This is a genomic window from Streptomyces sp. NBC_01775 (assembly GCF_035917675.1).
In the GTDB taxonomy this organism is placed as follows: domain Bacteria; phylum Actinomycetota; class Actinomycetes; order Streptomycetales; family Streptomycetaceae; genus Streptomyces.
On record NZ_CP109104.1, the window covers coordinates 1,640,076 to 1,755,418 of the forward strand.

Consider the following 115,343-nt stretch of genomic DNA (forward strand, 5'->3'; position numbering starts at 1 on the left):
CGCCTCGGAGAAGACGGCCTTGGCGTTGATGTGACGGGGAGCGAAGGGATACGGGACATCCGCCCCGGAGCACTGGCGCTGGAACTGCTTGCGGTCGTAGTCGCCCCAGCTCGCCCAGCGGCGCGAGGCTCCCCGGTGACGCTCGGCGAGCGTCGCGCACGCCGTACGGAAGTCCACGCCTCCGTCGACCTCCTCCTGGCTGAGACCGGTCAGCCGATGGCAGAAGTCGCTTACGCGTGAGGTCCCGGGGCGTACGAGAATCCGGTCGCGTGCGGTGCGCTCACGGGTCTCGACGTCGACGACGCACAGCCCGATCTCGATGATTTCGCTGACCTGCCCCTCCGGCGCGTCGAACTCCCAGCAGGTGGCTTCGACGTCGATCACGTTGAGAAAGCGTGCGTGGTCGGGCTTCATCAGCCGGAGCGTACGGAACGGGGCGTTGGGGCCGCACCCCGGTTTCCCCGGCCGCGGCGCGCAGGTCACTGCCGGGCGGCGAGAGCGCGGTGGCGCCGCGCTCACTCGTCACACGCGCTCGCCGGGGTCCGCCCGGTACGCGTGCTGGATTTCGCGCAGGAGGGGGTGATCCACGGCCATTTCGGTGGCGCCGATCGCGGAGAGGGGGCGCACGCCGACCGTGGTGTTGGTGGCGAAGGCCGCCTCCGCCTCCTGGGCGTCCTGGAGGGTGACGGGCGCCGTGACGTGCTGGTGCGCGGAGCGGCGGACCAGAGCCATGGTGACGCCGGGCAGTACGTCCGCCTGTGGCCAGACGATCCGTCCCGCGCGGATCAGACCCACGTTCCACGTGCCGCCTTCGGACACCGTGCCGTCCGGCCCGTGGAAGAGCGCGTCGTCGAAACCGGCTCGCTGGGCGGTCCGGCGGGCGTACAGGGCGCCGAAGAGGCCGAGGTGCTTGACGTGGGGCAGGTCGCGGGCGTACTCAACAGGGCGCACCCGCAGGGGCGGTGGCGACAGCGGTCCGGCCTCGCGGGTGGTGACCAGCACACTGGGGCAGCCGCTGTCGGCGGGACGCCCCACCTCCAGCTCCGGGTCGAAGACCGTGACGCGCGCGACCAGCGCCCCCGTCGTCCCCGCGACCGCCTGGCGGAGGTGGCCGCGCACCTCCCCTGGGTCCAGCTCGGCGTCGAAGACGGTCCGGCAGTCGCGGACCAGGCGCTCCAGGTGGAGTTCGATGCCTCGCGCGAGCTGGTTGTCGACCCGCACGGACGTGAAGTGGCCGTAGCCGACGAGGGCGAGCTTCCGCAGCGTCTCCATGTCGACAGCTCGGCCGTTCAGTTGGTTCATCCGCACAGGATGCCCGGCGCCCGGCCGGAATGTCTCAGGGGGCAGCGGCCCGTCGCAAGAGGCGATCCGCGAAGCTGTGGGAACCGTGAACGGCCGTGGTCCGCTCCCTGTAGGCTCCGCCGAATCATTAGCGTGAACTTCAGAGGTGCACATTGACGGAAGCAGAGCTTCGCCTCATTGCCCCGCTCGAAGCCATGGAGCACCTGTTCGCGCTGTGGCTGCCGCGATGGCGTCTGGCGGTCGCCGTCGGCAAAGCTCCGGCGTCCTACGAGGACGAGTGGACCGTCGCGCCCTCCCTGGCCAAGGTGTCGGCCTACGGGGCGTTCCCGTCGACGTTCGCCGACTCCGCCGGGGAGCGCCATCCGGTGGCTGTCGAGCGGTTCGACATCGACGACCCGGACGAGACATCCGACAGCCCCCTGCACGCCTCGTGGGGCCTGCCGTCCCCGGGTGCGGAGCAGGCGTTCGCGTTGCTCATCGAAGCGATGGAGTCGGGACCCGGCGGCCTGGACCGGCGAGGCCGGGCGCTCGCCGGTTACCTGGCCGGTTACCTGACGGCATTCGGTACGGACCTGCTGCGGATCTCGGTGGCCGCCGAGCCGGGCGGCCCCGCGCTGGACGACGAGCTGCACCTGCTGGTGCGCTCCGGCGAGGGGACGACGCGCCTGGCGCTGGCCTCCGCCCCGGTCGCCCCCGACGTCAACGATGTTCCCGAGTACCGGATCGCCTGCGTCACGACACTGCTGAGCGAATTCTTCCGGATCAACAACAACGACGAGGTGACCTTCGAGGTGACCTTCGGAACCCACGACATCGACCTGAACGTCGCCGACCCCGACGCCGCGTTCCGCGCGGGCTGGACCGGAGACGAAGACTGGCTGATCGGGGAGGAGGGCGACGACGAAACCGACGACGTCCTCCGGCCGCTGGACGCCGCCTCCCTGAAAGCCGCCCTGACCGAGTCCGAGCTGAACATGGTCGCGGCGGCCCGGGCCCAGACCCTGGTCTGGGAGTTCGACTCCACGACGCCGGAGATCCCCGGCGATGAGCTGGTCTCCTGGCTTGCCCGCGACCTCCTCGAAGCGATCGTCACCGAGACCACCGGGGCGCCCGGCATCCCACCCGTTCTCGCCTACGCCAAGAATTTCCCTCTCGAATCGGTCCTGGACGGCGAGGAGGACTCCGGCCTCCTCCTGGTCGGGGCACAACACACCGCCCTCATCTCCATCCGGGGTTAGCGTGCTGTGACCGCACCGGTTTGCCTTCTCCCCCGGAGCGCTCATGCGTGTGATCATCTTCGGCGCGTCCGGCCTCGTGGGACAGGGCGCGCTGCGAGCCTGTCTCCTCGACGAGAGAGTCGAGGAGATCCTGGCCGTCGTCCGCCGGCCCTTGAACAGCGGGCATGCGAAGGTCCGGGAGATCGTGCACGCGGACTTCACCGACTACACGGCGATCCAGGACCGGCTCAGCGACCTGGATGCCTGCTTGTTCTGCCTGGGCGTCTCCTCCATCGGGACCGGCGAGGAGGAGTACAGCCGCATCACCCGCGACTACACGCTCGCCGCGGCCCGCGCCCTGGCCGCCGCCAGCCCCTCGCTGACCTTCGTCTACGTATCCGGCCAGGGCACCGACAGCACCGAGAGCGGCAGGCTCATGTGGGCGCGGGTCAAGGGCCGGACCGAGAACGAGCTGCTGGCGATGCCCTTCCACGCCTACATGTTCCGCCCCGGATACATCCAGCCCGTCAACGGCGTCGTCTCCAGGACGCGGCTGTATCGCGCGCTCTACCGCGTCGCGTCCTGGCTGTACCCGACACTGCGCCGCCTCGCGCCCGACCACGTCACCACCACGGAAATCCTGGGGCGCGCGATGGTTGCCGTCACCGGTCTGAAGGGTGACGGCCCCACTATCCTCCGCGTCCCGGACATCAACCGGCTCGGCGCCGGGCCCGCGAGAGGAGCCGGCCGCGTATGACCGCCGCCCCGCACGGACCCGCCGGCGCCGTCGGCGCCGTCGGCGCTTCCAGCGCTTCCGCTCCCCACGGCACCCTTGACGCCTACGGCGCCTATACGCGCCTGGTCCTGGAGACGATGCCGCGCGAGTCCCGGATCGGTCTCACCCTGGGCTTCGTGCGAACCTTCGGCATTCCGGACATCGCCCATGTGCTGCACGGCACAGGGCGGATGACCAGCGAGCCGCGCAGCCGGGCCAAGGCGACCGGCGCGGCCATGTTCACCCTCATCGGCCAGGGGCTGGACAGCGAGGGGGGGCGGCGAACCGTCCAGCACCTGCGCAAGGTGCATGAACGGCCCGGCATCACACCTGAGTTGTTGGACTACGTCCTGGCGTGCTTCACCGTGTGCCCGCTCCGGTTCATCGACAGCCATGGGCACCGCTCCGCCACTCACGACGAGCGGGCGGCGGCGTACCCTTCCACCGGGACCTGTCGGCGGCGCTGGGCCTCCCGGCTCCCCGGGACGGCCAGTTGAAGGGGGTGGAGGGGGTGGAGCGCTGGATGCGCGCCTACGAGCGCCGCCACTTCGCTCCGACCGAGGCGGGGCGGGCGCTGTGGAAGTCCGCCGGCCGAGGGCTGCTGGCGGCCCGCCTGCCCGCCCCGCTGGCGCCGCTCGCCTCGGCGGTGGCGGCCTCCTTGCTGGACGAGCCGCTGCGTACGGCGCTGGGAGTGCGCCGCCCGCCCGCGCCGGTACGCGCCCTGGCCGCTCTCGCGCTGCGCTGACGGGGGCGTCAGCCGGGCGTCTCAGGCCTCGGTGTGCCGCCCGGCGTCGGGGTGGACCGCGTCGCGGATGAGGCGCAAGGTCTCGGTGAAGTCCGACAGTTGGCCGGGCGTGAGCAGGCCGGTGAAGCACCGCTCGATCGTCTCCAGGTGCTCGGGGAGGATGTGGTCGAGCCGGGCGGCACCTTCGTCGGTCAGGACCGCGTACGTGCTGCGCCGGTCGCCGGGGCTCGGCTCGCGACGGGCCAGGCCGTCGCGTTGCAGGCGGTCGACGACGCGGGTGATGCCGCTGGTCGACAGGGAGGTCTGGGCGGCGAGGTCGCTCAGCCGCAGCCGTCGCCCCGGTGACCGCCGGAGCCGGACCAGGGCGTCGAAGTCCAGCACCGACAGGCCCGCTCTGCCGACGGGCTCTGCCAGTTTCGCCATGAGCCCGTCGCGGGCCTCCAGGAACAGGCCCGTCGCGGTGAGCCGGGGGTCGTCGAACGCGTCCATACCGGCACCCTACCCCGTTGTTTGTCATGGGGATAGTTGACGTGAGGAATATTCACCGGTAGTACTTCCCCCAGCGACATTCCTCACGTCAACTAATTGGAGAGCGTCATGACCGACACCGCCACCGCGACGACCCGCGCGACCGTCGACGAGTTCTACCGCCTCCTGGGCAGCGGCGAACTGGAGGGCGTGCTCGACCTGTTCGCCGAGCAGGTCGACTGGAACATCTACGGCGCCGACACCGTGCCCTGGGCCGGCCGCCGTTCGACCCGCGCCGAGGTCGCCGAGTTCCTCACCACCTTGCCCGGACACCTGGAGCGCGAGGAGTTCGAGGTGACGCGACTGCTCGTGGACGGCGACGACGCGGTCGCGCTCGGCCACATGCGCCAGAAGGTCAAGCGGACGGGCAAGCCCTTCGCCTCCCCCTTCGCCTTCCACTTCACCGTCCAGGAAGGCAGGATCACCCGCTATCACACCTACGAGGACAGCCACGCCCTCGCCGAGGCGATGAGCGACTAGGTGTGTTGTCACATTCCCGTCCGCCCCCGCGACGCCAAGCACGCACCTGACGCCTCGGGGCCGGCAGCGGGGGGCGCGGCGAGTGCGGGTGAGGCTACGCGAAGCGGGTGGGGTCGCCCGCTCCCTCCCGCACGATCTCGGGCTCGCCGCCGGAGAAGTCCACGACCGTGGTCGGCTCGGTACCGCAGTCGCCCGAATCGAGTACGGCGTCCACCACGTGGTCGAGCCGCTCCTTGATCTCCCAGCCCTGGGTCAGCGGCTCCTCCTCGTCCGGGAGGAGGAGGGTGCTGGAGAGCAGCGGCTCGCCGAGTTCGGCCAGCAGCGCCTGGGTGACGACGTGGTCGGGGATACGGACCCCGACCGTCTTCTTCTTCGGGTGCAGCAACTGGCGGGGCACCTCCTTCGTCGCGGGGAGGATGAAGGTGTAGCGGCCCGGCGTCGCCGCCTTGACCGCGCGGAACACATCGTTGTCGACGTGTACGAACTGGCCCAGCTGAGCGAAGTTCTGGCACACGAGGGTGAAGTGGTGACGATCGTCGAGGTTCCGGATGGACCGGATCCGGGCGATGCCGTCCCGGCTGCCCAGCCGGCACCCGAGCGCGAAACAGGAGTCCGTGGGATACGCGATGAGCGCGCCGTCCCGAATGCTGTCGGCCACGGCGTTGATGGTGCGCCGCTGCGGGTTCTCGGGGTGCACGTCGAAGTACTTCGCCATCCGTCGACCCTATGCCACCAGGGCGGGCGCGTCAGATCCCGAAGAGGTCCCGGCACGGGTCAGGGGCGTGGACGCCGCCCGCCGCATACACGGACAGCCCGGGATTCAGCCGACGTGGACGGGGGCGGCGGGCCGGGTCCGGTTCGGCGGCGCGCTCGCCCCACGCGCCCGCGAGGTACGGGAGGTGTTCTCGCGGTGGAAGCCGGAGCGACCCGCACCGCGCGGGAGCGGGCGTAGCGCTCCCGCCCCCGCGCGGCGAGTGGTCAGCTCTTGCCGAGCAGCTTGTTCATCCGGGTGATCTCGCTGTTCTGGGCGCTGATCACGTCGTCGGCGAGTTTCCTGGCGGGGCCGTACGCACCCTGCTTCTTCTCGGCCTTGGCCATGCCGACCGCGCCCTTGTGGTGATCGACCATCATCGTCAGGAACCGGGTATCGAAGTCTTTGCCCGAGGACTTCTTCATCTCGTCCAGCTGCTTTTGATCCATCATCCCGGGCATCTCCGGGCCGCCGGTGCCGCTGTCGCCGTGGTCCATGCCGCCGTGGTCCATCCCGCCGCGCTTCATGTCCTCGGGCTTCATGTCCTCGTGCTTCATACGGGGCATGGCCGCGGGGACCTTCACGCCCCAGGACTTGAGCCAGCCGGACATGGTCGTGATCTCCGGGCCCTGGGCCTTCGCGATCTTCTTGGCGAGGCTCTTTACCTCGCTCGAAGAGGCGCGGCTCGCGGCCAGGTCCGACATCTCCACCGCCTGACGGTGGTGCGGGATCATCCCCTTCACGAAGGCGGTGTCCGCCTTGTTGTGATTCCCCGCCTCGCGGTGGTCGCCCGCCTTGTTCTGGTGGTCGCCCGTCTTCGGCGGGGCATCGTCACCGCAGGCCGCCAGGACGAGTGCCGTGGCCGCGAGCGCTGCGGTGAGGGAGGTGTTCCGGATCAGGGAACGGGTCTTGGTCATGCGTGTCACTCCTGCGTGGTACGGATCAGAGCATGCCGAACCGCAGCGCCGGCACCCTCCCCAGGGGAGGCGCGGGCGCCACGGGGGCGCGGCTATATCCGCAGGAGCTGGAGTTCCGCCAGGGACGGCGGGGCGCGCCCGCCTTCCGGTTCGTACCCCACCGGGGCGTGGGGCCGGTACGCCAGGTCGGCCGGGGGCAGGGCGGAGACGGCCGGGGCGGGCAGCGCGGGGCTCCCGGAGACGCCGCCGGCCGCGCACAGATCGTCCGCGTGGGCACTGTGGTGTGCGGGGCCGTCCCCGTGGCCGTGGCAGGCCCGTTCCTGCCCGGGGTCGTTGTTGACCGGCATGGGCGCACCGGCCGCGTGCGTGGCCTTGGGGTGTTCCCCGCCGTCGGACTGGACGGTGGCGGAACCCAGCCCGTGCATGCCCAGCAGGCCGACGAGCAGCAAGGCGACGAGTACGGCCCGGACCGGCAACCGCCGCCGCCTGCCCGCCTCGTACGCGTCACGCTTCACATCGGCATCGTACGCACCGGCGCAGGAGCGGGACGCAGGCGGTCCGCGTCTCTCTCCCCTCCCCCCGACCGCGCGTCTCCCCCCCCCTCCCCCAAAAACCGCGTGGCAGCGAGCGAACAGAGGGCGCGGCCACCGTGTGGCCGCGCCCTCCGAGGGGTCTTTCCGGATGGATCAGTCGCGCTGCGCGCCCGTCGGGAGCTTGCGGAGCTCCATCTTCTTCACCGCGTCCGTCTCGAACCCGTAGTCGAGCAGCTTCGCCGCGTCGTCGTACCGGTCCTTACTGTTCATGACGGTGCCGACGAGGTTCTTGTCGCCACGGGCCGCCGCGAAGACCAGGCAGGGGCCCGCCGGGGTGGTCGTCCCGGTCTTGATGCCGAGGACGCCCTTGTACGAGCCGAGCAGCTTGTTCGTGTTGGCCCAGGTGTACGTGGTGGTACCGCCGTTGGCTGCCGGGGCGTCGCCCTTGTACTTCTTGGCGCTGACGACCGTACGGAAGGCGGGGTACTTCATGTCGTGCCGGGCCAGCTTGGCCAGTTCGGCCGGAGTGCTGGACGTCGTCTTGCTCGTGCCGTCGAAGCTGTCGAACTTCGAGTTCTTCAGCCCGAGCTCGTCGGCCTTCGTGTTCATCATCGAGATGAACGACTTGGCCCGCTCGGCGGATGTCTCTCCGGTGCCGAAGGTGTCGGCGAGAGCGAAGGCGGCATCGGATCCGGACGGGAGCAGGGCCCCGTAGAGCAACTGGCGAACGGTGACCTTGTCGCCGGTCTGGAGGTCCGCCGTGCTGGCCTCATGCTCGGTGACGTAGTCGCGGTACTCCTGCTTGACGGTCACCCGGCGCTCCAGGTTCACGTCCTTGGTGCCGAGCACCACGGAGGCGGTCATGAGCTTCGCCGTACTGGCCATGGGCCGGGCCTTGTTCGCGGTCTTGCCGATGAGCACCTTGCCGCTCTTGGCGTCCTGCAAGAAGGCGCCCTTGGCGGCGATGGCCGGCTTGGGGCGGGGCTCCGGCGTGTCCGACGTGGTGGCGTTGGCCACGAGGGGGGTGACGACCAGCAGCGCGCCGCCGGTGCAGGCGGCTATGACGGTCTTGCGCTTGGTCAGAATTCTGGAACTCAAGGAGAATCGCTCCATATTCGCATTGCTTGGTATGAACTGTGGTGCTGTGAGAGCCCGAACAGCGCCGGAGCGGCGCCGGAACGCCGCACGGCAGGCTCTCGGCAGGTGTCCCGCCCGATGGCGTGCGGAGGCCGGGGCAGGGCACCGGGGTCTCAGTCGTCCCGCGCGTGCTCTTGTCCCGTCCTCCGTAGCCGGACTGGACCGGACACAGCGTTCGATGACCGGGGTGGCCGAAAAGTTCACGGCGGTCCGAAAAAAATTGGAAGCCGCCGGCCGTCCACCGAGGGCGAGTGACACACGGGCACCCTTTCGATCGGCGACCCCGGCCTCATCGGTCAGCCGTGTCGCCGCTCACGAACGGCATCGTCGCTGTTCACACGCGCCACTGTGACCGTCGGAAAACCGACGCAGCCACGCCCGCAGCATAGTCACAACGAGTCAGAGCCCTCTGTCCCGGTCCCGGCGGCGCACCGTCGCGTAGCGTGCCCGCATGATCGTGGTACCGGACGCTTTCACGCGGGGCACCGTGGAGCGCGAAGGAGAACGGGGGGCGGCGTGGCTCGCCGAACTGCCCGGGATCGTGGACAAGTCGCTGGAGCGGTGGGCGTGCGTGCCGGACGGCGAGGTCCTGCACGGGGGTGTCGGCATCATCGTGCCGGTGCGGCGGCGGGCCGAGGGGGGCGCCGCCGGGGAAGCGGCTGTGCTGAAGGTGTCGTTCCCGCACCCCGGCAACGTCCATGAGCCGGACGCGTTCGCGGCCTGGGGCGGGCACGGAGCCGTCCTGCTGCGCGAGCGCGACGACGAGCGGTTCGCCATGCTGCTGGAGCGGGTCCGATCCTCGACCCTGGCGGAGGTCGAGGACGGCGACGAGGTGGCCACGGTCGCGGGGCGGCTCAGCCACCGGCTGGCCATCCCCGCGCCGCCCGGCCTGCCCCGGCTGCGGGAGCGGGCCGACGCCTGGGAGGAGCAGCTGCGCGTGGACGCCGGGGAGCTGACGCACACGCTGTCGCGTGACGCGCTGGACGCCGCGGCGGCGACCGTCCGCGAGCTGGGCCGCGTCCAGCCGGACACCCTCGTCCACGGCGACCTCCACGCCCGCAACATCCTGCGCGCCGAGCGTGAACCATGGCTGGCCGTCGATCCCAAGGGGTACGTGGGAGACCCCGCCTACGACGGCGGCACACTGCTCACGTCGCGCACGCTGACGCTCCTCGAAGCGGACGATCCGCGCACGGCCGTACACCGCGCACTGGACGTCTTCGCCGAGGCGGCGGAACTCGACCGGGAACGCGTCCGGCGCTGGGCCCAGCTCCACATCGTCCAGGCCACGTTCTGGGGGCGCCGCCACGGCTTCCGGGTCGCCCGCGACGGAGCCCGGCTGACCCGGCTCGCCCAATTCGCCGACCAGCTGGCGGAATTGCTCACGGACCGCGCCCAGTGGGCGGGCGCGCGCCCTGCGCGCACCGTCTGACCCCTGAGTGCCCGCAGCAGAAGGTCCCGCCGCCCCCGGGTGAGGGGGCGACGGGACCAGGACCTGCGTCGAGTGTTACTTCGTCGCGGGGTCGGACAGCTCCTTGCCGAACTCGACGTCACCCGCCGGGGTGCCGAGCTCGCTCGGGCCGAAGAGGGCCGCGCCCTCGCCGGTCAGACCGTCCGTGCCCGCGTACAGGACGGCGACCGCGCCGTCGTCCTTGCGGTTCGGGGCGCCGACGGCCAGGTCGGACTTGCCGTCGCCGTTGTAGTCGGCAGGCGAGACGGCGTCACCGAAGAAGTCGGCGCCCTCCATGGAACCGGGGACGCCCTCGGTGTCGAGGTTGAAGGTCTGCGCACCCTCGTCGGTCAGCCAGTTCTTGGTGCCCTTGAGCACGGTGACGGCACCGGCCTGGTTGTAGCCGCCGGGGGCCTCCGCGTCGGTGTCGCTGACGACCAGGTCGTCGTGGCCGTCACCGTTGAAGTCGGCGAGCCGGGCGCCGATACCCGCGATCTTCTTGCCCTTCCAGTCCACCGGCTTGTCGGTGTCGAGCCCGTCGGCGGTGCCGGGGTAGGTGCGCAGGCGCTGCTGGTCCGGACCGTCCGTGAAGCCGGTGTCGGTGACGACGTCGTCCTTGCCGTCGCCGTTGATGTCACCCACCACGGCCCGGTACGAGGAGAACGGCAGCAGGAGCTCCTTGCCCAGCGGCGTGTTCTTCAGTCCCCCGGACGAGCCGGGCAGCACGCTGAGCGTGCCCTCGTCGGCGCCGTCGTCCTGCCAGCCGACAGCGACCAGGTCGCCGAAGCCGTCACCGTTGATGTCCCCGGAGGAGAGGGTGTCGAGGCCCCCTTCGGTGCCGGGCGGGGTGACACTGGTCATCTTCGGGGTGGCGGTCTCCCGCAGGTTCGCGGCGCCGTTGACGAGCTGGACCTTGCCGTCGTCCGAGATGGCGATGTCGTCGCGGCCGTCCTTGTTGTAGTCGCCCACCGCCAGCTGGCTGCCGAACAGCGCGTAGGCGGTGACCTTCGGCGCGTGGAAGGCGATGGAGTCGCTGGACAGACCGTCCTTGGAGCCGAAGACGACCGTGACGGAACCCGCCCGCTTGGCGTCGCCCACGGCCTCGTAGTTCGCGGCGACGATCAGGTCGGTGTAGCCGTCCCCGTCCACGTCACCGCGCACCACGGACGAGCCGAAGTGGTCCGCGGCCTCGGGAGTGCCGGGAACTCCCTTGCTCGCCTGCGACAGCGTGCTGTGCCGACCGGTGTCGACGCCGTCCTTGGCACCGTAGGTCACGCCCACGTAGCCCGACTTGGACTTCCCGGAGACGGTGCCGTCGGGCGCGCCCACGCCGAGGTCGGCGTAGCCGTCCCCGTCGAAGTCACCCGCGGCCTTTCCTGCCTTGGCGGCCTTGGCGCCGGGCTGGTCCGACCCGTCGCCGTCCGCCACTACGGCGTTGGCTCCGGCAGCCACCGCCGCGGCCACGGCGGCGCCCACTGCCACTGCCACCGCGCCTCTGGTTCTATTACGCACAAATCCTCCATCACGTAACACATTGGTCACCCTCAGAGCCCGACCGCACCAGTGGCCCCCGGCGGTCGGCATGACAAGGGTTGTCGAGACAGACAGATTCGAACGCTGAGTGGTTCCGGAACTGACAGAAAAATACAGGTAGCAACACTCCCGCTCAGCGCCGCGCAACGTTCTTGCTGGTCACGGCCCTTGATGCCACGTCACCCGCCGGGCTCCGCACCCGCCGGGATCCTGTCAGCCCACCCTGCGGTAGATGAGGTCGAAGTCGTGCTCCCAGGCGCCTCCGTCGGAGCCCGTCTCCCAGGCACCGGTGATGGTGTTCGTGTCCTCGCTGAACGTGCCGGTGAAGCGCTGCCGGAAGGACAGGGGCGTGAAGTCGGGCGCCTCCCGCGTGAGCGTCCACACCCCGTGGGCGAGGCTCATCGCGTACAGACGCACCACGCCGCGCGAGTCGTAGTAGTGCTGTGTGTACGCGCCGGTCTCCAGGTCCGCGCTGACGATCATCAGGCCGTCGGGCGCCTCGGGGACCGGAATCTCGTCGCGCTGGAGCAGGAACTGCCGGTCCAGGGCCCATTCGAAGCGGCTGCGCGCCACGGGGACCTCCCCGGTGGGGTCGACTCCTGCCGGGTGACCGGCGGGGAAGCGGGCCTCGACCGCCCACTCGCCGACAAAGACGTCCAAGCGCGCCAACGCCTCTTCCCTGTTCTCCGCCACGACGACCACTCCGCTCTCACGTAACGCTTTCGTTCCTCCGACAGGTTTCCTCTCACCTATACAGACCGCGACGGGCGGACGGACTCATCGCCACCCGGGTGACCGACATCGGACGGCCCGGGTGCAGGTCCCCGGGAGGCTGTCTCGCTCGCCGGCCGGCTGTCTCTATCGCTGGTTAGAGGTGGCGATCGCCCTCCAGCCCGATGCCCGCTGTGCGCGTGCCGCCATAGCCTGGGCGCATCATGGAACGAAACGACGACCGGTTCCTCCCGGTCCTGCTGCTCGGCGTCCAGGCCGCGGTGTGGCCCGGGTCCGCGCTGTTGGGTGGTGCCACCCCGACGGCCGCGGAACTCCTCGCGGCCACGCTGGTGGGCGGCCTGGTGACCGCCGCGCTCGCGGCCCGCCGCACCCGCCCGGTGCCCGTCCTCGTGCTGGTCACCGCGGTCTGCGCGATCGGCGCGGGGCCGCTGCCCGTGGGCGCTGTTGCCGTCCTCGGCACCGCCGGGGTCGCCCTGGCGCTGTTCACCGTGGCTGTCGAACGGGACACCACCACCGCGCTGCTGTGCGTGGCGACCCTCGCCACCTGGCAGCTCCTGTACAGCCCCAGCCTGCACGGGCTCGGTGACAGCCAGGGTCTCGACCTCGTCCTGACCGCCCTGCTCCACGCGGCTGCCACGGGTACGGGACTGCGGGTGCGGCGGCTGCGAGCCGCACGGGAGGCCGCCGAGCGGCGGCTCAACCGGGCAGAGGCCGAGCGCCACCGGCTTCCGGCAGCGGAACGGCGCCGGATGGAGAGGGAGCTGCACGACGTCAGCGCGCACCATCTGACGGCCGTGGTCGTGACGGTCGAGGCCGCGCTCGGACTGCGCGAGCGCCGACCCGAACTGGCCGCACAGGCACTGGAGTTCGCCGCCGACACCGGCCGCGAGGTGACCCGGGCGCTGAGCGCGGTAAGGGCCCCGGCGCCCTCCTCGGAGGACCTCCCGGCGCCGGAGGAGCGGCTGCGGGAGCTCGTGGCCGGCTTCCGCGCCCTGGGGCAGCAGGTGACCTGCGAAATCGAGGCCCTGCCGGAGGGCTCCGTCGGCGACGCCGCGTACGGCATCGTCCGCGAGGCGCTGACCAACATCGTCCGCCACGCCTCCGGCGCCCCCGCCACCGTGCGCTGCGCGTACGGCGAGGCCAGGACGGAGATCGTGGTGCGCAACGCGCCGCCGGACGCGTCCGCCGCCGGTGCGCCCCGCGGTGAGGGGCTCGGTGGCGGGCGCGGCCAGAACCTGCTGCGCGGCCGGGCACGGGAGGCGGGCGGCACGCTCACCAGCGGGCCGACGCCGGACGGCGGCTGGGAGGTACGCGCGGCGCTGCCGGGGCGGACCACCGCGTCGTCGTCGGTGTCCGTTCCCCGGACGTACCGCCTCGCCCAGTTCGTCACTGCCGCCGGCCTGTGCCTCCAGCCGCTCCTGCCGTTCCTCGTCGTCGGGGGCGGCGAGACGCACGCCGGGTCCGGGATCTCCGCCGGTGCGCTCTTCGCGCTGCTCGCCACGGCGCAGGCGCTCGCGCTGCTGTGGCTGCGGCGGGCTCCGCGCAGCACGCTGGGCGTGCTGCTCGCCCTCGCCGGGCTGTGGCCGGCGGCGATGGCCGTGAGCGGGTACGCGGGGCCTGTGGTCCTGCCGCCGGGCCTGAGCATGCTCGCCACCTGCGTGGCGCTCGCCACGGTGGCGGCCCGCGCCCCGGACATGGCCGTACCGCGCCCCGCCCTGCCCGTTGTGGCCGCCGTCGTTCACGCGGCGGCGGTGACCGTCGCCGTCCTCGCCCGGGGCGCCGCCCTCCCCGCCCCGGCGGTCACCGGGATCGCGACCGCAGCGGCGGCGCTGGCGGCCGGCGCCGCCTGGTCGTCCGGTGCCGGGTACGGGCGGCGCCGACGCGTCGCCCGGGACGCGCACGAGCACCGTGTCGCGACGTGGACGGAGGAGGCCGTCCGGGACGCGTGGGCCGAACGCCGTCGCATCACCGCCGGGCTGGAGACCACCGTCCTGGCGCGCACCGCCGAGGTCGTCGAGGAGGCGGAGGCGGGACGGCTCGCGGGGACCGGGGAGCGGGCCCGCGAGGCCCTGGCCGCCATGCGGGCCCTGCTCGAAACCGTCCGGGACGGCGAACAGCACGCCGAACTCCGGCCGCAGCCCACCCTCCAAGCCCTCGACCTGCTCGTCCACCAGTGCCGGGCCACCGGCCGTCAGGTGGAGGTGCGGCTCACCGAGCGGGTGCCGGAACGGCTTCCCCCGGAGACGGACCTCGCCGCCTACCGTGCCGCCGAGACGGTGCTGGAGGCCGGCGGAGAGGAACCCGCCGTGCTCGTGCTCGACGCCGCGGACCGCGCCTTGACCCTCACCGCGACCGGTGTCTCCCGCGCCATCCGCCCCACGGCACGGGAGCGGCTGGCGGCGCGGGCCGCCGCGCTCGGTGGCACGCTGGCCACCGAACAGCCGGGCACGGTCCTGTTGCGCCTGCCCCTGACCACCCATCCGGGCGACGGGGTCCCGGCCACGGACCACGGAGACCAGGAGGAGACCCGATGACGCTCTCGGTGCTGGTCGTCGACGACCAGATCGTCGTGCGGGCGGGCTTCGCCGCCGTCATCGACGCCGAGCCGGACATGACGGTCGTCGGCGAGGCGGGCGACGGTGCCGCGGCGGTGAGCCTCGCCGAACAGCTCGCGCCCGACGTGATCGTCATGGACATCCGGATGCCCGGACTCGACGGCATCGCCGCCACCCGGATTCTCACGGGCCGCGAGAACCCGCCCCGCGTCCTGGTGCTGACCACCTTCGACCTCGACGCCCATATCTTCGACGCGCTGCGCGCCGGCGCGTCCGGATTCCTGCTCAAGGACGTGCAGGCGGCCGAACTGTTGCAGGGCATCCGGGTCGTGGCCGCCGGTGAGAGCGTCCTGGCCCCGTCCGCGACCCGGCGGCTCATCGGCCACTACGCCGCAGCACCGCCCGCCGGGCCGACGCCCGGCCAGGACACGGGAGTCCTGGACCGGCTGACCGGGCGGGAGCGCTTCGTCCTCACCCTGGTCGCCTCGGGCCTGAACAACGCCGAGATCGCCGCTGAGCTCGACATCACCGTCGGCACCGTCAAGTCCCATGTGAACGGGCTGCTGCGCAAGCTGGAGCTGCGCGACCGGGTCCAGGCGACGATCCTCGCGTACGACCTGGGCCTCGCCCACGCGAACCCGCCGGGGGCGCACACCTGACGCCCGGCCGTCCCGTACGGAACCCTTTTGAAACCCGCGTCCCCGCCGTACGGCGCCGACGTGCCGTACGGGCGACGCACCCTGCGCCGGCGCCCCGGCGGCTCGGGGCCGAGGACCTGAATTCCGGGGGACAACCGGGCATATGACCCAGCTGATCAAGATCTCGGGCCGGTTTCGCGGTGATCCTGCGATGACCTGTAGAGGACGAGATGGATGATCTGGAGAAGCCACATGTGACTAGTGGGGCCAGTGATACGTCTGGGAAATGAACAACGAGGTTCAGCAGCCCCACGACGACGTGCTGGCTGCGCACAAGCGGAACTCTGACGTCCGCAGCAGCGACATCACGGTCACGGACGAGGCGACGGTCAGGCGGGCCACAAGGGCCGCCGCTGTCGGCAACGCCATGGAATGGTTCGACTTCGGGATCTACGCGTATCTCGCGGTCACTATCGGAAAGGTCTTCTTCCCCGGGGACGGCGGCACGCAGCTCCTGGCCTCCTTCACAGCCTTCGCCGCGTCCTTCCTGATCCGGCCGCTGGGCGGGCTGGTCTTCGGCCCCCTCGGCGACCGTCTCGGCCGAAAACAAGTGCTTTCGCTGACCATGGTGCTGATGGCGGCAAGCACCTTCTGCATCGGCCTGATCCCCTCCTACGACTCGATCGGCATCGCCTCTCCGGTCCTGCTGCTGCTCTTCCGCATGCTCCAGGGCTTCTCCACGGGCGGTGAGTACGGCGGCGCGGCCACCTTCATCGCCGAGTACGCACCGGACAAGCGGCGCGGCTACTTCGGCAGCTTCCTGGAACTGGGCACCCTGATCGGCTACATCGGCGCCGCCGGTCTGGTCCTGGTGCTCAACACCACGCTGGGCGACGAGCAGATGCTGGAGTGGGGCTGGCGGATCCCGTTCCTGATCGGCGGACCGATCGGGGTGGTCGGTCTGTATCTGCGCACGAAGCTCGAGGAGACCCCGGCCTTCCAGAAGCAGCAGGCGCAGTCGGCCGGGTCGGGCACCGACGAGGCGAACGCGCCCAAGCTGTCGGAGGACATGCCGCGGAAGAAGTTCACGGCGATCTTCACCGAGCAGTGGCGCATGCTTCTCCTGTGCATCGCCCTGGTCGCGGCCTACAACATCACCAACTACATGCTCCTGTCGTACATGCCCGCGTACCTGACCGATGCCCTCGACTACAAGCACTCGATGGAGCTGGTCGCGGCGATCATCGCCATGGTGGCGATGACACTGGTGATCCAGCGGGTGGGCAACCTCGCCGACCGCTTCGGCCGCAAGCCGCTGCTGATGGCCGGCATGGGGGGCTTCGCCGTGCTGACGATCCCCGTTTTCGCCCTCTTCCAACAGGGCAGCTTCGCGGCGGTGATCGTCGGACTGCTGGTGCTGGGCGCCTGCCTGGTGTGTCTGCTGGGCACGATGTCCGCGACGCTCCCCGCCCTCTTCCCCACGGAAGTGCGGTACGGCTCCCTGTCCATCGGCTACAACGTGTCCACCTCCCTGTTCGGCGGAACGGCACCGGGCGTGATGACGTACCTCGTCGACAGCACCCACGACAAGATGGCCCCGGCCTACTACGCCTCGGCCGCGGCCGTCCTCGGCGTCATCGTTGTGGCCCTCATGAAGGAGACCGCCCAGCAGCCGCTCCCGGGCTCGCCGCCCTCTGTCAGCACCGACGAGGAAGCCCGCGCCCTGGCCCGCCCCGAAACCCACGAGCCCGTTTCCTGATCCGACCGCCCGCAGTCTGCCCGCGCCCCGGCCTGCCGGGGCGCGGGCGCGAGGTCGTCGAGGACAGCGCCTCCGCCCGTCAGCCGTCGAGTTCGGCGCGCACGCGACGGGAGGGGCTGAAGACATAGAGACCGAGGACGTCGGGCGGGTCGCTGAGGCCTGGCCCGCCGTCCTCGACCCACGTCGCGACGTCGGCGGGGACGTCGGCGTCGTTGGCCAGCCCGAGCCAGACGGGCCGCCCGCCGGCCCTACGGCCCTCGGCGGAGGGCTGGACGACGATGACGTTCGCGTGCGCGCACGCGTCGAGGCAGTCGGTGACCCGCACCGCCGCACGGCCGTCCACGACCCGCCGCAGCTCGCGAAGCTGGGCCGCGTGATCGAGGCCGGGAATCTTGGGGCTGCCACAACAGCATCCCCGGCAGACGGTGACGGTGCAGCGGGCCGGGGCGGCCCCCGCCGGGGCGGCCGGCTGATGCTGTCGCTTGCTCACGGGTGTCCTTGTCGGTGGTCGCTCCAGGAAGCACCACTCAAGCAGGAGGCCGAACGCCCGGCAGCACCGCCTCCCTATTGCGGGAATTCCGGTCCCGGAGGGTGCCGACCTGGTCGCGGAGTGGCGGCTCATGGAGCCGGCCTGGCGGAGCTTCTTCGCCGACACCCGGCTGAGCCGCCGTATCCGGCTCCGGCGGACGCGTTATCCGGCCAGGGGCCGCGCACTGCGGCTAGCCCGCCCCTTCCGCCGTGAGTACCGTCCTGGGTCCCAGGCGTCAAACGTCGTGCGAGGCCGTTGAGTTCTCACCGGGTGAGGGTTCACGCAGGGCGGACGCGGCCACGCCTTGGGAGCTGTCACGTGGCTGAGGCTCGGGGGACCCCAGCGCCGTGCGGCAGGCCCCGAGCCGGCACTTCGGCTCGGGGCCCTGCTTGTACCCGTACCGCTCTGTGCCCTGTGCCGCACCGCAAGGAGGATCAGTGCCCTACGCGAATGTCAACAGCGTGGAGTTGTTCTACGAGGATCACGGGTCCGGACAGCCGCTGATCCTCCTGCACGGCTGGGGCACCTGCGGTTCCGTGTGGGACGCGCAGCGGGAGGAGTTCGCCCGTGACCACCGGGTCATCACGCCCGACTGGCGCGGGTGTGGCCGCTCCGGGCGACCCGAGAGCAACACGATCGCGGACAACGCCGAGGACATCCTGGCACTGGCGGGCGCGCTCAAGCTGGATGCCCCGGTGCTCGTCGGATGTTCGGCCGGAGCCGCGATAGTGCTCGAAGCGGCCTGCCGGGCGCCCTCGTTCGTCCGTGCGGTGGTCGCTGTCGACGGGCCCGGATACTGGCCCGCCGAACGGAAGGCGGAACAACTCAGCTTGCTGCGGCAGGCGCTGAGCTCCGACCGGGCGGAGACGGTCAAGCAGTGGGTCGTGGACTGGTACGGCCCGCTGGCCGACCCGTCGCTGCTGGAGTGGACGACCCGGCAGATCCTGGAGTCCTCGGCATCCATCGATCAGATCCTCACCGACGCGGTGCGCCACAACCCACGGGCCACCATCGGGGAGCTCGCCGTGCCCGCGGTCTTCATCCATGGAGAGCTCGACGCGGAGATCCCCATGGAGGTGTCCGAGACGCTCGCGGAGCTCGCTCCGCACGGCGAGGCGCACATCATGCAGGAGTCTGGGCACATGCCGCACGTGGAGCAGCCCGCGGAGTTCAACGCGCTGCTGCGCTCCGTACTGCGGCGTTTCGAGTCGCCCGACGCGCCCCGCCCCAGCGCCACGGAATGACCGTCTGAGGCGGTACGCACCAGCAGGGCCCCGAGCCGGGGAAGCCGGCTCGGGGCCCTGCCGTACGGCGCCGGGGTCCCCCGACCCCCATGCGCGGTACGGCTCCAGGAGATTGGCCGATACTGATCCGTGTGAAGTCCACGGCCCCGAACGGTGTTTGACTCCTGGGATTCAGAACGTTACTCACTGCGGAAAGGGCAGGCTAGCCGCGGAACGCGGCCCCTGGCCGGATTGCGCGACGGTGAGTGAGGAAGCTCTGATGAACACGCCCGCTGCGGACGACAGCCGGATGCGGATGCTGGTCCGCAGCGACGATCTCGACGAGACGCGCGAGATGATCAGCACCGCGTACAGCCCGTACGAGCTGCGTGCCCTGGACAGACCGCAGGACTTCTCCGCGTGGTACGCCGAGGGAGGCTTCCCCGGAATCACGCTCTCCGCGCTGGGCTACGGCACGGAGACGCTGGTGGCGCCCGAGCCGCTCACCTCGTATCTGCTGGTCTGTCAGGTCCACCAGGGCAGGATCAGGCTGGAGTCCGCCGAGCGGCGCGAGGAACAGTTCGTGAGCCCCGGCGACACCTATGTGATGGACCCGCACCAGCGGCTCCGGGTCTACTGGGCCCCCGGTACCAGGGTGACGACGATCAGGCTGGACCGGGAGCTGGCCGAGCGGGCCGCGGGCGACGCGCTGGGGCGTGAGGAGCCGGTGCGGGCGCTGTTCGGGCTCGGCGGCGCCGTGTCCAAGGCGGCGGCCGAGAGCTGGGCGGGGATCTCGGCGACGATCCACCGGGAGGTGATGTCCGGCGGAGTCGCCCGCACCAGCCCGCTGGTCGCGTCGCAGCTCACCCAGACCGCCGCCGCGACCTTGATGGCGACCCATCGCCTGCTGCCGGGCTCGGAGGCGGTACGGCACGTCGGGAACGTGGCACATCCCGCCGTCCGCAGGGCCATCCAACTCATCGAGGAGCGCAGCGACCAGCCGCTCTCCCTCTCCGACCTCGCTGTGGCGGCCAGGTGCAGCCCCCGGGCCCTTCAGGAGGCGTTCCAGCGGTATGTCGGCCGTACGCCGCTGGCCTATCTCCGCGAGGTCCGGCTGGATCGCGCCCACCGTGACCTGGTCGCGGCCGACGCCGACGGGCCGGTCACCGTGGCGGAGATCGCCTTCCGCTGGGGCTTCTCCAACCTGGGCCGGTTCGCGAACTGGTACCGCCTGCGCTACGGACACGCCCCCTCACTCACCCTGCGCGCGTGAAACGGCGCGAGGAATCGGACCCGCCGGTCCCGGTCTCAACCTGAAGGACGCCGCCGGAATCCGACGGTGCGGCATGATGCGGCGTCACCCGTCGGCGGGACGTCATGTCGGCCATTTCCGCGGCGAGCGAAGCGAATGCCGATGCTGTCCCGCGCACTCCCCAGGGCCTGCCCGCGCACTCCCCAGGACCTGGGGGCATCGAAGCCGGCCTGCCCGTGCGCAGGGCGTTCGGCCCGTGCGGTGCCGCTCCACGACGGCGCTCGCGGGCTCTGGGCGCACGGACTTCCCCTGGAAAGGGCCGGCTTGCAGCTGCTCGAGCGCCCTTGTTACTGTCCTCCGCGACATCTCACCGTAGGGTTCCGCCCTCGCCATTCAGCCTCCTCGTGTCCGGTGACACCAGGAAGGTGGGAGTCACACCAGATTCTGATCAAAGGTGTGCGGCGATGGCTGCGGTACTGCGAACAGACACGGCTCTGGAAGCCGTTGATCTTGTCAAAACCTATTCGGCAGGCAGGAAGAAGCCTCCGGTCACAGCGTTGCGGGGGCTGAGCTTCGCCGCCGCGCAGGGGACCGTCTTCGGGCTGCTCGGCCCGAACGGCGCCGGCAAGTCCACCACGGTGAAGATCCTCTCCACGCTGTCGGCCCCCGACTCGGGATCGGCGCGCGTCGCGGGCCTCGACGTGGCGACGAGGCCGGACCGGGTGCGCCAGGCGATCGGCTTCGTGGCCCAGAAGCCCGGCACGGACCCGATGGGGACCGCGACGGAGAACCTGCTGCTCGCGGGGCGCGTCCACGGGATGTCCCGCCGTGACGCCACGGCGCGGGCCGGTGAACTCATCGACAGGTTCGGCCTGACCGACGCCTCGAAGCGGCTGGTCAGCACGTACTCCGGTGGCATGGCGCGCAAGCTGGACGTCGCGCTCGGGCTGATGCACCGCCCTCGGGTGCTCTTCCTCGACGAGCCGACCACGGGGCTCGACCCGCAGGCCCGGAGCGAGCTGTGGCAGGAGATCGCGCGGATGGCCGGTGACGAGCGGATGACGGTGCTGCTCACCACGCACTATCTCGACGAGGCGGACCACCTCGCCGACCGGCTGGCGATCGTCGACCACGGCACGGTCGTCGCCGCGGGCACCCCCGAGGAGCTCAAGAGCGACCTGCGCGGCGACGCGGTGCGCGTCGAGCTCGCCGAGCCGGACAGCGGAGCACGAGCGGCGCTGGGACGGGTGCCGGGGCTGCGCGAGATCACCATGGACGGGTGCACGGTCCACGGCAGGACCGATGACGGCGCGCGGGCGTTGCCGCCCGCGCTGGCCGCACTCGAAGCGGCGGGCATCGCCGTGACCTCCGCGACGCTCGCCCGCCCTTCGCTCGACGACGTCTACCTCCGGCACACCGGCCACAGCCTGGATGCCGCGGACGACAAGGGCCCGAAGGCCCTGGAGGAGGCGAAGTGACCACGGCACACATGAACCCCGTGAGCGCGCGTCCGCTGAACGCGGTCACCCACGCCGCGTACCTCACAGCCCGCCTGCTGCGCACGCTGTGGCGGATGCCCGCGTTCCTCGTCATCGGGCTCGTGCAGCCGGCGCTCTGGCTGCTGTTGTTCGGGCAGCTCTTCCGCTCGGTCGTGGACCTGCCCGGATTCGCGTACGGGGAGGGCGGATTCCTGCGGTTCCTCACACCGGGTGTGGTGATGATGACCGCGCTGTTCGCGAGCGCGTGGGCAGGGACGACCTACTTGCAGGACATCGACCGCGGCGTGATGGACCGGCTGCTGACCTCCCCCGTCGGCCGAGGCGCCATGATGTGCGCGACCATGGCCCACCAGGCGGTCCAGACCGTCGTCCAGAGCCTGATCATCGTGGTCATCGCGCTGATCGCCGGCGCCCGCTTCCCCGGCGGCGTCCCCGGCGTCGGCGTCACCGTCCTGGCGGCGGTGCTGCTGACGCTGATCTTCTCGGCGCTGTCCAACGCCGTCGCCCTGCTGACCCGTCAGCAGGCCACCCTGATCGCGATTTCCCAGTTCACCACGCTGCCGCTGATGTTCCTGAGCTCAGCCGTGATGGACCTCCACCTCGCTCCGGGCTGGGTCGGGAACGCCGCCCGGCGCAATCCCGTGGAATGGGCGGTCGTCGCGGCGCGGCAGGCGATGCTCGCACACACCGACTGGAGCATGGTCTGGACCCGTCTGGGGCTGCTCGCGGCGGCAGCCCTCGTGATGGGGCTCCTGGCCACACGGGCGTTCCGGGCCTACCGGAAGTCGATGTAGGAGAGGCGACCCGGCCTCTCCCCGCGGACCGGGACTCCCGGCTCCGGCTCAGGCGTCGGCCCCCGCCCCCGCCACCACGCGCTGGGGCGGGAAGCCGACCGGAAGGTGGTCGAGCCGGGTCTCCCAGGTCGAGGCCGTGTCCGTGAGCTGGGCGGGGTCGGCGGTCAGGCGGAGGCCGGGAAGGCGGTGGATCAGCACCTCCACAGCCGTCTCGATGATGGCCTGACCGACGCCCTGCCCCGGGCACTCGTGGGGGCCGCTGCTGAACGCCAGGTGGGCCTGGTTGCCGCGTACGGCGGTGCCCGTGTGGGGGCGGACCTCCGGGTCCAGGTTTCCCGGAGCCAGGCCGAGGATGAGCAGGTCCCCGGCCTTGAGGTGCTGGCCGCCCAGTTCGCAGTCGGCGGTGGCGAAGCGGCCCGGAAGCACCGCCAGCGGCGGCGAGTTCCACATCGCTTCTTCGACGAGCGCCGTGATGGTCATCTGCCCGCTCACCAGATCGGTGAGGTGGGTGCTGCTGCTGAGGATCTTCTGGAGCACCCGCGCCAGGAGGTTGCTGGTGGTGGTGTGTGCCGCGAGGAGCACCAGGCGCAAATGATTCTGGACCTCGTCGTCGTCCAGGGAGGCGGGGTGCTGGATCAGTCCGGTGGTGAAGTCCGGGCCGGGTTCGGCGCGTTTGTGCGACGTGAGGTCGGCGAGCACCCGTCCGATCCGCTCGTTGTGCGCGATGGCGTCCTCACCGCCTTTCATCACCTGGGCGCAGGACGCCACCAGGTGTTCCCCGTCCGTCTCCGGCAGGCCGAAGAGCCGCGTCAGGACGAACATCGGCAGGTGCTCGGAGTACTGGATGACCAGGTCGGCGCGTCCGGTCTCCGCGAAGGCGTCGATCTGCCTGTGCGCGAAGTGGACGACATGGCGGCGTATTCCCCTGTTGATGACGGTCTCCATGCTGTCGGTGACCGCTCGGCGCAGCCGCTGATGGGGCTCGCCGTCCTGGGAGAGGCAGTCGGGACGCCACCCCAGCATCGGGATGAGGGGCGAGGTCTCCTGGATCCGCCCCTCCTTCCAGTCCCGCCAGATGCGCGAATCCCGGCTGAACTGGCTGGGGTTGTCCAGTGCCCGCCGGTTCTCCCGGTAGCCGAGCACCAGCCAGGCGGGCACGTCGCCCTCCAGCAGTACGGGCGCCACCGGCCCGTACTGTTTGCGCAGCCGGGAGTAGGTTCCGTACAGATCGACCGTGGACTCCGCCGCGTGCAGCCGCATCGTGGCGCCGGTGTGCCGTACGGGGCAGCCCGTGGGCGGTTTCGGCGCGTCAAGGTGCGGGCTGTCGGATGACTGGGTGTTCATCGGGACTCCAATGCGGCGACGGACCGTTCCTTGATGTGGCGGATGAGCGCGATCAGCACATCGCGGCTCGATACCCGGTCGCGTGCGTCGCAGGTGACGATCGGCGTGTGCGGGGAGATGGCCAGGGCCTCCCGCACCTCCTCGACGGGGTGGCTGCGGGCGTCGGGGAAGACGTTGAGGGCGATGACGAACGGCACGTCCAGCCGCTCCATCTCCTCGATGGCCCGGAAGCTGGATCGCAGCCGCCGCGTGTCCACCAGGACGACCGCGCCGAGGGCGCCCTTGAACAGGCCGTTCCACAGGAACCAGAACCGCTCCTGCCCCGGCGTGCCGAACAGGTACAGCACCAGTTGCTCGTTGAGGCTGATCCGGCCGAAGTCGAGGCTGACGGTGGTGCTCTTCTTGTCCGCGACGCCGACCAGGTCGTCCACGCCGACGGTGGCCTGCGTGAGGGTTTCCTCAGTGGTGAGCGGCACGATTTCGCTGACCGAGCCGACCATGGTCGTCTTTCCCGTGCCGAAGCCGCCGGCGACCATCACTTTGACCGACCGGCTTCCCGCGTGCAGCGCTTCCGCCCGTTGCGGAAATGCCGGCTGGTCAAAGCCGTTGAAGTCCACTGAGTACCTCCTCGAGAAGCGCGAGGTCGGGTCCGTGGTCGCCCGTACCTGCGATGGGATCACGGGCTTCCACTCGGCCTGTGTTCAGCAGGTCGGCCACCAGCACCGAGAGAATGTTGAAGGGCAGCCCGAGGTGCGCGCCCAGTTCGGCCACCGAAAGGGGGTCGCGGGACCACCGGAGGATCGCGTCGTGCTCGGGCTGGACCCCCGTCGCCGGCGTGGAGCGGGCGACGATGAGGGTGGCTACGTCGAGGGTCGACGCTCCCACGTTGGGCCTGCTGCGGCCACCCGTGAGCACGTAGTAGCGCTCCAGCCCGGTCAGACCCGGGCCCCGCTGCGCCCCGCTCATCCAGGCTGCTCCTGCCGCGGAACGGTGCCGAGGAGGTCGCCCATCCTGCGGGCGCAGTCCCTCATCTGGTGCCCCAGCAGCCCCTGGTCGAGCCCCTTCCTCGCCAGCACGCCCAGGTACGTCTCGGTACCGGCGCGTACGACGAAGAGGTGCCCGCCGTCGACCTCGATCCCGGCGAGCCGCAGTTGGCCCTTCTCCTTGGGGAACTGTTCGGCGACGGGCTGGGCCAGCGACTGGAGACCCGCGACGATGGCCGCGAACCGGTCGGCGTCGTCGGGATCCGCGCCGTAGGAGGTGATGGCCTTTCCGTCGGAGGAGGCCACCAGGGCGAAGCGGATCTCCGGGATGCTCTCCGCCAGCTCGCGGAGCGCCCAGCTCAGGTCGGTCTGGTGCTGCGTCATGTGGCTAGTCACTCTCTTGTCGCTCGTCGGGGCGGTCGTGCGTGTCGGGCCCGTCCGCCGGGCTGCTGCTGGACACGAAGGCGGCCAGTCCGGCGAACGACTCCTCCGGCGGTACGCCCGAGGTGTCCTCCCCCACGGCGGCGCTCATGCCGTGGCGAGGGCCCGGTACGTCCCTGGACTGCTTGCTCCGCTTGGGCAGCCCGCCCGGTGTGGTGGCGCCCGTGACCGGTCCCTCGTCCAATTCGTCCGGTCCGTCGGATGCGGCTGACGGCACAGGTCCGGTGGTTTCCGCCGGTCCGGCTGTCTCCGCCGGGCCGTTCTGGCCGACGGGGCCGGCCGTGACGGGTTCGGGCTGCCACCTGGGCACGGCGGCGTTCGTTGAGGCCGACACCGAGTAGGGGCGCCTGTCGAGGGGCTTGAAGTACTTGTGGGGCACCACCACGACTACGGCGGTGCCGAGCCACGGGGAGTCGTCGAACGTGACCGTGATGCCGTATTTGCGGGCGAGGTTGCCCACGACGCGCAGGCCGAGTTGCGCGTCCTCCGCCAGTCCGCCCGGCCCCGAGCCGACGGCCACACCGTTCAGCAGCCGCAGCGCCTGGCGCCTCTTCTCCTCCTTGAGCCCGGTGCCCGCGTCCTGGATCTCGATGCCCAGCCCGTTGGGCACTTCCCGCCCCGACACGATCACCTCTTCCGCCGGGGGCGAGTACCGTGCCGCGTTGTCCATGAGGTGGGCGAAGATCAGCGTCAGGTGGTCGACCAGGTTGCCGTCCACGCCCAGTTCGGGAAGCCGGCGCACCTGTACCCGCTTGTACTCCTTGATGCGCGCCATGCCGCCCCGGACCACGCTGAGCAGCGGCTGGGGGGTCTGCCACTGCCTGCCCGGCCGGTCGGCCCCGCCCAGTACGACGATGCTGGCGGCCAGGCAGTCGGCCGGGCCGATCTCCTGGTCCAGCTCCATGAGGTCCCGGGCGACCACAGGCAGGCCGTAGTGCACGCCCTGCATCTCGTGCAGCTGGGCACGGATCTTGTTCGTGTAGACCTGAAGCCGGCTGCCGATGCTGACCACCGACTGCCGGGCCGAGGTGCTGCGGTCGAACTCCTCCTCGATGGCCAGCAGGGAGGACCGCATGATCTTCCTGAACGTGCTCCGGAACTCCTCCGGTACGTCCGGGTCCTGGGCGAGCGGCCGGAGCACGTCGTCGACCACCTGGTCCTTGCGCAGTGCGTCGACCGCCCTGGGCAGGAACTCGTCCGCCAGCCGGACCAGTTGCACCTTGTGCAGCTCGGTCAGCCGGGACAGCTGGGCGTACAGCGAGGAGACCTCGGCGGCGTGCTTCTCCTCGACGGACGCCAGCCACCGTTCCCACTGTTCCTTGTCCCGCGCCGCCTGTGCCTGGTGTTCCCCGGCGGTGTGGCGGACACGGCGTTCGGAGTTCAGCAGGCGCTCGACGCAAACGGCCGTGGCCGCCGTGGTCAGCGCCCCGGCGATGAGAACGGCGGGCCAGGCCTGGGCCGACCCTGCGGCCATCGCCACGGCCGTGGCTACACATATCGCTACGGGTAGTGACCACCACGCGTACCAGGCAGCTGGCAGCCGGGCCGCAGGTGGGGTCGTGGCAAGTTCCATCGGGATCCTCAACCAATTGCTCAAGCGCGGGCGGGTCGGAAACGCACTCGTCGGCGGTGCCGTACATGGAGGCGGCACTCGCCGAACATGGCGGCGGCACTCGCCGAATGGCCTGCCGGTTCTTCTGTTTCCTCGGGTTCCGTGAGTTCCTTTTCGCGGGGCGCGAAATGGCGGGCACGGCAGGCCCCGGCTCCCGGCGAGTGCGTCAACTTGCCGGGAGTCGAGGAGCTTAGCGAGGAGAAGGGCCGCCCCGCAGGAGATGCTGTGTTCTGCCATGCATCTCGAATTTCCGTTCGGGTACGAAAAGTGGAGTCTTTCCGGCCCGTCCGGCTAAGCGTCGACCGAAAGACCCCAGCAAGGCGACGGGTTGATCACCTTCAGCAGCCGCGGAGAGACGAGGTGGTGCGCACGCCCCCGCGCACACCCCGGATCACGCCCGAACACGCCGACCCCACAAGGAGGCACACCAACGACATGTATCGCTGACGACTCGTTCTGCCACTGCGGCGATGTTTTCTGACCGTCAACTCTCCGAGAGTGTTTACTTCTTGACCGTCACCGACCTTTTTTGATTATTCATCTGGGCGGGGCACATAGCGTGTTCCCGACCTGGATGCATCCGCCGTTTGCGGGGATACTGCCCCCAGCACTGACGGCCCCCTCGCGGGCCTCGTCGGCCTACCGGACCGCGAGTGTCGCGGCCGGCGAACCAACGGCCACAGCTGTCCGCGTTGACCTGGCCCAACAGGCCATCGTCCGACAGTTCACCGGGCCTCTCCCCCCGTCCGGGCAGGAGCGCCGCGCCACCGCGCGCCCCACCGCACCACACATGACCGACATGCGTTCAGCGCCGACGTGAGCGTTCCCACGAGCAGGAGGACTCACCGATGAGTCGAAACGGGGCCAGCGGAGAACTGGCAAACGTTGTCATAGCCAATGTCAGGAATTGCACGGAAGATTACAAGCGCCGCGAAGAATCCGGCGTAGCGCGTCGGAACAAGGCCGCCTGCCGGGAAGTGCGGTACAGCGGCAGCGTGACATTTTCGGTAGAAGGCGCACTGGACCGCGCACCCAGGGAATTTCCCGAACCCGACGAGCACGGCGCGGAACGCCTGCGCAGGCTGGACGAGTGCCTTGCCGTCATAGCGAAGGCATTCCCCGGCGTGGATACCGGTATCAGCCTGTGCCGGCTCTCGTGCGCATTACTCGAAGGCGCCTGGCGCGAGCGGGCGGAGGCCATCGACGCTCCCGCCTGTGATGATTCGTGCACCTGTACGCTCTGCGCCCACTTACCCAAGCCGCTCACCCGCTGTCTGGATGACTACGACTGGCGCAGGAGCGACGGACGCCCGCTCGCGGTCAAGACGTGGCCCTACCGGAAAGAACTGGACAGCGTGCTGACCGGCGGCTGGGTGTGGACCAGGAAAATGAACGACTCCGACCGGGACCTCGGTCTCAGGCTCCGGCACGAGGACGACATCCTGGTACTCCACGAGTACAAGCGCGTCGAGGCGGCGATCGAGGTGTCCGCCACCGCCCGGGCCGTCGAGCAGCGCCTCGCCGAGGACCGCACGACCAACGGCGCGCGCGCCCTGATATGCGGCCTCTACGCCGCCTACAAGCGGTCGGTCGACGAATACTGGCTCAAGCGGCACGTGGCCGGCACCACCTCGCTCCCCCAGTGCACGCCGCTCGACAAGCCGTCCTACACCCTGCTCCAGCTGATGGACTGCCTCTTCTGGCACGTCCCCCCCGACGCCGAACTCTGGCAGGAGGAGCAGCTCGCCTCGCTGGTCCTGTGCCGCGTGCTCAACGACATGACCGACGTACGCGCCGACGCGGTCACCGGGGAGGTCAGCAACTTCTGGCTGAGCTCCATGTCCACGCACGACAAGGCTCTGTACGGCGCGTGCGTCCTCGCACTCATCAAGTACGGGTGCATGCCGGAGTCCCACGGCCTGCTGTGGAACACCTGGCTGATGGGCACCACCGTCGTCTGGGAGGGGCTGACCGGGCGGCACGCCCTGTGGTTCGACGGGATCACCAACGGCCTGCCTCCTGGGGACGACTGCCTGCTGTGCGGGATCGAGCCCAACGCCTGCACCGGTCTGCTGACCGACGGCGTCGCCCTGCGCACCGGCCACACGCCGACGGTGGAGGCCCTCGGCGAACGCGCGGCCCTGCTGTCCGCACGATGCCAGGCCGAACAGCCGCAGGCTTGGCGGCTGTTCGACCGGGAGCTCGCCGCCTTCGAGGCCCTGCACGGGGAATGGCGCGGTGACGTCGGAACGGCCTGGGAGATACTGCGCCGCACGTACATAGCCGGCGTCATCGCCTCACTCGCGGGCGGCGCGGGCGCCCGGAATGTCCAGGTCGACTCCGGGGACGTCGGCGCCGACCTGTTCCACGCGCTGCACCGACCGCCGACGTGGCAGGAGGACACGGCCCTGCTCGCCTACATGTTCGGCTGCGCCCATCCCCACTTCCTGTGGAACGGCCAGGGCTTCGCGCCGACCGCGGTCGGCGGTGACTGGCTGGACGGCTGAGCGGACCGGGCATCGGGCATCGGGCATCGGGCATCGGGCATCGGGCATCGGGCATCGGGCATCGGGCATCGGGCGGAATATGTCGCGGCCACACGGAAGTTGCTCACGGCATGACCCAGGCACCCGCACCCCGCCCCCTGTCCGACGCGGCCCTCTCCGACCTGTTGAGCGGACAGCAATTCGGGACGCTCGCCACCGCCAAGCGCAGTGGCCATCCCCATCTGACGACCATGGTCTACAGCTGGGACCCCGAAGCCCGCACGGTGCGGTTCTCGACCACGGCGGACCGCGTCAAGGTCAAGCATGTACAGCGCGACCCCCGCGCGGCCCTCCATGTCCAGGGCGGCGACGTGTGGTCCTTCGCCGTCGCCGAGGGCGAGGCCGAGGTCTCCGGGATCACGGCCGTGCCGGGTGACGCGGTCGGACAGGAGCTGCTCGCGATCGCCTCGAAGGCCGCACCGCCGGAGAACGAAGGCGCGTTCTTTGAGCAACTGGTCGCCGAGCGCCGGATGGTGATCCGGCTGAAGGTGGACCGACTGTACGGAACGGCACTCGACATCAGCGGCTGAGCCGTTCGTGCCGGCTCGTGGGACGGGTGATCAGCCCAGGGGAGGTCCATGACACGGCTCCCCCGCCTGGACACGTCCGCGTCCGGACGCGTCCCCGGCCGGACGTCACCCCGGCCGGGTCGCGCCGGTCCGTCCGGTCAGGCGTAGACGCGTTCCACGAACTGCGCCAGCTGGTCGTCGCTCACGTGGTGAGCCAGGTCGGCCTCGCTGATCACGCCGACCAGACGCTTGTTCTGGTCGATGACGGGAAGCCGGCGGATCTGGTTGTTCTCCATCTCCAGCAGCACTTCGCCCACGTCGGCGTCGGAGCGGATCCAGCGCGGGGTGCCTCTGCACAGGTCTCCCGCGGTGACGTGCGAGGGGTCGTGCCCGGCGGCGATGCAGCTGACCACGATGTCGCGGTCGGTGATGATGCCGCACATGCGCTCGTTGTCGCTGGGGTCGCTGACGGGCAGGGCGCCCACGTCGAGCTCCCGCATGCGCTGGGCGACCCGGTCAAGGGTTTCGGTGGCGGGCACCCACTGGGCGCCGGGGTGCATGATGTCGGCTGCGGTGGTCATCACATGCCTCCTGTTGGCGCATATCTGTTCTGCCTCCTCAGCCATCCTCCTCGCGATGCCCAATATGTGCCATTCGAGTGGCTTTTACGCACGGAGTGTCGTCGATCGGTGCCGGAGCGTGCGCGACGCGACGGACTGGAGGCGGGCACGCCCTCGCACAGGCCGGTGATGACCGCCGGGTTGGCCCCGTCTGCTCGGACCGTCGCTCTCGTGGCAGCATCGGACCATGAGGGAACGGATCATCGCCGCGTGTGACGGGGCGTCAAAGGGCAATCCCGGGCCGGCGGCCTGGGCGTGGGTCGTCGCGGGTGCGGATGGCGAGGTGTCGTCCTGGGAGGCGGGCCCGCTGGGCCGGGCGACGAACAACGTGGCGGAGCTGACCGCGCTCCGGGAGCTGCTGACCGCGACCGATCCCGCTCTCGGGCTGGAGGTGCGGATGGATTCGCAGTACGCGATGAAGGCGGTCACGACCTGGTTGCCCGGGTGGCGCCGCAAGGGCTGGAAGACCTCCTCGGGGACGCCCGTGGCCAACCGCGACCTGGTGGTGGCCATCGACGAGCTGCTGGCCGAGCGGGACGTGAAGTTCGTCTATACCCCAGCTCACCAGGTCGACGGGGATCCGCTGAACGCGGCGGCCGACAGCGCGGCCAGTCACACCGCTCGCACCCAGCAGGCGGCCGGCTCCGCGGCCGGAGACGCGCTTCCGCCGCCCGAGCCGCCGCAGAGCGCGCCACGGAAGCGACGGGCGGGGCAGACTCGGCGCACGGCGGACTCGGGCTCCTCGCGTGGATCGGTCAAGGCGAAGTTCCCTGGCCGCTGCCGCTGCGGCCAGGCGTACCCCAAGGGCGAGGAGATCACGAAGAACCCCGACGGCTGGGGGCACCCCGGCTGCGTCACCGCCGACGCCGCAGCCCGGTAGCCGTCCGGGCGAGTTCCGGGACCGCGCAGGCGGGGCGGGAGGCGGCGACCGCTGCCTCCCGTCTGGACGCGGCGGGACGGCGCGACCTGGGAACGGAGCAGAGAACCGGTGTCGCTGTCAGCAGGTCCCGACATCAGCCGGACCGTGAACAGGCCCAGGCCCCCCACTGTCAGCTCGGCCGGACTCCACCTGGCAGACAACGCCCTCCGGTCAGCACGCCGACCTCCAAGAGCCGCGCTAATCCGAGTTCTCCCATACGAGGACTCCGGGACCGTCGGGTGTCACAACCGGGACCCATGCCTCGTCGACCTCGGACAGGCGGGACTCGTCGAGGCTCAGTGGGGCAGGGAACGGGTCCTCCTGGTTCGCGGAGCCGTAGACGTGGAACGCAGCCGCGGTCCTCAGCCGGTCGAGGAGCCCCTCCGGCCAGACCAGCCGTCCGGCTCCCTGCCCCTTCAGCTCGCCCACGAAAATTTCCTTCAGCGCGTCGTCCAGATCCCGCCCGAACACGGGAATCAGGTATCCCTCCTGCTCGAACGGGACACAGCCGACCCCGCCTCCCTGGACCTGGTAGACCACCCCGGTCGGCGCCGCCACGATGACGAACACCCAGCCTTGGCCCGACCCTGTCCCGTCCGGGTCGAGAAAGATGTAGCGCCTGTTGTCCCCGGTATCAGCCATGGCCGGCAGCGTCGCACACGGCAAGGCCCCTGTCGCAGGAGTGTCCGTAAGAGAGGTCCTGGGCTCTGTGGGGGCTCGCGGTCCGCCGCGCGATCGGCGTCACCAAGCCACGGGGGCCGTGAAGACGAGTTCATGGTTCAGTCCATATCCGTTCACCATGACGTCTCACAACAGCGCTATTCAGCCAGTTATCCGGGACGTTGAATATTGTAATACGAAGACACCGGGACGCATATTCCTCAGTAATGCGGTCGCATATTCCGGCAAAGAACTCACCTCAAGACACTCAATTAATGGGAAACAGTCTTCTCAATCCGGTGGTTCTGAGCAGGATCCATGAGGGCGTGGATGCATCATGCATCGACGCGTTTTCAACCTCGGATGCGGCAAAACCTGAAAGGGGCCAGCGTGGTGAGGCGTGGCGGATCTCGAAAGCGGGCCGAGGAGGCGGCGGACGCGGCAGCCGAACGACTGCTACAGGCAGGGAAGTTGCTGCGCAGGGCGCCGGCCACCGCGGACCTACGCGCGGTGTTCCGTACGGATCAGGCCACCAATGACGCTCCGTACCGCGAACGTTGGGCGCACGACAAGATGGTGCGCTCGACCCACGGCGTGAACTGCACCGGTTCCTGCTCGTGGAATGTGTATGTCAAAGACGGAATCATCGCCTGGGAAACACAGGCGACCGACTATCCCACGACCGGCCCCGACCGCCCGGAGTACGAGCCACGGGGATGTCCGCGCGGAGCCTCATTCTCCTGGTACACCTATTCACCCACACGGGTGCGTTATCCGCATGCGCGCGGCGTCCTGATCGAGATGTTCCGGGAGGAAAAGGCGCGGCTCGGAGACCCGGTCGCCGCATGGGCGGAGATCACCCAGGACCCCGGCAAGCGGCGGCGCTACCAATCGGCCCGGGGCCGGGGCGGGCTGGTGCGGATCGGCTGGGAGGAGGCGCTGGAGATCGCGGCGGCGGCTCACGTGCACACCCTCGCCGAGCACGGGCCGGACCGGATCGCGGGGTTCTCCCCGATCCCCGCCATGTCGATGGCCTCGCACGCCGTCGGTGCCCGCTTCCACGCGCTGATCGGCGCCCCGATGCTCTCCTTCTACGACTGGTACGCGGATCTGCCGGTCGCCTCGCCGCAGGTCTTCGGCGACCAGACCGACGTCCCCGAGTCCGGCGACTGGTGGGACGCGGCCTATCTGATGCTGTGGGGCTCCAACGTGCCGGTCACGCGCACGCCCGACGCGCACTGGATGACCGAGGCCCGCTACCGGGGCCAGAAGGTCGTCGTCGTCTCGCCGGACTACTCGGACGCCACCAAGTTCGCCGACGAGTGGCTGCACCCGCACCCCGGCACCGACGGCGCGGTCGCCATGGCCATGGGACATGTGATCCTCACCGAGTGCTTCGTCGAGCGCGAGGTGCCCTACTTCACCGACTACGTCAAGCGCTTCACCGATCTGCCCTTCCTGGTGGAGCTGGAGCCGTCGGCGGAGGGCGGCGGGGCCGGCCGGCTGCCGGGCCGGATGGTCACCGCCGCCGACCTGGGGCTGGAGACCGAGGCGGCGGACGCGGCACGGCGCTGGATGCCGGTGCTGGTCGACACGGAAAGCGGCGCCGCCACCGTGCCCAACGGCACGCTCGGCGACCGTTGGGCCAAGGGCGGCGAGGGCCGCTGGAACCTGGATCTGGGCGACCTGGATCCGCTGTTGAGCCTGCACGAAACGGGCGGGGAGAGCGCCGAGGTGGTGCTGCCGCGCTTCGACGAGCCGGGGAAGACCGTGCGGCGCGCGGTACCGGTACGCCGTATCGGAGGACGGGTGGTGACCACCGTCTTCGACCTGCTGCTGGCGCGGTACGGCGTACGGCGGGAGGGCCTTCAGGGGCAGTGGCCGGTCTCCTACGAGGACGCGGCGCTGCCGTGCACGCCGGCCTGGCAGGAGGCGATCACCTCGGTGCCGGCGGCGGCAGTGGTGCGCGCGGCCCGGGAGTTCGCGCACACGGCCGAGAAGACGCACGGCAGGTGCATGATCGTGATGGGGGCCGGGACCAACCACTGGTTCCACTCCGACACCATCTACCGCTCCTTCCTCTCACTGCTGCTGCTCACCGGGTGTCAGGGGGTCAACGGCGGCGGCTGGGCGCACTATGTGGGCCAGGAGAAGGTGCGCCCGTTCGCGGGCTGGCAGCAGTTGTCGACCGCGTCGGACTGGGCACGGCCCTCCCGGCAGATGGCCGGCACGCCGTACTGGTATCTGCACACCGACCAGTGGCGGTACGAGCAGGCACCCGCCGACACGCTCGCCTCACCGGCCGGACGGGGCCTGTTCGCCGGGGCGCACACCGCCGACCTGGTGGCCCGCTCCGCGCGCCAGGGGTGGATGCCCTCCTACCCCACCTTCGCGGCCAACCCGCTCGACCTGGGACGGCGGGTGCTGGAGTCCGGTGACGACCCGGGCCGCTGGGTCGAGGACGAGCAGGCCGCCGGGCGGCTCGGCTTCGCCTGCGAGGACCCGGACGCGCCCGCCAACTGGCCCCGGGTGCTGACCGTGTGGCGGGCCAACCTGATCGGCTCCTCCGCCAAGGGCAACGAGTTCTTCCTGCGCCACCTGCTCGGCGCCCAGGACAACGCCGAGGCCCAGGACGCCCCGCCCGATGCCCGGCCACGCGAGGTGGCCTGGCACGAGGAGGCTCCGCGCGGAAAGCTGGACCTGCTGCTCGCGCTGGACTTCCGGATGACGTCCACCACCTTGTACGCCGACCTGGTGCTGCCCGCCGCCACCTGGTACGAGAAGCACGACCTGTCGAGTACGGACATGCACCCGTTCGTGCACGCCTTCTCCCCCGCGATCAGCCCGCCGTGGCAGGCGCGTACCGACTTCGAGATCTTCCACGGGCTGGCGGCGAAGCTGAGCGAGCTGGCCGAGGGGCGGCTGGATACCCGGCAGGACCTGGTCGCCACAGCGCTCCAGCACGACACACCCGACGAGATGCCGCCGCGGGGGCCGACCGGGCCCCGGTACACGCTGGTGGAGCGCGACTACACGGCCGTCGCCGACCAGTTGGCCGCATTCGGTCCGCGCGCGGACGAGAGCGGCATGCAGGTGCGCGGCGTCACCGTGCACACCCGCGCCGAGAGCCGCTGGCTGTCCGCACGCTGCGGAACCGCCGCCGGCGGCGCCGCGCGGGGCCGTCCGCTGCTGGATACGGACGTCAAGCTGTGCGAGGCCATCCTGGCCCTGTCGGGGACGACCAACGGGCGTATCGCGGCGGAGGGGTTCCGGGCGCTGGCCGAGCGCTGCGGCCCTGACTCGGACCTGGAAGAGCTGGCCGCCGAGGTGGCCGGGCGGCGAGTGGTCTTCTCCGACACCCAGGCCCGGCCCGTGCAGGTGGGGGCGAGCTTCGAGTGGTCGGGCAAGGAGGGCCCCGAGCGCCGGTACGCGCCGTTCACGGTCAACACCGAGCACCGCAAGCCTTGGCACACCCTCACCGGGCGCCAGCACTTCTATCTGGACCACGAGTGGATCGCTGAGTTCGGCGAGCAGCTGCCGGTCTACCGGCCGCCGCTGGACATGGCGGCCCTGGGCCGGCCGCTCGACGGCCGGGCGCAGGACGCGGGCGCGGACGCGGACGCGGGCGAGCGGTCGGTGGCCGTGCGGTATCTGACCCCGCACTCGAAGTGGTCCATCCACTCCGAGTACCAGGAGAACCTGCTGATGCAGACCCTCGCGCGGGGCGGCCCTGTGATCTGGCTCAGCCCGCAGGACGCTCAGGCGGTGGGGGTGGCCGACAACGACTGGATCGAGGCGGTCAACGTCAACGGTGTGGTGGTGGCGCGGGCCGTCGTCTCGCACCGGATGCCCGAGGGGACCGTGTTCATGTACCACGTGCAGGAGCGCCTGGTGAACGTGCCCAAGTCCGAGGCGACGGGGCGGCGCGGCGGGGTGCACAACGCGCTGACCCGGCTGCTGATCAAGCCCACGCATCTGATCGGCGGGCACGCACAGCTCACCTTCGCGCCCAACTACTACGGCCCGACCGGCAACCAGCGCGACGCGGTGACCGTCATCCGCCGCCGCTCCCAGGAGGTGACGTACTGATGCGTGTCATGGCGCAGGTCGCGATGGTCATGAACCTCGACAAGTGCATCGGCTGCCACACCTGTTCGGTCACCTGCAAGCAGACGTGGACCAACAGGACCGGCACCGAGTACGTGTGGTTCAACAACGTGGAGACCCGGCCGGGGCAGGGCTACCCGCGCCGTCACGAGGACCAGGACAAATGGCGCGGCGGCTGGGAGCTCAAACGCGGCCGGCTGGTGCCCCGCTCCGGCGGCCGGGCACGGCGTCTGGCGCGGCTGTTCGCCAACCCCGAACTGCCCACGCTGGACGACTACTACGAGCCGTGGACCTACGACTACGCGAACCTCACCCAGGCCCCGCTGGGCGACGACCTGCCCACCGCGCCACCCCGCTCACAGATCGACGGGCGCACCATGGCCATCGCGGCGGGCCCCAACTGGGACGACGACCTGGGCGGCGGCCCCGAGCACACCGCCGGCGACCCGATGCTGGAGAAGATCGGCGACCAGGTGCGGCTGGAGTACGAGCAGGCGTTCATGTTCTACCTGCCGCGGATCTGCGAGCACTGCCTCAACCCCTCGTGCGTCGCCGTCTGTCCCTCGGGCGCGCTCTACAAGCGCATCGAGGACGGCATCGTCCTGGTGGACCAGGACCGCTGCCGGGGCTGGAGGATGTGTGTGTCGGGCTGCCCGTACAAGAAGGTCTACTTCAACCACTCCACCGGCAAGGCGGAGAAGTGCACGCTGTGCTATCCGCGTATCGAGGCGGGTGAGCCCACCGTCTGCTCGGAGACCTGCGTGGGGCGGCTGCGCTATCTGGGGGTGATCCTCTACGACGCGGACAAGGTCGGCGAGGCCGCGTCCGTCGAAGACGAGCAGGACCTGTACGAGGCGCAGTTGGGCTGCTTCCTCGACCCGCACGACCCCGAGGTGGAACGGGCGGCGGCGGACTCCGGCATCCCGCACGACTGGATCACCGCAGCGCGCCGCTCGCCGGTCCACGCGCTGATCAGCACGTACAAGGTGGCGCTGCCCCTGCATCCCGAGTACCGCACCATGCCCATGGTCTGGTACGTCCCGCCGCTCTCCCCCGTCGTCGACGCGCTGACCCGCACCGGACACGACGGGGAGGACCCGGCGAGCCTGTTCGGCGCCATCGACACCCTGCGCATCCCGCTGGCCTACCTGGCCGAACTGTTCACCGCGGGCGACCCGGAACCGGTCGAGGCGGCGCTGTGCCGGCTGGCCGCCATGCGCTCGTACATGCGCGGCATCAACCTCGGCGAGCCCCCCGATCCCGGTATCGCCCGCGGGGTCGGCATGGACGAGGCCGGCATCCAGGCGATGTACCGGCTGCTGGCCCTGGCCAAGTACGAGGAGCGCTACGTCATCCCGACCAGCTACACCGCCGAGCCGGGCAGCCCCGTGGACGTCGGATGCAGCCTGGAGGAGGCCGGCGGCCCGGGGATGTACGACGTCGAAGGGTTCCACACCACACCCCTGCGCGAACCGGCGCCCGAGCCCGCCACCGACCCCGCCGGGGTCTCGCTCAAAGGGCGGGTGAACCTCCTCGGCTGGAACGGCCGGGGACGGCCGGACGGCCTCTTCCCCCGCCAGGAGGAGAAGGGATGAGGCACCGGAGCGCCGTGCACCAGGCCGCCTCGCTGCTGCTGCGGTATCCCGGGCCCGAGTGGGCCGGGCAGCTGGCGGAGGTCACCGACGCGACGGCGGACCTGCCCGGGGAAGAGGCCGCGCTGCTGCGGAACTTCTGCGCCCGGGTGGCCACGGAGCCGCCGCTGGACTTCTCGGCCCGGTACATCACGGCCTTCGACCGGAGCAGACGGCGCACCTTGCATCTGACGTACTACACGGACGGGGACACCCGCCGTCGCGGCGAGTCCCTGCTGCGCTGGCGCACGCTCTACCTGGCACACGGCTGGCAGCCCCCGGACGACGAACTTCCCGACTTCCTGCCGCTCGCCCTGGAGTTCGCAGCGCGCTGCCCCCGGGCCGGCCGCACGGCGCTCCAGGAGCACCGCGCGGCGCTGGAACTGCTGCGGATGGCGCTGACCGAGCATCGCAGCCCCTACGCCGACGTGCTGACAGCCGTCTGCCGCACCCTGCCGGGAGCGTCACCGGCCGACCGCGCCGCCGCGCTGCGGCTGGCCCGCGGTGGCCCGCCGACCGAGACCGTCGGGCTGCTGCCCTTCCTCCCCCGCCTCCCGGAGAGCGCCCCGCCCACCGCCCCGCCCGCCGAAAGGACACCTCGGTGAACCACCTGCACACCACGCTGTGGGGCGTGCTCCCCTACCTCGTCGTGGTCCTGCTCGTCGCGGGCACCGCCTGGCGCTACCGCTACGACAGATTCGGCTTCACCACCCGCTCCAGCCAGCTGCACGAGCACCGGATGCTGCGCGTCGGCGGGCCCCTCTTCCACTACGGCCTGCTCTTCGTCATCGCGGGGCACGTGGTCGGCCTGGGGATCCCGGAGTCGCTGACCGAGCGCCTCCACTTCCACGAGTGGCTCTACCACCTCAACGCTCTCGCGGTCGGCGGCCTCGCCGGGCTGGCCACCCTGGCGGGGCTGGCGATCCTGCTGTACCGGCGGCTGAGCGTGGCCGCCGTGCGCGCCGGGACCAGCCGCAGCGACCGGGCCGTCTACCCCGTGCTGGCCGCCGTGGTGGTCTGCGGACTGGCCGCGACCGCGACCACGCTGGAGGCCCACCCCTACGACTACCGGCGGGGCGTCTCGGTGTGGTTCCGCTCCCTGTTCACGCTGGATCCGGACGTCGCCGGGATGTCGCACGCGCCGTTCGTCTACCAACTGCACGCCCTGCTGGCGATGGCGCTCTTCGCGCTGTGGCCCTTCAGCCGCCTCGTCCACGCGTTCACGGCCCCCGTGGGCTACCTGACCCGGCCCTACATCGTCTACCGCCACCGTCCAGCGCCCTCACCGGCCCCGCACCGCGCCCCCGGTGAGGGCCCCTCGCCGGCTCGGGCACGCCGGAGCCCTCAGCCATAAAAGTGGCATCATATCGAATATGGCACCGTGCCGTTCCTGGTACGGTGCCACCATGGCGACCTCGACACCGGACCGGCGGGAACGCAAGAAGGCGGCCACCCGCATGGCACTGGCCGACGCGGCCCTGCGCCTCTTCCTCGAACGCGGGTATGACAACGTCACCGTCCGCGAGATCGCGGACGCCGCCGACGTGGCCACGACCACCCTGCTCAAGTACTTCCCGAGCAAGGCGTCTCTCGTCTTCGACAAAGACTCCGGCCTGGAGGCGGCGCTCATCGCCTCCGTGACCGACCGGCCGGCCGGCGTCTCGGTCCCCGCGGCGCTCCGGGCCCACACCCGAACCCGCGTCGACGCCCTCGCCGCACAGGGCCGCGACGACTTCATGGAACTCGTGCGCACCACCCCCGCGCTGAGCGAGTACGCGCACAAGATGTGGAGGCGCCATCAGGGCGCCCTCGCCCGTGCCGTCGCGAGCGAGCTCGACGCGCCCGACGACGACCCCCGATGCGCCGCGCTGGCCCTCTTCGCCCTGGAAACGTGGGAGCTCGCCGCGCGCTCCGACGACCCGACCCGTGCCGTCGAGGCGGCCTTCGACCTCCTTGAGCACGGCTGGCACGCCGAGCGCTGACGGAACCCACCCCCCTCTCATGACGTCAAGGAGACAGCGTGGACACCGATGTGATCGTGGCCGGGGCGGGGCCCGTCGGGCTCGCGCTGGCGACTGAGCTGGCACCGGCCGGGACGCGGGTCGTCGTGGTCGAAGGGCTCGCCGAGCGCAGTGGGCAGAGCAAGGCGATGAACCTTCAGCCGCGCACCGCCGAAGTGCTCGATCTGCGCGGATTGTTGTCCCGCGCCGACGGGCTCTCGATAGGGCGGATCGACGAGGGGCACTTCGCGGGCATCCCGCTGAGCTACGAAGGGCTCGATACGCGGTACCCCTACCAGGTGGGCATCCTGCAAGGGCGCATAGAAGCCGTGCTTGAGGAGCGGCTCGCCGAACTCGGCGGCGAACTGCGCCGCGGCTGGGAGCTGTCCGGCTTCGAGCAGGACGCCGAGGGGGTCACGGTGCGCGGCCCCGAGACGCTGCGGGCGCGCTATCTGGCCGGCTGCGACGGCGGTCGCAGCACCGTACGCGAACTGCTGGGCGTCGAGTTCCCCGGCACGGAGGCCACGCGGTACACCACCATCACCGACGTCGTCCTCGGCGCGGGCACCGAGGAGCCCCCGACCGGCTGGACAACGATGGGCAGGACGAGGCGGCGGAGAGCGGACGGGTCGTTCGCGAGTGTCATCCCGATCGGCGAGCCGGGGCTGTACCGGCTGGTCTACTTCGACGGGCTCAGCGAGCGCACCGAGGTCACGGGCGAGGAGGTCGCCGCCGCGCTGCGGACCTTCTACGGCGAGGAGTACGAACTGCTGGAGGTCCGGCACGCCTCGCGCTTCAGCGACGCCTCGCGCCAGGCGGCGAGGTACCGCGCCGGCCGGGTGTTCCTCGCCGGCGACGCCGCGCACATCCATCCGCCCGCCGGCGGCCAGGGGCTCAACCTCGGGGTGCAGGACGCGCTCAACCTCGGCTGGAAGGTGGCCGCTGTCGTCTCCGGCCGGATGCCGGAGACGCTGCTCGACACGTACCACGCCGAACGGCATCCTGTCGGCGCCCGCGTCCTGGACAACACCCGCGCGCAGGGCGCCCTGAGCGCCTCCGGCCTTGAGTGCACGGCGCTGCGCAAGGTCCTCGCGGAGCTGCTCGACGTCCCGGAGGCGAACCGCGCCATCGCGGCGATGATCACCGGGCCCGACATCGACTACGGAGGCCCCGGCCCCACGGGAACGCGCCTGCCGGACTTCCGGATCGGCGCGGGATGGGCGAGCGGGCTGTTTCATTCCGGGCACGGCGTGCTGCTCGCGACCGACGAGAGGCACCTCGCCCCGGCGAAGCCGTGGGCCGATCGCGTCACGGCGCTGCTCGTCGATGAGCTGCCGTGGCCGGATGTGGAGGCCGCGCTGGTCCGGCCCGATGGTTACGTGTGCTGGACGCCGCCGGGCGAGGCTGTCTCACCGGCGTTGCGGGCATGGTTCGGCGAAGCCGGCTGAGTACGACGCCGTCGCACCAGCAGAACGCACCTGATGGCCATGCCGTCCCCCGTCGCCGTCGTGTGCGGAACAGATGTGACGACGCGTCATGGCCCGACGCCTTCCTCGGTCGCGACCGGCCGCTGCCGGATACGCGTCCATCGAAGGCCGCCGCATACGTGCTGTTCGGTGGCCCGTCCCCGGACGAGAGCGGGAGGGACCAGGGCTGGGACTACCTGACGCCGGCCTCGGGCACCCCCAACGCCTGACGCAGATTCCGCACCGCGTGGTACAGACGCGACTTCACGGTGCCCGGCGGTATGCCGAGCACGACCGACACCTCACGTGTCGACCTGCCGGTGTAGTACGTCTCGTACAGCACCTCGCGGTGTGCGGGCGACAGCGACTGGAACGCCTTCGCGAGCACCAGCCCGGAAAGCACCTGGTCGACGTCGTCGGTGTCCGCCAGCACGTCGTCCAGCCAGGCGGTGCCGTCGACCTCTTTGGGGCGCGCGTTGCGCAGGCGGTAGTCGTCGATGACGAGGTTGCGTGCCACCTTGAACAGCCACGGCCTCAGATTCTGGCCACGGCCGCCCGTCAGTTGCTGATTGCGCCAGCACCGCAGCAGCGTCTCCTGCACCACGTCTTCAGCGCGTTGCAGGTCGCCCCCGAGCAGCTGGAGCACATAACCGTGTAAGGGCCGCGCGTGCTCCTCGTAGAGCGAGCGTGTCTCACGTTCCTGGGCGCTGACCGCGCCGACCGACCCCAAGACAGTCCAACTCACAGTGGAATCCCCACGTCCTCGCCCCTTGCGAGGGCGATCTGGCTTTGGGGGCTCGCACGGCGCCCCCCTCACGTGACGGTGAGTCTTGTGAGGGGAGATCCATGTGGCGTTGACGGCCGATTGCCCCGACGCGAAACCACGCCGCGCGACCCAAAGGGGAACCAATGCCATCAGATCCCCCCAAGCCAGGTGCTTGTGTGCTTTACGAAAATTTAGATGCGCACCCGGAGGGGGAAGTTCACGGTCAATCACGCCGCATACTGTGACGCTGCTCACAGCAACTCCGATAGGGGGCCGGGCGCTTCACGTGGCGGGCCGGCGTCAATCGGATGTTGATGCTGCTGGTCAGGGCTGTCAACTCTGGTTCGAGAGAGCCTCCAGACACTGCTGCACGCGGCTGGGCAGCGACGTGTCGGCCGCTGCCGGTCCGCCGTCCGCAGCGAGCGCGGCCCAGGTGTGGAGCATCGCCCGACCAAGGGTGAGGAGCTGCTCCGGATCCTGGAGCATCTGCCAGTTGCCGGACGCGCGCTTCAAGTACCCGTACGCGCGGGGGTTGCCCTGCCGGTGGCAGACCCCCGCGAGTTCGAGGTAGATCCTCGTGGAACTCGCGTAGTTGCCGCCCAGGCGGGCGACGTACGCCTCCAGGTCGCGGGTCTCCAGGGTGTAGGGGTGTTCCTCGCCGTAGCTGCGCACGGCGTGTGCCCGCAGGCGGTAGGCGAGCACCATGGCGCGCTGCGTCTCCCCCTCGGCCGCCGCCCGGTTGATGTGCGTCACGGCCTCCTCCATTTCACCGGGGATCGTCGGCTTGGCGACGGGAGGTGCGGCGGCGGGAACGTCCGTGGCGGGAGGGGCGGTTACGGCCGGAGGGGCGGTTGCGGCCGGCCCGGGTTGCGTCGGGTGCGGGTCGGGTGCCGGAGCGGGCGCCGGGGGCTGGGGGGCAGACTCACGGGGCTCCGGCGCGACGGGGCCCGGGGCCTGCGGCGCCGGCACCACGGGCAGCTGCGTGGTGGCGTCCGGGTCGGCCGTCCGCACCGGGTCGGCGGGTGCCGTCCGCACCGCGTCAACGGGCTCCGCCTGCACCGGGGCAGCGGGCTCCGCCAGCCCCGCGTCGGCGGGTTCCGACCGCACCGGGTCGGCGGGCGTCGCGGTCTCCGCCCCGTTGACGAGCATCTGACTCGAACCGTCGGGGGCGACCCGGATGTGGGTCGCGTAGCCGTTCTCCCGTAGATCCAGGATGGTCGCGTCGATGGATCCGCCCCGGCCCTGCGCGGCCTGTTGCAGGGCGTCGAGTACCGCGACATGGACCTCTCCTCCCTCAGCCACCGGGAGGAGCTCGCCGTTGAGCGCCGCGGAGCCGTTGCTGGAGATGAGGACCTCGAAGCGGGAAGGCGGCTGCGGCACTCCGTCGTCGTCATGTTGCGCGGCCTGGTGCTGGCGCGCTGGTCTGTTGGGTGTGTGGAGCATGCGGTGCTCACTCTCCACTCTGTCAGGGTCGGGACTCTGTCGGGGTCGGGTCAGGAGGTCTCGGTGTCGGACGGGTAGTCGGAAGGCGACGGGAATTCGGAGGGGGGCAGGGCCCCGCCGATGCCCTCGAACCGGGGGAACAGCGATCTGACGCCGAGGACGTAGCTCTGCGCCGAGCTGGTCTCGGGGACGCCCTTGGCCTTCTGTACCGCGTCAAGCCCCACGTCGTAGGCCGCGAGCGCCAGGTCGAGGACACCTTGGTCTTCCGGGGCCTGCCCGCTGTCCACGATCGGCTTGACCTTCTCGGCCAGCGAGCACAGGTATTTGCCCTGCGCCATGATCGAGTCCTCGGCGTCGGTCGCCCTGGTCTCGTCGTTGTCGTCCTTGTCCTCGCCGAACTCCTTGAACTTGTCGGGCGGCAGCTGCGAGATGCCCTCCTCCCCGTTGTTGCCGCGCATGTCCTTGTTGAAGGAGGACTCGTGCTCGATCTGCGCCGCGATGACCACCGGACCGATGACGTCACAGACCCCGCCGGCGTCCTTGATGGTCTCCGCCAGGTCCTCGGGGACGGTCTCCTCGTCCAACTCGCCCTTCCCGTCGCCTTGGACCGACTCGGCGACCGCGTCGGAGTCGATGTCCTCGGACGAGTCCCCGCCGCCTCCGCCGCCGCCGAAGAACAGGATGAGAGCGATGATGGGGGCGAAGAGGACGCCCAGCCCGCCGAAGATGATCAGCACGACGCCGATGCCCGCTGCCGCGGGAGGCAGTGCCAGCGACAGGCATCCGCAGCCCATCCCCGCCATCATGGCCGCGTTCCCCCCTGACCCTTCACTCTCGCTCATGGGCGCACACCCTCACTCTCCCTCTCTCCTCACCGAACGACACCGAGTTGCCGGAGCGATGAACCACTTCCGCTGAAGTCCCGTTGTGGCTCTCCGACGGAACGCAACGCGCTTGCAGATCGGAACGGGCCAGAGGCCGAATCAGTTCAACTCGGTTCGATCCGGATCACGGAAGAGCGCGGCAGCACACCAATCCATGAGTCAGCACGAGAGGAGGCAGGACGCGCATGAGCGTCCCTCCAAGGGAGCCCGCCGGGGCGCAGATGTGGGTACGCGGGCCGACCGCGCCTCCGCCCACGGCAGCGCCGCCGGAACCGGCCACGCCGGCCGAGGCGCCGCCCGCGGCAACGCCGCCGGAGCCGGTCGCCCCGGCGGCTGCCCCGACTGCCCCGGCACCGGCCGCCGCGGCACCCTCGGCACCGGCAGCACCGGCAGCACCGGCCCCGGCCCCGGCACCGGCACCGACCGCCCCGACTGAGGTGCGGGCACCAGCCGCACCGACTGAGGTGCGGGCGCCCGTTGCTCCGGCCGCGGTGCCGCCGGAGCAGGTTGCCCCGGCCATGGCCGCGCCTGCGGCGGCGGCTCCGGCTGCCCCTGCCCAGGTGCCGCCGGAGCCGGCCGTCCTGTTCCGGTCGTCACCGGAACCGGCCGCGCCGTTCCGGTCGTCACCGGAACCGGCTGTCCCGGCCACAGCGGCGCCGAACCCGGCCGCACCGGCCGCGAGGGCCGCAGCCGTGCCGCGCCCGGCCACCCCTGCCGCGCCGTCACCGGCCAGGGCTTCGCAGTACCCGGAACTCGGACTGCCCCCGGCGGGGGGGCATGGCCCGGTCAGCTGGGTCGGTGCGCACGGTGGTGCGGGAACGACCACGCTCGCCGAGGTGGTGGGCGGCAGTGACCTGGGTCGCCAGTGGCCCGATCCGGCCCTGGGCGAGCCCGGCCAGGTGCTGTTGGTGGCACGGACCCACGGCACCGGCCTGCGGGCGGCGTCCCGGGCGCTGGACGCCCTGCGCTCGGGGCAGCACCCGGCGGGTGTGGAACTGCTGGCCGTGGTCCTCGTCGCCGACGCGCCCGGGCACCTGCCCTTCCAGCTTCTCCAGCGAGTCCGTGTGCTGCGTTCCGTCGCGGAAGTGCACCGGGTCCCCTGGGTTCCTGCGTGGCGCGGGGAAAAGCGGTCGGGCGCTGTGCCGAAGGCCGTTCGCGTACTGGTCGAGTTGGCCGGCACCCAACCCGACAAGCCTGGAAAGCGGGAGAGAAAACGATGACTGTCATGAGCCAACTACCGCAGCTCCTGGCTGACGATATCCCTCCCTACCAGCCGTCGGGGGAAGCAGCCGAGCAAGCCAACAACCTTATCAATTGGCTTGCCTGGGGTGCCTCGGCGGCCGGCGTGCTCGGCCTCATCATCGTCGGCGCCAACATGACCCTCCAGTTGCGGGCCGGAGAACCGGGCGAAGGCGCCACGCACTACCGGGGTTTCTTCATCGTGATGGTCGCATCGGTCATCGCTACATCCGCCGGACCGATCGTGGAGTGGTTCGGCCCATACACCCCCTGAATCTCTGTCGCCTGTTCCGGGACAGCATTTCGCAAAATCACTTGCCAGTTGACAACGAGTCATAGGAGTTTTCGATGAAGAGTGCCCTTCTCCACCTCTACCTGTCCGCTCCAGCCGCCGTTCCGAAGCCGCAGCGTAAAGCACCGGACGGGCTCAAGGACAAGGTTGACCTGATGCTCGGTCTGGCCGCCTGGGCCGGTACCGCGGCCGGCGTCCTGGGCATTGTGATCACCGGCGCGATGATGGGTATTTCTCTGAAGCGTGGCGAAAGCTCCGAACACATGAGCCGACTCGGCATGGTGCTGGGTGGCTGCTGCATCGTCGCCAGCGCGGGTCCCTTTGCCTCCTGGGTCTTCAAGTGACCGGGCCCGCTGACGCATCGAGGCGGAAATGAGTAGCGATGTTCGGACGCAAGAAGGACGTATACGAGGCGGACGATTCGCCTTTCTATAAGCAGCGGAGCTGGATCTTCTCAGCCGTGTTCCTGGCGACCGCACTGGTCGTCGCGACACTGTCCTACGCGACAAGTTCGGGCGGCGACACCGCTGATGCCGCACCGCAGCGAAGGACCATGAAGGGACCGCTCTCCACCCACGATTCGAAGCGTGGCGGTCTGGCGGACGACGAGCGGCCGAAGGGATGCCAGACCGAGGACGAGGACGCGAAGAACACCGAGAACACGGAGAACACGCAGAACACCCAGAACGGGCAGGACCCGGAGAACGGGGCGGACACGAGGCGGCCCACAGCCGCGCCGAAGGACGTCGCGTGGAAGAGCCTGAACGGCGCCAGCGTGCCCACCTCCCCGTCGGCCGGACCCACGCGGTACAACGGCCCGGTGTGGTGGTGCTTCGCCCGCACACCCATGGGCTCCGTCATGGCGGCCCACAGCATCCTCACGCATATGGGAACTGCCCAATGGCGCCCTGTCGCAGAACAGCAGCTCGTCAACGGGGAGGGCCGCGACACCTTCATCGCCGGGCGGTCCAAACTCGCTGCGTCGGATGTGGAGAACCAGGACCCCGGGGTCTACTCGGGATTCACCGTGGATTCATTCTCGAAGAACGCTGCCAACGTGCGGATCCTCATCAAGGGGGCAGGCGGGGGCTTGGGTTCGACGACGGTTTCCATGCGGTGGAGCGGCGGCGACTGGAAAGTGAAGCCGCGCCCGAACGGAACCCTCTTCTCCTCGTCCTCCGGCATGGGCGCGAACGGGTTCATCAGATGGGGGGCGGCCTGACATGAACTGTAGCGATTCAGGAAGTCCGCTGATTGATGCCCTGGTAGGTTTCTTCAAATTCCTGGGCGACCCGATCGGCAGCATCATCAAGGGCATCGCCGACCTCATCATGGCTGGGGCCCTTGCCGCGTTCGGTGCACTCACAGAGGGCATCCCCACCTTCGCGCCGACGGAGTCGAAGCCGGTCCAGGGCCAGTTGAACTGGCTTGTTGTCTACACCGCCGTAGGCTCGCTCATCTTCGCCTGTATCCGGATGGCAACGGAGCGAAAGGGCGACGCGGGAACGACCGCGATGAAGGGCATGGTTCGGCTCATCCTCGTCGCCGGTGGCAGCACGGCCATCATCACCGCCGCTGCCGCTGTCGGCGACGACTTCGCCAGTCATCTGTACGAGAGCGCTGTGAAAAAGCAGCTGGAGACCGTGGGTTGCGGCTCCTCGAAAGACATTCCGGCGTTCCTGTACCTGATCCTCGCGTTCCTCTTGCTCCTTGCCGCCGTCGTGCACGGGATCATGCTCTACATCCGGCTCGCCGTCATGATCGTGCTGTTCGGAACCCTGCCGCTGGCGGCTGCCGCGTCCATGAGCGATTGGGGCGGCGGATGGTGGCGCAAGCACATCGGCTGGATGATCGCCTGGCTGCTCTACAAACCCGCTGCCGCGCTCGTCATATTCGCGGGAACGACCCTGCTCACAGACGGCGACAGAGAGGGCGGCGGCGGGGGGCAGGTTGACAAGATCCACCTCAAGATCGCCGGTATTTGCGTGATGCTCCTGTCCGCCGTGGCCATGCCCGCACTGCTGAAGCTCATCGTGCCCGCCACGGCGGCGCTCGGGGGCGGGAGCGCCCAGTCCGCGGCCTTCTCGGCTGTCGGGGGCGGACTTGCCACCGGAGCGAGGGCGATAGCCGGCTCCACCGGATCGTCCGGCGGGGGCGGCAAGTCCGGGTCCGGCGGAGCATCCGGCCCATCCGGCGCCTCGGGCAGCGGAGGCCAGTCCGGAGCGGGAGGCAGGAGCGGCGCGACAGGACTCTCCAGCGACAGCTCGGGCGGCGGCTCGGGAGGCGGCTCCGGCGGAGGCTCGGGCGGCGGCTCCGGCGGCGGCTCGGGAGGCGGCTCCGGCGGCGGCGGAGGCGGCTTCGGCGGCGGAGGCGGAGGCGGCCGGGGCGGCGGAGGCCCCAGCGGTGCCACAGCAGGAAAGGGCGCCGCCGCAGGGCCGGCCGGGATCGCGGCGGAGGCCGCGATCGCCATCGCCACGGGCGCGGCGAAGACCGTGTCCGGAGCGGTGGACGACGCCGACGGGTCCAAGGGCCACAACCAGTAGCGCGAACAGCCGTGCCGCGCGGTCCCCCGCGGTCTGTACACATGGCCGCCCCTCAGCTGAGGGGCGGCCGAACAGGGAAGGAAGCCATACCCATGTCAACCCATGCCGCGTCGAGTCCCACGTATGGGAACTGGCGCCGGCCGAGGCGGCCGGGGCTGGGCCCCTTCGGCATGATCGGCACCGCCGTCATGTTCGGCGGACTCGTCGTGACGCTGCTGGCCTCACTGATCTCGGTCACCGCCGCGCTGGTCGTGCTGGGCCCCCTGGCCCTCGCACTCGTACCGCTGATGCTCCGGACTCAGGACGGGCGCAACGCCTTCCAGTTGATCGCCGTGCGCATCGGCTGGGCCCGCCGTAAGGCCAAGGGCTCGACCACCTACGTCGCGGGACCGATGTCGCAGCGGCCCGCCGGGCGGTTCCAGCCGCCCGGGCTGCTCGGCCGGATGCAGATGTCCGAGGGCAGGGACGCGTACGACCGTGACTTCGGCGTGCTGTTCCACCGCAGCCGCAACTTCTACACCATCGTGCTGGGCTGCGAACCCGACGGCGGTTCCCTGGTCGACCCGGACCAGGTGGACAACTGGGTCGCCTCGTGGGGCGGATGGCTGGCCAGGCTCTCGCACGAAACGGGGCTCCGCGGCGCCTCCGTCATCGTCGAGACGGCGCCCGACTCGGGCACCCGGCTCGCGAACGAGGTCCTGCCGCGCCTCTCCCCCGACGCTCCGCCCGCAGCTCGTGCCGTGATGGAGGAGGTCGTCGAGAAGTATCCGTCGGCCTCCTCCGAGATGCACACGTACATCACGCTCACCTACGGCCTCCCCCCGGCGCAGAAGCTCAAGGAGGAGGAGCTCATCACCGAACTCGCCACCCGCATCCCGGGACTGCTCTCCGGGCTGGTCGGCGCGGGCGGCGGAGTCGCCTACCCGCTGTCGGCCGAGCGCATCGCCGAGGTCGTACGGGTGGCCTACGACCCCGCCGTCGCGGGTGAGGTCCTCAACGCCCGTGCGCAGTACGGCGGCACGGGGCTGGAGTGGGGCGATGCCGGTCCGGCCGCCTGCGTGGAGGATGTCACCTCCTACCAGCACGATTCCGGGGTCTCGCGGACCTGGATGCTCACCCTCGCGCCCCGCGGCACCGTACGGGCCAACGTGCTGCGCGGCCTGCTGGAGGCTTCGCCCGGCACCCGTCGTAAGCGCGTGGCACTGCTCTACCGGCCCATCGACCCCGCGACCTCGGCCCGCATCGTGGAGGCCGACCGGCGGGCGGCCCAGTTCATGGCCACCTCCGGACGCGGCATGGTCCAGGCACGGGCCGCCTCCGAGATGCGCGCGACCGAGCAGACGGCACAGGAGGAGGCGACCGGTGCCGGACTGGTGGAGTTCTCGCTGATGCTCACCGCCACCGTCGACGCCGACGACGAACTGGCCGATGTCAGCGCGGCCATGCGCAACCTCCAGGGAGCGGCACGGCTGTCGATGCGCCCGGCCGACCGGATGCAGGCGGCGGCCTTCAGCTGCACCCTCCCCGTCGGAATTCTCCCGTGGGAGCTCACACTGATCCCGCGCGATCTCCGGGAGGCGCTGTGAGTGCGCGCGCCGGCAAGAGCCGGCAGGAGACGAGCAAGGGCCGCTCGGGGCAGGCGAAAGCGCCGCGCAGGGAGCGGATGGCCCCCTCGCGCGGCTGGCCGGGGCCCGGCGGCGGCCAGGTCGGCGGCATGGACCCGCCCACGATGTGGCGCGCGACCACCGTGCAGGCGTGCGGACTGTGGCCCTTCGCCGCGGGCTCGGGCGCGCCCATGTCCGGCGTCCCGCTGGGACAGCACCTGCACACCGGCGCCACGGTGTGCGGCGACCCGCTCTCGTGGTTCACCCGGGCGCGCTACATCTCCAACCCGTCGCTGTTCATGCTCGGCATGCCCGGCCTCGGCAAGTCCACCCTGATCAACCGCATGCTCATCGGCCTGTCGGCGACGGGCGTGGTGCCGCTGGTCCTCGGCGACCTCAAGCCCGACTACGCGGACACCGTGCGCGCCCTGGGCGGTCAGGTGATCTCCCTCGGGCGTGGCATGGGCGGCATCAACCTGCTGGACCCGGGCGCCATGGGCGAGGTCGCGGCCAAGATCGGCGGATCAGCGGGCCAGGCGCTGCTGTCCGAGGCGCACGGACGTGTGCTGAACATGGTCGCGGCACTGATCACCATCGTCCGCAACCGCCCCATGGAGGACCACGAGCAGGCGGTGTTGTCGGCCGTGCTGCACCACCTGCGCGAGCGGACACCGCAGGGCCGGACCGTAGTGCTGCCCGATGTGCTGAGGGTGCTCGACGAAGGGCCGGACCGGGTCCGGGCCGTGACCCTGGACCGTGGTGACGACTCCCGGTACCGCGACGCCGTCGACCCGCTGCACCGCTCGCTGCTCGGCATTCTGGACGGGCCGCTGGGCGACACCTTCGCCTCCGAGACCTCGACCCGGGTCAACCTCAACTCACCCGCGGTGTGCATCGACATCTCCCGGATCGGGGAGGCGGACACCCAGCTCACCGCGGCGGCGATGCTGGCGGCGTGGTCCGACGGGCTCGGCGCGGTGGCGGCGTCCCACGCGCTGGCCGACGCGGGCCTCGCACCGCGGCGCTGGTTCTTCACCGTGCTCGACGAGCTGTGGCGGCCGTTGCGTGCCGCCACGGGCATCGTCGACCGTATCGACGCGCTCACCCGCCTCAACCGTACGCTCGGCCTGGGCGATGCCAAGATCACGCACACCCTCAAGGACGCGGAGTCGCTGGGCTCCGAATCCGACAAGGCCAAGGCGCGCGGCTTCGTCGAACGCGCGGGCATGGTCGTCTGCGCCGGCCTGCCCCGGGCCGAGATGGAGGAGCTGGGCAAGATCGTCGGCCTGTCCCAGCGGGAGATCGAACTGGTCTCCACCTGGTCCTCGCCGCCGGGCTGGGGCATGACCGGGGACCATGAGGAACCGCCCGGCCGAGGCCGTTTCCTCGTCAAGGTGGGCGGCCGGCCCGGCATCCCGATCAGGGTCGCCATCACCGACACCGAGCGCCATCTGCACGACACCAACACCCGCTGGGTGCAAAACCAGCATCCCGGTACGCAGGCGACCGAGCAGATCCCCGGGGGCGATGCCGCGCCGGGGCAGGACTGGAGGATCGCATGAGAGCAGGCGGGGGAGGTATGGACCCGCGCGATATGGCCCCATGGGCGATCGTGGCGGTCACGGTGCTGGCCCTGTTGACATCCGGGGGCGTGTGGTTCGGCGGGACGCTGGGGGCCGCGCTGAGCGGCGCGGGCTGGCAGTCCCCGTCGTTCTCCATCATGCTGCTCGCGACACTGGTCATGGACGGCTCCAGGGAGCTGTGGCCGGACGCGTCGCCCGTCGCGGTGTACACCGGCATCGTCGTGGTCTTCGGGGCGGCCACGGCCGCGGTCGTCATTCCCATCTGGAAGATCGTGAGCAGGTCCACCTCGAAGACCAAGGGCCTGGCCGGGCGGCGGGAGATGGCCGCGATGTGCCCCGAGGGCATCGCGGAACGCGCCCGGGACCTGCGCCCCTCCATCAAGAACGAGCCCCATCTGCATCCGGACGACACCGGCAATCTGCTCGGCGACCTGGAGCCGAACGGTCCCGAACTGCGCTCCTCCTTCGAGGACGTGGAGCTCGACCTGATGGCTCCCCGTGCGGGCAAGTCCACCGGTATCGCCGTCCCACGGGTGCTGCGGGCCCGCGGGGCTGTGCTGCTGACCTCCAACAAGTCCGACGTCTACACCGTCACCCGGGCCGAACGCACCCGTACCGGCACCGTGTGGACGTTCGACCCGCAGGGCATCGCCCACACTCCCCGGGGGATGTGGTGGGACATGCTGGCCGACTGCCAGACCATCGAGGGTGCCCGCCGTCTGGGCGGGCACTTCGTCGCCTCCGTCAACGACGACGCGTCGAAGAAGGACTTCTGGATCTCCGCGGCCCAGAACACGCTCACCGCGCTGTTCCTGGCCGCGGCGCGCGGCAAGGCATCCGTCATCGACCTGCTCGGCTGGCTCGCCGACCCCGCCGACCGCACCCCGGTCGACCTGTTGCGGGACGCCGACATGCCCGCCATGGCCGACCAGCTCCAGGGCACCGTGCGCGGCGCTGTCGAGACCCGTGACGGCATCTACGAGACGGCCCGGCAGTGCGTGGCCTGCCTGCTCGACCCGGAGATCGCCGCCTGGGTCACGCCCGACCCCACGCTCCCCGAGTTCCGCCCGCACGAGCACGCGATCAGCCGCGACACCCTCTACCTGCTCTCCAAGGACGGCGGAGGCTCCGCCGCCGGCGTCATCGCCGGTCTCGCCGATGCCACCTTGCGGGCCGGGGTGATCGCCGCCGAGCGGATGGGCGGCCGGCTCGATCCGCCGATGACCGCGGTGCTGGACGAGGCCGCCAACGTCTGCCGGATCTCCGACCTTCCCGACCTCTACAGCCACCTCGGCTCCCGCGGCATCAACGTCGTGACGCTGCTGCAGAGCTACCGTCAGGGCGCCCGGGTGTGGGGCGAGGCCGGTATGGACGCGCTGTGGAGCGCCGCCACCGTCAAGCTCCTCGGTGCCGGCCTCGACGACGCCGATTTCGTGGACAAGGTCTCCAAACTCGTCGGCCAGCACGACGTGAAGACGGACTCCTACTCCAAGAGCAGGGACGGCGGCTCCCGTTCGGTCTCCTACCGCCTGGACCCGATCCTGCCGCCGGACAAGATCCGTGCCCTTCCCAAGGGCACCGCTCTCCTGCTCGCCACCGGCGTCCGCCCCGCGCTGATCCGGCTGCGCCCCTGGTACAAGGAGCCGGGCGCGGGCGCGATTTCCGCGGCGGCCAAGGCCGAGGTGGAGGCGATCACCGAGCGGGCGTCCCAGGCGTGGCGGAGGAAGAACGGGCTCGACCTGAACATCGAGAACACCGGGCTCCCCGGGTACAGCGCCATCCCCGGGCTCCCCGACGGCGCTCTCGCGTGGCACAAGGAAGCGGCCCCCGGCACTACGGGCGCCTGACCTGCCCGGGTGGCCCGGCTGAGCCAAGCCGGGCCACCCACGGGCATCTCCGGGCCACCCACCGGCCCCCGCACCGGCACCGGTCAGGGCCTGCGGCCCCGGGTCACCGTGTGCAGGATCCGTTCGACCGGTCCGTACCGCACGCGGCCCATCAGCCGGCTGCTGAACATCAGTTGAGCCGCGTAGAGGACGCAGCACCCGGCCAGCACGGTCGCCGTGCCGGCCCGGCCGTACAGCGCGAGGCCGTAGCCGGTGAAGACCAGCGCCATGACCAGCGACTGCGTCAGATAGTTGGTGAGCGCCATCCGGCCGGCCGGGGCCAGCAGGTTCCCGATGCCCCGGCCATGGCGCGTGCTCAGCAACAGCAACAGCCCGCAGGCGTACGCGGCGGTCAGCGCCGGGGCGGTGAGCACCTCGACGGCCATGCCGACATCGCTCCAGCGCGGCTCCAGCGGCCCCTTGCCGCACATCGCCGAGAACACGCTCCCGGCCAGGCCGACCGGCAGTCCGTATCCGATCAGCCGCAGCAGCTGCGGGCGATACCGGTGGGATTCGGCAAGCACCCCGCGCCTGCCCGCGGCCAGGCCCACCAGGAAGGCCGCCAGAAGGTGGGGCGCGTAGAGAAGATCTCCGCCGAGCAGTTCGCGCCACTGCCGCAGATTGGCGTGGAGGACGGACACCGGATCACCCCGGTAGGCCGCCACGCTCTCCTCCGGGCCTGCGACGCCGGCCGGTCCGGAGGCAGCGAGGGCGAGGAGACCCTGGCCGAGCAACAGGACGCTGAGAGCGACAACAAGCCAGATCGCGGCCCGTACCACCGTGCGCGGCGCGGCGTTGCGTGCGGCGAACAGGACGAGGCCCAGCACCGCGTACGTCATGAGGATGTCGCCCGGGAACAACACCACGGCATGCGCGATGCCGAGGAGGAACAGGCAGAGCAGCCGCCGCAGATGCCGCGAGGCGAACCCGGCCCCGTCCCGTTCGGCCGCGCGCGCCTGGAGGGTGAAGCTGTACCCGAAGAGGAAGGAGAACAGCAGGTAGAACTTCCCGCTGACCAGCGCGGTGACGAGCCAGGCGGCCACCTGGTCGGCCGCTGAGGCGGAAGGCCCCTCGCCGGCGCTGTACGGACCGGCCATGACCTCGACGTTGACCAGCAGGATGCCCAGCAGCGCGAAGCCACGCAGGGCATCGACGTCCCGGATGCGCCGCGACGTCGCGGGGGCCGCTGGTGTCGTTGTCTCGGTTGCGGACAATGCCCTCGTCGCCTTTCCACGGTGCTGCGCGGCATGCGCTTCGAGGGCCATCACGGGGTCCGCGCCGAAAGGGTTCAACCAGCGATGTGTGGTCGGCGGCGACCAATGTTGAACCATTCCGGCCTGGTCTCCGTACGTAAGGACAACTTCTCACGCGGAGCTCAGCGCGGAGCCCGATACGGAGTCCTACCACCATGACGGGGCTCCCTGCCGTCCAGGAAGGGATCCTGCATGCCACGGAAGTCCAGACGAGAGCGGAGAAGTGACGCCCGGGAGAACCCGATCCCCGGAGCCTTCCCCACGTCACCATCCAGTTCGTCGGTCGGTTCGTCGGCCCGTTCGTCGGTCCATTCGTCGGTCCATTCGTCGGTCCATTCGTCGGGCAGATCGTCGGGCCGTTCGTCGGGCAGATCATCAGAGGACCGCTTCGACCAATTCGAGACTCGCCGGATCTCACCGGCCGCCTCGGTGGCCAGCAGTCACTCCAGCCGCCGCAGCCAACAAGAAGTTGGCCGGAGCCCGGCGACCCGCTCGAACGACGCCATCGACATCGTCGCCCTTGCGGAGGAGGCCCTCCGTCACCAGGAACGACTGCCCCGCGAGCGCGCCCCCTCGGTGTCGACAGTCGGCAGCTCGGACAACGAGGGGCAGTCGCAGGACCCGTGGTACCACCCCGCGACCAAGACCTGGCACTGCGTGCAGGGCTCCACGGTCTATACCGCTTTCCACGACAGAGCCCAGCAGGCGTGGAAGTGGGGCGTGGACCACCCGGACCATGTCTCGGCAGTCATTTCGGCAACCACCCTTGGGAGCCTGGCGGTCGGCGCCCTCGCCCAGCCCCCGGCTGAGCAGACCATGAACTGGGCCACGGTGGTCAAAGGCTTCGGCGGCATCTCCTTGGGCGCACTGGTTCCCCTGCACCAGTGGGCGCGGACCGAAAACCCGACCTGGGCGCAGAGATCAGCCGCCACACTGAATGCGGTGGGGCAGGGGGTCTTCGGCCTTGGCCTCACCGGCCTGGTTCAGAATCGCACCGCGGCATGGGCCGCCGTGGGCTTCGGCCCCTTGGTCGCTGCGGTGACCAGCGGGGCATACCCCTGGCTCGCACGGCAACCGGCCGGCCTGCCCTACAGCAATCAAGAGGCCGCTGCCTACCGACTGCACTCCTCCGCGGCTTCCCACCTCGCGGGAGTGCGGACTCCGCCGGGAAGCCCCATTCGGGAGAACATCCCGCTCGCAGATCTTCAGCCGTCCACCCACCGACACCACAGCCACACTCGCCACACCCCCACGCAACCCATCGACGCGCAACCGGTCTACAGACAGCCCGCGGACCCGCGACAGGTGGCATACGCCGCCAACAGCCTCCGCGCGGGGGAGTCAACAAGTTCAGGTGTGCGCCGTCAGCCACTGGATGCCCCTTACCCACCGCCGGGCCAATTCCAGCCGCGGGACCAGCAGCTCCGGGGGCGCGGCCTCGGCGGGGGCCGGAAGTGACAGCAAGAAGGACATTGAAGTACCAGTGGCAATAGGCATGGCATGACATGCGGCTGTCCGGCGGTTCTGAAGCCCCACCGCCGGACAGTCCCCACTGCGTCCCGGCCGGTGAACAGGACGCCGCCCGCGGGTTACCGGCGCATCACAAATGGCTGAGAGCGGTTCCGGATCGTTCACACGTCGGTAGAGTCGCACGCGTGAACGTGAGTGATGCGAACCCTCTGCGAGTCGCCGTTTTAGGAGCTGTCCGGGCCTGGCGCGCCGAACAGGAACTGGCGCTTGGATCCCCGCAGCAGCGGGCGGTGCTGGCGGCGTTGTTGTTGCGGCGGGGGCGCCCCACCACCATCGGTGAGCTGGTCGACGCGATCTGGGGGGAGGCGCCGCCGTCGGGCGCTGTGACCGTTGTCCGTACGTACGTCTCCCGGCTGCGCAAGGTGCTGGAGCCGAGGCGGGCGGCGGGCGAGGCCCCGCAGGTGATCGTCTCGGTGGCCGACGGTTACCGTGTCGACGTCCCCCAAGACGCCCTGGATCTGGCCGTGTTCGAGCGACGGGTGGCCGAGGCGAAGAAGCTCCGTACCTCGGGCGACCTCACCGCGGCCGGGGAACTGCTGCACGCCGCGCTGGAGGTGTGGGAAGGCAAGCCGCTGGCCGGGCTCCCCGGGCCACTGGCCGAGGCGGAGCGGTATCGGCTCGACGAGCAGTGGCTCAACGCGCTCGAAGCCCGCCTGGACGTCGACCTCGAACTGGGCCGCCACGAGGGAGTGGCCGCCGAGCTGGCCTCGCTGACCGCTGAACACCCGCTGCGCGAGCGCCTGTGCGAGCTGCTCATGCTGGCGCTGTACCGGTCCGGCCGTCAGGTCGAGGCACTGGCGGTCTACCGCAAGGCAAAGGACACGCTGGTCGCGGAGCTGGGTATCGAGCCCGGCCCGGCCGTGCTGGAACTGCACGCCCGCATCCTCGCCGCCGACCCGACGCTGCGTGCCCCCGCCCCGTCGGAGAAGGCCGCCTCGCCGCCCTCGCCCGCCGACCCGGCCACCCCGCCCACCACACACGCGGCCCGCCCTGCGCACCTGCCGGCCGACCTGCCGGTCTTCACCGGCCGGGACACCGAACTCGCCCAGACCCACGCCCTGCTGCCGCGCGGGGGAAAGCGCCCGACCGCCGTGGTGATCAGCGCGATCGGCGGCATGGCGGGTGTCGGCAAGACCACCTTGGCGGTGCACTGGGCGCACGAGATCGCCCATCGCTTCCCGGACGGCCAGCTGTACGTCAATCTGCGCGGCTTCGATCCGACCAGCTCGGCCATGCCGCCGGACGAGGCCATCCACACCTTCCTCGACGCGCTCGGCGTGCCGCCCCAGCAGATGCCCGGCAGGCTCGACGCCCGAGCGGCGCTGTACCGCAGCCTCCTCGCCGACCGGCAGGTGCTGCTCCTGCTGGACAACGCCCGCGACACCGAACAGGTCCGGCCCCTGTTGCCCACCGGCCCCGGCTGCCTGGCGATCGTCACCAGCCGCAACCAGCTCACCGGGCTGATCGCCAACGACGGGGCGCAACCGCTGACGCTGAACCCCCTCCCCCTCGCCGAGGCCCGGGACTTCATCGCCCGCCGTATCGGCGCCGGGCGGCTGGCAGCGGAACCGCAGGCGGCGGACGAGATCGTGGCCCGCTGCGCCCGGCTGCCGCTGGCCCTGGCAATCGTCGCCTCCCGTGCCGCCACCCACCCCAGCTTCCCGCTCCACGCCATCGCCGACGAACTGCGCGAGAGCCACGGCAGCCTGGACGCCTTCACGGGAGGTGACATCAGCACCGATGTACGGGCGGTGTTCTCCTGGTCGTACCAGGCGCTGTCCGCCCCGGCGGCCCGGCTGTTCCAGCTGCTGGCCGTGCACACGGGCCCCGACATCTCCACTCCCGCCGCGGCCAGCCTCGCGGGGCTCACCGTCCGCGAGACCCGCGGCCTGCTCGGCGAGCTCACTCACGCGCACCTGCTCACCGAGCACTTCCCCGGCCGCTACACCTTCCACGATCTGCTGCGTATCTACGCCACCGAATGCGCCCACTCCGAGGAGGAGACGGCAGCCGACCGGGAGCGGGCTGTGGAGCGGATCCTCACCTGGTACCTGCACACCGCGCACGCCGCCTCGCAGTTCCTCACCCCCCAGCGCCCCAGCGTCCCCCTCGCCCCGTTGCCTCCCGACTGCCGGCCGTTGACGTTCACCACCTACGACCAGGCGCTGAACTGGTGCGTGGCCGAGCGGGCCAATCTCGTCGCAGCGGTCGATCACGCGGCCACAGCCGAGCCCGGCATCGCCTGGCGGCTGACCGCCGCTCTTTGGGGGTTCTTCTACCTGCGCAGCCATACGCACGACTGGCACTCCACGAATCAGACGGCCCTGTCGGCCGCTCGCGGCGCCCACGACCGGGCGGGGGAGGCGGAGTGCCTCTGCGGACTGGCCAACGCCCTCACCGTGATGGGCCGCTTCGACGAGGCCATCGACTCTCACCTCCAGGCACTGCCCATCTACACCGAGCTCGGCGACCAGCGCGGCTGCTCGCGGGTCACGGGCAACCTCGGCGACGTCCTGCTGAGGGCCGGCCGGATCGAGGAGGCGATCACGCACTTCCACCAGACGCTGGAGACCGACCGCACCCTTGGCCACCGCTGGGGCGAGGGGATCGTCTTGAACAACCTCGGTGAAGCCTACGTTCGGCTCGGCCGGTACGAGGAGGCCTGCGACCATCTGAGGCAGGCGCTGAGCGTCCAACGCACCATCAACAACCGCTGGGTCGAGGGCGTCACGCTGGTCCACCTCGGCACCGTCTACCAGCAGCTCCAGCGGTACGACGACGCGGCCGAGCACTTTCACCTGGCGCTTGAGGCACACCGGAGCGTCGGCAACCGATGGGGCGAGGCCAACACCATCGGCCTCCTCGCCGAAGTCCATCTCGCCGTCGGCGAGCCGGACGCCGCCCGCACGAACTGGGATCAGGCGCTGAAGCTGCTGGAGGAGTTCGACCATCCGGACGCGGAAGATATCCGTGACAAGCTGCGCGGACTGGACGAGGCCGGGGGACAGGGCGCCGAGGAATCCACCAGCTGACGGCTCTCGGTGAAGGGGCCGGGGGAGTCGTTGAGGTAACGGCACTTATCAGCCCCGCCCCAGCGCTCTGGGCGAATGGGCCCGCGCTATCTTCCTGGCGGGAAGAGTCGCCGAATCTCCCGGCCCTCCCTCCGCACCCCTCTTCCTCTTCAGGCCTTCAGGCTGAAGCCCGCGCGCCGCGGCGGCGCGACCGGCCTGGAGGTCCGCCTGCTTCTGCTTGTCGGACGTCGCCTGCCTGTGATGGGCCGCGTTGGCGAGCTTCGCCACGTTGGGCAGGTTGTTGGTGTCGTACGCCCTCTTGTAGAAGGGATTCTTGTTGATCAACTCCAGTGCGGCGTTCTGCACCGCCAGCTGTCGCGCTTTGCCTAGTGGCGTCTTGGCGAGTTCCTCGTAGCGCTGGTAGGCCGGATTCTGGAGGGGCTGTCGCTGCCTCTGGGAGGGCTGCGGCGGGCCCTGCTGGTACCCCTGGAAAAGCTGCTGGTACCCCTGGGAGAACTGCTGGGGCTGCGGCGGCCCCTGCTGGTATCCCGGAGGGCCCTGCCGGTACCCCTGGGAGAACTGCTGGGGCTGCGGCGGGCCCTGCTGGTACCCCGGAAGGAATGGCTGGTCCTGCTGGTGCTGCTGGTACGGCGGAGGGGGCTGCTCGAACCGCTGGTAGGGCTCCTCGCCAGTCACCAGAGACCTGACGCCCTCCCGCATGTCGCCCCGCGCGTTCCGCAACGACTGCCGTATGGAGCGGATCATTGAGGCTATTCGCCCCGTTCCGGCGCCACGGGACCGGCTCTGTTCCTCTTCCTGGTTCTCCTGTTCGGCATGCGCCATGTCGCCGGCCACCATTTGCTGGGCCAGCATCCGGTCGCCTGAGATCTGCGAGGCGTTGCTCTCCTCGGAGCGCATCTGCCGGGCCAAGGTGTCATCGGCGCGAATCTGCCCGTTGCGACTCTGCGCGGCGATACGCATGTCGTGTTGGAGCATTTCCTGCGCGAGCCGCTTGGCGTCGAAGGCGGGCTGCTGATCGGCCGGCGGTGGCATAGGAACCGTCCTCCTTGTCGTAGCGACCGATGCTTCTGTAGAACACGGGCCGTCGGGGACACCGGTTCACTCGCGTGCCGAAAAAAGTCAGAGTGAGCCGTGCGTGGCATCCATACGCCATGGTTCGAGGTACGACGCCGGCCCTGAGCCGCTGCGGGCTCAGGACTGACGCCGTCTCAGAGCTGACGCCGGCTCAAGGCCGGTGCCCGTTCACACTTTCCGGAAGCGCCACTGGTGGTCGCCCTTGTCGCTACAGCCGAAAATCGTGAGGCGGGCGTGGGGATCCTGTCCCCGGTCGGCCACATCGAGGCACAGGTTGCCGCTCTGCTCGTTGCGAATGAAGTACGTCCCGTTGGACCGCCTGTCGAACCACCACAGCTGGTTGTCCCCGATGGAACCGCAGTGGGCCTCGTTCACCGGTGTGGTGTTCGGGGCGGGGCCGCGGCCGGGAAGGTCCAGGCACAGGTTGTCCTTGACATTGCGGATCAGATAGAGGTTGGCGCCGTCGGGCCCCGTACCTTTTCCACGGAGGTCCAGGCTCCACCGCTGGTTGTCGCTGCTGGACGTGTTGCAAGGGCCTTGCTGGACCTGGCCCAGCGGCCTGCCCTCGTTGATGCCGGGGATGTCCAGGCACTTGCGGGTATACCGGTTCAAGACCGTGATGGTCCCGGAGGGGATGGTGGCCTTGTCCACGGCTGCCTTGGGCTTGTTTCCCGGCCTGTCACCGTCGCCGCTCGGGGGTTTCGTCGGGTCCGACTCGTCGGAACCCTCGTCTCCGGAATCCTCGCTTCCTGAGTCGCGAGACTCCGAACCACCAGCGGACTTCGACTTCTTCTTGTCCTTCTTGGACGGTTCGGGCTCGGACTTGGGGGTCCCGGAAGGAGACCCGGTGGGGAATCCCGGCGAGGACGGGCGCACTGTGCCCGACGGGCCGCCGTGCTTCTTGTTCTTCGGACCGTCTTCGGTCTTCTGAGTCGCCCCGCTCGCCGTCTCGTCACCGCCCGAACCGGCTATCGCCAGTGGAGTCGTGACGAGCGCAGCCACCGCCACGGCCGTCGCGGCGACGACCCACGGCTTCTTGAGCAGACTGCTCGCCTCGAACTCCTCGTCCGACCCGCGCGTTCCCCCCTTCCCTTTCCCACCGACGCCGCCGGCAGAGATCCGGGGAATCGACGGCCTCGGAATCGACGGCCTCGGAATCGACGGCCTCGGAATCGAGGGCCTCGGAATCGACGGCGCGGGGATCCCCCGTTTGGGCGGCTCCTCGGACGCCGACGCGTTCAGGTGTCCCGGTGCGCCGGGCGTCTTCTCCTCCCCGGCCGCCTTGACGTCTCCGGCCGACGGGCCGGCCACGGCCTCGGCCGTGCCGGTCCCGGCCGCCGTGCCGGCCGCCGCTGCCGGGCCGTCCCCGGAGGACGAGCCGTCGCCTCCGGCCGGGGACCCGGCGCCCTCCTCCAGGACCCGGCTGGAGCCGTCCGGGGCGACCTCGATGTGCACGGCATAGCCCGTCGAGGGGTTGGCGATGGCCGCCGTGACGGTGGCCTCGCGGACGTGCGCATACCCCTGGAGCGTGTCGAGTATCGCGCTGTCGAGCGGCTGGTCTCCCAGTACCGGGATCGGCTCACCGTCGATGGTGGCGGCACCGTCACCGGTGATGACCACCTTGAAGGGGGCAGGCTGCCCCGGTGGCGCCCCCGACAACTGCATTTCTCCGTCCTCGCTCATATGAACCCACTTCCTGACGTTCGCTTGCAAGGAACTCACAAGTCGAAACGGCCACTTGGGCGGATCGGTTCAGACCCGGCCCGAGTGCCCGGCATCCACCGCGCACGCTGAGGTCCGGGCCCGGCCGCCAATCGGGTGGTGGGTGGTGGCCGGGCCCGGTTTCTCGAAGGCCGCCGTGGGGGGGGAACGACCTCGTGTCCCTCTCTACGGCGCGAGCGGCGGGACGGTTCAGTCCACCGCTGCCGCACCTCGCGCGACCTGGCTCACTTGTTCCACCTCTTGTTGGTGTTGTTGACCGCCAACTCCCCCGGTGTCAGGTCCACATGGAGCGGGATCCCGGGGCGGCTGCCGACCTTGATGAGGAAGTTGCCGAGGCCCGGCGGGTCGGCCTGGCGGCTGCGGGCGCTGTCCCACGCCGGGGGCGTCGACCAGTCCACGAGCAGCCGCTTCTCGACCTCCGTCAGCTCCACCACCTGGGAGAGTTGGGGCATCTCGGCCGGCGGCAGGCCCGCGCAGACCACCATGCCCGAGCGTTCCACGAAGCCCTTGGCCTTGATGCGGTCCTCCTCCGTGGGCAGGGCGAGCAGGTCACCGATGGTGTGGGTGACCATGGCCAGGCCCACGCCGCGCTGGCGGTCCAGGCGGGTGAGGGCGTTGACGCGGTCGACCAGGCCCCGGCCGGCTTGCAGCACCCGCCACAGCTCGTCCATGACCAGGAAGTAGTTGCGCTGCGGCTCCAGCCCGGCATCCGCGAGGGCGTGCGCGGCGGAGACCGCGCCGAAGCCGTAGGACCAGCAGGACAGCAGCGCGGCGGCCTGGAGCACGGTCTCGCTGTCGTCGATGTTGCTGATGTCGAAGCACACCGGCCGGTCGAGCTTCATCGGCTCCGTCGTCGGGCGGGCGAAGGAGTCGCCCAGCAGGCCGTCCCCCAGCAGCGCCGTGAGTGAGGCTTCCAGGTTCTCGGTGATGTCCCAGTACCGCGAGATGTCGCCGCGGTCGAGGGCGACGGAGCGCAGCGTCTCCGGGGCGTCCTTGATGACCTGCACCAGGTCCGCGAGCACCGGCGTCTTGTCGGGGCCGTGCCGGTCGTCGAGGATGTCGAGCGCCGCGGCCAGGAGCGTCTCCTCGCGGTCGGTCGGCGGCTCGCCGCGCAGAATGGTCACCAGTGCCGAGACCATGTGGAGGCGGCGGCTGTTGGTGCCGGCGATGAGTTGACGGCGCGCGGAGCCGGTGAGGCGGGCAGCCGCCGCGGTGGACTCGCCGGGGTCGAGGACGTTGAGGTGCCCGCGCCCCCGGCCCAGGCTGATGACCTGCCCGCCGATCTCCCTGATCAGGTCGACGTAGTCGGGCTTGAGGTCGCCGAAGATGAGCGGGTGGACGCCGTAGCCGGACAGGCCGAGCGCCATCCGCCGCACCACGGTGGACTTGCCGAGCCCGGGGCGGCCGAGCACGAACATCGAGGGGTTGGCGAGCAGGCCCGTGCGCATGAACCAGCTCACCGGGTCGCAGCACACCGTGGCCCCGGAGTCCAGGTCGCGGCCGAGCGGCACTCCGACCATGGGGGTTCCGGCACCGGCGCCGAACGGCCACAGGCCGCAGACCTGTACGGAGGTGCCACGCCATTCGGGAGCGGGGTCGACGTAGCCGACCGTGCCGCCGCCCCGGCCGGGCCAGCCCCGCGCCGTGGGCTGCGGTCGGCGGGCGGGATCGGGCTGGCCCGCGCGGGCCTTGTCGGGCTTGCGTGCCCGGGTCTTCTCTGCCTTGCGTGCCATCGGGTCCTCCAGAGCTACATCGCGTCGCGAACGGTCTGCGGCAGGGCGGTGTGCAGCGGCAGCACCAGGCCCAGTGGAAGTGCCGCGGCGAACGCGGCGGCCTGCGAGCCGTAGACGGGCCGCACCGCGATACGCGCCGCGGGCGCCAGGTTGTCCACCGCGGCGCCCGCCCGGGGCAGGTCCTCGGCCGAGTCGACGGTGGCGGTGATCAGCATTCCGAACTGGATCAGCCCGTGTCCCTGGGCCTGTTCCTCGGCCGCCTTCCTCGCCGCCACCACCTCCGCGTCGTCGCTCGCGCGTCCGATCGGCGACTGCTGGGCGGTGAACAGGGCGTTCTTGTAGTCCTGTTGGACAACGCGGGCGCTCTCGGCCCGGCTGTGCGGGCGGTACAGCAGGGTGACCCGCTTGCGGGCGATGTCGCGGTTGGGCTGCACCAGACCGGTCAGTACGTTGGAGAGCACCTCGCCCTGGGGGGCCTGGGTCATGGCCCAGGTGACGCTGTAGACCCCGTCGTGCCGGTAGTGGTCCCACGCCTCCTCGGCCGCTGTGGGGCCCGCCTCGTCCCAGGTCAGCCCGCTGCCGCCGGCGGCGCGCGCCTCCTCCACCAGCTGCGCGACGGTCGGGTCGTAGGCGACCCGCACCGCCTCCGCGAGCTCGGTCGTCGTCATCGGGACGGCCGTTCCGGCGCCGGTCATGGACAGCCCGGCGGTCAGCCCCGGCAGGCGGGTGCCGATGTGGACCGCCATGTCCTCGAAGTTGCGCCGCGGGGCGCCGGCGCGGGCCGCGCCGGAGTACGTCAACGCGATCCGGGTGCTGATCTGTGCCGAGCCGCTGGGGTAGGCGGCGAGCACGTCCCGGAGCATCTCCCGCGCCAGATCCGGGGCGTCATCGACGGAGTTGTGGTGAATCTCCTGGTGGAGCCGGACGCCGGAGTCGGGGGCCGTCTCCACGGTGACGCCGACGGCGACGAGTCCCGGTTCCGTGCCCAGCGCCGACAGCCACTGGCCCCAGTGGGCCACCCAGGTGTCGACCTGCCGCTCGTCGACCAGGGCCGCACCGTCCGCGTCGCAGGACAGGACGACGGTGTGGTGGTTGGTCGCCGGAATGCTGATCACGGCGAAGGGGCGGCCGTAGCCGTCCTGCGCCTCGTTCAGGGAGGATTGCGCGGCCAGACCGGGCAGCCGGCAGGTGCCGTCCCCGGCCCGGCCCACCGGGCCCGAGCGGTACAGGTTGCCGCCGGAGGAAACGGTGCGCCGCCAGGCCAGCCGGACCGCGACGCGCTGCATCAGCGTACGGCCGTGCCGGTCGCGTACGGCCAGCGGAGCCATGGCCGCCGCCAGTACGACGGCCAGCACCACCGCGGCCCAGATGGAGAACAGCGTGGTGAGGACGACGGCGATCAGACCGCCGAACACCAGCAAGGTCGCCCCCAGGGACAAGCCCCGCAGTCCGGAGGTGCGCGGCTTGCGGAAGTTGCCGTAGGTGCGCGGGGTGTGTACTTCAATCGCTGCCACGGGATTCCCTCTGCTGGTCATCGTTGTATCGGTGAGTCGTTGGCGTGGAGGAGATCAGCTCCTCATCAGGGGGGCCTTCGGATTCCGGCTGCTCCTCGGAGCGGTCCCGCACGGCCACCGGAGGCGCTTGCCGGGCGCGCTCGTTGACGGTGGCCGCTGTGTACTCGCCGCCCGTGGCCGTGGTCGGCCCCCCGGAACCGGGCGCGGACCGGCCCCCTCTGCCCGCGGTGCTGTGCGCACCGGTGGCGTCGGTCCGTCCTCCGACCACGGTGGCCCCGGAGACCGATCGGCCGGCGGCGAGACCGCGCAGATGCGGAACGGTCTGCGCGCCGGTGGCCACGGTCTGGCCGCCGCTGCCGGCACCGGACTTGGCGCCGCGCCCCATCCCCGAGAGCGTCGTCTGCGCGACGGGGGCCGCGAGCCGTAGCAGCGCGGGCAGGGTGAAGCAGGCCAGCACCAGCAGGACGACACCGGAGACCATGGAGATGATCTCGTTGCCCTCTCCGCCTTGTTCCTGGCCGCCGGTCATCGAGAAGGCTGCCGCGTACACGATCGCGGCGGTCGGCTTGTAGAGCACGAAGGCCAGCAGCCAGCCCACGGACTTGCGGAACCAGGCCCGGCCGGCCGGGGTGGCGCTCGCCGCGGCGGACAGCGGGAGCGTGCCGGCGAGGATCACCAGCATGGCCACCCGGACGATCATGAGGGCGATCTGGGCCAGGCTGGCGCAGATCACCAGCAGAGACATGATCAGGACCAGGAACGAGGAATCCGCGTCCCCGAGGGAGAGCATGGCCGAGACGCGGTTGTCGAACTCGGTCACACACTGCTGGACCGGCTGGCCGTCCGGGCTGATCTGCTTGCAGCCCATGGACCTGTCGATGATCCAGACGCTGAACTTGTCCCCCGCCACGGTCAGCAGATTGACGGCGGCCACCCCGGCCGAGGAGACGACGATCAGGTTCAGCAGGCCTTGCAGGGCCTGCCTGCCGGGTTCGCTGCGGCGCTGCCAGGCGATGTGCCCGGCCGCGATGAGCAGGCACAGCACGGCGGTGAACGAGGTGAACCACAAGGTGGAGCCGTGCAGGAACGCCGCAGGCCCGGTGTCGTAGCTGAGGTCGGGGGACTTGATGTCCGTCCACGCGCTGCCGAGCGCCTTGACGGTGGAGCCCGCCGCCTTGGCGGCGCTGTCCACGATGTTGTCGAACGCGCTGTCGCCGAGGTCCTTCGGGCCCGTGCCCTCCCCCTCGCCCACGCAGTAGCCGCCCACGGTGGGGCGCACAAAGCCGAAGTCGCAGCCCGCCATCACACACCACCCCAGCTGACGTATCCGGCGAGGGAGTCGACCGCGGTGGGCGCCGTCGGGTCGGCCGGGTACTCCAGCCGCCAGTCCCCGTCCTTCCACAGCACCGTCGTCGTCGCGGCCTGCATCCGGCCGTCCGGGAACCGCCACACTGTCTGGATCACCGCCGTGCTGCTGGTGTACGTGACGAACTTGAAGCCGGCGATCTGCCCCTGTCCCGCGCCGTCCTGGGACTTGGGGTCCGCCGTGCTCTCCGACTTGGTCCGTGCGGCGATGTAGGACTTCCGGCCCGCGCCGACGGTCTGAGCACGCGTCACCTTCAGCCAGTCGTCGGCGGCCAGGTACCGCACGCTGATCTGGCTGGTCGCCAGCAGGGCGCCGACGGGGGTGTGCGCGTAACAGCGCGCGACGTCCTCGTCCATCACGGCCGGGCCCGCGGCCTTCGACGCGGGAAGGGCGACGGTGTGGAACAGCTTCCAGCCCACGCCCTTGGGCGCCGCGGTGGGCACGTCCCTTTGCCGGTCCGCCAGTCGGGGACATGACGCGCCGCCGCCGTCCGTGGACACCGACGGCGGCGATTCCGTGGCGCCATCGCCCGGCTGCGGTGTCCCCGTCTCCGACGCCGAGGCGGCGGTGGAGCCGTCACCCCGGCCGGAGGAGTCGGAGGTGAAGAGGACCACCGACCCGATGACGACTACGAAGCCGATGAACGCGGCTGCGAGGACGAAGCCGCTCCGCAGCCACGGGCTGCGCGGCTCGTCGGTGCCTGCGCGGTCCGCGGGCTCTGCCATGTCCCTCCCCATCCCTGAGATCCGCATGTGCTCTCCCAGCTAATTACTGACGCGCCGTCAGACCAGCGCGCCGACGACGCCGGAGGCGGAGCCGACGAGCACGCATGCCCCCAGCACCAGGCCCAGCCCCTTGACGTGCTCGCGACCGCCGCCCTTCGAGTGGTCGACGGCCATGCGCGCGGCGACGCCGAAGATGCCCGCGACACACAGCGCGGTGACGGTCCAGGCCACCCACTTGAGCACCGTCACCAGGCCGTCGGCTCCGGGCGGCGCCGCGCCGCCGCCGACGTCCGGAGGGCCGGAGGGGGCCGCGAGGTAGGTGAGGTGATGCGAGGCGTCCGAGACGGCCGCCAACAGACTGGACATGCGGTTTTCCCCTTACGCGGGTCGGATGAGTCGGGTCAGGTCGCGCGCCAGTGACGCGCATTCCTTGGGCGGATCCGCCGTGGGCGGATCTCCGAGCCGCCACGGCTCCACCCACGGGATCTCCCACAGCCGGGGCACGGCGCCGGACACGAGGTTCACCAGGTCCCGCAGGACCCGGGGGCGGCGCCCGGGAGCGTCGGCGACGACGACCAGCCCGAGCAGTTCGACGCCGGTGACCATCTGCGAGGCCCACTGCCCCGCGGCGTTCTGCACGGCCTTGAGGCCGCTCGCGCTCGAGCGCGCGACGAGCACCACCGGCTGCGGAACATCGGACGCGGGCCAGGCGCGGCCCGCGTCCCGGCCGCCGGGCACCGCCTGCTCCAGCGTGGTGACCCCGGCGCCGCCGTGGACGCCCAGCCACCACCACCCGGTACCCGCGGCCGGCTGCGGCGCGGCGACGGGCAACACGTTCGCGGGCCGCGGCACCCCGGCCTGGGGTGCCGCTGGACCGGTCAGCGCCTTCAACACGTCCTGAACCGATCGCTGCGGCTCCCCGTTGTTGCCCTCCGAAGGGCGGGTCGGCGACAGCCAGGGGTTGGGAGCCGGCGCATCCCCGGCCATGGCATCTCCCTTCGACTCGAGCTCAGCGCCACGAATCACTACATAAATTGACAAAAATTTCCAAGCACAGGTTTCGACTACGAGCCCTCTTACGGACTCTCGATCGAACTGGTTCAAGGGGGGTTGCAGATGACCACGGCCACGGTGAGATGGGCGGGGGGTGTCATCGCTGTACTACTCGCCCTGCTGGTCGGCCTGACCGTGGTGGCGGCGGCCGACGAGGAGGAAACCGGCACTCCCGTGGGGCTCGTCAACGGGGCGCTCGACATCAAGAGCATTCCGCCGGAGTACGCGGAGTGGGTCGAGCGCGCCGGCAAGGAGTGCAAAGAGGTCAGCGCGCCGCTGGTCGCCGCGCAGATCGCGGCCGAGTCCGGCTGGAATCCCAAGGCGGAGAGTCCCGTCGGGGCCCAGGGGCTGAGCCAGTTCATGCCCGGCACGTGGAAGACGTGGGGGGTGGACGCGGCGGGCAAGGACGGCAGTGCCGAACCTGACGGCACAGCCGACCCGTTCACCCCGGGCGACGCCATCATGACCCAGGCCCGCTACGACTGCTGGCTCGCGGGCAAGGTCAAGGAGATGGGGTTGAAGGACGACCCCACGCGGCTGCTGCTCGCCGCCTACAACGCGGGTCCCGGCGCGATCGAGCAATTCGGCGGCGTGCCCCTGTACCCGGAGACGCAGAGCTACGTCACGAAGATCATCGCTTCGATGGCCGAGTACTCCGGCGGCGGCGCGGGCGGCAAGATCGAGAAGGGCGGACCGTTCGGCGACCGGGTGGTGGCCTACGCCAAGAAGTGGCTCGGCACCCCCTACGCGTGGGGCGGCGGTGGTCCGGAAGGTCCCGGGCGGGGCTTCGCGCAGGGCGCGAACACGGTCGGCTTCGACTGCTCCAGCCTGGTCCAGTACGCGGTCTACCGCGCGAGCGACGGCAAGACGATGCCGCCCCGCACCTCCCAGGTCCAGGTCACGGCGGGCAAGCCGGTATCCCGTGACGAGATGCAGCCGGGCGACGTGATCGGATTCGCCCTGCACGGCAGCTACGACCACATCGGCATCTACCTCGGAAACGGGCAGTTCATCCACGCGCCGAAGACCGGCGACGTGGTCAAGATCAGCCAACTCGACGACAGCTACTACGCCAGCAAGCCCCAGAAGGTGAGGCGGTTCGGATGACTGCTCATGGTTCGCGCGCCACGACCGTGAGGACGTTCGCACTCGCGCTCACACTCACACTCGCCGTAGCCGGCTGCGGTGGCGGCGGGGACGACGGCGACGGCGGTGGCAAGGCGCGCGCGGACGCGTCCGCCTCGTCCGGGACTTCCTCCCCCGCCCCCGAAACCGGCACCGGAAAGCCCTCGTCCCCGCCCGCTCCCAGCACAACCGCCCCCTCGCCCAGCAGTTCCGGGGGCACCCCCAAGGGGGGCATCCCAAAGCCCGGTGACGTCGACCAGGGCGACGCCGACGCGGTCGGCGAGGGGACGCTCAAGGCGATGTGGACGTCCGACACCACCATCGACAGCGGCCCGCAGGACGCCACTGTGCGCACAGCGGACGCGGGGTGGCTGAGTGAGAAGTACGAGAAGCAACTGCGCGGGCACCGCTCCCGTTCGGCTCCCGGCGCCCAGTGGGAGAAGTGGACACACCACCGTGCCTACACCAAGGTCGAGGTGGCGAAGACCGAGGACGCGGCAAGGCCGGACGACACCGACACCGAGGCCTGGCGGCAGTGGACCGTCACCACCACCCCGCACGGCCGGGATGGCTGGAAGCCCAAGCCCACCACTGTCGCGGCGTACGTGCAGCTCGTCCGGTCGGCTCCCGACGCGGATTGGCGGGTCGCCGGCGTTACTGTGCAATAGCCAGGCGAGTCTCACCCGAAGGGAGTTCCATGCCCACCACGTACGAACCCTCTGAGGTACCCGCCTGGCCGGTGTACTCCTTCGACGTCCAGCACAGCGGCCGGGTGGCCGTCTCCGGCCCGCTCCTTCCCGCGTCCGAGCACCCCACCCGCGCCTCGGCCATCGAGGACGTCGTCGCCGCGGCCGTCAGGCTGGGCCGGCCGGTGCGGGCCGCGGCCACCGAGCCGGACGGCACCGTGTGGCAGCTGGTCATCTCGCCCGACGGGTCGGTGGGCGAGATGTCCGGCGGCCCGCAGCGCGGCAAGTCACAGCGCGGCAAGTCACCGAAGAAGCGCAACGCCCATACGCCCAGCCGCGCTCCCGCACCCGGCCGCCCCCAAGTCCCCGGCCGCACACAGGACATGGGAGCCGCCCAGAGTCCGGGCGCGGCCGTCCAGCACCCGGGCGCCGCCGTCCAGAACACCGGCGGCGCTGTCCAGCACCCGGCCGCACAGCCGGCACCCACGCCCGACCCGGCGCCGGAACCGGCCCCGGCCGCCGCACCGGCACCGGCACCCGCACCCGCACCCGCACCCGCACCCGCACCCGACCCAGTCCTGGCAGCCCCTCCCGAACCAGCCCCGGCGCCCGCTCCCGAACCAGCCCTGGCCGCTGCTCCCGTACCCACGCCCGCACCCGACCCGGCCCCGGCCGCCGCCCCCGTACCCACGCCAGCACCCGAACCCACTCCCCACCCGGCCCTGGCCGCCGTTCTCTCCCCCGCACCCGCTCCCGCTCCCGACCCTGCCCCTGCCCCTGCCCCTGCCCCTGCCCCTCAGCAGAGCTTGCCGGAGGCTCCCAGCTCCCTCGCCGAGGCTGTGTCCCGCCTCGACACACACGCCGCGGCGGGCCGTATGGACCAGGCCGTCGCCCTCGCCGTAAAGCTGGATGAGCAAGCCGCCGGCGCGCTGGGCCTGTCCCACCCCGACGCCCTGCGCGTCCGCGAGGCGCGGGCACGCATCGCCGGACTGGCCGGAGACCCCGTCGGCGGAGTGCGGCTGTACCGCGATGTCGCCGAGCGCTGGCACTATCAGGGGGCCTCCGAAGAGGCCGAGTCGGTAGCGGGCCGCGCCCACGCGCTGTGGCTTGAGATCTCCGACCTGGAGACGGCGGTGTCCGCCGGGGTCGCCATGGTGCGGATGCGCAACCAGATACCGGGCGAGGGCGGCAGCGCGTTCGCCGCCGTCCTGGATTACCAGACCCAGCTCGAAGCAGCCCGGGACGCCGCCGGCCGTGCCCACCCATCCCCTCAGCAGCACCTCACACCGATGTAGGGAGAACGGGGTGACCCGAAAGCGCCCGCTCGAGCGTGCCGTGCGGCCGGCAGCTCAGCGGGCCTTCTTGGTGACCACGAACCGGTCGATGACCAGGTAGTCGATCTCGGTGGCGAGGAAGCACTCCAACGCGTCCCGCGGCGAGCACACGATGGGCTCACCGGCCACGTTGAAGGAGGTGTTGAGGAGGCAGGGCACGTCGGTCCGCGCCGTGAAGGTCCGCAACAGCTCGGTGAGCGCGGGGTTCTGCCGCTCGTCGACTGTCTGGACCCGCGCCGTACCGTCCACGTGGCAGGCTCCGGGAATCCGCTCCCGGTACTCCTCCCGCACCGGGAAGACGAACGTCATGTAGGCGGACGAGGTCTTCTTGCCCAGTTCGAAGACGCGTGGAGCCTCGGATTCGAGGACGACGGGCGCGAACGGGCGGAAGGGCTCCCGGTGTTTCACCCGCAGGTTGATGACATCCTTGATGTCGGGGAAGGCCGGGTTGGCGAGGATGCTACGGCTCCCCAGGGCGCGCGGCCCGAACTCGGCGCGGCCCTGGAACCAGCCCACGACGTTCTTCCCCGCCAGCAGCTCCGCCGTTGTCGCGGCGACCGAGGTGGCGTCGGGCTCTTCCCGCCACTCGACGCGATCGGCGTGCTCCGCCAGCGCGTCCAGGATGTGCGTCTCGTCGTACGCGGGCCCCAGGTAGGGGGTGGTGACCGCGGCGGTGGGCCGGTTCCTGAGACCGGCGGTGTACACGGCCGCGCCGATGGCGACGCCCGGGTCGCTGGCCCCGAAGCTGACCTCCATGCCGGTGAACGACGACCTCTCCAACATCTTCGTGTTGGCCACGCAGTTGAGTGCCAGACCGCCCTCGAAGAGGAGGGTGTCCAGGCTGGAGGCCGCGGTCAGCGTCCGCAGCTGATGGGCGGTGACGGCCTCGGCCATGTGCTGTGCGAATCCCGCGACCTTGACCCGGAAGTCGAACTCCTCACGCTTCTCGCCGTCGCCGCCGAACAGGTCGTCGAACAGGGCGTAGTAGGCCCCGATGTCCCGGGGGACGGAGATCGTGTACGAGCCGTTCTCGTGCAGCCGCACGACGCGTTCGAGCAAGGGGTTGTGCCGCGGCGTCGGGCCGTACGCGGCCAGTCCCATGACCTTGTACTCGTCGTTGTTGGGAACGAACCCCAGGTAGCGGGTGATCCTCCCGTAGGCCACGCCGAGCGAGCTGGTCATGTCGACGGTGCTCTCGTCGAAGAGGCGGACCACGCCGTTGCGCAGCTCGCCCATGACGGAGGACAGGGTCTCCGCCCGGCCGTCGCTCACCAGGAAGGCGGCGTCGCCCCCGCCGGCCAGGTAGGCGCCGCACATGAGGTGGGCAAGGTGATGGGGCACCAGGGCGAGCTTGTTGGGGTCCAGTTCGTAGCCGGTGCGTTGGACGAAGTCGCCGTGGACCGCGTCGCGGCTGAGCATGTCGGTGTAGAGCTCACCGGTGCTCCGTAGAGCCTCGAACTTGGCCGTGACCGGCATATCGGCCTGGCATATCTGCGAAATCATCTCCTCGGCCACAGTCGGGGAAAAGCGCCAGGGGAAAGCGAAGACGTCCACCTGGTCGAGGCCGACACCGGCGAAGTCCAGACACCACTTGATCGCGTTCGCAGGGAAATCGGAGGTCTTCTTGATCCGGCTCAGCCGCTCCTCCTCGACCGCCGCGACCACCTCGCCGTCGATCGACAGGGCCGCCGCGGCGTCGTGTCCTACCAGGAGATTGCGGCCGACACCGGTCGCCCCGTACAGCCGCCCGAAGAGTTCCGCACCTCTGGTGAAACCGTTGTAACCGAGCACGATCACTGTCTCAGCCTCCCCCAGCACAACAGCAGTGGCAGGTGCAACAGGCTAGGTGGCAGGCCCACTTGGGGATAGATGTGATGCACGAAGCCGGTGGGGGAGGCTGTTGGCGGCTATCCCTCGCTCACCACACCCAGCGTCTCCAGGATCCCGTAGACGCCGACACCGAGGATGGCGAGGCTGCTGACGACCAGCGCCGCGGTCAGCCAGGGGTTGTTGCGGAAGCGCTTCGGCACGCCGGTGTAGCGGAGTCTCCAGACGGCGACGACCACGGCGAGCAGGAAGACGCCGCCGCCGATGCCGCCGATCTGCACCATCAGAACCGGGGACTGGATCCACAGGAAGATGCACATCCACACCGGGGGCAGGCAGCAGGTGAGGATACGGATGGTGCGGGTGCGCGAGCGCATGTCGTGCCAGTCGACCACTCCGAGCAGACCGAGGGTGTTGGTCCACAAGCGGGGGACGCTGGCCGACGAGGCGACGGTGACCGAGAAGAGGACGGCGATCGCGCCGGCCAGGAACAGGTACTCGGCCCATGGCCCGAGCGTGTCGGTGTAGATGCGCGACAGCGTGGTGATCATGTCGTTGCCCTCGGGCATCAGGCCCTGCGGATGGAGCACCGAGGCGCCGATCACGTAGAAGGACAGGGTGCAGATGGTGCACACGAGCCAGGAGACGGCCACGTCGAGCCGCATGACCTTGAGCCAGCCCTCGGCCCGCCGGGCGCGCTCCTCGCTGCCGTCGTCGGGGCCGGTCCAGCGGGCGTAGCCCTTCTCCAGGCACCAGTACGTGTACGTCGTCATCTCATCGGCGCCGACGCCGGTGATGCCGAACATGGCGAGTGCTATGCCGACCGTGCCCGCCGGTATCTGGAAACTCAGTCCGCCGGCCAGTTGCTCAGTGCCGTATCCGAAGGCGGTGAGCGGCAGGGCGAGTGCCAGGCCGAGGGTGATGACTGTCTTGAGCGTGATGCCGACGACCTCGACCCGCTCCACGACGTGGTACTTGCCCGTCTGAAGGATGAGGATGGCGCCGCCGGTGACGATCAGGGCCCAGATGGTCAGGGACGACGTGCTCAGCGCCGCCCCGTGGATCGGCAGCAGGATCGAGCAGGCCGCCGCGGTGCCGCCGATGATGCCGCCGCGCTGGAACATCTTGGCGAAATCCATGCCGATCCAGACCCAGTTGATCCAGCTCAGCCGGCCGATCCGGGGGCCGACGTCACGGAAGCCGTCGAGCGCGGGGCGGCCGTTGAGGATGGTCCAGCGGGCCAGTTCCATCTGCACCCACACCTTGACCCCGGTCGAGACGATCACCAGCCACAGCAACGCGAACCCGGCCTTCGCGCCGAGCGAGGTGGTGGTGATCAGTTCACCTGAGCCGACGACGGCAGCGGACAGTACAAGACCGGGGCCGAGCTTGCGCAGCCGGTCGCGGAAGGTCTCGGGGGCGGGGCGGGCGTCTTCGGCGCGCAGAGCGTACGGATCGGCCTGCGCGGGCGGGGGTGCGGTGGTCGTCACGGGGGTGTTCCTTTGCTGATTCCGGCGCCGTCGCCGGAGCGGAGGGGAGAGAAGCGGAACAAGGGGGACGGAGAGAACCGGGGACGGGGAGAAGAGCCGCGGAGAAGGGGTGCGGCGAGGGGGACGGAAGACCGACGGGTCGGTCGGAGGCCGGCCCGGGTCAGCCCACCGCGTGCTGCGGGGGCTCTCCGGCGAGGACGCGGACGATGTCCTCGGCGACCATCAGTCCCATCGCGCGGTTGGCCTGGGGAGTGCAGGCGGCCATGTGGGAGGTGAGGGTCACGTTGGGCGCGGTGCGCAGCACGTGGCCGGCCGGGAGGGGTTCCACCGCGAAGGCGTCGAGCGCGGCGGCGGCCAGCCGGCCGGAGTGCAGGGCCTCGGCCAGCGCGTCGCTGTCGACGAGCCCGCCACGGGCGGCGTTGACCACGATCGCGCCGGGCTTCATGGCAGCCAGCCGGGCGGCGTTCAGCAGGGGCTCTCCGGCGGGCGGGAGGTGCAGGGTGACGATGTCGGCCCGGGACAGCGCCGCGTCGAGCGGGACCGGTTCGGCCCCTGCCGTGGATACCGCGTCGTCGGGGACGTGCGGGTCGTGCGCGAGTACGCGCATGCCGAACGCCCGCGCGTAGCCGCCGACGAGACGGCCGATCCGGCCGAAGCCCACGAGGCCCAGGCACCTGCCGTACAGCTCGGGGCCGAAGAGCTTGGGCCAGCGCCCCTCGGCCACCGCGGTGTGCGAGGCGGTGATGCGACGGGCGGCGTCGAGGATGAGGCCGAAGGTGTACTCGGCCACGGCACGGGAGTTGGAGCCGGGTGCGCAGACGACGGGGATCCCCCGGTCGCGGGCGGCGTCGAGGTCGATCGTGTCGGTGCCCACGCCGTGCTTGGCGATGACCTTCAGGCGCGGCGCCGCGTCCATGACCTCGGCGGTGACCGGGTCCATGCCGGCGACGAGCGCGTCGGCGCCGGATATCCGCTCCAGCAGCTCGTGGTACGGCAGCGCGTCGTCCTGGTAGGGGCGGACCGGTCCCGCGCCGCTCTCGGCGAGCAGCGTCCACGGGTCCGGCGAGTGCCGTGCGAAGGTCGGCGTGGTGATGAGGGTGGTGCGCCCCGGGGAGGTCATGCGCCGGTGTTCCGGTCCGTGGTGCTCCGGGCGGTGTCGAGGTGTGCGGCGGCGGCCTGCTGGAGGTGGACGACGTCGGCCGCGACGCTGGCGAAGGTGAAGCCCTCGTCGAGGCGGCGGGCGGCGCTCGCGCCGTCGGCGTTGTGGATGCCGGCGGCGATCCCCGCGGCCTCGGCGGCCTCGCGGATCCGCGCCAGGGCCGCCTCGAACTCCTCGGCCAGGTCCGGGTCCGTCGAGGTCCGGCCGCCGAGGGCGAGGCGCAGGTCGGAGGGGCCCACGTAGATGCCGTCGAGGCCGGGGGTGGCGCAGATCTCCTCGACGTTGGCGAGCCCGTCGGCTGTTTCGATCATGGCGAGGACGGCGGTCTGCTCGTGGGTGCCGGCCGGGTCGGGGCCGATCCGCAGCTGCGCCCGCATGGGCCCGTACGAGCGGCGGCCGTGCGGCGGATAGCGCACGGCGGCGACCGCGTCGGCGGCGTCCCGCGCGGTGTCGATGAGCGGCACGATGACGGCGGCGGCCCCGGCGTCGAGGGCGCGGCCTATGTACGTGATGTCGTTGGCCTCGACGCGGACCAGGCCGACGGCGGTGGAGCCCCGGGTGTCGGTGGCGATGAGGTTGTTGAGGAGACCTTGGTAGCCGAAGAGGCCGTGCTGGGCGTCGAAGGCGAGGTAGTCGTATCCGAGCCGGGCGAGGCGTTCGGCGGCGACGGGTGAGTCGAGCAACGACCAGTAGCCGATGAGGCGCTGGCGGTCGCGCAGGGCGGCGGTGAAGTGCGCGGCGGTGGTCATGACGGGTTCTCCGGACGGGGAGGGCGGGAAGGGAGGGGAAGAGCGGAGACGGCGGGGGAACGGGGCCGTTGGGCCGGGGTCAGCGGTTGTAGGCGGGCATCGGGCCGCGCAGCGTGGCGCCGACCGCGTCGCACGCGGCGGTCACGTCCGTGGGCAGCGGGCCGGCCTGCGCGGCGGCGATGTTGGCCCGCAGGTGGTCGACCTTGGAGCCGCCGAGGAGGAGTGCGTCGGTGGAGGGCCGCTCCAGCAGCCAGCGCAGGGCGATTTCGGTGAGCGGGATGCCCGCCTCGTCGGCGACGGCGGCCAGTTGCCCCACAGCGGTGAACAGGTCCTCCTGCCAGTATCGCTGCTTGTACATCCGGGCGAGCTTCGAGTCGCCGAAGCGGCCGGTGGCAGGGTGCGCGTCGAAGCGGTGCCGGCCGGTGAGGAGGCCGCCGCCGAGCGGGTTGTAGACCATGGTGCGCAGCTCGCTGACGGCCGCGTACTCGACGTATTCCTCCTCGATCCTGCGGGCGAGGAGGTTGTGCAACTGCTGGGCGACGACGGGGCGCGGCGCGCCGGTCTCATCGGCGACGCGGGTCAGCTCCGAGATCTGCCAGGCGGCGTAGTTGGAGACCCCCAGCGCGCGGATCTTCCCCTCGGCCACGAACTCCGCGACGGTCGCCAGCGTCTCGGCCGGCGGCGTACGGCGGTCGGGCTGGTGGAGGTAGAAGAGGTCCACGTGATCGGTGCCGAGCCGCTTGAGGCTGCCTTCGAGAGCGGCGCGCAGCCCGGCCGGGGAGAGGGGAGGGTGCTCGCCCTGGTCGGGGTGGGGGATGCCGGCCTTGGTGGCGAGCACGATCCGGTCACGCCGTCGGGGCAGCACTTCGGCGAGGATCCGCTCGCTCTCGCCGCCCGCGTAGCCGTTGGCGGTGTCGACGCCGGTGATACCCGCGTCGAGGGCGGCGTCCAGCATCGCTGCGGCGCCGTCGCGATCGACGGTGTCGCCGAACGTCATGGTGCCCAGGACCAGTCGGGACAGGGGTACGGGGACGGTGGGCAGAGCGATGCTCTGAGGGCCGGGACGGGTGCCGGTGCTCACGAGCGGTTCCTTCCGGTACGGGGGCCGTGCCGTGCGCCGCCCGCCCCTCGGGTGGTTGGCGACGGTCGTTGTCGCGTGGGGCACGCTTGCATGGGCTGCGCGTTTCGCGCAAGAGTCTCGCGCGAATCGCGCAGACTGTGCCATCATCGGGCCTCATCGGCACCGCGGCCCCCCAGGTGTCTGCGTGCCGTGTGCACGTCCCTTGCGGGCTCGGTGCGTGTGCGCTTCCCCGCGCGCGGGGCTCGCGTGCGCACAACCCCCACGGGGCTTGAAGGAGGTTCTCGTGTGCCCTTGGAACGGCACGTCGTCGGTTGTGGCGCTCGCCGACGACCTGTCCGGAGCGGCTGAGGTGGCCGCGCTGCTCCGGATGCCCGCCCGGCTGGCGCTGGACCCGTCGGGCGTACGGGCACCCCGGGCCGCCGGTGAGGCCGTGGTCGCGGACCTCGACTCGCGCCAGACGGACGGTGACGCCGCGGCTGCGGCCGTGCGTGCGGTGCTGGCCAGAACAGGGGGCGTCGGCTCGCCCCCGCGGAGGGCCGCGCACACCGCCGAAGCACCGAGCGGGCCGAGCGAGCTGAGCGGGCGGGTCCTCTGGTACAAGAAGTCCGACTCGCTGCTGCGGGGACATGTGGGAGCCGAGGCCGTCGCGTTCGCGGAGGGGGCCGAGGCCGTCGTGGTGGCCATGGCCCTGCCCGCCGGGGGGCGGGTGGTGCGCGAAGGCGTGCTCCACATCGGGGGCGTACCGCTGCACGAGAGCGACGCCTGGCGCGCCGAGGGGCGCCCGGCGCCCCGCTCCTTGGCCGAGGCCCTCGCGCCACTGCCCACCGCCGGCCTCCCGGTCGAGTCCGTACGGCAGGGAGTCCGCGGCCTTGCCGACCGGCTGAAGGCCGTGGCCGCGCGCGGGCTCCACCCCGTGTGCGACGCCGAGACCGATGCGGACCTGACGGTGATCGCCGAGGCCGCGCTCTCGCTCGGGCCGGGGTACCGGCTGTTGGGAAGCGGCGGGCTGGCGGCGTCCCTCGGCCGGCTCATCGGAACGGGCACGGTCGCCGAAACCGACACGGTCGCCGGAACGGGCACGGTCGCCGGAACAGGCGCGGCCGTCGGAATCGGCACGGTCGCCGGAACAGGCACGGTCGCGCTGGAGGAAGCCGTCCCCGCCGCTCCGCGCCCCCTGCTCGTCGTCGCCGGAAGCGCGGAGCCCGTGGTGGGCACGCAGGTCGCACAGCTGGTGGCGGGCGGAGCGCGGCATGTGGTGCTGGCACCCCGGACGCTGACCTGCGGGGAGCCCGTACCGCTGCCGCCCCTCAGCGCCGACGCCGTCACCGTGGTCTCGATCGACGGGACCGGCGGGATCCGCCCGGACCGGGCACGGCGGCTGGTGAACGGGCTGGCGCGAGCGGTGGCGGCCCTGCCCGGACGTCCGGACCTGGTGCTCACCGGAGGAGAGACCGCCCGTCGCGTGCTCGACGCCGTGGGGATCACGACGCTGCGGCCGGTCGGGGAGATCCACCACGGCGCCGTGCACTGCCGGACCGCCGACGGGCGGTCGGTCGTCACCCGCCCGGGCAGCTTCGGGGGCCCTGACTCCCTTCTCCGGATCGCGACCGCACTCCGGCCCCGGCTCCAGCCCCCGTCCCCATCCCCGCCGTCGCCGACTTCCCCGCCGTCCCCATCGCCGCCGCCCACGCCCCCAACCGCACTCCCACATCAAGGAGTTACACAGTGAACGCGCAGCAGCCCCTCCCCCTGATCGGTCTCACCATGGGTGACGGCACCGGCGTCGGGCCCGAGGTGATCGTGCCGGCGGTGCTGGACACCGGGACACTGGGCCGGTGCCGGCCCGTGGTGATCGGTGACGCCGCCCGGCTGCGGGAGGCGGCGGGGGTACTCGGCACCGACTGCGAGGTCGTGGCCGTGGAATCGCCTGCCGAGGCCGAGTTCACCCCCCGCCGGATCAACGTCGTCGATCTCGGACTGCTGCCCGCCGGCCTGCCGTGGGGCACGCTGTCCGCCGAGGCGGGCAACGCCGCGTACGAGTACGTCAAGCGCGCCGCGGAACTGGCGGTGGCGGGCGAGATCGACGGAATCTGCACCGCGCCGCTCAACAAGGAGGCGCTGCACGCCGCCGGGCACCTCTACCCCGGCCACACCGAACTGCTGGCCCACCTCACCGGGGTCGAGGAGGTGTCGATGATGCTGTCCACCGAGAAGGTGAAGGTCATTCACGTCACCACGCACATCGGTCTGATCGACGCGGTGCGGCGGATCGAGCCGGGGCTGGTCGAGCGGACCGTGCGCCGCGGCCACGAGGCCCTGGTCCGGGCCGGCCGGCCGAACCCCGTCATCGGTGTCTGCGGCATCAACCCGCACGCCGGCGAGAACGGGCTGTTCGGCTACGGCGAGGAGGAGGAGAAGATCGTGCCGGCGCTGGAGAAGCTGCGCGAGGCAGGCATCGACGCACGCGGCCCGCTCCCCGCCGACACCGCCTTCTTCCTGGCCTCCCGCGGCGACTACGACCTCATCGTGGCGATGTACCACGACCAGGGCCACGGGCCGGTGAAGGTGCTCGGCATCGAGGCGGGGGTCAACCTCACCGTCGGCCTCCCGGTGATCCGCACCTCCGTGGACCACGGCACCGCCTTCGACATCGCCGGTACGGGCAAGGCCGAGGCCGGTAGCATGATCGAGGCGCTGCGGCAGGCCGCGCACATGTCCACCGCCGGCTGAACCCACGTACCGCGAAGGACACTTGATCGCGAAGGACACTTGATGCAGCCCATAGGATCCCAGGACCGGCGCGAGGAGATCCTGCGACTCGCCACCACCACGGGCCTGGCCGGCGTCGAGGAGCTGTCGCAGCACTTCGGCGTGACCGCCTCCACCATCCGCCGTGACCTCGCCCGGCTCACCGCCGACGGCCGGCTCGCCCGCACGTACGGCGGGGCGATGGCGCTCACCGCGCATCCCGAGTCGTCACTGCGGCAGCGCACGGGTGAGGCGTACGCACAGAAACGGGCGATCGCCCGGTGGGCGGCGGGGCGGGTGCAGCCGGGTGAGACGGTGCTGCTGGACGCCGGGTCGACGGTGGGTGCGCTGGCGCACGAGCTGCGCACGGTGAAGGACCTCACCGTGGCCACGACCGGGCTGACAGCGCTGCACGTGCTGGCGGATGTCGAGACCCTCCACGTGGAGTGCCTGGGCGGGACGCTGCGTCCGCTCAGCCAGGCGTTCGTGGGCCCGCTGACCGAGGCGGCCCTGGAGCGGATGACGTTCGACCGGGTCTTCCTCTCCGCGGACGGCGTGACGGCGGACGGCGGGATCTGTGAGGCGGATCTGCGGCAGACCCGGCTCAAGGAGCTGATGGCCCGCCGCGCCACGCACACCTACGTCCTCGCTCACGCGGCGAAGCTGGGCCGGGCCCCCTTCCACGCGTGGGCCACCCTGCCGTCCGGCTGGACGCTGGTCACGGACTGGGAGGCGGCCCCCGCGCAGGAGAAGGCGTTCACCGAGCGCGGTGTACGGGTGGTGCGGGCCGAGCCGGTCGAAGAGCTGGTGCCGACGCCCGGCTCCCCCGGGCCCTGAGCGCCCTGTCGGTGCGGGCCGGCGGGGTGTCGATACGGACCGGCGGGCTGTTCGTGCGGGCGGGCCCGACAGCGCAGCAGTGTCGACCAGCAGAAGTGTCGGCCAGGAGCACCGTGCCGCCCGCCGGGCACATCCGGCGGGCGGCACGTTCGGTCCGAGTGCCGAACCGCTATTTCTGAAGCTGTGAGGCAGCCTCACAGTCCTTCGCGCCTCGACAGCTCTTCAGCGCGGTCAGCGTCTTGTGCAGGGAGGTCCGCTGTTTCTCCGACATGTCCCTTGCCCGGTTCTTGAGCTGGTGGGGGTCGGTGTCGGTCCGGTAGTACTCCCGGTCTCCCCCGGCGTATTCGACGTAGAGCTCCTTCGAGGTACGGAGCGCCTCGTAGTCGGGCGGATTGCCGCTGTTGTCGGGAGCCGCGTCCGGATCAGCCTTCTTGGACTTCGCACGATGGTGCTCGACAAGCGCGGCCTGGCGCCATCGGTCGGGCTTTTGTCCCCGCAGCAGACCGGCGAGGCTCCGCCCGTCGACGGTCGAAGCCGGCTTCTCCCCCGCCAGGTCCTGGAAGGTCGGGCTGAGATCGGTGTTCTCGGCCAGCTGCGAGATCTTCTTGCCTTCCGGCACGCCAGGGCCCGTGACCATCAGGGGCACCTTGATGTCGGTGTCATAGGCGGTCTGCTTGCCCGGCCTGAGCCGGTGCTCACCCATGTGGAAGCCGTTGTCCGACCCGAACACGAAGTACGTGTCGTCCGCCAGCCCCTTCTTTTTCAGCTGGTCCTGAAGACGGCCGACCATGTCGTCCACCGCCTGGACGGAGCGCACCCGCTTGGCGAACTTCCGGTCGATCTCCGCCTTGTCCTCGGGGGTCAGGGGCTTGATGGACTTCTGCCACTTCGGGGCGGGCGTGGGCGCCTTGTCGAACGCGGCGGTCCGCGGTGCCTTGAGGTTCTGGAAGGTGTTCTCATCGCGGGGCGCGGGGGTTGCCGGGCCGTGCGGAGCGAAGGTGGCCACTTCCAGTATGAAGGGCTTCTTCGATTTCTCCGAGGTGTTCACGAAGGAGGCTGCCTTGTCGGACAGCACGTCCGTCAGGTAGTCCTTCGGGGCGCTGCCGTACGGGACGACCTTGCCGTTCTCGTTGAGGTCGTAGTCGAACTCCTTGTATCCGTCGCCGGCGACATCCCATTCGTCCCAGCCGGTCGGCACGTGGGAGGCGGAGGCAACGGCAGAGGCACCGCGCCCGGCGACGCCGTCAGCGGCAGCGTCCAGCTGACGCTTGCCGCCCTTCCCCTGCTTGCCCTGCCGGACTGCTCCCTGCCGGACGCCCTTCGAGCCTCCCTTGCGGACTCCCTTGTCCTTCTTGCCGTCCGGCCAGTAACCGTTGAGGTACTTGCCCATGAAACCGGTCCGGTAGCCGGCGTCCTGAAGGGCGGAACCGAAGCACCTCTTCGCGTTGCCGTTCTTCTTGAAGGCTCCGTACCCGCCGTCTTCACCGCTGTTCGTGAAGACTCCGGTGTTGTGCGGATACTGGCCCGTGAGGATCGACGAACGGGAGGGACAGCACAGCGAGTCGGTGGCGAAGAAGTTCGTAAAACTTGCGCCCTCTTCTTTCATCTTCCGCACGTGCGGCATGTACTTCACGAGATTTTCCGAGAAGTCATCGGTGAGGACGTAGACGATGTTGGGCTTCGATCTCTTCGCGACACCTTCGGACGACGCCATTTCTTGATCCGCCCGGCTCGCGACCGACTCTCCGGAACACGAGCCCAGCAACGCCGCGGCCAGGACGGCGCACAATCCGGCCACAGCCCTGCGGCGGTGACGTGAGACGAGCATGAGCGATTCCTCCATTGTGCGGGTGCAGGAGATTTCGACCATGCTAGGAGGGCCATTCGAATTCAGCGAGGGATGGCGATATTATTCCGGATTTCCCGCAGCGGACCCGGAATAAGTCTCCGGCGCGAGGCGAAGGGATTAACGCCATCTGAGGCCGGCCGACTGGAGGACGCGCCGGATTGAATACCGACAGTCCATTGGTCTTGGAGACCGACCGCTGGTCTTGACCAGGCACGGCCGATGGCCACAAGCGCGAAGCCCGCCGCTTCCGCGCACACGGTAATCGACGGCGGGCGGGGCCACGCGGCCGATACGGCCGACGCAGCCCTCCAACTGCCCCCGTCAAGGCGGTTCAACCGCTCGCCAGGACGGTTCAACCTGCCACCGGTTGAACTCAGCCGACCGAGAGGCCGAGGTCGGTCACGTACCAGCCGTTCGCCACACGGGATACCTTGACCTGGACGTCGACCTGCCCCTTTTCCACTCCCTGGGAGTTGGAGACGACGATGGCGTTGAGGGACTGTCCGTCGACGGTGATCCGCTCTCCGTCGACCTTCGCCGTCGAACCCGACGGCCGGACCGCGCCGACGTTCACCTGCGGAGGATTGCGCGGCTGTTCAGGGGTGAACGTGGTGTGGAAACGGCTCAGCCGCTTCTTCGCCTCCTTCGCCTCTGCCTCGTTCTTGCCACACTTCCCCACGGCCTTCGGCTCCGCGTCCGAGGTGCCGCCGGGCGATACCACCATGACCTCGCACGCCTCGTCGGGCTTGTTCTCGACGACCGCTGTCACCCACCGGGTGACAGCCTCCTGCGCGGAGGACGCCTTGCCGAACTTCCCCTGTCCCGCCCCAGGCCGAGCCTTCGAGGAACCGGCGTCCCGCGACGAATCCTCCGCGGCCTTGGTGCGTGAGGGCTTCGCCTTCCCGGAGTCGTCCTTCTTGTCATCCGTGCAACCGGACACGAACGGCGCGACTGCCACCAGGCAGGTACCGGCGACCAAGCCGACCGCCCTCTTCTTCGAATTTCGTGATGCCATGCCTTCACACTCTCTCGCTGAACTCGCTCGCTGTACGCCCTCGCACGGGCGTCGGGCCCCCCGCACGGGCGCGCCGACGCGATCTCAGCTCATGAACCTGAGTGAGTCGCGGCGGGGGCCGGTCCTCCAAGTCATGGTCTGCGACGTTGAGTTCGGCAGCGTGCCCGTCCGCCGATACCACGGACACGGCGGCTTCCCGGTTCATGACATAGCTGACATGACGTAGCTGACAGTGGTGCGGGTGTCGACGTCCCTGACGGGGATGCGGGCCGCGGTCGGTCAACGGGTAAGGGCCGGTCAGCGCGTCATACGGGGATCCTGGCGTCCCGTGGCAGCCGTCAGCCAGTCCCGGCGCATCAGGGGCAGGGTCTGCTCCACGGCACAGGTGTCCGTGACAGGTAGCCATACCTCGAAGCGTGCGCCGGGCTGCCCGTCCGGGCGATCCTGTACGGCGATCCGGCCTTGGTGCAAGGTGATCTGCTGGGCGACCAGAGTCAGCCCGAGGCCGGAGCCGGGGCTGTTGGGGCCTCGGCGGAAGCGTTCGAAGACCTCTTCGCGCCGCGCGGCGGGGATACCGGGCCCGCGATCGTCCACAGTGAGCAGCGCTGCCGGACGGTGCGGGTCGCCGGAGGGGTGCAGAGTCACTTCGATGCGGGCGTGACCACTCTCCGTGCGGCCGTGTGTCCAGGCGTTGGCCAGCAGGTTGTCCACGGCAGAGCGCAGCCCCTGCTCCCAGCCCTGGACCAGCAGTCCCGAGGTGACACGTACGGACACCGCGACGTCCGGGTGTGCGCGGCGCAGGTCGGAGACCGCGTCCTCCACCACCTCGGCCAGGTCCAGAGGCGTGAACGAGTCCGCCTCGACCAGGTCGCCCTGGCCGAGAGTCTTGAGCATCACCAGCAGCCCGAGCAGCCGGGTGTGTTCACGCCCCAGATCATCCAGCACCTCGGCCCGGTCGACGGCGTTCAGATCGGCGTGCGCGGTGAGGATGTCGAGGTTGGTCCGCATGCTCATCAGCGGAGTACGCAGCTCGTGGGAGGCAGCCGCGGTGAACGAGCGAGCCGTGGCCAGTGCCTCGCTGGTGCGGGCCACCTGTTCGTCGTAGCGGGCGAACACGGTCTGCACCGTGTGGGCCAGGTCGTCGACCTCGGTGATACGGGTCGGCGTGTGCTCCAGGCGCGTGGCGCTGTTCCTGGGGTCCAGGCCGCTGGTGCGGCGCTGGAGTCGTCGTAGCGGGAAGACCGCCCGGGCGGAGATCGCCCAGGCGATGACTCCGGCCGACGGCGCGGCCAGCAGCGTGACCATCACGACGCGCTTGCGTACCAAGGACAGCTCCGCCTGGTAGGCGCTGTCCGGGGCGAAGATCCACAGATTCGGCTCGCTCCCCTCCTCCGCGGTGTAGACGCGTCGCGACAGCACGTGCCAGGTCTTGCCGCCGGAATTCACGGTGACCAGGAGCGGAGCACGGTCGGGCAGCCGGACGGCGCTGTCGGGCTGCGGACCGGCCGAGAGCGTGCCGTCCGGGCCGGTCAGCCGGATCCCCATGTCCCGTGCGGAATCGACCAGCCGCCGCCGGGAGTTTTCGGCGACGACCGGCTGATCGTCCTCGCGGGCGTGCAGGAACCTGTTGGCGTTCACGGCGACGGCTGTCGCACGGGCGCGCAGTTGTGCCTTCTGGTGCGCGCGCAGGTCGTTGGAGACCAGGTGCAGCAGCAGCCAACTGACGGCCAGGACGAGAAGGGGGACACTCACGCCCACTGCGAGCGCGAGGCGGGTGGACAGCCGTATACCCCTCCCCCTCACGCCCCTCCCCCGTACGACCCGTCCGCCCGGTCCGCCCGGTCCGCCCGGTCCGCCCGCAGGACGAAGCCGACCCCGCGCACGGTGTGCAGCAGCCGGGGGCGTCCGTCGGCTTCCAGCTTGCGTCGCAGATAGCTGACGAAGGTGTCCACCACGTCCGTGCGCACCTGGAAGTCGTAGCCCCACACCCGGTCCATCAACTGGTCGCGGGTCAGGACGATCCCGGCGTTGCGGGCCAGGACCTCCAGCAGCTCGAACTCGCGACGCGTCAGGTTCAGCCGCCGGTGGCCCACGGACGCCTCGCGGGTGGCCGGCTCCAGCACCAGGGCGCCAACTCGTACCTGGTCGAGGTCGGTTGGCGGGCGGCGGCGCAGCAGGGCGCGCAACCGCAGCTCCAGCTCCTGCAAGGCGAAGGGTTTGACCAGGTAGTCGTCTCCGCCCGCTTGCAGCCCGGCGACCCGGTCCTCGACCTCGTCCAGGGCTGAGAGCATCAGCACCGGCACGTCGTCACCGGCGTCGCGCAGGGTGCGGCACACGTCGATACCGCTCAGGTCGGGCATGCAGATGTCCAGTACGACGATGTCGGGGTGGTCGGCGTGCAGTACGTCGAGCGCGGCGTGGCCGCCGTCGGCCAGCGTCACTCTGAAGCCGCTGAGCTGTAGTCCTCTCTCCAGTGAGCGCCGGGTGGCCTCGTCGTCATCGGCTACGAGCACCCGTCCGGCCCTACCGGTCATGCGTCCCTCCGCTCGATGGTCGTGGGCAAGCCTCGGCCGGCCGTTCCGGGGCACGATGCTATGCGGCGTGGGGCCCCTCCGCTCATGGGGCCACTGGCGACAGCGGCACCGGGCCGAGAACACCGGCGGGCTGTTGGTGCAGAAGCAGGGCGACGGCGCCGAGAGCGGCACCCACGTCGCCGAGAGCGGCCGTGCGCACACGGGGCGGTGTCCGCGAACCTCGGCAGGTCATGTTCGCGTCCAACTCCCGCCGCAGCGGGTCCATCAGAGCCGGACCGGTGTCGGCCAGCTCGCCGCCCAGGACGATGACGCCGGGGCCGAAGGCGTTGCTCAGGTCGGCCAGCACCTTGCCGACATGGGCGCCGGCCCGTGCCAGCACCGAGCGCGCGGCCCGGTCGCCCGCGTCCAGCGCGGCCACCAGTTGCGGCACGTCCGTGGCGGACCCGTGGGCGTCGAGCACGGCCCCGATCGATGCCACGGTCTCCAGGCATCCCACGCGACCGCATACGCAAGGCGCGCCGTCCGGGTCGACGGTGATGTGGCCGAACTGCCCCGACATCCCGTGGGCGCCACGGTGCAGCGCTCCGCCCACCATGAGGCCGCCTCCGACGCTGTGTGACAGACACAGGTACAGGACGTCCTGCTCGTCCACGGCCGCGCCCCACGTCCGCTCGGCGAGCGTGGCCAGCCGGGTGTTGCTGTCGAGGCAGGCCCGCATGCCGAACCTCTCGCTCACCAGCGCCGACACGGCGCTCCGGCGGTGCGCACCGGGTGAGTCGTCCTCCGGCGGGCCGACCGGGGCGGTCACCCCCACGCCGATGCCGTTGAGCGCGTCCAGCCGCAAGTCGCCACCGGTCAGTGTGCGGGTCAGCCGTCGTGCGACGTCGACACGCTCCTCCCACGACGCTTCGGGGCCGTGCGGCTCCCTCGTGCTGCTGATGCTCCCGTGTGCCGTGGTCAACGCCGCCACCCGTACCGCCTGCCGCGCGAAGTCGATACCGATCAGGTCGGCGGCCCCGGCGTTCAAGGACAGCCTCTCCGCCGGGCGGCCCCGCTTGCGGCCCTCGGCCTTCGGTACGGAAGCGATCACGGCGCCGCTGTCCCTGAGTGAGCCGACCACGTCGTAGAGCGTGGTGCGCGACAAGCCGCAGAGATTTCCCAAGTCGCCCCGGGTCAGCGGCCCGTGGCTGCGCAGCAGCCCCAGGACCAGATCCTCGTGCGTTCTCCGTGACCGCGACGTCCGGCCTCGTTGGCGCGCTGTCCGCGGAGCCAGGGGGGAGCGCGTGATGGCTGTCGTTGTTGACCGGGCGTGCCCCTCCGGGGGACGCAGTACCTGTCGGCTTGGCATGGGGGGAAGTTAGGAGCTGTTCTTGTGAGATCTCTGTGAGATCCCTCGGCGCTCAGTAGCGGGGCCGCGGAATCTCCACGCGTCACCGCCGGCAGCTCGCCGAAGCGGACAGCGGCCCAAGGGTGCAGCCCCTCGCTCCCGGCTCTGGCCGGGTGCCGCTGGAGTCCGGCAAGGGTGATCAGTCATGGCGCTGCTCTTCCTTGTCTTTCCTGGAAGCGTTTCGCGCTCGTCGTTCCTGGAAGCGTTTCGCGCCAGCGTGGCACGAGCGACCGACACCCGTTCAGGGAAGGCTGACGGAGCGACCGGTCCCACACGATCTCGCCGCCGGCGGAGGGCGCGGGCTGCCGCGTCGTCACCGAAGGGGTGCCCCGCCTCCTCGCTGGGTTCAGCGCGCGGCGCAGCGCAGCAGCGTCACGGAGTGTGCCGTGAACGTCCAGCTGAATTCCTGGGAGCGCAGTACTGCCTTCGTCTTCTCGATACCGACGGCGTGCGGGTGCCGGGCATCGTTGAAGTCGTCGTAGCTGTCTCCGGACACCACGGAGACCTCCACCGAGCCGGCGTGGCGGAACTGCTCCGGTTGGATCCGAGCCTTGATGTCCTTGTCCGGTGAGCGGTTGACCACGACGATGCCCAGCGCACCGTCGTCATCGATGGCCGCCGTCGCCGTCAACGCGGAGTAGGACGAGCCCAGCACCGTCTCTCGCGCCGACACCTTCACGTTGTCCCGTACCCCGGTCTCCACCGCGTGGCCCCCTCCGTGGAAGAAACCGCGCAACTGCTCGCGCACGAGCGCGTCAGGGGTGCGGATGAAGCCGGGAGCGCCGCCCAGCAGGGTCCGGGACACACCGGGCCTCTCACCGATCAGGTCGTTGCCGGCCGTCCACGGGATCCCGGCAGCGGTGAACCGGGCCCATTGGGAAGCCATGTAGAGGGCGTGCGACATCGCGTACGCGTACTCGGGGTACGCCTTCGTGTTCCGCTTTCCCCCGAAGAACAGTGCCCCGCATTCGGAGACGGCGACATACGCGTCGTCCTTGCCGTACTTACGCACGTCGGCCTGTAGGTCGGTGACCATTTTACCGGCGGCGAGCTCGCCGATCATCTGGAAGTCGTGACCCGCGCGCTTGTCCGGGAAGCTGGAGATCTTCAGGTCACGGGAGAAATCGGTGTACGGGTGGATGCTCACGCCGTCGTATTCGTCGGCGTGGCCATGCTTCGCCATGAGCCGGGGAAAGCTCAATGCGGTCGTGTACTCGCCCGAGTCGATGGAGGCCCAGCACGCCAGCACGTCGATCGTCGCGTCGGCGGCCTTCATCGCCTTGTAGAAGTCCACGAATCCGGCGTGCGGTCCCGAATCGTAGTCGACGGTGATCTTCGCGCCTTCGGGCGGAATGCGCCCGTGCCGGCCGTCACCGAAACAGATGGTTCCGCTGCCCGGCTCGAAGGTGTACACACGGTCCCTGGCGTTCGCCGAGGAGAGGTCGTCGACCTGGTGCCAGGACACTCGGTTGACATGGACGGCCTGGCTCTCGGGGACCACGGGCGGATACCGGACGGTGAAGGTCTGGTCGGGCTCGCCGTCGCTCACCCCCGCCTCGGGACGGTGATCGGCCGGTTTCGCGGCCGGTTGCCTCCTCTGCCGCTGCGTACCTCCGAAGGCGTACTGCCGCAAGGCTGTCTTGTCGTCGGCGCTCATCCAGTAGCGCTGGTGCTTGCCGAAGAGTTCGTTGCCGATCTCCCAGTGCCGCACCCGGTAGGGCTCCGGATGGCCGTTCTCGGCCCGCAGATCACCCCATTTTGTGCCCTCCGGGGCATTCATGTACGCGACCCAGTCCGCGATCTCATCCGGCGTCGAGCCGACGAACGGCGCCATGATCTGCGGGGTGAGATCGGCTGCCTTGACGAACGCCATGTATTCGTCCGGCCCGTACCCGCTGTCCACCGGCGCACCCTGCTTGCCCTCGACCTGCCCGGTACGGTCCGCCTGGGGGCCTATGGCGCCTTGCCAGTTGAACAAGTTGGAGGACGTTCCTCCCGGATAGCGCACGAGCCCGACGCCGCTTTGCTTCACCTTTTTGACGACGTCCGGGTCCGGGGCGTTCTCCTTGGCGTCCCACATGCCGAAGCCGTCGTCGTACCACTTGGCGCCGTTGACACCCGTCATGAGCGGGCTGACCTTCGGTCCACCGGCACCCGCGTCGATCGCGATGACCGGACCCGACGACGGTGTCTCGTCGTCGCCGCCCGGGATGACGTCGACATCACACCCCACCACGGTGGTGCCCACGGCGAGTGCTGCCGCGCCCTGCAGAAAACCACGGCGCTTGATGCCCATTACGGGTACCTCCTGGGGCGCGAGAAAATCTCGAAAGGAAAAGCGGGAACACCCGCCGTACGGAGCCCGCCGTACGGAACCCCTGCCGTACGGAACCCCGCCGGAGCACGGCGGCCCGGCCATCCGGGCGCGACCGCCGAGAACAACGTCTCCGCGCTCGCCGAATCCGGCGAAGGCGCCCCGCAGAGTCGCGACAGCCGGCCGCGAGAGGAAATCCACCCTGCTGTTCCTCGACGCGCGAGGCGGACCGGCACTGCTCGGCGCCCTCGCGCCTCAGAAGATGGCGGTCGGGCTGACCGGCCCTCCGCCTGGCATCACACGCCGTTCCAGCCGCTGCCCCGGGTAGAGCAGTCCGTCCGTGCCTGACACGCCAACGCGTGAAGGTGCGTCGAGCGCGGATGGTGGTGGGCAACCACCAGCACATCCGCCGTCGCCGCCCGGGACCCGGTATACGCCATCACCTGCTGGACCGGTGACGCATCCGTGGTGGATGGCGCGAAGGGGCCGCTGATGAGCGGCGTCGGCGACCGCCTCCATGTGTCGTGCTTCCATCAGAGGTACTTCCATCAGCTCCGCCCTGTCATCGTTCCGCCGGGGCAGGTCAACGCGACCGCGTCCCCGCTCGCCATCCCGTCGGCATCGGCCAATGACTGTTCATGGCCCACGAAAAGCGGGGAGACTTCTTGAGCAAGCGTCGTCAGTCGCATCTCGCCCGCCGGGGGCCGATCATAGGACGGGCAGTCCCGGATTAATTCACTCTGGCGTCGGAAAATTCTCCGGGCGAACATCGCCCGGAGAAATAGGATGACCCCTGGAAATTCCTTCCTGTCGTCCTTACGATCCGCGAATGAACGAAACACAGTACGAGGCGCATAAAGTCCGAGGGCTTATCCCTCGACATGGACGCGTGTACCGGGCACTGTGCCCCACCATCGGGGGGCACCTCGGCCCGAGCCACCGCGCGGGGTGCGGGGTGCCGGGTGCGGACTGATCGCTCCATGACGCAATTTCGTTCCGGCGGCGCCGGGGACCCGCACTGCGATGTATCGCTCCAGCTCGCCTTCGCCCTGTTGGGCAAGCGCTGGAACGGCCTGATAATCGCCGCGCTCTCCGACGGGCCGACGGGTTTCGCCACGCTGCGCCGCACCGTGTCCGGCATCAGCGAACGTATGCTCACCGACCGCTTGGGCGAGCTGACAGATGCGGGGCTGGCCGTCCGAGAGGTGGAGGCAGGTCCCCCGCCCCGCGTCCGTTACACGCTCACCGCCAACGGCCACGCCCTGCTCCCTGTCCTGGATGTGCTGGCCGCCTGGGCGGCATCCCACCTGTCCGACCACCTCGACGGTGGCGGAGGGTAACGACATCGAGCTCGACCTCGGGGTGCGCGCGATGGAAGTCGCGCAGCAGGTCGGCCGGGGCGAGCCGGCGGCCGATCACGTCGACGCGCAGCGCGTGGCGGCAGGGACGGACGGAGGCGATTGCCCGCGCTTCGGCCCGGAGGAGATCGCGGGCGTGAGGCAGGAACGCCTGCCCGTCGACGGTGAGCTCCGCTCCGCGCGCGGTGCGGGCGAACAGCCGCACGCCTAGGATCTTCTCCAGCGTGGCGATCCGTTTGGAGACGGCCTGCTGGGTGATCGACAACTCCGCGGCAGCGTCCTGGAACCGCCCCGCGTCCGTGATGGCCACGAAGGTGCGGACAACATCGAGATCCACGCCCGCGACGCTACGTGCACAACAAATGGTTGTGCCTTCGTGGCGAACCGGTTGTTTGATCTCGCCCTCCACCACTCGCTTTGATGCCGGTGGCCGGCGTGGGGTTGCTCGGATCGGCGAGACGGCGAGGGGTGCGTTGGATATGGCGGGTGGACGGGCGCTGGGGCGGCGGTTCGGGTGGTTGTGGGCGGCGTACGCGGTCAGCTCGTACGGCACAGGGTTCGGTTTCGGTGCGTTTCCCTTGATCGCGGTCCTCGTGCTGGAGTCCGGGCCGACCCAGGTGGCGGCGCTGGCTGCCGCGGGACGGGCCGTGGGAGCCGTGGTGGCGGTGCCGCTCGGCCCGTGGGTGGAGTTCCGCCGCAAGCGGCCGGTCATGGTGGCGATGGATCTGATCCGGTTCGCGGCGTTGATGAGCGTCCCCGCCGCGTTCGCGCTCGGCCGGCTCACCTTCAGCCAGCTCCTCGTCGTCTCCGTCGTCGTCGCCGCGGCCGACATCGCCTTCAAGTCGGCCAGCGGTGCGTATCTGAAGGCGCTCGTGCCACGGGAGGACCTGCTCATCGCGAACGGCCGCTTCGAGTCCACGACGTGGACCGCGACCGCGGTCGGACCGCCGCTCGGCGGGGCCGCGATCGCGGTCTTCGGCCCGGTGACGACCGTGGTTGCCGACGCGGTCAGCTATCTGCTCTCGGCGCTGGGCATCCGCGCCATCGGCGGGAGGGAACCACTCCCCTCGCGGACCGTCACACCGCGGCTGCGAGCACGCGATCTGCTCGAAGGGTGGCGCCACATCCTCGCCCACCCCACGCTGCGCCCGCTGTTCCTCAACTCGATCGTGGTCAACGGCCTGATCATGGCCTCCGGGCCGCTGCTCGCCGTGCTCCTGCTGGACCGCCTCGGGTTCGCGCCCTGGCAGTACGGCCTCGTCTTCGCGGCCCCTTGCGTCGGTGGCCTCGTCGGCTCACGCCTCGCGCACCGGCTCGTGGCGCGGTTCGGGCAGCACAAGGTGTTGCTCACCGCCGGAACGCTGCGCGCGTGCTGGCCTCTCGGGCTGGCGTTCGTCCAGCCAGGTGTCCCGGGGATCGTGCTCGTCATCGCCGTCCAACTCGGCCTGGTGACCTGCTGCGGCGTGTTCAACCCGGTGCTGGCCACCTGCCGGCTCGACCACACCGACCCCGACCGGGTCGCCCGGACCCTGTCCGCCTGGTCGGTCAGCAGCAGCGCTGCCATCGCGGCCCTGACCGCCGTGTGGGGACTGCTCGCCGCCATCACCAGCGCCCGCACCGCGATCGCCGTCGCCGGAGTCCTCCTCCTCACCACCCCGCTGCTGCTCCCGCGCCGCGAGAACGCGCCCCGGAACACGGGGAAACGGGCCGCGAGCCGCACCTGACACGCCGCAGCTCGACAGCGTTCCCGAAGCACACGGCGTGATGCCTCAGCCTTCTTCCAGCACCGGCCGGCAGCAGGTTCCACGCCGGGAACAGATCGCAGGCCGGGTCGCCCGCCCCCGCGCACCCGAAGTCGATCACAGCACTCAGCCTGCCGCCGTCGACCAGCAGATTGCCCGGCATCAGATCGGCGTGCAGCCACACCGGCGGCCCCGCCCATCCGGGCGCCCGCAGCGCGTCCTCCCATACGGCGGCCACGGCGTCGCAGTCGACGCCCTCCTCCGGAATTCCGCGCAGCTGCTCGATCGCCGCCCGGGTCTCCGCGTCGAGCGAGGCGACCGGCCCGCCCCGGTGTGCCTTCGGCGCGGCCGGCAAGGTGATGCTCCGCATCGCCGCCACGAACGCGGCCAGGTCCTCGGCCAGCAGCTCGGGCTCGCTCAGTGCCCCCGCTTCGGGATGCTCGCCTGCCAGCCACCGGTAGACCGACCACGGCCACGAGTACCCCTGCGCCGGCTCCCCGGCTCCGAGCACCTCGGGGATGGGCGTGGGCAGTCGGGGCGCGAGGCGAGGCAGCCACTCCTGCTCCCTCGCCACGTCCTCGGCCCCCTCCCGCCCCAGCGGCAGCCGTACGACCTTGTCGTCGCCCAGCCGGTACACGGCATTGACCGTGCCGCCGGACGGCCACCGCTCCACCACCGGTCCGGCCCACTGGGAAAATTGCCCGGCGATCAACCGCCGTACAAGGCCGTCGTCAATCGGATGCGTACCGGAGTGCGTCCCCCCTGCGCTCATGGGCGTCATCCGAGCACCGGACGCCGACGAGCGTCAACTGCCTTTCCCCCCTGCACCTTCGGCGTGCCGCCTGCTGTACGCCACCCGCTGTCCCGACGGCGGATCACCCAGGTCATCGGACGGGTGACCCGGAACCCCTCCCCCGCCGCCGGCTGATACCGGGCCCGACGCGGGTGCGTTCAGCGGCCGGTGCCGAGGTGCGCGAGGAAGTCGAGCAGCGCGGCGTTGACTTCACCGGGGCGTTCCTGCTGCGTCCAGTGACCGCAGCCCGGCAGTGTGACCTCGGAGTGGAGCCTGGGCGCGGTCTTGCGGAGTGCCGCGCGGATTCTGCTCGCGTCCCCGAGGGACGTGACCATGTCGTGGTCGCCCACGACGTAGAGCGCCGGCACGTCGATGCCGCGGCCCCGGAAAGGCGCGAGGAGTTCGTTGTTGCGTTCGATGTTCCGGTACCAGTTGAGGGGGCCGGTGAAGGCGCGCTCGCCGTGGCGGGCGTAGTCGTCGGCGAAAGCCTGGATGTCCTGCTCGGTGAGCCAGCCCGGCAGGGTGGCGGGCTCCGGCAGGGTGTCCAGGAGAGTCCGGCCCTCGGGGATGATCCACGGGCGGGGCCTGGCGCTTCGCGGGTTGTCGCCGGACGCGCCGAACAGGACACGGCGGAAGGTCCCCGGCAAGTCCTTGGCCAGTTCGGCGTCCGCGACCCCGGGCTGCTGGAAGTAGTTCTGGTAGAAGCCCTCGCCGTACTTGGCGCGGGTGACCGAGGGCGGAGCCATTCCGCCGGGCAGGATCGGCGGGACGCTGAGCCCGGCCACAGCACGCACGACGTCCGGCCGCAGCATGGCCGTCACCCAGGCGACCGGCGCGCCCCAGTCGTGACCCACGACGACCGCCTGCTCCTCCCCCAGCTCCCGCACCAGGCCGATCACGTCGCCGACCAGGTGAAGCAGCGTGTACGACCCGACGTCCTGCGGCTGCTGGCTGCGGGCGTAGCCGCGCTGGTCGGGCGCCACGACCCGGTAGCCGGCCGCAGCGAGCGGGCCGAACTGGTGCCGCCAGGAATACCAGCTCTCGGGCCAGCCGTGCAGCAGCACCACCAGCGGTCCCTCGCCCTGCTCCGCGATGTGCAGCCGGACTCCGTTGACGTCGATGAAGCGGTGGTTGAGCGAGCCGTCCACGGGGCGCCTCTCCTTGGATTCGGCGGACACAGCCGCTACCTTGCCAGCCGCGGGAAGAGCGCGGCCAGTCCCCCCCCTAGAGTCGATATGACAGCCGACCGCTTCGAGTCCGCTCCGCCACGACCTCCCCCGGGCCGGGGGCGTTCCGTCATGGGCGAGCCATGGGGCGGTGGGGGAACAGCACGCGGACGGTGAGGCCGCCGTCGTGGTTCGCCGTCGCGCGGGTGTCCGCGCCATGGGCACGGGCGATCGAGGCGACGATCGAGAGACCCAGGCCCGCGCCGCCGTCCGACGGGTCCTGGCGCCGGCCGCGTTCCTCCGCGCGGCGGAAGGGCTCGAAGAGGCGCGGTACGTCTGCGGACGGCACCTTCGGCCCCGTGTTGGCGACCTCCAGGCCGACCTCACCGACGCGTACGCGGACGGTGCCGCCGGGGTGGTTGTAGCGCAGGCCGTTGGAGACGAGGTTGTGGACGGTGTGTTCGAGGAGGACCGGGTCGCCATCGACGGACAGCGGCTCCGCCGTCTCCACGTGCAGCGTGACGGAGCGCCGTGCCGCTTCGTCACGCAGCCCTTCCGCGCAGCGGGCCGTGATGTCGTGCAGTGCGACCTGCTCGGAGCGTTGCAGCTGCCGGTCGGACACGGCGAGCAGCAGGAGGGACTCGATCAGGCGCTCGCTGTCTTCGGCGTTCTCGATCAGTTTGCGCCGCATGCGGGTGACCTTCTCCGGAGGCGGGTCGTCCGCGAGGCCGATCTCGGCGGCGGCGCGCTGGACGGCGAGTGAGGTGCGCAGTTCGTGTGCGGCGTTGGCCGCGAAGCGCTGGCGGGCCGCGACGAGGTGCTCGATCCTGTCGAGCATCTGGTCGAAGGTGTCGGCCAGTTCCTTGAGTTCGCCGCCGCGGGACTTGAGGTCGAGCCGTTCGTGCAGGTTGGCGCCCGAGAGCTGCCGGGCCCTGGCGGTGATGACGCCGACGGGGTGCAGCACGCGGCCCGCCATCCACCAGGCGAGCGCGGCGAAGACGAGGGTGAAGACGGCCAGGGACACGGCGGAGACGGTCAGCAGGCGGCTCAGCGCCGCGTCGCCCGCGACGTTGCTCACCTCCCTGGTCACATGGATATCCCCGCCGCGGACCAGTCCCTCGGTCCGCGACGGCTGTGCGCGGCCGAAATGGGTGCCCGCGGAGGGCTTCGACATCGGTGTCGCCTTCCTGACCGCCGTGCCGATACGGGAGTCGAGACTCTCCCGCACGAGGAAGTAGACGAGCCCGGTCAGGAGGGTGCCCGCCAGGACCAGCAGTCCGGTGTAGAGGGCGGTGAGACGTGTGCGCTCGCTGTTCCATACGCGGCCCCGTCCGTCGCTGTTCAACGGGCCGCTCCGTCCGGTCCCGGGCCCGGGCCGGACTCCGCGCCGGGTTCTGTGCCGGATCTCGTGTCAGGTTTCGTGCCGGGGTCCGCTTCGAGCCGGTATCCGGAGCCGGGTACCGTCTCGATCAGCGGCGGGTCGCCGAGCTTGGTGCGGAGCTTGGAGAGGGTCACCCGGACCGCGTTCGTGCGGTAGCTGGTGTCCTCCTCCCACACCTGCTCGATCAGATCCTCGCCGCTGACCACCGCGCCGTCGGCCCGCAGCAGCGTCTCCAGCACGGCGAACTCCTTGCGGGACAGGGAGAGATAGCGGCCGTCCCGGCTGACCTGACGCCTGGCGGTGTCCAGAGCCAGCCCCGCCCGTTCCAGTACGGGCGGCAGCGCGGGCTGGGCACGGCGCCCGAGGGCGATGACGCGGGCCAGCAACTCGTCGTACGCGAACGGCTTGCTGAGGTAGTCGTCCGCGCCCAGGCCGAGGCCGGCCACCCGGTCCCGTACGTCTCCGGCGGCGGTCAGCATCAGGATGCGGGTGAGCAGCCGCTGCTGTACGACCCGGCGGCATACCTCGTCGCCGTGCAGCCGAGGCAGGTCGCGGTCGAGGACGAGGACGTCGTACGCGCCGAAGCGGAGCTTGTGCAGCGCGGCTTGGCCGTCGTGTGCCACATCCACGGCGACGGCGTCCCGCCGCAGCCCCTCGGCGATCATCTCGGCCAGAAATTCCTCGTCCTCCACCAACAGCACACGCATGGGCCCCTGTATATCCGAGGAGGGGGTTTCGTCGGTGTAAACGGAATCGCTGAGAGAAACGAAAGGCGCTTCTGCGGGACGTTCATCGCGTTCGTGTTGACCGCACGATCACCGTTGTTCGCGAGGAGACCGCCATGCAGAAGTCGCCCCTGAAGCCGTCGCTGACGCCGTCGCTGAAGCCTGCCGAAGCCGTAACGGAGCGTTCGGGCCGTTCGAGGCGCCGCCGCGTCGCCGCCGTCGCCGCCTGCGTGGCCGTGCTGGGGCTGTTCGGTACGGCGTGCTCCGACGACGGCGACACGAAGTCCAAGAGCTCCGAAGCCGCGGGCAGCGGCAAGACCGACGAGGACAAGCGAGTGGCGTACCACAAGTGTCTGCGCGACAACGGCCTGAAGGTGGGCGAGGCCAAGCCGGGCCAGGACGAGCGGGGCGTGTCCATCGGCGCCGACGACAAGGCGTCGGCGGAGAAGGCGATGAAGGCGTGCAGGGACAAGGCGCCGAACGGCGGCGCGGGCAAAAAGCTGTCGCAGGCCGACAAGGACAAGGCGCTCAAGTTCGCCAAGTGCATGCGCGAGAACGGCTACAACATGCCCGACCCCGAGTTCAAGGGCGGCATGCAGAAGCCCAGGAAGGCGCCCCAGGGCGAGGAGAGGCAGAAGTTCGAGAAGGCCAACAAGGCCTGTGCGGGCCTGAGCCGGTGAAGCGCTCGCGGCTGAAGCGAAGCACTGTACTGCTGGCGGCGCTGGCGATACTGGCCGTGGTGGCCGGCACCACCGCGTTCGCCACCTTGAACTCCTCCGACGGCGGCACCACCGCGCGGGACAGCGGGCTGCCCCCGGACACCGCCGCCGTCGAGCGGGGCGACCTGAGCGAGAGCACGCAGGCGGACGGAACCATCGGCTACGGGGGCGAGCGGAAGATCAACGTCGGCGGCGCCGGCACGCTGACGTGGACGGCCAAGACCGGCTCGGTGGTCAGGCGGAACGGCCGGCTGTACGCGGTCGACGGCCGTTCCGCCCGGCTGATGTACGGCTCCGAGCCGATGTACCGGACGCTGAAGGAGGGCGTCGAGGGCGACGACGTACGGCAGTTCGAGGAGAACCTCGCCGCGCTCGGCTACACCGGCTTCACTGTCGACGAGGAGTACACCGGCCTGACCGCCGACGCCGTGAAGCGCTGGCAGGAGTCGAACGGCGACGAGGAGACCGGGTCCGTGGGTCCGGAGCACCTCGCCTTCGCGTCCGGCGCGCTGCGGGTCGAGAGCACCGCCCTCTCCGTCGGCGACAAGGCCGCGCCCGGTCGGCCCGTGCTGGCCACGACCGGCTCCGAGCGCGTCGTCACCATGAAGCTCGACGTCGCGGAGAGCGGGTCCGTGAAGGCGGGCGACAAGGTCACCGTCGGCATGCCCGACGGCAGGTCGGCGCCGGGCGAGATCCGTTCCGTCGGCACCTCGGCCAAGAAGGACGGCGACAGCTCCGAGGACGACTCGGCCAAGGTCACGGTCACCGTCTCCCTTGACGAACCGGAGAAGACGGACGCGCTGGACCAGGCGCCCGTGACGGTGGATCTGAAGGGCAAGACCCGTAAGAACGTGCTGACCGTGCCTGTCGAGGCGCTGCTGACGCTGTCCGGCGGGAGCTTCGGCGTCGAGGTCGTGGAGGGCGGCAGGTCCCGTGACGTACCGGTCGAGCCGGGCCTCTTCGCGAAGAGCCGGGTCGAGGTCAGCGGCGACGGGCTGCGCGAGGGCATGAAGGTCGGGGTGCCCAAGATATGACACGGGTCGTCGGCCTCACGGGGGTCACAAAGGAGTACGCGGGCGCCGTCACGGCCCTGCGCGACGTCGATCTCGACGTCGAGGAGGGTGAGTTGGTGGGCATCGTCGGGCCGTCGGGCTCGGGGAAGTCCACGCTGCTGCACATCGTCGGGACGCTGGACCGGCCCACCTCCGGGTCGGTCGAGATCGCCGGGTTCGACGTGGCGGCGCTGTCCGATCGCGAACTGTCCGCGCTGCGGGCCCGCCACGTGGGGTTCGTCTTCCAGGCGTTCCACCTGGTGCCGGGTATCAGCGCGCAGGACAACGTGGCGGAGGGGCTGCTGTACTCCGGCCTGCCGCGTGCCGTACGGCGGCGGCGGGCCGCCGAGGCGCTGGAGCGGGTCGGCCTCGCCGACCGTGCCCGGCACCGGCCGCACGAGCTGTCCGGTGGGCAGAAGCAGCGGGTCGCCATCGCGCGGGCGGTGGTCGGCGGCCCTGAGCTGCTGCTCGCGGACGAGCCGACCGGCGCGCTGGACTCCGCGTCCGGCGAGTCGGTCATGGCGCTCCTGCGCGACCTCGGTGCGGCGGGGTCGACCATCGTGGTCATCACGCATGACGCGGAGGTCGCGGACCAACTGCCACGGCGAGTACGGCTGCGGGACGGGGCGGTGGTCGAGGACGTCATGGGGAGCGGGGCGGCTTCCGTGCGGGCCGGGTCTTCGGCGCGGGCCGGGTCGGCCGCGCAGGCCGGGGCGCCGCCGGGGGCGCCGGAGCGGCTTTCGAACGACGCCTGGGCGGGCTCCTGATGGCCCGCCGCGAACTCGCGGGCGGCAAGCTCAACCGTCGCCGGTCCGCCCGCCGCAAGCTCAGTCCGGCCCGGCTGAGCCCGCGCGACGTCCTGCACGTCGGCTCCGGCGGCCTGCGCAGCCGCCCGCTGCGCGTCGTCCTCTCCGCGCTGGGTATCGCCATCGGCATCGCCACCATGATCTCGGTGGTCGGTGTATCCGCCTCCAGCCAGGAGCAGTTGATGCGGCGGCTCGACCGGCTCGGCACCGACATGCTGGTGGCGTCGCCGGGCGAGTCGATGTTCTCCGGTGAGGAGGTGAAGCTGCCGAAGAACGCCGTCGGCAAGGTCAGCCTCATCGACGGGGTGGAGGAGGCGGGCGCGACCGGCACCGTCGACGCGTCCGTACGCCGCAACGAGAAGATCCCCGAGGAGGACAGCGGCGGCATCGCCGTCCAGGCCGCCTCCCAGGAGCTGCCGAAGGTCGTACGGGCGAAGATCGCCAGCGGCAGCTGGCTGAACAGGGCCACCGGCCGCTACCCCGCCGTCGTACTCGGTCACGTCGCCGCGCGGCGGCTCGGGGTCGGCGAGGCGGGGCAGCAAGTGTGGCTGGGTGACCGGTACTTCACGGTCATCGGCGTCCTCGACCCGCTGCCCCTGGCCCCGGAACTCGAACGCTCGGCGCTCGTCGGCTGGGACGCCGCCGAGCGGCTGCTCGGCTTCGACGGCCACCCGACCTCGGTCTACGAGCGCTCGACGGGCGACTCCGTGAGCGACGTACGCAGCCTGCTCGCGCCCACGATCGACCCGGAGAGCCCGCAGAACGTCCAGGTCACCGACCCGTCCGCGAAGCTACAGGCGCGGGCGGCGACGGAGGGCGCCTTCAGCGGCCTGCTGCTGGGGCTCGGCGGCATCGCGCTCCTGGTGGGCGGCGTCGGCGTCGCCAACACCATGATCATCTCGGTGCTGGAGAGACGGTACGAGATCGGATTGCGGCGTTCGCTGGGCGCGGCGCGGGGGCAGATCCGCGTTCAGTTCGTGACGGAGTCGCTGCTGCTCTCCGGCCTCGGCGGCGCGGTCGGCATCGTGCTGGGGGCGGCAGCGACGGGGGTCTTCGCGCACCTCGACGGCCTGCCCTGGGTCGTTCCGCTGTGGTCGGTGGCGGGCGGTTTCGGGGCCACCCTGGTCATCGGCACGCTCGCGGGTCTCTACCCGGCGGTGCGCGCGGCCCGCCTCTCGCCGACGCTGGCGCTGCACGCCGCGTAAATGCCTCCCGCCACCGGGGGGAGGCGGGAGCGGCGGCGCGATGTGCACCCCGGGGGGTGCGGGTGCACACCGCGCCTCGGGGTGGGCGGACGGGTGGTGGGTGCCGCGGCTGACCGCCGCGTGCACCGGGCTCGGGCACGGCGGTACCGCGGGCGACGCCCACGGAGCGGGAGGCCGGTCGTCGTTCACCGGCAGTTCGGCGTTCGGCGCACCCAATTCGTCCGATCCGGAACAACCTCGGCACCCACCTTGGCGTGAATATCCGCCAATTCATCAATATCCAGGGCCGACTGACCGGAATTCTCGCGTCCATCTACTGAACTCAACGCTGTCGCGGCGTGACCCACAGCACGGGACTCAAGTTCACCAAGTGACGGGTGTGGCTGGTGTGTTGACGTTGCACATGTCGCTCCGTTACGTTCCTCCAGCACTCTGAGAAATCCGGTATTCCCTGACGCCGGTTACTCAGGGAAAGTCCGTGTGGTCCTTCTGGAAGGAAAAAAATGAACGAACTGGAATCGGTCGAAGAATTCTCACTCGACCTGCGTGTCCGGCACCTGGAAACTGCCGAGTCAAGCGGCGGCATGGTCCCGACCGGTCCGGGGTCGCAGTGCGAAGGATGTGCCACGTGGGTGGGTTGCACGGTGGGTTAACCGACACCGAGCAGCACGCCTGTGGCAGACCACGCGGAGGGTGTCGCGGTCCATATCCGTGAGACTTCTGAGCCCTCCGGGTGGTCGCTTTTTTACGGAGCTGAGAGGAGGGCGCGCCGTGGAATCCCGTTCCGTGCGGAAGGTGGACGACGATGAGGCCCTGAGCCTGGCCCGCTGCGTGGCCGAGCGGCTGATGGCATCCGCCGGAGACGCCGAGCGCACTACGGATCTGGGTCAAGGTGCACCGGGCGTCGCGCTCGCCCTCCGGTACGCCGCCGAAGTCTTCGATGACGACCGCTACCTGAAGGCAGGTCACCGCCAACTGCGCCGCACCGCCGAGACAAGTGCCACCGCGCCCTTGACGTCGGCCGGGCTGTACAGCGGGACCGCCGGATTCGTCTGGGTGGTCGCCGAGTACGCCCGCCTGGAGCCGCGCTACCTCCCGACGCTCGCCACGATGACCGACCGGCTGAGCGGGCAGGCGATGGCCTTGAAACTCCCCCTCTCCGCCGGGAGCGTCGCCGACCATGACTACGACGTCATCATGGGCGCGGCCGGCCGGCTTGCCACGTTGCTCAAGGCCGCGGATGTCCTCGGCGCACCCGCGACCGGCGCCGCGCGGGAGGCCACCGACAGCCTCGTCGACTATCTCCTGGACCTGACCCACGACGACGGCGGCAAGCCCAGGTGGTTCTGCGCGCCCTCCCGCTATCCCTCCTCTCCAGGCACCGATGGGTCACCGGTCGCCCTTCCGTGGTACTCGGCAAGCTTCCCCAACGGCATGTACAACCTCGGCTTCGCCCACGGGCTGCCGGGCATCCTCGCGGCCCTCTGCCGCGCCGACGCCGCCCACACCGCGGGTGTCCCGGGTGTCTCGGGCATCGCGGGCCGGAGCGAACGGGGAGCCGCGCGGGCCCATCGGGTGCGGCAGCGGATCCGCGACATCGTGCGGCAGCTCGACGCGTGGCGCGTCGACAGAGCCGGCCATCCGACGTGGGCCAGCGCGCTGCCGCCCGACCCGGACACCGGTCTCCCCGACATCACCGCCTTCCAGCCGCCGGGCCGGGCGGCGTGGTGCTACGGCGCCCCCGGCGTCGCCGTGTCCTTGTTGTCGGCGTCCGCGGTCGGCGGCGACCCGGACGTGGCCGACCTCGCGACGGCCGCGCTCGCCGGTGTCGAACGCACCTCCGCCGAGCAGCGACGCCTGTACTCGCCCACGGTGTGCCACGGGCTTTCGGGACTGCTGGCCGTCTGCGTCCGCGCCGCCGCACAGACCCGCGCGCCGGGCCTGCGGGAGATGTGTGACGACCTCCGGTCGCGGCTTTGCGCGCACGCGGACCCGGACCATCCTTACCTGTTCGCCGAGCAGCCCGAGCCGGGAAAACTGGCGCACCGTGCCGGCCTGTTGTCCGGCGCGGCCGGAGTTCTGCTCACCCTGCTCGGCACCGTGTCACCGGTCGCGGCCCAGTGGGACGAGGTTTTGTTCCTGACCCAGTCCGACGTACGGGCGTGAATGACGGGCGTGAGAGAGACGTGAACCACCCGGCCACCGACATCTACCAGGCATGCGGCTTCTTCATGCTGCGGGCGCCCGCCCTGCCCGCTCGCCCGATGACCGAGCTGCTGAGGTCGCTGCCCGTGGCGGACGTCGACCCCGGGAATGCCGACGCCTGGCAGGACGAATACGCGGAACAGCTGCTGAAACTGTGGTGGATCCCGGGCGTGGCCGACGCCGTGCGGGTTGCCACGCCTCATCTGGCGGACGCGGTGGAGCGGTTCGACCGCCTCACCGGCAAGAACCGCCGCCGGGCCGTTCGCAGCCTGGGCCGCTACCTGAACCGGATGAGCTTCCGCTCGACCCCGTTCGGCCTCGTCGCGGGCGTGGCCACCGGCACCTTCGGCGAGGAGCAGCGCACCCGGCTCGGTCCGGCCGCCATCGGAACGGCCCGCGCACGCCCGGACTCCGGGTGGGTCATGCACCTGGTGAAGCGGCTCGCCTTCGGCGCGGAGCGCCCCCGAGACCTCCTGGTGCGGCGCAACGACCTGCTCCATGTGGGACGCGGCCGGGTGTGGCTGTCCACCGCCGGAGGCCATGGACAGCGCGAAGTGGCCGACGCACGCCCCGGCGCGGACGACGACGAGGGGGACGGCACACCCAAGGGCAGGCGCTCCCTCAGTGTGCGCCTCACGGCTCCGGTGCGGTCCGTGCTCGATCACGCCCGCACGCCGACGACGCTCGGCCGACTGACCGCCCTGCTCACCGATGCCTACCCGAACGCCGACGCTGAGCAGGTCGCGGCCCTGCTCGACGGCCTTCTCGACAGTGACATCCTCATCACCGCCGAGCGTCCCCGGCTGCTCACCCCGCCGGCCGATCAGACCGACCGGGCGGACGCGCTGCCGTACTCGATACTGCCACCCGTCACCGACCCCGCCGTCGCGCGCGCGATCGACGGTGTGGAGGCCGCGATCGGCGCGTTCAACCGGGGCGAGATCTCGGTGCCGGAACTGCTGAAGACGGCGAGCGCGCCGATGCCCGAGGCCATCGGCGGTCACTCCGGCCCGACCCTCCAGATCGACGCCGCGCTGGCCGTCGACGGACCCTTGGTGCTCCCCCGGCCGGTGGCGGCCCTGGCCGAAGAGGCCGCTCATGTGCTAGCCCGCGTGGGCACGGAGCACCGCTACCCGCCGCATCTGAGGGAGTACGCCGACGCGTTCACCGAACGGTACGGCCACCGGTCCGAGGTCCCGGTGCTGGAGGCGCTGTCCGAGGAGACCGGCCTGGGGCCGCTCCGGGGATACCAGTACCCGCGACGGGAATTCCCGCTGCCCGGGGCCGCACGGGAGCCCGCGGCCCGATCGGCACGGGAGATTGCCCTGGCCCGGCTGATCACCACGGCCCTCGCACGCCGGGAGCTGAGCGTCCACCTCGACGACCGGCTGCTCGACGAGATCGCCGACGCCTCCGCCGCCCCGGACGACGACATGCCGCCGCCGCCCGTGCTCGACCTGTACCTCCGCCTCATGGCGCCGGGCCCAGGCCGCGAGGACTGGCGCGCCGTTTGCGGCACCCCGGGGGTGGGGCTGGGCGGCCGGACCTTCGCCCGGTTCCATGACCTCCTCGACGCGAACGCCCAGTCCGCGCTGCGGGACCTGGCCGCCGCCGAGGAGCGGCGCCAGGGCGACGCCGTCTGCGCCGAGCTGGCCTACCTCCCCGAGGACGCCCGGCTGGTGAACATCTCGATACGCCCGATCGCGCACACCTGGGAGCTGCCGGTCAATGTCGCGCCCGGTCAGGACGAGGCGCACGTGATCCGCTTGGAGGACGTCCTCGTCGGCGTGGACGGTGAACGGCTCTACCTCCGCAGCCGCACACTGGGCCGGCGGCTGCACGTCACCCAGCGCACGCTGCTCAACTGGACGGGGGCGCCGAACCCGTGCCGGTTCCTGCTGGAGGTCTCCGGCGCGCTCTCGGGGCCGATCACTCCGTTCGACTGGGGAGGGCTGAGCGAGACCATGCCCTTCCTGCCCCGCGTCGAGCGGGGCAACCTGGTGCTGCGCCGCGCGCGGTGGCGGCTGCGCCAGCACGACATCGCTCCCTCCGGCGGCCATGGCCCCGGCCACGGAGCCGACGGGCCGGCCGCGTTCGCCGATGCCGTCGGCGCTTGGGGCCGGACGTGGCTGGTGCCCCGCCTGGTCACCATCGTCAGTCACGACAACACCCTGCTGCTCGACCTCACCAGCGCCCCCTCCCTGCACGAGCTGCGCGACACGCTGGCGCAGGCTCCGGAGGAAGGGATCGTCCTGGAGGAGGTGCTGCCCGCACCCGACGAGGAATTCCTGCGCGGCGCCGCCGACGAGGCGTACGCCTCCGAGGTCGTGGTACCCCTCATACGAACCAGTCAGGACCCGGGCCCGACAGCCCAGCGCGTCGGGGTCCGCCCGTCCCGCGCCCGCACCGAACGCGCACCGGACGGACAGGACAGCCAGGAAAGCCGGATCAAGCGGGTCGGCAGCGACTGGCTGGCAGTCAAGCTCTACGCCGAGCCGGACTCCCACGACACGCTGCTGGGGGTGGGCCTGGCCGACCTCGCCGAGCGAACGTCCGAACGGTACGGCGTGGCAGCGCCGTTCTTCCTGCGCTACGCCGATCCCGCGCCCCATCTGCGGGTGCGGTTCTTCGTAGCCGAGGAGGCCGCGCGCCCGGACGTCCTGCGCGAGGTGACCGCCTGGGCCCACGACCTCGCCCGGGGCGGGTACGTCTCCGACCACACCTTCGTGAGCTATCAGCGCGAGGTCGAGCGTTACGGCGGCCCCGAGTTGATCGCCGACGCCGAAGAGTGGTTCCGGCAGGACAGCACGGCCGTCATTCAGCTCCTCCGCCACCTTCGCGGCGGCGGAACCGGCCTGCCGGACCTGGGCTTGGAGCCGGACCTGGACCGGGCCGCGCTGGTCGCCCTCAGCCTCGACCAACTGTGCGCCTGCCTGATCCCCGACCCCGAGCAACGCCACGCCCTCGCCCACGCCGCGGCGAGGCGGAACGCCGGCGGCAGCGTGTACCGGACGGCCGGGCGCAGCCTGTGGACCGCCCGCACCGAGGACGGCCCGACCCGCCGACTGCTCGACCGGGCCGCCGCCACGTGGCGCCCGGCCGCACAGCAGCTGACACGGCAGATGGCCGAGCTGGAGCGGACAGGCGAACTCCGAGCGGATCGTGACCACATCGTCCTGAGCCTGCTTCACATGCACTGCAACCGCATGGGGCTCCATCGTGCCGAGGAGGAGATCTCCTACGGGGTGTGGCGACGCCTCCTCGACCGGGCCGCACACGCCTCCCGGTCAAGCTGAGCGGAGGCAGAAGGGGTGTCCGGCGGGGCCGGCGTACACCCGGGAGCCCTGCTGGCTGTGTCGCCCAGCACGGTGACCACGCCCGCGACGGCCCGGTCGAGCAGTCCGCCTTCCGCGGGACAGCCGAGCGGGAGGTAGTTGTCCGCATGGGCGTACCTGTGCGCGTGAACGACAGCGATCACGAGCAGCATCGCGCCGCACGCGAGTCGCACTGAGCGACGAGTCCCGTATCCGGCCGCTACCGAAGGCGATGGATTGGCAAGCACCGGCGGCCGGCATGCGTGATACCGCGCGTGATGGCCGGTCGCATCAGGGATGCAGTGTGATCTTTCCGAACACAGGAGTCGATTCGAGACGCTCGTGCGCGCGGTGAGCTTCGGCGAGAGGTATCTGCTCATCGATGATCGCCCGCAGGTCGCCTCGGACTGCTTGACCGAAGAGCTCGGCCGCAGCCGCCCCGACCATGTCAGCGTCGACGGAGTTGAGACTGAAGGCGAAGAGTGTCGGCGAGTTGTGGTACGTGGTCATGATGCTGCCGAAGACGTCCGAAGCCGCTGCACCTCCTGCGGATCCGACGAGCAAGTACCGGCCGTTGGGCCGCAACATCCCGATGTAGCGGCCCAGATCCACCCCGGCAACCGGGTCGACGATGATGTCGTAGGTGTCCGCGCTGCCGTCCTGGCCTGCTGTGCGGTCCTGGATATGCGCGACGCCGAGGCCCCGGAGGCGATCTCCACGCTCGGGCGAGGAAGTGATCGCGGTCACTGCGCCCCCGGACAAGGCAGCCAGCTGCGCGGCCATCAGTCCGATGCCTCCGCCGGCGCCCCTGACCAGCACCTGCTCGCCTTCCTCGACGTTCACTCTCTTCAAACCCAAACTCGCGACCAGCGCGTTCACGCCGAGCGCGACCGCGTCCGCGGCGCTGACGCCCTCCGGCAGGCGCACGACGTCGCGGGGGTCGGCGACGACCGACTCGGCGTAGGCTCCGCTTCTGGTCAGCGCGAAGACCCGCTGACCGACCCAGTGTTCATCCACTGCCGCACCGACAGCGGCGACGGTGCCTGCCGCCTCGAAGCCGGGGACGAGGCCGGGCTCGGAGAGCGGCTGGTAGTCGCCGTTGCGAGCCATGACGTCGACGTAGCCGACCCCTGCGGCTTCCACCCGGATCAGGACCTGGCCCGGCCCGGGGGCGGGTTCGGCCCGGTCGACGACCTGTAGCGCGTTGGAGTCTCCGAACGACGACACGATGACGGCTTTCATGGCCATGCCCCTTTGCCAAAATATGCCACTGGGTGGCACCAGCCTATCAGTGGCATATTCCTTGGCGGAGTGACGGTCTGTCCATCACCCCCTCGAACCCGGCACCCTGGCGTCCCGCCTCGCCGCGGGAAGGCAAAAAACAGCGCACTCGGGACGCTCTCATCGACGCCGCCCTGAAGCTCCTCCAGGAGAACGGCTTCGCCGGGACGACGCTGGACGAGCTCCGCGCCACGGTCGGGGTCTCCCGGCGGACGTTCTTCCGCTACTTCGGCAGCAAGGAGGACGTCGACGTCGAGGCGCACTTCGGACGCCTCGGGAGAGATCCCGAGTTCGTGGATGGTCCGGCTTCCGCTCGGGCGATCACTCCTCGAAGCGCCGCTTGCGCGCGTGGGTTCGCGCCTTCATTCGGTTGCCGCAGGCTGCCATGGAACACCACCGGGCGGTCCCGGGCCGGCTGTGATCGATGAGGAACAGGTTGCACTCCTCGTTGGCGCAGGCCCGCAGCCGTTGTGGCAGTTCCGTGGTGACGCGCGACCACGCGATTACGACGCGGACCGCAAGCTCCTCATCAGGCGCTGCTTCCAGTTGCCAGGACACACCCTCGGGCGAGACGGCAGGGCGAAGTCGTGCCCGGTCGAGCGCGGAGGCAAGGCTGCTGACATCTGAGGATGTCCGCCGGATCAGCAGGTGCAGCGCGTCACGTACACGGCGCAGGCGGTCGCACTCCTCCCTCGTGCCACGTCCTCCGAGCGCTCGTATCCAGTCGGCCGCCCCCTCCGCGCTCAGGGCGTCCGTGGGGTGCCCGTCGATCACCGGGGCGCTGTTGAGCACGGCGAGCAGCAGTTCCTCGTCCTCGGCCACGGCTCACTCTCCTTGACATGCCATACGGCTCTGTGCATGATCAGCATAACCTAACCAGTTAAATCTTTTTAAGGGGTTACTGTGGTCGCTGTTCATCATCGGACCGTGGACGTCAACGGCTTGACCGTCTTCTACCGGGAGGCGGGCCCGTCGGACGCCCCCGTCCTGCTGCTGCTGCACGGCTATCCGACGAGTTCCCACATGTTCCGGCGCCTGATCCCGGCGCTGGCCGGTCCCTACCGGGTGATCGCGCCCGACCACATCGGCTTCGGCCGCTCGTCGGCGCCCAGCGTGACGGACTTCGCCTACACCTTCGACGCCCTCGCCGAGGTGACTCGCGGCTTCCTGGCCGGCCTCGGCGTGCACCGCTACGCGATCTACGTACAGGACTACGGCGCGCCCATCGGCTGGCGACTCGCGCTGGCGTCCCCGGAAGCGGTCCTCGCCGTCGTCTCACAGAACGGCAACGCCTATGAGGAAGGGTTCGTGCCGGACTTCTGGGAACCCATCTGGGCCTACGGAGCGCGACGCGGCCCGGAGAACGAGGCACGGCTGCGGCCCGCTCTGGGCCGGGAAGCCGTCGAGTGGCAGTACACCCACGGTGTCCCCGACCCCAGCCTGATCGATCCCGATGCCTGGGAGCACGACCTGGCGCTCCTTGCCCGCCCAGCCGTCGACCGCGCCCAACTCGCCCTGTTCGGCGACTACCCCAGCAACCGGGCCCTGTACCCGGCGGTGCACGACTGGCTGCGGTCGAGCCGTGTCCCCGTCCTCGCGATCTGGGGCCGCAACGACGAGATCTTCGCGCCGGCCGGCGCGGAGGCGTTCCGGCGCGACGCCCCGGACGCGGAGATCGTCCTGCTCGACGGCGGCCACTTCCTCCTGGAGAGCCACCCCGACGAGGTCGCCGCCTCCATCATCCGATTCCGCCCGCGCGTACTCGGCGCACCAGTCAGTGGGTGACAGGAAGCCAGGCACCGGAGCTGTCCGGTCGGCCTTGCTGGATCAGGCAGCGGCGTAAGGTGCCGTGCTCAGCGCCCTCTCGAACCTCGGGCGCACCCGCAGGCGGGTGCTGATCTTCTCGCCGAAGATCCTGTCCGCCTTACGCCTCCCCCGCAGGGCGGCGCCGAAGGGCCACAAAACCCTCATCATCCGCACAGCACCGCATTCGGTGGGTCTACCTGCATGAACCTCACTCTCTGCGCTCATGGCCCAGTGAAATCTCAAGCCAAGGGGGCATAGCTCGGGCCTGGGGTGGAGCGCGGTGTTAGGAATAGGTCATGAAGCTGCCTTTCCGCCACGCCCGGCCCCGGGCGGAGCGCCCATCCGCAGGCTCAGGAGACAAGGGGCGTTCGCTGCTGCGCCTGCGCAGTGCGGCCGGTCAGGTGTTCATGTTGCAGGTCGTGCTGGTGCTGCTGCTGGTCGCCGCCGCGGTGACGGCCCAGCTGGTGCAGGCGCAGCGGGACGGCACGAGCCGGGCCCGGGAGAAGTCGGTCGCGGCGGCCCAGGCGTTCGCGCATGCCCCGGGCGTGGCGGAGGCGATGCAGGGCCCCCATCCGGCGAAGGAGTTGCAGCCGCGCACCGAGGCGGCCCGTAAGGACGCGGGCGTCGACTTCATCGTGCTCATGAACCGGAAGGGGATCCGATACACCCAGCCCGACCCGTCACTGATCGGGAAGAGGTTCGCCGGCACCATCGAGCCCTCGCTCCAGGGCCGCACCACCGTGGAGAAGGTCACCGGTCCCCCCACCGCAGGGGACACCGATTTCGTCCAGGCGGTGGTGCCCGTGCGGGCCTCCGACGGCACCATCGTCGGCATGTCGTCGGCCGGGCTCGCCATCAGCAGCGTCACAGGCGCGCTCAACCAGCAGCTTCCGATCATCCTCGGTGCCGGGGCGGTGGCCCTCGTGGCCGTCACCGGCGGGACCGCCCTGGTGTCCAGACGGCTGCTGCGTCAGACGCACGGCCTCGGGCCGGCGGAGATGACACGGATGTACGAGCACCACGACGCGGTCCTGCACGCGGTACGGGAGGGCGTGCTCATCCTCGGACCCGACGGGCGCCTGATACTGGCCAACGACGAGGCGCGCCGCCTGCTGGATCTGCCCGCCGGCACCGAGCGCCGACACGTGAGCGAGCTGGGTCTGGACGAGGGCGTGGCACAGCTGCTGGCCTCGGCGGAGCCGGTCACCGACGAGGTGCTGCTGTCCGGGGACCGGCTGCTGGCGGTGAACATCCGCCCCACGTCCCCGCACGGCGGGGAGCCGGGCAGCGTGGTGACGCTCCGCGACACCACCGAGCTGTCGGCTGTCTCGGGCCGCGCGCAGGTGGCGCGGGAGCGGCTGAAGCTGTTGTACGAGTCGGGGGTGCGGATCGGCACAACGCTGGACGTGGCGCGTACGGCCACAGAGCTGGCCCAGGTGGCGGTGCCCCGGTTCTCCGACCTGGCAGCTGTCGACCTGCTGGACGAGGTCGTACGCGGCCAGGAGCCGGCTCCGCAGGCGCAGCGCCGGGTGCGCCGGGTGGCGGTCAGCGACGGGTCTGCGGGGCTGCCGCTGTACGAGGTCGGGGAAGCGATCACGTTTCGGCCCGGTTCGCCGCAGGAGCGGGCCCTCGAAGCGGAGCAGGCGGTGCTGGAGCCGGATCTGCACCATGCGGAGGAGTGGGTGCGCCACGACCCGGACCGCGCGCGGCGGACACTGGAGCACGGCGTGCACTCGCTGATCACCGTCCCGCTGCGGGCCAGGGGCGTGATCCTGGGTATCGCGCACTTCTGGCGCCGCAGCGACTCGCCGGCCTTCGACGAGGACGATGTGTCCTTCTCCGAGGAGCTGGCGGCGCGAGCCGCGGTGGCCATCGACAACGCGCGCCGCTACACCCGCGAGCACACGATGGCGGTAACCCTGCAACGCAGTCTGCTGCCGCGCGGACTGCCCGAGCACGCCGCGCTGGAGGCGGCCTGGCGCTATGTGCCGGCCGAGGCGGGCGTGGGCGGCGACTGGTTCGACGTCATCCCTCTCTCCGGCGCACGCGTCGCCCTCGTCGTCGGCGACGTGGTCGGGCACGGACTCCACGCGGCGGCGACGATGGGCCGGCTGCGCACGGCCGTACACAACTTCTCCTCCCTCGACCTGCCGCCCGACGAGCTGCTCGCCCATCTGGACGAGCTCGTCGTCCGTATCGACGACGAGGACAGCCGCGCCGGCCTCGCCAGCGGGCAGCAGTACGAAGAGGTGGCCGGGGCGACGTGCTTGTACGCCATCTACGACCCTGTCGTCGGCTCCTGCACGCTGGCCCGCGCCGGGCACCACTGCCCCGCCGTGGTCTACCCCGACGGCACCGTCAGCTACGCGGACGTACCCGCGTCCCCGCCGCTCGGCCTCGGCGGCCACCCCTTCGAGACCGTGGAACTGCAGCTGCCCGAGGGCGCCCGCCTCGTGCTGTACACCGACGGACTGGTCGAGAGCCGGGACCGTGACATCGACACCGGTCTGGAAATCCTCCGCGGGGTGCTGGAGGACACGGCCGGCAGCAGCCCCGAGGAAACCGCTCGCGCGGTCGCGGACACCGTCATGCCCACGCGCCCGTCCGACGACGTCGCGCTGCTGGTGGCCCGCACCCGACGGCTCGACCCGGCCCAGGTCGCCGAGTGGCAGGTGGAGCCCGACCCCGCGGCGGTGGCGCCGGTACGAACGGAATGCGCCGCGCGGCTGCGCGAGTGGGGCATGGAGAAGATCGGCCACACCACCGAACTCATTCTCAGCGAGCTGATCACCAACGCCATCCGCTACGGCCGGTCGCCGATCCAGGTCCGGCTCCTGCACGACGACGACAGCCTCATCTGCGAGGTCTCGGACGGCAGCGGAACCTCACCGCACCTACGCCGCGCGTCCACCATGGACGAGGGCGGGCGCGGCCTCTTCCTCGTCGCCCAGTTCGCACAGCGCTGGGGCACCCGCTACACCCCGGGCGGCAAGGTCATCTGGACCGAACAGCACCTGCGCGGCGGCCCCTCCGCCCGTCCCGCCGAGCAATTGCCGACCGACGCGCTGCTGGACCAGTTCGACGACGGGGACTGGTGAGGCCCGCACCCTCCTTACGGGCCGGAGCCGGTCGACGCGTCGACCGGCTCTTCGCGATGCTCAGACATCACTCCTGAACCGAGCCGCAGCACCTGAGCAGCGCCGACAGCCGACCGTCACAAGGCCGCGCGGAAGCTGACGGCACTCCACCCCTTGACACCGCTCCCTCATGCCGTTCAGGATCCTGCCTCGTGAACCTGTCAGACAGCCAGACACCTCAAGGTATGCCCCGGCGGGTCAGCGCGATGGAAGCCGTGCTGACGCATCTGCGCGGTGCCATCGATCGCGGCGAGTACGCGGTGGGCGACAAGCTGCCCTCGGAGGCGGAGCTCTGCCGTCGCCTGGAGGTGAGCAGGCCCGTGCTCCGGGAGGCCCTGCGCGCCCTGGCGACGATGGGGCTCACGGTCTCGCGCACCGGCAAGGGCACCTTCGTCGTCTCCACCGGTCCGGAGCCGGACCCGACGTTCGGCGACTATACGGCGAGCCACCTCTTCGAGGTGCGCCACCACGTGGAGATCCCGGTGGCCGGATACGCGGCCCTGCGCCGTGCTCCCGAAGACCTCGACCGGCTCTCCCACCTGCTGGACCGGATGGAGCAGGAGACCGACACCACCGCGTGGGTGGCGATGGACTCCCTCTTCCATCTCACGGTCGCCCAGGCGTCTCAGAACCCGGTCTTCCGCAGGGTCGTCGAGGAGATCCGCGACGCGCTGGCCCACCAGTCGGCGTTCCTCAACGACGTCGGCGGACGGCGCGAGCAGTCCAACCGCGAGCACCGGGCGATCGTGGAAGCGCTCGTGGACGGCTCGCAGCGGGACGCCGTGGACGCCATGACCCACCACCTCGAACGGGTCGAGACAACCCTCGAAGCCATCGTGCGCCCCCAGCGCACCGCCCCCACCGACCCCCTCACGGAAGAAGGCGGAGAACAGGCGTGACCGAAAGAACTCTGCGGCAGACAGAACAGCAGCACACCGCCACCGCGCCCCTCGATGCCGTCGACGCCGGCGATGTCGGATACAGCAAGTCCCTGAAGTCCCGGCACGTCAACATGATCGCCATCGGTGGCGCGATCGGTACCGGGCTGTTCCTCGGTGCGGGCGGCCGGCTCGCGGGCGCCGGGCCCGCCCTCGCGCTGGCCTACGCGGTCTGCGGGCTCTTCGCCTTCCTCGTCGTACGGGCGCTGGGCGAACTCGTCCTGCACCGCCCGTCCTCCGGTGCGTTCGTCTCCTACGCCCGTGAGTTCCTGGGCGAGAAGGGGGCGTTCGTCGCAGGCTGGATGTACTTCCTGAACTGGGCCACCACCGGGATCGCCGACATCACCGCGGTGGCGACGTACACGCACTACTGGGGCATGTTCAGCGACATCCCGCAGTGGGTGCTCGCCCTGATCGCGCTCGCGGTCGTGCTGACCGTGAACCTGATATCCGTGAAGATCTTCGGCGAGATGGAGTTCTGGTTCGCGATCATCAAGGTCGGGGCGCTGGTCTGTTTCATGGCGATCGGCATCTTCTTGCTGATCACCCAGAAGCCGGTGGACGGCCACTCCCCCGGGCCTTCGCTGATCACCGACAACGGCGGAGTCTTCCCGCACGGCATGCTGCCGATGCTGCTGGTCATCCAGGGCGTCGTCTTCGCCTACGCCTCGGTCGAACTGGTCGGCATCACGGCGGGCGAGACCAGCGAGCCGAAGAAGATCATGCCCAAGGCGATCAACTCCATCATGTGGCGGGTGGCCCTGTTCTACGTCGGCTCGGTCGTGCTGCTGACGATGCTGCTGCCCTGGGACGCGTACTCCACCGACGAGAGCCCCTTCGTGACCGTGCTCTCCAACATCGGCGTGCCCGCGGCGGGCGGCGTCATGAACCTCGTCGTCCTCACCGCCGCGATGTCCAGCCTCAACTCCGGGCTCTACTCGACCGGGCGCATCCTGCGCTCGATGGCGCTGTCGGGCTCGGCGCCCCGGTTCACCGGTGTGATGAGCCGCAGCCACGTTCCGTACGGCGGCATCCTGCTCACCTCGGCCGTCTGCGTCCTGGGCGTGGGGCTCAACTACGTCGTGCCGAGCGACGCGTTCGAGATCGTGTTGAACTTCGCAGCGATCGGCATCCTGGCGACCTGGGCACTG

At 70.7% G+C, this 115,343-nt stretch carries 97 protein-coding genes and 1 pseudogene (2 of these 98 cut by a window edge); 51 read left to right on the forward strand and 47 right to left on the reverse strand.

Annotated features, from left to right (window positions below; all coding sequences use genetic code 11):
- Window positions 1-414 carry the 5' portion of a 3'-5' exonuclease gene (locus tag OHB04_RS07570; RefSeq protein ID WP_326807097.1) on the reverse strand. It extends 159 nt beyond the left edge of the window, so only the first 414 of its 573 coding nucleotides appear in the window; the start codon lies at window positions 412-414; its stop codon lies beyond the left edge, outside the window.
- A 108-nt stretch (window positions 415-522) separates the two neighbouring features.
- Window positions 523-1,302: an aminotransferase class IV family protein gene (locus OHB04_RS07575; protein ID WP_326807098.1), complete on the reverse strand. Its 780-nt coding sequence runs from the start codon at window positions 1,300-1,302 to the stop codon at window positions 523-525.
- A gap of 152 nt (window positions 1,303-1,454) precedes the next feature.
- On the opposite strand from OHB04_RS07575, the gene OHB04_RS07580 reads away from it, so the two are divergent.
- The 4 genes from OHB04_RS07580 to OHB04_RS07595 are packed head-to-tail and all read left to right on the forward strand — an operon-like array spanning window position 1,455 to window position 4,039.
- Complete coding sequence (locus tag OHB04_RS07580; protein WP_326807099.1) at window positions 1,455-2,540, forward strand: hypothetical protein; 1,086 nt, start codon at window positions 1,455-1,457, stop codon at window positions 2,538-2,540.
- A gap of 43 nt (window positions 2,541-2,583) precedes the next feature.
- Window positions 2,584-3,276 (forward strand): NAD-dependent epimerase/dehydratase family protein, encoded by a 693-nt coding sequence (locus OHB04_RS07585; protein WP_326807100.1) that lies wholly within the window; start codon window positions 2,584-2,586, stop codon window positions 3,274-3,276.
- Complete coding sequence (locus OHB04_RS07590; protein ID WP_326807101.1) at window positions 3,273-3,791, forward strand: hypothetical protein; 519 nt, start codon at window positions 3,273-3,275, stop codon at window positions 3,789-3,791. The genes OHB04_RS07585 and OHB04_RS07590 overlap by 4 nt, the downstream gene beginning before the upstream one ends.
- A 5-nt stretch (window positions 3,792-3,796) precedes the next feature.
- Window positions 3,797-4,039 (forward strand): oxygenase MpaB family protein, encoded by a 243-nt coding sequence (locus OHB04_RS07595; RefSeq protein ID WP_326809412.1) that lies wholly within the window; start codon window positions 3,797-3,799, stop codon window positions 4,037-4,039.
- 21 nt (window positions 4,040-4,060) lie between these two features.
- On the opposite strand, the gene OHB04_RS07600 is transcribed toward OHB04_RS07595, so the two are convergent.
- The gene (locus tag OHB04_RS07600; RefSeq protein ID WP_326686932.1) at window positions 4,061-4,528 is read right to left on the reverse strand and encodes a MarR family winged helix-turn-helix transcriptional regulator; all 468 of its coding nucleotides are present in this window, start codon (window positions 4,526-4,528) and stop codon (window positions 4,061-4,063) included.
- A gap of 108 nt (window positions 4,529-4,636) precedes the next feature.
- Here OHB04_RS07600 and OHB04_RS07605 point away from each other — a divergent pair, with 108 nt between their 5' ends.
- Entirely contained in the window at window positions 4,637-5,047 is a 411-nt protein-coding gene (locus OHB04_RS07605; protein WP_326807102.1) for a nuclear transport factor 2 family protein, read from the forward strand.
- Between the two features lie 94 nt (window positions 5,048-5,141).
- On the opposite strand, the gene OHB04_RS07610 is transcribed toward OHB04_RS07605, so the two are convergent.
- From OHB04_RS07610 to OHB04_RS07625, 4 genes are all read right to left on the reverse strand, one after another.
- Entirely contained in the window at window positions 5,142-5,762 is a 621-nt protein-coding gene (locus OHB04_RS07610) for an L-threonylcarbamoyladenylate synthase (RefSeq protein ID WP_326686934.1), read from the reverse strand.
- Between the two features lie 263 nt (window positions 5,763-6,025).
- Window positions 6,026-6,715: a DUF305 domain-containing protein gene (locus OHB04_RS07615; protein WP_326807103.1), complete on the reverse strand. Its 690-nt coding sequence runs from the start codon at window positions 6,713-6,715 to the stop codon at window positions 6,026-6,028.
- Window positions 6,716-6,807: 92 nt separating this feature from the next.
- Complete coding sequence (locus OHB04_RS07620) at window positions 6,808-7,230, reverse strand: DUF6153 family protein (RefSeq protein ID WP_326686936.1); 423 nt, start codon at window positions 7,228-7,230, stop codon at window positions 6,808-6,810.
- 171 nt (window positions 7,231-7,401) lie between these two features.
- Complete coding sequence (locus tag OHB04_RS07625) at window positions 7,402-8,346, reverse strand: D-alanyl-D-alanine carboxypeptidase family protein (protein WP_326686937.1); 945 nt, start codon at window positions 8,344-8,346, stop codon at window positions 7,402-7,404.
- Window positions 8,347-8,836: 490 nt separating this feature from the next.
- Between OHB04_RS07625 and OHB04_RS07630 the strand changes: the two genes are divergently transcribed.
- The gene (locus OHB04_RS07630) at window positions 8,837-9,817 is read left to right on the forward strand and encodes an aminoglycoside phosphotransferase family protein (RefSeq protein ID WP_326807104.1); all 981 of its coding nucleotides are present in this window, start codon (window positions 8,837-8,839) and stop codon (window positions 9,815-9,817) included.
- Window positions 9,818-9,892: 75 nt separating this feature from the next.
- On the opposite strand, the gene OHB04_RS07635 is transcribed toward OHB04_RS07630, so the two are convergent.
- A complete protein-coding gene (locus tag OHB04_RS07635) occupies window positions 9,893-11,347 on the reverse strand; it encodes an FG-GAP-like repeat-containing protein (protein ID WP_326807105.1) in 1,455 nt (484 codons plus the stop codon).
- Between the two features lie 234 nt (window positions 11,348-11,581).
- Complete coding sequence (locus OHB04_RS07640; protein WP_326686940.1) at window positions 11,582-12,061, reverse strand: hypothetical protein; 480 nt, start codon at window positions 12,059-12,061, stop codon at window positions 11,582-11,584.
- Window positions 12,062-12,303: 242 nt separating this feature from the next.
- Between OHB04_RS07640 and OHB04_RS07645 the strand changes: the two genes are divergently transcribed.
- The 3 genes from OHB04_RS07645 (at window position 12,304) to OHB04_RS07655 (ending at window position 17,052) form a co-directional block, all read left to right on the forward strand.
- Entirely contained in the window at window positions 12,304-14,634 is a 2,331-nt protein-coding gene (locus tag OHB04_RS07645; protein ID WP_326807106.1) for a sensor histidine kinase, read from the forward strand.
- Window positions 14,631-15,314: a response regulator transcription factor gene (locus OHB04_RS07650; RefSeq protein WP_326807107.1), complete on the forward strand. Its 684-nt coding sequence runs from the start codon at window positions 14,631-14,633 to the stop codon at window positions 15,312-15,314. The genes OHB04_RS07645 and OHB04_RS07650 overlap by 4 nt, the downstream gene beginning before the upstream one ends.
- Before the next feature lie 265 nt (window positions 15,315-15,579).
- The gene (locus OHB04_RS07655) at window positions 15,580-17,052 is read left to right on the forward strand and encodes an MFS transporter (RefSeq protein ID WP_326807108.1); all 1,473 of its coding nucleotides are present in this window, start codon (window positions 15,580-15,582) and stop codon (window positions 17,050-17,052) included.
- A 79-nt stretch (window positions 17,053-17,131) separates the two neighbouring features.
- Here the strand turns inward: OHB04_RS07655 and OHB04_RS07660 are convergent, their stop codons facing one another.
- On the reverse strand, window positions 17,132-17,542 hold the full coding sequence (locus OHB04_RS07660; RefSeq protein ID WP_326686944.1) for a (2Fe-2S) ferredoxin domain-containing protein: 411 nt from the start codon (window positions 17,540-17,542) through the stop codon (window positions 17,132-17,134).
- Between the two features lie 476 nt (window positions 17,543-18,018).
- Between OHB04_RS07660 and OHB04_RS07665 the strand changes: the two genes are divergently transcribed.
- The 4 genes from OHB04_RS07665 (at window position 18,019) to OHB04_RS07680 (ending at window position 22,349) form a co-directional block, all read left to right on the forward strand.
- Window positions 18,019-18,825: an alpha/beta fold hydrolase gene (locus OHB04_RS07665; protein ID WP_326686945.1), complete on the forward strand. Its 807-nt coding sequence runs from the start codon at window positions 18,019-18,021 to the stop codon at window positions 18,823-18,825.
- 259 nt (window positions 18,826-19,084) lie between these two features.
- Window positions 19,085-20,077, forward strand: coding sequence for a helix-turn-helix transcriptional regulator (locus OHB04_RS07670; RefSeq protein ID WP_326686946.1), 993 nt, complete (start codon window positions 19,085-19,087; stop codon window positions 20,075-20,077).
- Between the two features lie 443 nt (window positions 20,078-20,520).
- The gene (locus tag OHB04_RS07675; protein WP_326807109.1) at window positions 20,521-21,534 is read left to right on the forward strand and encodes an ATP-binding cassette domain-containing protein; all 1,014 of its coding nucleotides are present in this window, start codon (window positions 20,521-20,523) and stop codon (window positions 21,532-21,534) included.
- Window positions 21,531-22,349, forward strand: a complete 819-nt coding sequence (locus tag OHB04_RS07680; RefSeq protein WP_326807110.1) for an ABC transporter permease — start codon at window positions 21,531-21,533, stop codon at window positions 22,347-22,349. The genes OHB04_RS07675 and OHB04_RS07680 overlap by 4 nt, the downstream gene beginning before the upstream one ends.
- A 48-nt stretch (window positions 22,350-22,397) precedes the next feature.
- Here OHB04_RS07680 and OHB04_RS07685 read toward each other — a convergent pair whose 3' ends face one another.
- The 5 genes from OHB04_RS07685 to OHB04_RS07705 are packed head-to-tail and all read right to left on the reverse strand — an operon-like array spanning window position 22,398 to window position 26,591.
- Entirely contained in the window at window positions 22,398-23,693 is a 1,296-nt protein-coding gene (locus OHB04_RS07685) for a cytochrome P450 (RefSeq protein ID WP_326686949.1), read from the reverse strand.
- Window positions 23,690-24,310 carry a GTP-binding protein gene (locus OHB04_RS07690; protein WP_326686950.1) on the reverse strand — a complete coding sequence of 207 codons (621 nt, stop codon included), beginning with the start codon at window positions 24,308-24,310 and terminating at the stop codon, window positions 23,690-23,692. Before OHB04_RS07690 ends, OHB04_RS07685 begins: the two co-directional genes overlap by 4 nt.
- Window positions 24,291-24,659 carry a DUF742 domain-containing protein gene (locus OHB04_RS07695; protein ID WP_326686951.1) on the reverse strand — a complete coding sequence of 123 codons (369 nt, stop codon included), beginning with the start codon at window positions 24,657-24,659 and terminating at the stop codon, window positions 24,291-24,293. The genes OHB04_RS07690 and OHB04_RS07695 overlap by 20 nt, the downstream gene beginning before the upstream one ends.
- Window positions 24,656-25,060 (reverse strand): roadblock/LC7 domain-containing protein, encoded by a 405-nt coding sequence (locus tag OHB04_RS07700; protein ID WP_326686952.1) that lies wholly within the window; start codon window positions 25,058-25,060, stop codon window positions 24,656-24,658. The genes OHB04_RS07695 and OHB04_RS07700 overlap by 4 nt, the downstream gene beginning before the upstream one ends.
- A 4-nt stretch (window positions 25,061-25,064) precedes the next feature.
- Window positions 25,065-26,591, reverse strand: coding sequence for an ATP-binding protein (locus tag OHB04_RS07705; protein ID WP_326807111.1), 1,527 nt, complete (start codon window positions 26,589-26,591; stop codon window positions 25,065-25,067).
- 1,133 nt (window positions 26,592-27,724) lie between these two features.
- Here OHB04_RS07705 and OHB04_RS07710 point away from each other — a divergent pair.
- A complete protein-coding gene (locus OHB04_RS07710) occupies window positions 27,725-29,236 on the forward strand; it encodes a hypothetical protein (protein WP_326686955.1) in 1,512 nt (503 codons plus the stop codon).
- A gap of 110 nt (window positions 29,237-29,346) precedes the next feature.
- Window positions 29,347-29,805 (forward strand): PPOX class F420-dependent oxidoreductase, encoded by a 459-nt coding sequence (locus OHB04_RS07715; RefSeq protein WP_326686956.1) that lies wholly within the window; start codon window positions 29,347-29,349, stop codon window positions 29,803-29,805.
- 137 nt (window positions 29,806-29,942) lie between these two features.
- Here the strand turns inward: OHB04_RS07715 and OHB04_RS07720 are convergent, their stop codons facing one another.
- Entirely contained in the window at window positions 29,943-30,365 is a 423-nt protein-coding gene (locus tag OHB04_RS07720) for a CBS domain-containing protein (protein WP_326686957.1), read from the reverse strand.
- 226 nt (window positions 30,366-30,591) lie between these two features.
- On the opposite strand from OHB04_RS07720, the gene OHB04_RS07725 reads away from it, so the two are divergent.
- A complete protein-coding gene (locus OHB04_RS07725) occupies window positions 30,592-31,284 on the forward strand; it encodes a ribonuclease H family protein (protein WP_326686958.1) in 693 nt (230 codons plus the stop codon).
- A gap of 237 nt (window positions 31,285-31,521) precedes the next feature.
- Here the strand turns inward: OHB04_RS07725 and OHB04_RS07730 are convergent, their stop codons facing one another.
- Window positions 31,522-31,965 carry a DUF6210 family protein gene (locus OHB04_RS07730; protein WP_326686959.1) on the reverse strand — a complete coding sequence of 148 codons (444 nt, stop codon included), beginning with the start codon at window positions 31,963-31,965 and terminating at the stop codon, window positions 31,522-31,524.
- A gap of 381 nt (window positions 31,966-32,346) precedes the next feature.
- Between OHB04_RS07730 and OHB04_RS07735 the strand changes: the two genes are divergently transcribed.
- The 6 genes from OHB04_RS07735 to OHB04_RS07760 are packed head-to-tail and all read left to right on the forward strand — an operon-like array spanning window position 32,347 to window position 41,169.
- The gene (locus tag OHB04_RS07735; RefSeq protein WP_405806287.1) at window positions 32,347-36,072 is read left to right on the forward strand and encodes a nitrate reductase subunit alpha; all 3,726 of its coding nucleotides are present in this window, start codon (window positions 32,347-32,349) and stop codon (window positions 36,070-36,072) included.
- On the forward strand, window positions 36,072-37,685 hold the full coding sequence (gene narH / locus OHB04_RS07740; protein ID WP_326686960.1) for a nitrate reductase subunit beta: 1,614 nt from the start codon (window positions 36,072-36,074) through the stop codon (window positions 37,683-37,685). The genes OHB04_RS07735 and narH overlap by 1 nt, the downstream gene beginning before the upstream one ends.
- Window positions 37,682-38,326 carry a nitrate reductase molybdenum cofactor assembly chaperone gene (gene narJ, locus OHB04_RS07745; RefSeq protein ID WP_326686961.1) on the forward strand — a complete coding sequence of 215 codons (645 nt, stop codon included), beginning with the start codon at window positions 37,682-37,684 and terminating at the stop codon, window positions 38,324-38,326. The genes narH and narJ overlap by 4 nt, the downstream gene beginning before the upstream one ends.
- Entirely contained in the window at window positions 38,323-39,075 is a 753-nt protein-coding gene (narI, locus tag OHB04_RS07750; protein ID WP_326686962.1) for a respiratory nitrate reductase subunit gamma, read from the forward strand. Before narJ ends, narI begins: the two co-directional genes overlap by 4 nt.
- Before the next feature lie 52 nt (window positions 39,076-39,127).
- Window positions 39,128-39,703 (forward strand): TetR/AcrR family transcriptional regulator, encoded by a 576-nt coding sequence (locus OHB04_RS07755; protein ID WP_326686963.1) that lies wholly within the window; start codon window positions 39,128-39,130, stop codon window positions 39,701-39,703.
- Between the two features lie 38 nt (window positions 39,704-39,741).
- Complete coding sequence (locus OHB04_RS07760; protein WP_326686964.1) at window positions 39,742-41,169, forward strand: FAD-dependent monooxygenase; 1,428 nt, start codon at window positions 39,742-39,744, stop codon at window positions 41,167-41,169.
- 211 nt (window positions 41,170-41,380) lie between these two features.
- Here the strand turns inward: OHB04_RS07760 and OHB04_RS07765 are convergent, their stop codons facing one another.
- From OHB04_RS07765 to OHB04_RS07775, 3 genes are all read right to left on the reverse strand, one after another.
- Window positions 41,381-41,932: a sigma-70 family RNA polymerase sigma factor gene (locus tag OHB04_RS07765; RefSeq protein ID WP_326686965.1), complete on the reverse strand. Its 552-nt coding sequence runs from the start codon at window positions 41,930-41,932 to the stop codon at window positions 41,381-41,383.
- Window positions 41,933-42,286: 354 nt separating this feature from the next.
- Window positions 42,287-43,396 carry a hypothetical protein gene (locus OHB04_RS07770; protein WP_326686966.1) on the reverse strand — a complete coding sequence of 370 codons (1,110 nt, stop codon included), beginning with the start codon at window positions 43,394-43,396 and terminating at the stop codon, window positions 42,287-42,289.
- A 50-nt stretch (window positions 43,397-43,446) separates the two neighbouring features.
- Window positions 43,447-44,238, reverse strand: coding sequence for a lytic transglycosylase domain-containing protein (locus OHB04_RS07775; RefSeq protein ID WP_326686967.1), 792 nt, complete (start codon window positions 44,236-44,238; stop codon window positions 43,447-43,449).
- Window positions 44,239-44,434: 196 nt separating this feature from the next.
- Between OHB04_RS07775 and OHB04_RS07780 the strand changes: the two genes are divergently transcribed.
- From OHB04_RS07780 to OHB04_RS07820, 9 genes are all read left to right on the forward strand, one after another.
- Entirely contained in the window at window positions 44,435-44,716 is a 282-nt protein-coding gene (locus OHB04_RS07780; RefSeq protein ID WP_326807112.1) for a hypothetical protein, read from the forward strand.
- Between the two features lie 82 nt (window positions 44,717-44,798).
- Complete coding sequence (locus tag OHB04_RS07785; protein ID WP_326807113.1) at window positions 44,799-45,500, forward strand: DUF6668 family protein; 702 nt, start codon at window positions 44,799-44,801, stop codon at window positions 45,498-45,500.
- A gap of 5 nt (window positions 45,501-45,505) precedes the next feature.
- Window positions 45,506-45,793 carry a hypothetical protein gene (locus tag OHB04_RS07790; RefSeq protein WP_326686970.1) on the forward strand — a complete coding sequence of 96 codons (288 nt, stop codon included), beginning with the start codon at window positions 45,506-45,508 and terminating at the stop codon, window positions 45,791-45,793.
- Window positions 45,794-45,867: 74 nt separating this feature from the next.
- Complete coding sequence (locus OHB04_RS07795) at window positions 45,868-46,155, forward strand: hypothetical protein (protein ID WP_326686971.1); 288 nt, start codon at window positions 45,868-45,870, stop codon at window positions 46,153-46,155.
- A gap of 38 nt (window positions 46,156-46,193) precedes the next feature.
- Complete coding sequence (locus OHB04_RS07800; protein ID WP_326807114.1) at window positions 46,194-47,033, forward strand: hypothetical protein; 840 nt, start codon at window positions 46,194-46,196, stop codon at window positions 47,031-47,033.
- A 1-nt stretch (window position 47,034) separates the two neighbouring features.
- Window positions 47,035-48,354 (forward strand): hypothetical protein, encoded by a 1,320-nt coding sequence (locus tag OHB04_RS07805; RefSeq protein ID WP_326807115.1) that lies wholly within the window; start codon window positions 47,035-47,037, stop codon window positions 48,352-48,354.
- A gap of 92 nt (window positions 48,355-48,446) precedes the next feature.
- On the forward strand, window positions 48,447-49,940 hold the full coding sequence (locus OHB04_RS07810; protein ID WP_326686974.1) for an SCO6880 family protein: 1,494 nt from the start codon (window positions 48,447-48,449) through the stop codon (window positions 49,938-49,940).
- A gap of 77 nt (window positions 49,941-50,017) precedes the next feature.
- The gene (locus OHB04_RS07815) at window positions 50,018-51,520 is read left to right on the forward strand and encodes an ATP/GTP-binding protein (RefSeq protein ID WP_326692631.1); all 1,503 of its coding nucleotides are present in this window, start codon (window positions 50,018-50,020) and stop codon (window positions 51,518-51,520) included.
- Between the two features lie 17 nt (window positions 51,521-51,537).
- On the forward strand, window positions 51,538-53,388 hold the full coding sequence (locus tag OHB04_RS07820) for a type IV secretory system conjugative DNA transfer family protein (protein ID WP_405806279.1): 1,851 nt from the start codon (window positions 51,538-51,540) through the stop codon (window positions 53,386-53,388).
- Window positions 53,389-53,471: 83 nt separating this feature from the next.
- On the opposite strand, the gene OHB04_RS07825 is transcribed toward OHB04_RS07820, so the two are convergent.
- Window positions 53,472-54,641, reverse strand: coding sequence for a DUF418 domain-containing protein (locus tag OHB04_RS07825; RefSeq protein ID WP_326807116.1), 1,170 nt, complete (start codon window positions 54,639-54,641; stop codon window positions 53,472-53,474).
- Between the two features lie 1,694 nt (window positions 54,642-56,335).
- On the opposite strand from OHB04_RS07825, the gene OHB04_RS07830 reads away from it, so the two are divergent.
- The gene (locus OHB04_RS07830; RefSeq protein WP_326807117.1) at window positions 56,336-59,242 is read left to right on the forward strand and encodes an AfsR/SARP family transcriptional regulator; all 2,907 of its coding nucleotides are present in this window, start codon (window positions 56,336-56,338) and stop codon (window positions 59,240-59,242) included.
- A 48-nt stretch (window positions 59,243-59,290) separates the two neighbouring features.
- Here OHB04_RS07830 and OHB04_RS07835 read toward each other — a convergent pair whose 3' ends face one another.
- From OHB04_RS07835 to OHB04_RS07870, 8 genes are all read right to left on the reverse strand, one after another.
- Window positions 59,291-60,274: a hypothetical protein gene (locus OHB04_RS07835; RefSeq protein ID WP_326807118.1), complete on the reverse strand. Its 984-nt coding sequence runs from the start codon at window positions 60,272-60,274 to the stop codon at window positions 59,291-59,293.
- A 210-nt stretch (window positions 60,275-60,484) separates the two neighbouring features.
- Window positions 60,485-61,999 (reverse strand): RICIN domain-containing protein, encoded by a 1,515-nt coding sequence (locus tag OHB04_RS07840; protein WP_326807119.1) that lies wholly within the window; start codon window positions 61,997-61,999, stop codon window positions 60,485-60,487.
- A 263-nt stretch (window positions 62,000-62,262) separates the two neighbouring features.
- On the reverse strand, window positions 62,263-63,771 hold the full coding sequence (locus OHB04_RS07845) for an ATP/GTP-binding protein (protein ID WP_326686979.1): 1,509 nt from the start codon (window positions 63,769-63,771) through the stop codon (window positions 62,263-62,265).
- 14 nt (window positions 63,772-63,785) lie between these two features.
- Window positions 63,786-65,285, reverse strand: a complete 1,500-nt coding sequence (locus OHB04_RS07850; protein WP_326686980.1) for an SCO6880 family protein — start codon at window positions 65,283-65,285, stop codon at window positions 63,786-63,788.
- Window positions 65,272-66,588: a hypothetical protein gene (locus OHB04_RS07855; RefSeq protein ID WP_326807120.1), complete on the reverse strand. Its 1,317-nt coding sequence runs from the start codon at window positions 66,586-66,588 to the stop codon at window positions 65,272-65,274. Before OHB04_RS07855 ends, OHB04_RS07850 begins: the two co-directional genes overlap by 14 nt.
- Window positions 66,588-67,376: a hypothetical protein gene (locus OHB04_RS07860; RefSeq protein WP_326686982.1), complete on the reverse strand. Its 789-nt coding sequence runs from the start codon at window positions 67,374-67,376 to the stop codon at window positions 66,588-66,590. The genes OHB04_RS07855 and OHB04_RS07860 overlap by 1 nt, the downstream gene beginning before the upstream one ends.
- A 57-nt stretch (window positions 67,377-67,433) precedes the next feature.
- A complete protein-coding gene (locus OHB04_RS07865) occupies window positions 67,434-67,742 on the reverse strand; it encodes a hypothetical protein (RefSeq protein WP_326686983.1) in 309 nt (102 codons plus the stop codon).
- A gap of 12 nt (window positions 67,743-67,754) precedes the next feature.
- Window positions 67,755-68,363 carry a DUF6668 family protein gene (locus OHB04_RS07870; RefSeq protein ID WP_326807121.1) on the reverse strand — a complete coding sequence of 203 codons (609 nt, stop codon included), beginning with the start codon at window positions 68,361-68,363 and terminating at the stop codon, window positions 67,755-67,757.
- A 129-nt stretch (window positions 68,364-68,492) separates the two neighbouring features.
- Here OHB04_RS07870 and OHB04_RS07875 point away from each other — a divergent pair, with 129 nt between their 5' ends.
- From OHB04_RS07875 to OHB04_RS07885, 3 genes are read left to right on the forward strand one after another with little or no spacing between them, the layout of a single operon-like run.
- Complete coding sequence (locus OHB04_RS07875) at window positions 68,493-69,536, forward strand: bifunctional lytic transglycosylase/C40 family peptidase (RefSeq protein ID WP_326807122.1); 1,044 nt, start codon at window positions 68,493-68,495, stop codon at window positions 69,534-69,536.
- On the forward strand, window positions 69,533-70,222 hold the full coding sequence (locus tag OHB04_RS07880) for a hypothetical protein (RefSeq protein WP_326807123.1): 690 nt from the start codon (window positions 69,533-69,535) through the stop codon (window positions 70,220-70,222). The genes OHB04_RS07875 and OHB04_RS07880 overlap by 4 nt, the downstream gene beginning before the upstream one ends.
- A gap of 29 nt (window positions 70,223-70,251) precedes the next feature.
- Window positions 70,252-71,535: a hypothetical protein gene (locus OHB04_RS07885; protein WP_326807124.1), complete on the forward strand. Its 1,284-nt coding sequence runs from the start codon at window positions 70,252-70,254 to the stop codon at window positions 71,533-71,535.
- A 54-nt stretch (window positions 71,536-71,589) separates the two neighbouring features.
- On the opposite strand, the gene OHB04_RS07890 is transcribed toward OHB04_RS07885, so the two are convergent.
- The 5 genes from OHB04_RS07890 to OHB04_RS07910 all read right to left on the reverse strand — a co-directional run bounded on the left by OHB04_RS07890 (window position 71,590) and on the right by OHB04_RS07910 (window position 77,880).
- Window positions 71,590-73,371, reverse strand: coding sequence for a carbamoyltransferase family protein (locus OHB04_RS07890; RefSeq protein ID WP_326807125.1), 1,782 nt, complete (start codon window positions 73,369-73,371; stop codon window positions 71,590-71,592).
- Between the two features lie 110 nt (window positions 73,372-73,481).
- Complete coding sequence (locus OHB04_RS07895) at window positions 73,482-74,891, reverse strand: Nramp family divalent metal transporter (protein ID WP_326686989.1); 1,410 nt, start codon at window positions 74,889-74,891, stop codon at window positions 73,482-73,484.
- 160 nt (window positions 74,892-75,051) lie between these two features.
- The gene (locus OHB04_RS07900; protein ID WP_326686990.1) at window positions 75,052-76,011 is read right to left on the reverse strand and encodes a phosphoglycerate dehydrogenase; all 960 of its coding nucleotides are present in this window, start codon (window positions 76,009-76,011) and stop codon (window positions 75,052-75,054) included.
- The gene (locus tag OHB04_RS07905) at window positions 76,008-76,799 is read right to left on the reverse strand and encodes an HpcH/HpaI aldolase family protein (protein ID WP_326807126.1); all 792 of its coding nucleotides are present in this window, start codon (window positions 76,797-76,799) and stop codon (window positions 76,008-76,010) included. The genes OHB04_RS07900 and OHB04_RS07905 overlap by 4 nt, the downstream gene beginning before the upstream one ends.
- A 79-nt stretch (window positions 76,800-76,878) precedes the next feature.
- Window positions 76,879-77,880, reverse strand: a complete 1,002-nt coding sequence (locus OHB04_RS07910; RefSeq protein ID WP_326807127.1) for an aldo/keto reductase — start codon at window positions 77,878-77,880, stop codon at window positions 76,879-76,881.
- Window positions 77,881-78,163: 283 nt separating this feature from the next.
- Here OHB04_RS07910 and OHB04_RS07915 point away from each other — a divergent pair, with 283 nt between their 5' ends.
- The 3 genes from OHB04_RS07915 to OHB04_RS07925 are packed head-to-tail and all read left to right on the forward strand — an operon-like array spanning window position 78,164 to window position 81,465.
- On the forward strand, window positions 78,164-79,609 hold the full coding sequence (locus OHB04_RS07915; RefSeq protein ID WP_326807128.1) for a four-carbon acid sugar kinase family protein: 1,446 nt from the start codon (window positions 78,164-78,166) through the stop codon (window positions 79,607-79,609).
- Complete coding sequence (gene pdxA / locus OHB04_RS07920; protein ID WP_326686994.1) at window positions 79,606-80,610, forward strand: 4-hydroxythreonine-4-phosphate dehydrogenase PdxA; 1,005 nt, start codon at window positions 79,606-79,608, stop codon at window positions 80,608-80,610. Before OHB04_RS07915 ends, pdxA begins: the two co-directional genes overlap by 4 nt.
- Window positions 80,611-80,652: 42 nt before the next feature.
- Window positions 80,653-81,465 (forward strand): DeoR/GlpR family DNA-binding transcription regulator, encoded by an 813-nt coding sequence (locus OHB04_RS07925; protein ID WP_326686995.1) that lies wholly within the window; start codon window positions 80,653-80,655, stop codon window positions 81,463-81,465.
- A 169-nt stretch (window positions 81,466-81,634) separates the two neighbouring features.
- Here OHB04_RS07925 and OHB04_RS07930 read toward each other — a convergent pair whose 3' ends face one another.
- The 6 genes from OHB04_RS07930 to OHB04_RS07955 form a co-directional block, all read right to left on the reverse strand.
- Window positions 81,635-83,293 carry a sulfatase family protein gene (locus OHB04_RS07930; RefSeq protein ID WP_326807129.1) on the reverse strand — a complete coding sequence of 553 codons (1,659 nt, stop codon included), beginning with the start codon at window positions 83,291-83,293 and terminating at the stop codon, window positions 81,635-81,637.
- A gap of 394 nt (window positions 83,294-83,687) precedes the next feature.
- The gene (locus OHB04_RS07935) at window positions 83,688-84,329 is read right to left on the reverse strand and encodes a hypothetical protein (RefSeq protein WP_326807130.1); all 642 of its coding nucleotides are present in this window, start codon (window positions 84,327-84,329) and stop codon (window positions 83,688-83,690) included.
- A gap of 297 nt (window positions 84,330-84,626) precedes the next feature.
- The gene (locus OHB04_RS07940; RefSeq protein ID WP_326686998.1) at window positions 84,627-86,081 is read right to left on the reverse strand and encodes a sensor histidine kinase; all 1,455 of its coding nucleotides are present in this window, start codon (window positions 86,079-86,081) and stop codon (window positions 84,627-84,629) included.
- A 47-nt stretch (window positions 86,082-86,128) separates the two neighbouring features.
- Window positions 86,129-86,863, reverse strand: a complete 735-nt coding sequence (locus OHB04_RS07945) for a response regulator transcription factor (protein ID WP_326686999.1) — start codon at window positions 86,861-86,863, stop codon at window positions 86,129-86,131.
- 82 nt (window positions 86,864-86,945) lie between these two features.
- Window positions 86,946-88,136: an ROK family protein gene (locus OHB04_RS07950; RefSeq protein ID WP_326692633.1), complete on the reverse strand. Its 1,191-nt coding sequence runs from the start codon at window positions 88,134-88,136 to the stop codon at window positions 86,946-86,948.
- 460 nt (window positions 88,137-88,596) lie between these two features.
- Window positions 88,597-90,546, reverse strand: a complete 1,950-nt coding sequence (locus OHB04_RS07955) for a hypothetical protein (RefSeq protein WP_326807131.1) — start codon at window positions 90,544-90,546, stop codon at window positions 88,597-88,599.
- A gap of 998 nt (window positions 90,547-91,544) precedes the next feature.
- Here OHB04_RS07955 and OHB04_RS07960 point away from each other — a divergent pair.
- On the forward strand, window positions 91,545-91,904 hold the full coding sequence (locus tag OHB04_RS07960; protein ID WP_326807132.1) for a winged helix-turn-helix transcriptional regulator: 360 nt from the start codon (window positions 91,545-91,547) through the stop codon (window positions 91,902-91,904).
- On the opposite strand, the pseudogene OHB04_RS07965 reads toward OHB04_RS07960, so the two are convergent.
- Window positions 91,897-92,259, reverse strand: a pseudogene (locus OHB04_RS07965) (LysR family transcriptional regulator); the annotation flags it as partial. The gene OHB04_RS07960 and the pseudogene OHB04_RS07965 sit on opposite strands and share 8 nt — an antisense overlap.
- Window positions 92,260-92,401: 142 nt before the next feature.
- Between OHB04_RS07965 and OHB04_RS07970 the strand changes: the two are divergent.
- Window positions 92,402-93,646 carry an MFS transporter gene (locus OHB04_RS07970; RefSeq protein ID WP_326807133.1) on the forward strand — a complete coding sequence of 415 codons (1,245 nt, stop codon included), beginning with the start codon at window positions 92,402-92,404 and terminating at the stop codon, window positions 93,644-93,646.
- Here the strand turns inward: OHB04_RS07970 and OHB04_RS07975 are convergent.
- The 4 genes from OHB04_RS07975 to OHB04_RS07990 all read right to left on the reverse strand — a co-directional run bounded on the left by OHB04_RS07975 (window position 93,570) and on the right by OHB04_RS07990 (window position 97,711).
- On the reverse strand, window positions 93,570-94,436 hold the full coding sequence (locus OHB04_RS07975) for an aminoglycoside phosphotransferase family protein (RefSeq protein WP_326807134.1): 867 nt from the start codon (window positions 94,434-94,436) through the stop codon (window positions 93,570-93,572). The genes OHB04_RS07970 and OHB04_RS07975 overlap by 77 nt on opposite strands.
- Before the next feature lie 179 nt (window positions 94,437-94,615).
- Window positions 94,616-95,635 (reverse strand): alpha/beta fold hydrolase, encoded by a 1,020-nt coding sequence (locus OHB04_RS07980; protein ID WP_326687004.1) that lies wholly within the window; start codon window positions 95,633-95,635, stop codon window positions 94,616-94,618.
- A 118-nt stretch (window positions 95,636-95,753) separates the two neighbouring features.
- Window positions 95,754-96,968, reverse strand: a complete 1,215-nt coding sequence (locus OHB04_RS07985; protein ID WP_326807135.1) for a sensor histidine kinase — start codon at window positions 96,966-96,968, stop codon at window positions 95,754-95,756.
- Window positions 96,965-97,711, reverse strand: a complete 747-nt coding sequence (locus OHB04_RS07990) for a response regulator transcription factor (RefSeq protein WP_326687006.1) — start codon at window positions 97,709-97,711, stop codon at window positions 96,965-96,967. Before OHB04_RS07990 ends, OHB04_RS07985 begins: the two co-directional genes overlap by 4 nt.
- A gap of 134 nt (window positions 97,712-97,845) precedes the next feature.
- Here OHB04_RS07990 and OHB04_RS07995 point away from each other — a divergent pair, with 134 nt between their 5' ends.
- From OHB04_RS07995 to OHB04_RS08020, 6 genes are all read left to right on the forward strand, one after another.
- Window positions 97,846-98,409 (forward strand): hypothetical protein, encoded by a 564-nt coding sequence (locus OHB04_RS07995; RefSeq protein ID WP_326687007.1) that lies wholly within the window; start codon window positions 97,846-97,848, stop codon window positions 98,407-98,409.
- A complete protein-coding gene (locus tag OHB04_RS08000; RefSeq protein ID WP_326807136.1) occupies window positions 98,406-99,482 on the forward strand; it encodes a peptidoglycan-binding protein in 1,077 nt (358 codons plus the stop codon). Before OHB04_RS07995 ends, OHB04_RS08000 begins: the two co-directional genes overlap by 4 nt.
- Complete coding sequence (locus OHB04_RS08005) at window positions 99,479-100,267, forward strand: ABC transporter ATP-binding protein (RefSeq protein ID WP_326807137.1); 789 nt, start codon at window positions 99,479-99,481, stop codon at window positions 100,265-100,267. Before OHB04_RS08000 ends, OHB04_RS08005 begins: the two co-directional genes overlap by 4 nt.
- Window positions 100,267-101,511 (forward strand): ABC transporter permease, encoded by a 1,245-nt coding sequence (locus OHB04_RS08010; protein WP_326687010.1) that lies wholly within the window; start codon window positions 100,267-100,269, stop codon window positions 101,509-101,511. Before OHB04_RS08005 ends, OHB04_RS08010 begins: the two co-directional genes overlap by 1 nt.
- Before the next feature lie 771 nt (window positions 101,512-102,282).
- Window positions 102,283-103,677, forward strand: coding sequence for a lanthionine synthetase C family protein (locus tag OHB04_RS08015; protein WP_326807138.1), 1,395 nt, complete (start codon window positions 102,283-102,285; stop codon window positions 103,675-103,677).
- Between the two features lie 20 nt (window positions 103,678-103,697).
- The gene (locus tag OHB04_RS08020; protein WP_326807139.1) at window positions 103,698-107,012 is read left to right on the forward strand and encodes a lantibiotic dehydratase; all 3,315 of its coding nucleotides are present in this window, start codon (window positions 103,698-103,700) and stop codon (window positions 107,010-107,012) included.
- A gap of 309 nt (window positions 107,013-107,321) precedes the next feature.
- Here the strand turns inward: OHB04_RS08020 and OHB04_RS08025 are convergent, their stop codons facing one another.
- The gene (locus tag OHB04_RS08025) at window positions 107,322-108,272 is read right to left on the reverse strand and encodes a quinone oxidoreductase family protein (RefSeq protein WP_326807140.1); all 951 of its coding nucleotides are present in this window, start codon (window positions 108,270-108,272) and stop codon (window positions 107,322-107,324) included.
- A gap of 32 nt (window positions 108,273-108,304) precedes the next feature.
- On the opposite strand from OHB04_RS08025, the gene OHB04_RS08030 reads away from it, so the two are divergent.
- Window positions 108,305-108,739 carry a TetR/AcrR family transcriptional regulator gene (locus tag OHB04_RS08030; protein WP_326807141.1) on the forward strand — a complete coding sequence of 145 codons (435 nt, stop codon included), beginning with the start codon at window positions 108,305-108,307 and terminating at the stop codon, window positions 108,737-108,739.
- On the opposite strand, the gene OHB04_RS08035 is transcribed toward OHB04_RS08030, so the two are convergent.
- Window positions 108,633-109,133: a CGNR zinc finger domain-containing protein gene (locus tag OHB04_RS08035; RefSeq protein WP_326687014.1), complete on the reverse strand. Its 501-nt coding sequence runs from the start codon at window positions 109,131-109,133 to the stop codon at window positions 108,633-108,635. The two genes, OHB04_RS08030 and OHB04_RS08035, sit on opposite strands and share 107 nt — an antisense overlap.
- 81 nt (window positions 109,134-109,214) lie before the next feature.
- On the opposite strand from OHB04_RS08035, the gene OHB04_RS08040 reads away from it, so the two are divergent.
- The 4 genes from OHB04_RS08040 to OHB04_RS08055 all read left to right on the forward strand — a co-directional run.
- A complete protein-coding gene (locus OHB04_RS08040) occupies window positions 109,215-110,096 on the forward strand; it encodes an alpha/beta fold hydrolase (protein ID WP_326807142.1) in 882 nt (293 codons plus the stop codon).
- Window positions 110,097-110,413: 317 nt separating this feature from the next.
- Window positions 110,414-113,215, forward strand: coding sequence for a SpoIIE family protein phosphatase (locus tag OHB04_RS08045; RefSeq protein WP_442814791.1), 2,802 nt, complete (start codon window positions 110,414-110,416; stop codon window positions 113,213-113,215).
- Window positions 113,216-113,406: 191 nt separating this feature from the next.
- Window positions 113,407-114,153 carry a FadR/GntR family transcriptional regulator gene (locus OHB04_RS08050; protein WP_326807143.1) on the forward strand — a complete coding sequence of 249 codons (747 nt, stop codon included), beginning with the start codon at window positions 113,407-113,409 and terminating at the stop codon, window positions 114,151-114,153.
- An 11-nt stretch (window positions 114,154-114,164) separates the two neighbouring features.
- Window positions 114,165-115,343, forward strand: the 5' portion of a protein-coding gene (locus tag OHB04_RS08055) for an amino acid permease (RefSeq protein WP_405807589.1). The gene runs 297 nt beyond the window's last position; only the first 1,179 of its 1,476 coding nucleotides appear in the window; its start codon is at window positions 114,165-114,167; its stop codon lies beyond the right edge, outside the window.

Coding starts and splice junctions, on each gene's coding strand:
- OHB04_RS07575 (WP_326807098.1), bottom strand. CDS start 1,302: ATGAACCAACTGAACGGCCGAGCTGTCGACATGGAGACGCTGCGGAAG.
- OHB04_RS07585 (WP_326807100.1), top strand. CDS start 2,584: ATGCGTGTGATCATCTTCGGCGCGTCCGGCCTCGTGGGACAGGGCGCG.
- OHB04_RS07590 (WP_326807101.1), top strand. CDS start 3,273: ATGACCGCCGCCCCGCACGGACCCGCCGGCGCCGTCGGCGCCGTCGGC.
- OHB04_RS07600 (WP_326686932.1), bottom strand. CDS start 4,528: ATGGACGCGTTCGACGACCCCCGGCTCACCGCGACGGGCCTGTTCCTG.
- OHB04_RS07605 (WP_326807102.1), top strand. CDS start 4,637: ATGACCGACACCGCCACCGCGACGACCCGCGCGACCGTCGACGAGTTC.
- OHB04_RS07610 (WP_326686934.1), bottom strand. CDS start 5,762: ATGGCGAAGTACTTCGACGTGCACCCCGAGAACCCGCAGCGGCGCACC.
- OHB04_RS07615 (WP_326807103.1), bottom strand. CDS start 6,715: ATGACCAAGACCCGTTCCCTGATCCGGAACACCTCCCTCACCGCAGCG.
- OHB04_RS07630 (WP_326807104.1), top strand. CDS start 8,837: ATGATCGTGGTACCGGACGCTTTCACGCGGGGCACCGTGGAGCGCGAA.
- OHB04_RS07645 (WP_326807106.1), top strand. CDS start 12,304: ATGGAACGAAACGACGACCGGTTCCTCCCGGTCCTGCTGCTCGGCGTC.
- OHB04_RS07650 (WP_326807107.1), top strand. CDS start 14,631: ATGACGCTCTCGGTGCTGGTCGTCGACGACCAGATCGTCGTGCGGGCG.
- OHB04_RS07655 (WP_326807108.1), top strand. CDS start 15,580: ATGAACAACGAGGTTCAGCAGCCCCACGACGACGTGCTGGCTGCGCAC.
- OHB04_RS07670 (WP_326686946.1), top strand. CDS start 19,085: ATGAACACGCCCGCTGCGGACGACAGCCGGATGCGGATGCTGGTCCGC.
- OHB04_RS07675 (WP_326807109.1), top strand. CDS start 20,521: ATGGCTGCGGTACTGCGAACAGACACGGCTCTGGAAGCCGTTGATCTT.
- OHB04_RS07685 (WP_326686949.1), bottom strand. CDS start 23,693: ATGAACACCCAGTCATCCGACAGCCCGCACCTTGACGCGCCGAAACCG.
- OHB04_RS07695 (WP_326686951.1), bottom strand. CDS start 24,659: ATGAGCGGGGCGCAGCGGGGCCCGGGTCTGACCGGGCTGGAGCGCTAC.
- OHB04_RS07700 (WP_326686952.1), bottom strand. CDS start 25,060: ATGACGCAGCACCAGACCGACCTGAGCTGGGCGCTCCGCGAGCTGGCG.
- OHB04_RS07705 (WP_326807111.1), bottom strand. CDS start 26,591: ATGGCCGCAGGGTCGGCCCAGGCCTGGCCCGCCGTTCTCATCGCCGGG.
- OHB04_RS07715 (WP_326686956.1), top strand. CDS start 29,347: ATGACCCAGGCACCCGCACCCCGCCCCCTGTCCGACGCGGCCCTCTCC.
- OHB04_RS07720 (WP_326686957.1), bottom strand. CDS start 30,365: ATGACCACCGCAGCCGACATCATGCACCCCGGCGCCCAGTGGGTGCCC.
- OHB04_RS07725 (WP_326686958.1), top strand. CDS start 30,592: ATGAGGGAACGGATCATCGCCGCGTGTGACGGGGCGTCAAAGGGCAAT.
- OHB04_RS07730 (WP_326686959.1), bottom strand. CDS start 31,965: ATGGCTGATACCGGGGACAACAGGCGCTACATCTTTCTCGACCCGGAC.
- OHB04_RS07735 (WP_405806287.1), top strand. CDS start 32,347: ATGCGGCAAAACCTGAAAGGGGCCAGCGTGGTGAGGCGTGGCGGATCT.
- narH (WP_326686960.1), top strand. CDS start 36,072: ATGCGTGTCATGGCGCAGGTCGCGATGGTCATGAACCTCGACAAGTGC.
- narJ (WP_326686961.1), top strand. CDS start 37,682: ATGAGGCACCGGAGCGCCGTGCACCAGGCCGCCTCGCTGCTGCTGCGG.
- OHB04_RS07755 (WP_326686963.1), top strand. CDS start 39,128: ATGGCGACCTCGACACCGGACCGGCGGGAACGCAAGAAGGCGGCCACC.
- OHB04_RS07770 (WP_326686966.1), bottom strand. CDS start 43,396: ATGCTCCACACACCCAACAGACCAGCGCGCCAGCACCAGGCCGCGCAA.
- OHB04_RS07775 (WP_326686967.1), bottom strand. CDS start 44,238: ATGAGCGAGAGTGAAGGGTCAGGGGGGAACGCGGCCATGATGGCGGGG.
- OHB04_RS07780 (WP_326807112.1), top strand. CDS start 44,435: ATGAGTCAGCACGAGAGGAGGCAGGACGCGCATGAGCGTCCCTCCAAG.
- OHB04_RS07785 (WP_326807113.1), top strand. CDS start 44,799: ATGGCCGCGCCTGCGGCGGCGGCTCCGGCTGCCCCTGCCCAGGTGCCG.
- OHB04_RS07790 (WP_326686970.1), top strand. CDS start 45,506: ATGAGCCAACTACCGCAGCTCCTGGCTGACGATATCCCTCCCTACCAG.
- OHB04_RS07795 (WP_326686971.1), top strand. CDS start 45,868: ATGAAGAGTGCCCTTCTCCACCTCTACCTGTCCGCTCCAGCCGCCGTT.
- OHB04_RS07800 (WP_326807114.1), top strand. CDS start 46,194: ATGTTCGGACGCAAGAAGGACGTATACGAGGCGGACGATTCGCCTTTC.
- OHB04_RS07805 (WP_326807115.1), top strand. CDS start 47,035: ATGAACTGTAGCGATTCAGGAAGTCCGCTGATTGATGCCCTGGTAGGT.
- OHB04_RS07810 (WP_326686974.1), top strand. CDS start 48,447: ATGTCAACCCATGCCGCGTCGAGTCCCACGTATGGGAACTGGCGCCGG.
- OHB04_RS07815 (WP_326692631.1), top strand. CDS start 50,018: ATGGCCCCCTCGCGCGGCTGGCCGGGGCCCGGCGGCGGCCAGGTCGGC.
- OHB04_RS07820 (WP_405806279.1), top strand. CDS start 51,538: ATGGACCCGCGCGATATGGCCCCATGGGCGATCGTGGCGGTCACGGTG.
- OHB04_RS07835 (WP_326807118.1), bottom strand. CDS start 60,274: ATGCCACCGCCGGCCGATCAGCAGCCCGCCTTCGACGCCAAGCGGCTC.
- OHB04_RS07840 (WP_326807119.1), bottom strand. CDS start 61,999: ATGAGCGAGGACGGAGAAATGCAGTTGTCGGGGGCGCCACCGGGGCAG.
- OHB04_RS07845 (WP_326686979.1), bottom strand. CDS start 63,771: ATGGCACGCAAGGCAGAGAAGACCCGGGCACGCAAGCCCGACAAGGCC.
- OHB04_RS07855 (WP_326807120.1), bottom strand. CDS start 66,588: ATGGCGGGCTGCGACTTCGGCTTTGTGCGCCCCACCGTGGGCGGCTAC.
- OHB04_RS07860 (WP_326686982.1), bottom strand. CDS start 67,376: ATGGCAGAGCCCGCGGACCGCGCAGGCACCGACGAGCCGCGCAGCCCG.
- OHB04_RS07865 (WP_326686983.1), bottom strand. CDS start 67,742: ATGTCCAGTCTGTTGGCGGCCGTCTCGGACGCCTCGCATCACCTCACC.
- OHB04_RS07870 (WP_326807121.1), bottom strand. CDS start 68,363: ATGGCCGGGGATGCGCCGGCTCCCAACCCCTGGCTGTCGCCGACCCGC.
- OHB04_RS07875 (WP_326807122.1), top strand. CDS start 68,493: ATGACCACGGCCACGGTGAGATGGGCGGGGGGTGTCATCGCTGTACTA.
- OHB04_RS07880 (WP_326807123.1), top strand. CDS start 69,533: ATGACTGCTCATGGTTCGCGCGCCACGACCGTGAGGACGTTCGCACTC.
- OHB04_RS07885 (WP_326807124.1), top strand. CDS start 70,252: ATGCCCACCACGTACGAACCCTCTGAGGTACCCGCCTGGCCGGTGTAC.
- OHB04_RS07900 (WP_326686990.1), bottom strand. CDS start 76,011: ATGACCTCCCCGGGGCGCACCACCCTCATCACCACGCCGACCTTCGCA.
- OHB04_RS07905 (WP_326807126.1), bottom strand. CDS start 76,799: ATGACCACCGCCGCGCACTTCACCGCCGCCCTGCGCGACCGCCAGCGC.
- OHB04_RS07925 (WP_326686995.1), top strand. CDS start 80,653: ATGCAGCCCATAGGATCCCAGGACCGGCGCGAGGAGATCCTGCGACTC.
- OHB04_RS07930 (WP_326807129.1), bottom strand. CDS start 83,293: ATGCTCGTCTCACGTCACCGCCGCAGGGCTGTGGCCGGATTGTGCGCC.
- OHB04_RS07935 (WP_326807130.1), bottom strand. CDS start 84,329: ATGGCATCACGAAATTCGAAGAAGAGGGCGGTCGGCTTGGTCGCCGGT.
- OHB04_RS07945 (WP_326686999.1), bottom strand. CDS start 86,863: ATGACCGGTAGGGCCGGACGGGTGCTCGTAGCCGATGACGACGAGGCC.
- OHB04_RS07955 (WP_326807131.1), bottom strand. CDS start 90,546: ATGGGCATCAAGCGCCGTGGTTTTCTGCAGGGCGCGGCAGCACTCGCC.
- OHB04_RS07960 (WP_326807132.1), top strand. CDS start 91,545: ATGACGCAATTTCGTTCCGGCGGCGCCGGGGACCCGCACTGCGATGTA.
- OHB04_RS07970 (WP_326807133.1), top strand. CDS start 92,402: ATGGCGGGTGGACGGGCGCTGGGGCGGCGGTTCGGGTGGTTGTGGGCG.
- OHB04_RS07975 (WP_326807134.1), bottom strand. CDS start 94,436: ATGAGCGCAGGGGGGACGCACTCCGGTACGCATCCGATTGACGACGGC.
- OHB04_RS07990 (WP_326687006.1), bottom strand. CDS start 97,711: ATGCGTGTGCTGTTGGTGGAGGACGAGGAATTTCTGGCCGAGATGATC.
- OHB04_RS07995 (WP_326687007.1), top strand. CDS start 97,846: ATGCAGAAGTCGCCCCTGAAGCCGTCGCTGACGCCGTCGCTGAAGCCT.
- OHB04_RS08005 (WP_326807137.1), top strand. CDS start 99,479: ATGACACGGGTCGTCGGCCTCACGGGGGTCACAAAGGAGTACGCGGGC.
- OHB04_RS08010 (WP_326687010.1), top strand. CDS start 100,267: ATGGCCCGCCGCGAACTCGCGGGCGGCAAGCTCAACCGTCGCCGGTCC.
- OHB04_RS08025 (WP_326807140.1), bottom strand. CDS start 108,272: ATGAAAGCCGTCATCGTGTCGTCGTTCGGAGACTCCAACGCGCTACAG.
- OHB04_RS08045 (WP_442814791.1), top strand. CDS start 110,414: ATGAAGCTGCCTTTCCGCCACGCCCGGCCCCGGGCGGAGCGCCCATCC.